Origin of the sequence: Marinobacter caseinilyticus (assembly GCF_011074955.1) — a bacterium.
GTDB lineage: Bacteria > Pseudomonadota > Gammaproteobacteria > Pseudomonadales > Oleiphilaceae > Marinobacter > Marinobacter caseinilyticus.
Genome location: NZ_WUQJ01000005.1, coordinates 57,672 through 142,301 on the forward strand (window position 1 = coordinate 57,672; position 84,630 = coordinate 142,301).

At 57.2% G+C, this 84,630-nt stretch carries 86 protein-coding genes and 2 pseudogenes (1 of these 88 cut by a window edge); 38 read left to right on the forward strand and 50 right to left on the reverse strand.

The window, feature by feature from the left end:
- Nucleotides 1–21 carry the beginning of a tautomerase family protein gene (locus GRX64_RS01950; RefSeq protein WP_166263513.1) on the reverse strand. It extends 195 nt beyond the left edge of the window, so only the first 21 of its 216 coding nucleotides appear in the window; its start codon is at nucleotides 19–21; its stop codon lies beyond the left edge, outside the window.
- Nucleotides 22–192: 171 nt separating this feature from the next.
- Between GRX64_RS01950 and GRX64_RS01955 the strand changes: the two genes are divergently transcribed.
- The gene (locus tag GRX64_RS01955; RefSeq protein WP_166263514.1) at nucleotides 193–876 is read left to right on the forward strand and encodes a winged helix-turn-helix transcriptional regulator; all 684 of its coding nucleotides are present in this window, start codon (nucleotides 193–195) and stop codon (nucleotides 874–876) included.
- 75 nt (nucleotides 877–951) lie between these two features.
- A complete protein-coding gene (locus tag GRX64_RS01960) occupies nucleotides 952–2,304 on the forward strand; it encodes a S41 family peptidase (protein WP_166263515.1) in 1,353 nt (450 codons plus the stop codon).
- 131 nt (nucleotides 2,305–2,435) lie between these two features.
- Here the strand turns inward: GRX64_RS01960 and GRX64_RS01965 are convergent, their stop codons facing one another.
- Entirely contained in the window at nucleotides 2,436–2,759 is a 324-nt protein-coding gene (locus GRX64_RS01965) for a hypothetical protein (protein WP_166263516.1), read from the reverse strand.
- A 260-nt stretch (nucleotides 2,760–3,019) separates the two neighbouring features.
- Here GRX64_RS01965 and GRX64_RS01970 point away from each other — a divergent pair, with 260 nt between their 5' ends.
- On the forward strand, nucleotides 3,020–4,186 hold the full coding sequence (locus GRX64_RS01970; protein ID WP_166263517.1) for a methyl-accepting chemotaxis protein: 1,167 nt from the start codon (nucleotides 3,020–3,022) through the stop codon (nucleotides 4,184–4,186).
- On the forward strand, nucleotides 4,186–5,010 hold the full coding sequence (locus GRX64_RS01975; RefSeq protein ID WP_166263518.1) for a nitrate- and nitrite sensing domain-containing protein: 825 nt from the start codon (nucleotides 4,186–4,188) through the stop codon (nucleotides 5,008–5,010). The genes GRX64_RS01970 and GRX64_RS01975 overlap by 1 nt, the downstream gene beginning before the upstream one ends.
- A gap of 41 nt (nucleotides 5,011–5,051) precedes the next feature.
- Here GRX64_RS01975 and GRX64_RS01980 read toward each other — a convergent pair whose 3' ends face one another.
- A complete protein-coding gene (locus tag GRX64_RS01980; RefSeq protein WP_166263519.1) occupies nucleotides 5,052–5,330 on the reverse strand; it encodes a cupin domain-containing protein in 279 nt (92 codons plus the stop codon).
- Between the two features lie 288 nt (nucleotides 5,331–5,618).
- Here GRX64_RS01980 and GRX64_RS01985 point away from each other — a divergent pair, with 288 nt between their 5' ends.
- A complete protein-coding gene (locus GRX64_RS01985) occupies nucleotides 5,619–6,074 on the forward strand; it encodes a GatB/YqeY domain-containing protein (RefSeq protein WP_166263520.1) in 456 nt (151 codons plus the stop codon).
- A 165-nt stretch (nucleotides 6,075–6,239) separates the two neighbouring features.
- On the opposite strand, the gene GRX64_RS01990 is transcribed toward GRX64_RS01985, so the two are convergent.
- On the reverse strand, nucleotides 6,240–6,992 hold the full coding sequence (locus GRX64_RS01990) for an NAD(P)H-dependent oxidoreductase (protein WP_166263521.1): 753 nt from the start codon (nucleotides 6,990–6,992) through the stop codon (nucleotides 6,240–6,242).
- Between the two features lie 121 nt (nucleotides 6,993–7,113).
- On the opposite strand from GRX64_RS01990, the gene GRX64_RS01995 reads away from it, so the two are divergent.
- Nucleotides 7,114–8,010 (forward strand): LysR family transcriptional regulator, encoded by an 897-nt coding sequence (locus tag GRX64_RS01995; protein ID WP_166263522.1) that lies wholly within the window; start codon nucleotides 7,114–7,116, stop codon nucleotides 8,008–8,010.
- Nucleotides 8,011–8,326: 316 nt separating this feature from the next.
- Here the strand turns inward: GRX64_RS01995 and GRX64_RS02000 are convergent, their stop codons facing one another.
- Nucleotides 8,327–8,527, reverse strand: coding sequence for a DUF3185 family protein (locus tag GRX64_RS02000; protein WP_166263523.1), 201 nt, complete (start codon nucleotides 8,525–8,527; stop codon nucleotides 8,327–8,329).
- A 502-nt stretch (nucleotides 8,528–9,029) separates the two neighbouring features.
- Nucleotides 9,030–9,464, reverse strand: a complete 435-nt coding sequence (locus GRX64_RS02005; RefSeq protein WP_166263524.1) for an SRPBCC family protein — start codon at nucleotides 9,462–9,464, stop codon at nucleotides 9,030–9,032.
- A 184-nt stretch (nucleotides 9,465–9,648) separates the two neighbouring features.
- Between GRX64_RS02005 and GRX64_RS02010 the strand changes: the two genes are divergently transcribed.
- Both GRX64_RS02010 and GRX64_RS02015 read left to right on the forward strand, forming a co-directional pair.
- Nucleotides 9,649–10,203, forward strand: a complete 555-nt coding sequence (locus GRX64_RS02010; protein ID WP_166263525.1) for a nucleoside 2-deoxyribosyltransferase — start codon at nucleotides 9,649–9,651, stop codon at nucleotides 10,201–10,203.
- A gap of 172 nt (nucleotides 10,204–10,375) precedes the next feature.
- Nucleotides 10,376–10,678, forward strand: coding sequence for a 2OG-Fe(II) oxygenase (locus GRX64_RS02015; protein ID WP_166263587.1), 303 nt, complete (start codon nucleotides 10,376–10,378; stop codon nucleotides 10,676–10,678).
- Nucleotides 10,679–10,828: 150 nt separating this feature from the next.
- On the opposite strand, the pseudogene GRX64_RS19770 reads toward GRX64_RS02015, so the two are convergent.
- The 4 genes and pseudogenes from GRX64_RS19770 to GRX64_RS02035 form a co-directional block, all read right to left on the reverse strand.
- Nucleotides 10,829–11,059 (reverse strand): annotated as a pseudogene (locus GRX64_RS19770) (cold-shock protein); the annotation flags it as partial.
- A gap of 81 nt (nucleotides 11,060–11,140) precedes the next feature.
- Entirely contained in the window at nucleotides 11,141–11,572 is a 432-nt protein-coding gene (locus GRX64_RS02025; protein WP_166263526.1) for a DUF3010 family protein, read from the reverse strand.
- Nucleotides 11,573–11,591: 19 nt separating this feature from the next.
- Nucleotides 11,592–11,936 carry a PBPRA1643 family SWIM/SEC-C metal-binding motif protein gene (locus GRX64_RS02030; protein WP_166263527.1) on the reverse strand — a complete coding sequence of 115 codons (345 nt, stop codon included), beginning with the start codon at nucleotides 11,934–11,936 and terminating at the stop codon, nucleotides 11,592–11,594.
- A gap of 369 nt (nucleotides 11,937–12,305) precedes the next feature.
- Nucleotides 12,306–13,394 (reverse strand): NADH:flavin oxidoreductase, encoded by a 1,089-nt coding sequence (locus GRX64_RS02035; RefSeq protein WP_235937481.1) that lies wholly within the window; start codon nucleotides 13,392–13,394, stop codon nucleotides 12,306–12,308.
- 464 nt (nucleotides 13,395–13,858) lie between these two features.
- Between GRX64_RS02035 and dctP the strand changes: the two genes are divergently transcribed.
- Together dctP and GRX64_RS19680 are read left to right on the forward strand one after the other, a co-directional pair.
- The gene (gene dctP / locus GRX64_RS19675; RefSeq protein ID WP_282433919.1) at nucleotides 13,859–14,515 is read left to right on the forward strand and encodes a TRAP transporter substrate-binding protein DctP; all 657 of its coding nucleotides are present in this window, start codon (nucleotides 13,859–13,861) and stop codon (nucleotides 14,513–14,515) included.
- 13 nt (nucleotides 14,516–14,528) lie between these two features.
- Entirely contained in the window at nucleotides 14,529–14,858 is a 330-nt protein-coding gene (locus GRX64_RS19680; protein ID WP_282433920.1) for a type 2 periplasmic-binding domain-containing protein, read from the forward strand.
- A 215-nt stretch (nucleotides 14,859–15,073) separates the two neighbouring features.
- On the opposite strand, the gene GRX64_RS02045 is transcribed toward GRX64_RS19680, so the two are convergent.
- Nucleotides 15,074–15,259 (reverse strand): sodium-dependent bicarbonate transport family permease, encoded by a 186-nt coding sequence (locus tag GRX64_RS02045; protein WP_166263588.1) that lies wholly within the window; start codon nucleotides 15,257–15,259, stop codon nucleotides 15,074–15,076.
- A 77-nt stretch (nucleotides 15,260–15,336) separates the two neighbouring features.
- Entirely contained in the window at nucleotides 15,337–17,337 is a 2,001-nt protein-coding gene (locus GRX64_RS02050) for a methyl-accepting chemotaxis protein (RefSeq protein WP_235937482.1), read from the reverse strand.
- Nucleotides 17,338–17,917: 580 nt separating this feature from the next.
- On the opposite strand from GRX64_RS02050, the gene GRX64_RS02055 reads away from it, so the two are divergent.
- Nucleotides 17,918–18,511, forward strand: a complete 594-nt coding sequence (locus GRX64_RS02055) for an RICIN domain-containing protein (RefSeq protein WP_166263529.1) — start codon at nucleotides 17,918–17,920, stop codon at nucleotides 18,509–18,511.
- Nucleotides 18,512–18,926: 415 nt separating this feature from the next.
- Nucleotides 18,927–20,327 (forward strand): ArnT family glycosyltransferase, encoded by a 1,401-nt coding sequence (locus GRX64_RS02060; protein ID WP_166263530.1) that lies wholly within the window; start codon nucleotides 18,927–18,929, stop codon nucleotides 20,325–20,327.
- 106 nt (nucleotides 20,328–20,433) lie between these two features.
- On the opposite strand, the gene GRX64_RS02065 is transcribed toward GRX64_RS02060, so the two are convergent.
- From GRX64_RS02065 to GRX64_RS02080, 4 genes are all read right to left on the reverse strand, one after another.
- Nucleotides 20,434–21,429 carry an LLM class oxidoreductase gene (locus tag GRX64_RS02065; RefSeq protein ID WP_166263531.1) on the reverse strand — a complete coding sequence of 332 codons (996 nt, stop codon included), beginning with the start codon at nucleotides 21,427–21,429 and terminating at the stop codon, nucleotides 20,434–20,436.
- Nucleotides 21,430–21,564: 135 nt separating this feature from the next.
- The gene (locus GRX64_RS02070) at nucleotides 21,565–22,005 is read right to left on the reverse strand and encodes a universal stress protein (protein WP_166263532.1); all 441 of its coding nucleotides are present in this window, start codon (nucleotides 22,003–22,005) and stop codon (nucleotides 21,565–21,567) included.
- Nucleotides 22,006–22,260: 255 nt separating this feature from the next.
- Nucleotides 22,261–23,475 carry a serine hydrolase domain-containing protein gene (locus GRX64_RS02075; protein WP_166263533.1) on the reverse strand — a complete coding sequence of 405 codons (1,215 nt, stop codon included), beginning with the start codon at nucleotides 23,473–23,475 and terminating at the stop codon, nucleotides 22,261–22,263.
- A 608-nt stretch (nucleotides 23,476–24,083) separates the two neighbouring features.
- A complete protein-coding gene (locus GRX64_RS02080) occupies nucleotides 24,084–24,767 on the reverse strand; it encodes an esterase/lipase family protein (protein WP_166263534.1) in 684 nt (227 codons plus the stop codon).
- 468 nt (nucleotides 24,768–25,235) lie between these two features.
- Between GRX64_RS02080 and GRX64_RS02085 the strand changes: the two genes are divergently transcribed.
- Both GRX64_RS02085 and GRX64_RS02090 read left to right on the forward strand, forming a co-directional pair.
- Complete coding sequence (locus GRX64_RS02085; RefSeq protein WP_166263535.1) at nucleotides 25,236–25,796, forward strand: outer membrane beta-barrel protein; 561 nt, start codon at nucleotides 25,236–25,238, stop codon at nucleotides 25,794–25,796.
- A gap of 455 nt (nucleotides 25,797–26,251) precedes the next feature.
- Nucleotides 26,252–27,409: an iron-containing alcohol dehydrogenase gene (locus GRX64_RS02090; RefSeq protein ID WP_166263536.1), complete on the forward strand. Its 1,158-nt coding sequence runs from the start codon at nucleotides 26,252–26,254 to the stop codon at nucleotides 27,407–27,409.
- A 222-nt stretch (nucleotides 27,410–27,631) separates the two neighbouring features.
- On the opposite strand, the gene GRX64_RS02095 is transcribed toward GRX64_RS02090, so the two are convergent.
- The 4 genes from GRX64_RS02095 to GRX64_RS02110 all read right to left on the reverse strand — a co-directional run bounded on the left by GRX64_RS02095 (nucleotide 27,632) and on the right by GRX64_RS02110 (nucleotide 30,411).
- Nucleotides 27,632–28,078, reverse strand: coding sequence for a YehS family protein (locus GRX64_RS02095; protein WP_427901636.1), 447 nt, complete (start codon nucleotides 28,076–28,078; stop codon nucleotides 27,632–27,634).
- Nucleotides 28,079–28,098: 20 nt separating this feature from the next.
- Nucleotides 28,099–28,401 carry a DUF6172 family protein gene (locus tag GRX64_RS02100; protein ID WP_166263537.1) on the reverse strand — a complete coding sequence of 101 codons (303 nt, stop codon included), beginning with the start codon at nucleotides 28,399–28,401 and terminating at the stop codon, nucleotides 28,099–28,101.
- A gap of 505 nt (nucleotides 28,402–28,906) precedes the next feature.
- Nucleotides 28,907–29,506: a PEP-CTERM sorting domain-containing protein gene (locus GRX64_RS02105; protein ID WP_166263538.1), complete on the reverse strand. Its 600-nt coding sequence runs from the start codon at nucleotides 29,504–29,506 to the stop codon at nucleotides 28,907–28,909.
- A gap of 545 nt (nucleotides 29,507–30,051) precedes the next feature.
- Nucleotides 30,052–30,411 (reverse strand): rhodanese-like domain-containing protein, encoded by a 360-nt coding sequence (locus GRX64_RS02110; protein ID WP_166263539.1) that lies wholly within the window; start codon nucleotides 30,409–30,411, stop codon nucleotides 30,052–30,054.
- A gap of 273 nt (nucleotides 30,412–30,684) precedes the next feature.
- Between GRX64_RS02110 and GRX64_RS02115 the strand changes: the two genes are divergently transcribed.
- The 4 genes from GRX64_RS02115 to GRX64_RS02130 all read left to right on the forward strand — a co-directional run bounded on the left by GRX64_RS02115 (nucleotide 30,685) and on the right by GRX64_RS02130 (nucleotide 35,161).
- Nucleotides 30,685–32,031, forward strand: coding sequence for a DUF4397 domain-containing protein (locus GRX64_RS02115; protein WP_166263540.1), 1,347 nt, complete (start codon nucleotides 30,685–30,687; stop codon nucleotides 32,029–32,031).
- Between the two features lie 401 nt (nucleotides 32,032–32,432).
- Nucleotides 32,433–33,716 (forward strand): sulfite dehydrogenase, encoded by a 1,284-nt coding sequence (gene soxC, locus GRX64_RS02120; protein ID WP_166263541.1) that lies wholly within the window; start codon nucleotides 32,433–32,435, stop codon nucleotides 33,714–33,716.
- The gene (locus tag GRX64_RS02125; RefSeq protein ID WP_166263542.1) at nucleotides 33,703–34,281 is read left to right on the forward strand and encodes a c-type cytochrome; all 579 of its coding nucleotides are present in this window, start codon (nucleotides 33,703–33,705) and stop codon (nucleotides 34,279–34,281) included. Before soxC ends, GRX64_RS02125 begins: the two co-directional genes overlap by 14 nt.
- Before the next feature lie 313 nt (nucleotides 34,282–34,594).
- A complete protein-coding gene (locus GRX64_RS02130) occupies nucleotides 34,595–35,161 on the forward strand; it encodes an outer membrane beta-barrel protein (RefSeq protein WP_166263543.1) in 567 nt (188 codons plus the stop codon).
- Between the two features lie 129 nt (nucleotides 35,162–35,290).
- Here GRX64_RS02130 and nei read toward each other — a convergent pair whose 3' ends face one another.
- On the reverse strand, nucleotides 35,291–36,184 hold the full coding sequence (gene nei / locus GRX64_RS02135; protein WP_235937483.1) for an endonuclease VIII: 894 nt from the start codon (nucleotides 36,182–36,184) through the stop codon (nucleotides 35,291–35,293).
- An 838-nt stretch (nucleotides 36,185–37,022) separates the two neighbouring features.
- On the opposite strand from nei, the gene GRX64_RS02140 reads away from it, so the two are divergent.
- The gene (locus GRX64_RS02140; protein ID WP_235937484.1) at nucleotides 37,023–38,108 is read left to right on the forward strand and encodes an alpha/beta hydrolase; all 1,086 of its coding nucleotides are present in this window, start codon (nucleotides 37,023–37,025) and stop codon (nucleotides 38,106–38,108) included.
- Between the two features lie 5 nt (nucleotides 38,109–38,113).
- Here GRX64_RS02140 and GRX64_RS02145 read toward each other — a convergent pair whose 3' ends face one another.
- The 3 genes from GRX64_RS02145 to GRX64_RS02155 form a co-directional block, all read right to left on the reverse strand.
- Nucleotides 38,114–38,845, reverse strand: a complete 732-nt coding sequence (locus GRX64_RS02145) for a DnaJ domain-containing protein (protein WP_166263545.1) — start codon at nucleotides 38,843–38,845, stop codon at nucleotides 38,114–38,116.
- 57 nt (nucleotides 38,846–38,902) lie between these two features.
- Entirely contained in the window at nucleotides 38,903–39,601 is a 699-nt protein-coding gene (locus GRX64_RS02150; RefSeq protein WP_166263592.1) for a VWA domain-containing protein, read from the reverse strand.
- Between the two features lie 107 nt (nucleotides 39,602–39,708).
- A complete protein-coding gene (locus GRX64_RS02155; RefSeq protein WP_166263546.1) occupies nucleotides 39,709–40,347 on the reverse strand; it encodes an SDR family oxidoreductase in 639 nt (212 codons plus the stop codon).
- A 175-nt stretch (nucleotides 40,348–40,522) separates the two neighbouring features.
- Here GRX64_RS02155 and GRX64_RS02160 point away from each other — a divergent pair, with 175 nt between their 5' ends.
- Nucleotides 40,523–40,822, forward strand: a complete 300-nt coding sequence (locus tag GRX64_RS02160; RefSeq protein ID WP_207308697.1) for a DUF3175 domain-containing protein — start codon at nucleotides 40,523–40,525, stop codon at nucleotides 40,820–40,822.
- Nucleotides 40,823–41,014: 192 nt separating this feature from the next.
- Here the strand turns inward: GRX64_RS02160 and GRX64_RS02165 are convergent, their stop codons facing one another.
- Together GRX64_RS02165 and GRX64_RS02170 are read right to left on the reverse strand one after the other, a co-directional pair.
- The gene (locus GRX64_RS02165) at nucleotides 41,015–42,601 is read right to left on the reverse strand and encodes an arylsulfatase (RefSeq protein WP_207308698.1); all 1,587 of its coding nucleotides are present in this window, start codon (nucleotides 42,599–42,601) and stop codon (nucleotides 41,015–41,017) included.
- A 319-nt stretch (nucleotides 42,602–42,920) separates the two neighbouring features.
- The gene (locus tag GRX64_RS02170; RefSeq protein ID WP_166263548.1) at nucleotides 42,921–45,152 is read right to left on the reverse strand and encodes a tetratricopeptide repeat protein; all 2,232 of its coding nucleotides are present in this window, start codon (nucleotides 45,150–45,152) and stop codon (nucleotides 42,921–42,923) included.
- 151 nt (nucleotides 45,153–45,303) lie between these two features.
- Between GRX64_RS02170 and GRX64_RS02175 the strand changes: the two genes are divergently transcribed.
- From GRX64_RS02175 to GRX64_RS02185, 4 genes are all read left to right on the forward strand, one after another.
- Nucleotides 45,304–45,909 (forward strand): hypothetical protein, encoded by a 606-nt coding sequence (locus tag GRX64_RS02175; protein ID WP_166263549.1) that lies wholly within the window; start codon nucleotides 45,304–45,306, stop codon nucleotides 45,907–45,909.
- A gap of 154 nt (nucleotides 45,910–46,063) precedes the next feature.
- Nucleotides 46,064–46,726 carry an amidohydrolase family protein gene (locus GRX64_RS19685; RefSeq protein ID WP_207308699.1) on the forward strand — a complete coding sequence of 221 codons (663 nt, stop codon included), beginning with the start codon at nucleotides 46,064–46,066 and terminating at the stop codon, nucleotides 46,724–46,726.
- Nucleotides 46,665–47,795, forward strand: coding sequence for an amidohydrolase (locus tag GRX64_RS19690; protein WP_207308700.1), 1,131 nt, complete (start codon nucleotides 46,665–46,667; stop codon nucleotides 47,793–47,795). Before GRX64_RS19685 ends, GRX64_RS19690 begins: the two co-directional genes overlap by 62 nt.
- A gap of 18 nt (nucleotides 47,796–47,813) precedes the next feature.
- Complete coding sequence (locus tag GRX64_RS02185; RefSeq protein WP_235937485.1) at nucleotides 47,814–48,632, forward strand: transporter; 819 nt, start codon at nucleotides 47,814–47,816, stop codon at nucleotides 48,630–48,632.
- A 145-nt stretch (nucleotides 48,633–48,777) separates the two neighbouring features.
- Here GRX64_RS02185 and GRX64_RS02190 read toward each other — a convergent pair whose 3' ends face one another.
- Entirely contained in the window at nucleotides 48,778–49,062 is a 285-nt protein-coding gene (locus GRX64_RS02190; RefSeq protein ID WP_345790062.1) for a DUF4399 domain-containing protein, read from the reverse strand.
- Between the two features lie 146 nt (nucleotides 49,063–49,208).
- Nucleotides 49,209–49,850 (reverse strand): DUF1294 domain-containing protein, encoded by a 642-nt coding sequence (locus tag GRX64_RS02195; RefSeq protein WP_166263551.1) that lies wholly within the window; start codon nucleotides 49,848–49,850, stop codon nucleotides 49,209–49,211.
- Nucleotides 49,851–50,338: 488 nt separating this feature from the next.
- Between GRX64_RS02195 and GRX64_RS02200 the strand changes: the two genes are divergently transcribed.
- The 3 genes and pseudogenes from GRX64_RS02200 to GRX64_RS02210 all read left to right on the forward strand — a co-directional run bounded on the left by GRX64_RS02200 (nucleotide 50,339) and on the right by GRX64_RS02210 (nucleotide 52,343).
- On the forward strand, nucleotides 50,339–50,518 hold the full coding sequence (locus GRX64_RS02200; RefSeq protein WP_166263552.1) for a hypothetical protein: 180 nt from the start codon (nucleotides 50,339–50,341) through the stop codon (nucleotides 50,516–50,518).
- Between the two features lie 524 nt (nucleotides 50,519–51,042).
- A pseudogene (locus tag GRX64_RS02205) lies at nucleotides 51,043–51,906 on the forward strand (patatin-like phospholipase family protein); the annotation flags it as partial.
- A 251-nt stretch (nucleotides 51,907–52,157) separates the two neighbouring features.
- Nucleotides 52,158–52,343: a hypothetical protein gene (locus tag GRX64_RS02210; RefSeq protein ID WP_166263554.1), complete on the forward strand. Its 186-nt coding sequence runs from the start codon at nucleotides 52,158–52,160 to the stop codon at nucleotides 52,341–52,343.
- Nucleotides 52,344–53,384: 1,041 nt separating this feature from the next.
- Here the strand turns inward: GRX64_RS02210 and GRX64_RS02215 are convergent.
- The 3 genes from GRX64_RS02215 to GRX64_RS02225 all read right to left on the reverse strand — a co-directional run bounded on the left by GRX64_RS02215 (nucleotide 53,385) and on the right by GRX64_RS02225 (nucleotide 56,151).
- On the reverse strand, nucleotides 53,385–53,579 hold the full coding sequence (locus GRX64_RS02215) for a hypothetical protein (RefSeq protein WP_166263555.1): 195 nt from the start codon (nucleotides 53,577–53,579) through the stop codon (nucleotides 53,385–53,387).
- A gap of 19 nt (nucleotides 53,580–53,598) precedes the next feature.
- The gene (locus GRX64_RS02220; RefSeq protein ID WP_166263556.1) at nucleotides 53,599–53,901 is read right to left on the reverse strand and encodes a hypothetical protein; all 303 of its coding nucleotides are present in this window, start codon (nucleotides 53,899–53,901) and stop codon (nucleotides 53,599–53,601) included.
- Nucleotides 53,902–54,459: 558 nt separating this feature from the next.
- Nucleotides 54,460–56,151 (reverse strand): methyl-accepting chemotaxis protein, encoded by a 1,692-nt coding sequence (locus tag GRX64_RS02225; protein ID WP_166263557.1) that lies wholly within the window; start codon nucleotides 56,149–56,151, stop codon nucleotides 54,460–54,462.
- A gap of 121 nt (nucleotides 56,152–56,272) precedes the next feature.
- On the opposite strand from GRX64_RS02225, the gene GRX64_RS02230 reads away from it, so the two are divergent.
- The 5 genes from GRX64_RS02230 (at nucleotide 56,273) to GRX64_RS02250 (ending at nucleotide 62,001) form a co-directional block, all read left to right on the forward strand.
- Nucleotides 56,273–56,452, forward strand: coding sequence for a hypothetical protein (locus GRX64_RS02230; RefSeq protein ID WP_166263558.1), 180 nt, complete (start codon nucleotides 56,273–56,275; stop codon nucleotides 56,450–56,452).
- 215 nt (nucleotides 56,453–56,667) lie between these two features.
- A complete protein-coding gene (locus tag GRX64_RS02235) occupies nucleotides 56,668–57,696 on the forward strand; it encodes an MBL fold metallo-hydrolase (RefSeq protein ID WP_166263559.1) in 1,029 nt (342 codons plus the stop codon).
- Nucleotides 57,697–57,754: 58 nt separating this feature from the next.
- A complete protein-coding gene (locus GRX64_RS02240) occupies nucleotides 57,755–59,752 on the forward strand; it encodes a hypothetical protein (protein WP_166263560.1) in 1,998 nt (665 codons plus the stop codon).
- Nucleotides 59,753–60,079: 327 nt separating this feature from the next.
- Entirely contained in the window at nucleotides 60,080–60,634 is a 555-nt protein-coding gene (locus GRX64_RS02245; protein WP_166263561.1) for an isochorismatase family protein, read from the forward strand.
- On the forward strand, nucleotides 60,631–62,001 hold the full coding sequence (locus tag GRX64_RS02250; protein WP_166263562.1) for a nicotinate phosphoribosyltransferase: 1,371 nt from the start codon (nucleotides 60,631–60,633) through the stop codon (nucleotides 61,999–62,001). Before GRX64_RS02245 ends, GRX64_RS02250 begins: the two co-directional genes overlap by 4 nt.
- A 321-nt stretch (nucleotides 62,002–62,322) precedes the next feature.
- On the opposite strand, the gene GRX64_RS02255 is transcribed toward GRX64_RS02250, so the two are convergent.
- Both GRX64_RS02255 and GRX64_RS02260 read right to left on the reverse strand, forming a co-directional pair.
- Entirely contained in the window at nucleotides 62,323–62,937 is a 615-nt protein-coding gene (locus GRX64_RS02255; RefSeq protein ID WP_166263563.1) for a hypothetical protein, read from the reverse strand.
- The gene (locus tag GRX64_RS02260) at nucleotides 62,937–63,347 is read right to left on the reverse strand and encodes a hypothetical protein (RefSeq protein WP_166263564.1); all 411 of its coding nucleotides are present in this window, start codon (nucleotides 63,345–63,347) and stop codon (nucleotides 62,937–62,939) included. The genes GRX64_RS02255 and GRX64_RS02260 overlap by 1 nt, the downstream gene beginning before the upstream one ends.
- An 834-nt stretch (nucleotides 63,348–64,181) precedes the next feature.
- Between GRX64_RS02260 and GRX64_RS02265 the strand changes: the two genes are divergently transcribed.
- Both GRX64_RS02265 and GRX64_RS02270 read left to right on the forward strand, forming a co-directional pair.
- On the forward strand, nucleotides 64,182–65,477 hold the full coding sequence (locus GRX64_RS02265) for a flavin-containing monooxygenase (protein WP_166263565.1): 1,296 nt from the start codon (nucleotides 64,182–64,184) through the stop codon (nucleotides 65,475–65,477).
- Between the two features lie 283 nt (nucleotides 65,478–65,760).
- A complete protein-coding gene (locus GRX64_RS02270; protein WP_235937486.1) occupies nucleotides 65,761–66,255 on the forward strand; it encodes a c-type cytochrome in 495 nt (164 codons plus the stop codon).
- Between the two features lie 100 nt (nucleotides 66,256–66,355).
- On the opposite strand, the gene GRX64_RS02275 is transcribed toward GRX64_RS02270, so the two are convergent.
- From GRX64_RS02275 to radD, 3 genes are all read right to left on the reverse strand, one after another.
- The gene (locus GRX64_RS02275; protein WP_166263566.1) at nucleotides 66,356–66,811 is read right to left on the reverse strand and encodes a metallophosphoesterase family protein; all 456 of its coding nucleotides are present in this window, start codon (nucleotides 66,809–66,811) and stop codon (nucleotides 66,356–66,358) included.
- A 21-nt stretch (nucleotides 66,812–66,832) separates the two neighbouring features.
- A complete protein-coding gene (locus GRX64_RS02280) occupies nucleotides 66,833–67,312 on the reverse strand; it encodes an FKBP-type peptidyl-prolyl cis-trans isomerase (protein ID WP_166263567.1) in 480 nt (159 codons plus the stop codon).
- A gap of 236 nt (nucleotides 67,313–67,548) precedes the next feature.
- On the reverse strand, nucleotides 67,549–69,339 hold the full coding sequence (gene radD, locus GRX64_RS02285) for a DNA repair helicase RadD (protein WP_166263568.1): 1,791 nt from the start codon (nucleotides 69,337–69,339) through the stop codon (nucleotides 67,549–67,551).
- A 260-nt stretch (nucleotides 69,340–69,599) separates the two neighbouring features.
- Between radD and GRX64_RS02290 the strand changes: the two genes are divergently transcribed.
- On the forward strand, nucleotides 69,600–71,225 hold the full coding sequence (locus tag GRX64_RS02290) for a tetratricopeptide repeat protein (RefSeq protein WP_166263569.1): 1,626 nt from the start codon (nucleotides 69,600–69,602) through the stop codon (nucleotides 71,223–71,225).
- Between the two features lie 189 nt (nucleotides 71,226–71,414).
- Here GRX64_RS02290 and GRX64_RS02295 read toward each other — a convergent pair whose 3' ends face one another.
- Nucleotides 71,415–72,164: an ion transporter gene (locus tag GRX64_RS02295; protein ID WP_207308701.1), complete on the reverse strand. Its 750-nt coding sequence runs from the start codon at nucleotides 72,162–72,164 to the stop codon at nucleotides 71,415–71,417.
- Nucleotides 72,165–72,386: 222 nt separating this feature from the next.
- On the opposite strand from GRX64_RS02295, the gene GRX64_RS02300 reads away from it, so the two are divergent.
- The gene (locus tag GRX64_RS02300) at nucleotides 72,387–73,121 is read left to right on the forward strand and encodes an RlmF-related methyltransferase (RefSeq protein WP_235937487.1); all 735 of its coding nucleotides are present in this window, start codon (nucleotides 72,387–72,389) and stop codon (nucleotides 73,119–73,121) included.
- A gap of 47 nt (nucleotides 73,122–73,168) precedes the next feature.
- Here the strand turns inward: GRX64_RS02300 and GRX64_RS02305 are convergent, their stop codons facing one another.
- The 13 genes from GRX64_RS02305 to GRX64_RS02365 form a co-directional block, all read right to left on the reverse strand.
- The gene (locus GRX64_RS02305; RefSeq protein WP_166263570.1) at nucleotides 73,169–74,209 is read right to left on the reverse strand and encodes a sodium:calcium antiporter; all 1,041 of its coding nucleotides are present in this window, start codon (nucleotides 74,207–74,209) and stop codon (nucleotides 73,169–73,171) included.
- 446 nt (nucleotides 74,210–74,655) lie between these two features.
- Nucleotides 74,656–75,324 (reverse strand): DUF799 domain-containing protein, encoded by a 669-nt coding sequence (locus GRX64_RS02310; RefSeq protein WP_166263571.1) that lies wholly within the window; start codon nucleotides 75,322–75,324, stop codon nucleotides 74,656–74,658.
- On the reverse strand, nucleotides 75,321–75,668 hold the full coding sequence (locus GRX64_RS02315; RefSeq protein WP_166263572.1) for a DUF4810 domain-containing protein: 348 nt from the start codon (nucleotides 75,666–75,668) through the stop codon (nucleotides 75,321–75,323). Before GRX64_RS02315 ends, GRX64_RS02310 begins: the two co-directional genes overlap by 4 nt.
- Entirely contained in the window at nucleotides 75,661–75,981 is a 321-nt protein-coding gene (locus GRX64_RS02320) for a hypothetical protein (RefSeq protein WP_166263573.1), read from the reverse strand. The genes GRX64_RS02315 and GRX64_RS02320 overlap by 8 nt, the downstream gene beginning before the upstream one ends.
- Complete coding sequence (locus GRX64_RS02325; RefSeq protein ID WP_166263574.1) at nucleotides 75,978–76,946, reverse strand: CsgG/HfaB family protein; 969 nt, start codon at nucleotides 76,944–76,946, stop codon at nucleotides 75,978–75,980. Before GRX64_RS02325 ends, GRX64_RS02320 begins: the two co-directional genes overlap by 4 nt.
- A 195-nt stretch (nucleotides 76,947–77,141) precedes the next feature.
- On the reverse strand, nucleotides 77,142–77,390 hold the full coding sequence (locus tag GRX64_RS02330) for a cold-shock protein (RefSeq protein ID WP_166263597.1): 249 nt from the start codon (nucleotides 77,388–77,390) through the stop codon (nucleotides 77,142–77,144).
- A gap of 214 nt (nucleotides 77,391–77,604) precedes the next feature.
- Nucleotides 77,605–77,931: a glycine zipper domain-containing protein gene (locus GRX64_RS02335; protein WP_166263575.1), complete on the reverse strand. Its 327-nt coding sequence runs from the start codon at nucleotides 77,929–77,931 to the stop codon at nucleotides 77,605–77,607.
- A 267-nt stretch (nucleotides 77,932–78,198) separates the two neighbouring features.
- On the reverse strand, nucleotides 78,199–79,089 hold the full coding sequence (locus GRX64_RS02340) for an alpha/beta fold hydrolase (RefSeq protein WP_166263576.1): 891 nt from the start codon (nucleotides 79,087–79,089) through the stop codon (nucleotides 78,199–78,201).
- Between the two features lie 14 nt (nucleotides 79,090–79,103).
- A complete protein-coding gene (locus GRX64_RS02345) occupies nucleotides 79,104–79,871 on the reverse strand; it encodes a TIGR01458 family HAD-type hydrolase (RefSeq protein WP_166263577.1) in 768 nt (255 codons plus the stop codon).
- 105 nt (nucleotides 79,872–79,976) lie between these two features.
- On the reverse strand, nucleotides 79,977–80,366 hold the full coding sequence (locus tag GRX64_RS02350; protein WP_166263578.1) for a hypothetical protein: 390 nt from the start codon (nucleotides 80,364–80,366) through the stop codon (nucleotides 79,977–79,979).
- 74 nt (nucleotides 80,367–80,440) lie between these two features.
- Nucleotides 80,441–80,632: a hypothetical protein gene (locus GRX64_RS02355; RefSeq protein WP_235937488.1), complete on the reverse strand. Its 192-nt coding sequence runs from the start codon at nucleotides 80,630–80,632 to the stop codon at nucleotides 80,441–80,443.
- A 118-nt stretch (nucleotides 80,633–80,750) separates the two neighbouring features.
- Nucleotides 80,751–82,508, reverse strand: a complete 1,758-nt coding sequence (locus GRX64_RS02360) for an alkaline phosphatase family protein (RefSeq protein WP_166263579.1) — start codon at nucleotides 82,506–82,508, stop codon at nucleotides 80,751–80,753.
- A gap of 176 nt (nucleotides 82,509–82,684) precedes the next feature.
- On the reverse strand, nucleotides 82,685–83,374 hold the full coding sequence (locus GRX64_RS02365) for a glutathione S-transferase (protein WP_166263580.1): 690 nt from the start codon (nucleotides 83,372–83,374) through the stop codon (nucleotides 82,685–82,687).
- 291 nt (nucleotides 83,375–83,665) lie between these two features.
- Here GRX64_RS02365 and GRX64_RS02370 point away from each other — a divergent pair, with 291 nt between their 5' ends.
- Together GRX64_RS02370 and GRX64_RS02375 are read left to right on the forward strand one after the other, a co-directional pair.
- On the forward strand, nucleotides 83,666–84,346 hold the full coding sequence (locus GRX64_RS02370; RefSeq protein WP_166263581.1) for an arginine N-succinyltransferase: 681 nt from the start codon (nucleotides 83,666–83,668) through the stop codon (nucleotides 84,344–84,346).
- A gap of 3 nt (nucleotides 84,347–84,349) precedes the next feature.
- Nucleotides 84,350–84,499 carry a hypothetical protein gene (locus GRX64_RS02375; protein ID WP_166263582.1) on the forward strand — a complete coding sequence of 50 codons (150 nt, stop codon included), beginning with the start codon at nucleotides 84,350–84,352 and terminating at the stop codon, nucleotides 84,497–84,499.
- The last annotated feature ends 131 nt before the right edge of the window (nucleotides 84,500–84,630 follow it).

Genomic DNA, 84,630 nt, shown 5'->3' on the forward strand with positions numbered 1-84,630 from the left:
GTTTACAGTAATGAGTGGCATGATCTGTCTCTCCTGCACATCGGTGTAATGGATGAATCAGAGATACTGGCTTCTGATCGGTCTATAGTAAGAAAGCGCCTGCGTTCGACCTAGTGCGCAGACTGTAGTGGTGAACTACGTTTTCCGTAGTTCACCACTACAATTAAAGGGGCCTGAACACTGGGGTAAGGTATGGAATACGGTCAATTCTGTCCGGTTGCCAAAGCCATGAGCCTGCTGGGCGAAAAGTGGACCCTGCTGATACTTCGCGAACTGCACATGGGCGCCACCCGCTTCAATGAGCTGCAACGCGGGTTGGCTCTGATTTCACCCACCGTACTGACCAAACGTTTGAACGAACTCGCCGATGCGGAACTTATCCTGCGGAGGAAAATATCGGGCCAGCGGGGCTTCGAGTACTTCCTGACGCAAGCCGGCAAAGAAACGCTGCCGATGCTCAAGACGGTAGGTGAATGGGGTATGCGGTGGGCGCGAGGGGACCTTCGGGAAACCGATCTCGACGTTGAATTGTTGATGCTCTACTTACAGCGCAGTATCAAAACCGAAAACCTGCCCGGCGATGAGGCGGTCATCAAGTTTGAATTCACCGATCTTCAAAAGCTGAATAACTGGTGGCTGCTGGTCAAAGGCTGCAACGTCGACATCTGTCTGGAGAACCCTGGCAAAGATGTCGATGTCTATTTCACCACGGATCTCAGAACCATGGTGGCGTGCTGGATGGGAGACCGGACCTACAGGGCCGCCATTGCTGACAAAAGCCTCAGGTTGATCGGGCCATCGGTGCTCACTCGCAATGTCCAGGACTGGCTATCGGACAGCATATTCGCCGGCATACCGCCGGCTCGGGAGATTTGACCGCCGCAGCAGAGAACACAAGTAACTGACTGACTGCCACCCCAACCGAACACACTGGTGGATCGGGAGTGTTAAATGAAACCTGACAATCGGCACAGCCGCCCATCCTCCGTCACCGAATTCAGACAACTGGAGGGCGTCTGGCGCTCGCAAGGTTATGGCAAAGTACTGCTGATCGGACGAGATGGGTACACCCTCTTTGAAGAAACCACCATCAGTTGTCAAAAACTCTTCGGCGGCACCATCGATGAGCTCGGCCATTATTACGAAGACCCCATCGTGTCCCCTGGCGGGCAGGTGTTCAGTGCCCACCGAGTCACCGGGGTCGCACGGGTCAGCTTCCGGCGCCTCAAGGCCTTGCCGGCCACGGCGGCAGCAACCCTGGCGCACGACCCGATAGACCCTGAATACAACTTCGACATCTTCTGGCGTACGTTCCATGAGCAGTACGCGCTGTTCGAACTGAAAGGCGTGGCCTGGGACCAGTCCTACCATACCTACCGCCCCCGAATAGACGCGAACAGCTCACGGGAAACCCTGTTTGCCACCATGGCGGCGATGCTGCGCCCACTGAAAGACGGCCATATCCGCCTTCACTCACCCTGGGGGCACTTCAATGCCGGCGCCCTGCCCGCGCTATACAAACGCCTGGCACGCGAGTTGGAGGAGGCCAATGATGACCGGGAAATCACCAGTTACCTGGGCGACCTGAAAGAATGGCTCCACGATGTGATTCATGAGGACTATCTCGCCAACACGGTCCGCCACGGCTGCAAACGACTGGTGGAATGGGGGCGCCTGAACACCGCCACCGGCTACCTCAACATCCGGGCCATGGCAGGCCAAAGTGGCAAAACCGGCAACCCCACCGGCGACCTGAGGGCCATCGACGGTGTGATGCAGAATGTACTGGCCGACATAGGCAGCCTGCCAAATCTGGTGGTGGATATTCGTACCAATGGCGGCGGTTACGATGCCATCGCCCTGCGGTTTGCGGCCTATCTGATGGACCGCAAGCGGCTGGCCTTCAATAAGTCCGCCCGTCACGGCAAAGGCTTCACCGGAAAACAGGCTATCCACGTCACCCCCGCCAGCGGCGACACCTACCGCGGCAACCTGTTTGTGCTGACCAGCGAACTCACCGCCAGCGCTGCGGAAATCTTTGTGCTCTCGTTATTACAGCACCCGCGCCTGACCCTCATTGGCGAACCCACTCAGGGCATTCTCTCCGATACTCTGGAGCGCCACTTGCCCAACGGCTGGCATTTGACACTATCCAACGAAATCTACGAGGCCCACGCTGGCCAGCTCTACGAAGACGTCGGCATCCCGCCTCACATCCGTCTGCCCTATCTTGGCCGCAAGGGGCGGGAAGCGGGCACAGATCCGATGTTGGAACGGGTATTGAAGCTGGTGTCTGCGGGATAACACCGAACCCGCTGTTACCGGTCAACCTCGGACAGCCAGCCCACGGCAAGCCGCCCAATGAGTGGTCATTCCGACGCAGTAATAGCGGTCATCAGACGTCAGTCAGGACTTGGCAAAAGCTCAGCCAAAGCCTAGCCAAAGTAATCCTGCATCCAATCAAACAACGTCTCCACCTTCACCTCGGCCAGCGTCACACGCTGAAACTCAGCGCTCGCCTCTTCATCCAGGGTGCCGAACTGGCAAAGCAGGGTACCGGGCTCCTCATCGTGCAGAATCAGCATGATGCGTCGGCGGGTGCGCAGGCAGTCGAGAGTTATGGCGTCCGCAGGAATGCCTACATCGCGCATACCGCGACGCACTCCCACCACCGGGTTGATGTGCTGATGGGCTTCTTGAATGCGCGCGTGCGCCTCGCTGGTCTTATCAGACAGCGCTTTCAGGGGGTCTTCGGCCATTCGGAGCCGCCTTCCTTTATTGCAGTGAATTCTGTGTGCATTACGTCAGTCCAACGACACAATTCTAACGGACGGTGGCGCCAAAGCCGAATCGGCCCACATCCGGTGCGTAACGCTGCGCCGGCATGCGCCATACCAGTGCATGGAAGCGGGCGAACACCGGCCCAAACGGGCCTGTAGCCCGAGTCTTGGGGACCTCTCCCTACGGTATGCATTTTGCAATACGAAGTTTAGCGCGCTACCCACCACAAGGAAGAACAATGAGCCCACTGCTGTATCCTGCCGCCTTACTTGCCCACCCGTTCGGGCCCGGAGTGGTTATTGCTGGCCCTGCCCTGGCACTGATCACCGGAATGGGGCTGGTTATTTCAGGCTTTTCCTTCGCCGGGCTCATTGTGATGGCTGTGGCCGGGTACCTCACGACCGGTTTATTGACCCTGGCCCACAGCGAAGCCGGGACTTTGGTCGAGAGTTGCCAACGTCAGACACACAACATGGATTATCGCCTTCTCGACACACGCCTGAGCTTACTGGGCCCCGTCGCCCAGGCTTTCGCCAACACTTTGCGCGACGCCCAGCGCCGTGAGCAAACCCTGGCCGACCGGCTGGCGGAAATCGCCCACGCCACTGGCGAACTGTCCCAGAGCAGTGAACTCATCGCCCTCAGCGCTGGCGAGCAGCGTCAGGCATCGGCTGCAACCTCCGCGGCCGTTGAGCAGATGAGCCAGAGCGTTGCGGAAGTGGCGCGCAATGCCCAGTTTTCTGAACAGGCCAGCGAGCAGGTCAGTGACCTGGTCAGGGAAGGTGGCAGCCGCCTGGCCACCGCCAGCGACACCATCGGTGCAATGGCCGCCGAAGCGGAACAAACCACCCGGTTGATGACACAGCTGCTTGCCCAATTCCAGACCGTCACCACCATGACGGCCAGTATCAGCCAGATTGCAGACCAGACCAACCTGCTCGCCCTGAATGCAGCAATCGAGGCGGCCCGTGCTGGTGCGGCCGGTGGCGGCTTTGCCGTTGTCGCCAACGAAGTACGCCAACTGGCCAACAACAGCCAGCAGTCGGCCAGAGACATTGGCGCCAATATTGCGAATGTCAGTCAAAAAATCGAAGCCACTCACCGCCAGATGGATCGACTGCTGGGCCAGGTTCAGGACAGCGTATCCCACACCCAGGCGGTGCGGGATTGCCTTGAGCAAATACAAAGCCACTCCGTGCAAATGAATCAACAGGTCGCTTCCGTCGCACAGAACGCCCGGGAACAGGACCTTGCCATAGGCGAGATTGCCAGCCAGATCGATACCATGCACCAACGAATCGACGCCAACGGTCAGGCGACCGAAGAAACCGATCGGATTGTTCAGCATATCCAGGGACTGACCACAGCCCTCTCAGGGGCGGTTATTATGAAAGGAGCTCAGTGATGGAACTGCTCATGGCGGCCGCGTCTGTCCTGACCCTGGTGATTGTCGCCGTGCTGGTGATCCGGAAATCCCGGCGGACCCCGGCTAGACGGGCGGAAGGATTGCGTTTGCTGAAAGGCATGCGACACTTGCTGGAACACCTGCAACAGCACCGGGGCCTGACCACCGGATTCCTGGGCGGCGACCATTCCCTGAAACCAAAAATCGATCAGATCCGGCGGACGATCGCCGGCGATCTTAGCAATCTGGATGCCTCCAGCCTGTCGCACCACGACCGCTGGCAGGCGTTTTCAGACCATTGGTCAAGGCTTGAAGGCGCCAGCCTGTCATTGCCTGTGACGGATAACCTGAAACAGCATAATCAATTACTGGCCAATGTACTGCCACTGATTGAAGACATCGCGGCGCAGCATGCGTTGTTGTTCCTGACACAGCCCGGTGATGGTGTGGCAACGCTCTGGCGCGAATTGCTGTACACCACGGAGTGGCTGGGCCAGGCACGGGCGCTGGGCACTGGTATTGCCGCTGCAGGTCAGAGCACGGGCGTCGAGCGCATCCGACTGGGTTTTCTCTGTGAGCGCATCCGGGCACTGTCCACCACCGCCCACACCGACCTGGCCGGGCACAGCCAGACCGGCTCATTATCCCTGAAAGAAGCCAGCCAGACAGTCGCAACCCTGTTGTCGATTATCGACACCGAATTCCTGTCTGAATCAGCACCGAAGCTGCCCGCCAGCACGTACTTCGACCAGGCCACCAAGGCCATTGGAGCCCAGTTCGCGGTCGTTGATGAAATGCTCCTGGCATTGCAGCACCACGTCTGACCTGCGGCGGGCAAACACACGCCAGGGTGTTGCCTGACCGATCAGGACGCGCAGTGGCGCTTGCCCAAGAGGACACGGGCACCACCGGAACCGGTACGTTCAATGTGGCGCACCCCGGCGTCCAAGGCACACATCTCGCCGGCCTGAAAAGTCGTCACACCCTTCTCTGTGGCCAGCGTGAACGGGCCTTGCTGAACCAGAAGCAACACGTCGAAGGCATGGGTGTGCAAGTCACCATCAGCGTGGGGCTCGTAGTCTTTGACCAACGGCGCCTCGAACCCCTTGTCTCGCAGCAGTTGCCTGAACAGGTTTTCATTCACGTTCCAGTCCCCTTTTCCTCTTGAACAGCATCCACAATCGGATCAGATTGACGTTGATCAACCGGAATTGATCGAACAACAATCGACGAGTCCATTTATTATAAGATATTGAGTCGAAACCACCCCTGGAAGATATTGCCTGGATCCGATCGCGGCCGCTTCCCCTCAAACGGTTTCACACTGGGCGAGCATCAAGAAAACCGCTCCGGATTTTGGACAACAAATCGTCCTCTGCGGGTTTGTTTTACGCTAAGGTAGCCCCTCAACATGTCCCACAGGAGATTAGTCATGACCGCCCCGTCACTCAAGGAAACCCTCAGCAGCGCCGTAAAAGACGCCATGCGCAAGAAGGACAAACTCCGCCTTGTTACCCTGCGCATGGCTCAGGCTGCCATCAAACAGATCGAGATTGATGAACGCCGCGAGCTGGGCGATGAGGAAGTCTTAAAGGTGCTGGACAAGATGCTGAAACAGCGCCGAGACGCGGCCAGTCAATACGATGGTGCCGGTCGCGCAGAACTGGCCGACAAGGAACGGGCAGAAATGGTAATTATCGAAGAGTTCATGCCCGCCGCCCTTACCGAGGACGAACTGGACGGCCTGATCCATCAGGCGATCAGCGCCACCGGCGCGCAGAGCATGCAGGACATGGGCAGTGTGATGAACACCCTGCGGCCCCAGGTGCTTGGTCGCGTCGAAATGGGCCACCTGAGCAAAAAGGTTCGGGCGGCACTGTCAGGTTAACGCCGCTCGTTGCAACCCGCATTTTGCCAGGCCATGGCGGCCACATTCTGGTGACTACCATCGGGTTGCCACAAACGCATTCGCCGCACACTGACCCACGAGGTGTGCGGCGAATCCACAAGGCTCGCAAATCAGGTTACGATTGGCTCGCCACCGGCTGACCGGTCAAGATACCCGCCAGCGCATCGGATGGCTCTGCTTCAGTACGCCCTGATCGTCCCAGTCATCCCAAGCGGTAAATGGAATGCCCTGTTCATCACCGATGGTCATCAGCCGCTTGCCCCAGGCGGCTTTCATGTGCTCCAGCCGGTCCTGAAATGCAGCTTCTTCCTGATAACGGATACCACCGCCCTGGACGCCGTAGCTGACCTGAGGCGCCAATACTTCAAACCCCACGTAATAGAGCGAGGAATGAATGGGCCAGAGCCAATCCACCATATTCCCCGCCCGGCCAAACGGCATAAAGGCCGCCTCCGGCGAGCCAGTGGTGACGGAGAGTATCGCCTTCTTGCCCTGAAAGCAGCCGCGATTGTACCGCATGCTACCGGAGTAGAGCCCCCCATATACCAATACGCGATCAAACCAGCCTTTCAGCACTGCGGGCTGGGCATGCCACCACAGCGGGAACTGAAAGATAACAAGGTGCGCCCAGTCCAGCCGAGCGATTTCCCGCTTCACATCCTGCGACAACGTCCCCTTTTCGAAGTGGGCTCGCTGCTCCGTTAATGGCGCAAAATACTGATGATCTACCCGATCTGTGTAATGTGAAGCCCGCTCTACCGGATCAAACTCTTCACCGTACAGGTCATCCAACTCTACTGCGTGACCCGCACACTGCAGGTGGTGTATCGCAACGTTCACCTGGCCGCCATTAAAAGACGCTCGCTCTGGATGAGCCAGTACGATCAGCACGTTCATAATGCGTTTCTCCTGTTGCAAACGTTTTCTCGCGCATCGAATTGCTATTGCATCGCTTCAGGAACAGCCTATGCTGTTCTTAGGCGCACAGGAATTACCCAATAATGAGAATTGAGTTTGCATGGATGAACATCGTATTCGCTGGGATGATCTTCAGATTGTCCGGGCTATCTCAGAAACCGGTTCCCTGTCCGGTGCGGGCCGAAAGCTGGGCGTCAGCCACGCCACAGTGTTCCGTAGGCTCACCGATATGGAACAGCGTTTGGGCGTTACCCTGTTCGAACGGTCTCGCAGCGGATACACACCGAACCTGGCGGGCGAAGACCTCGCCGCCGTTGCGGCGCGAGTCGAAGCCGACATCGTGGGAGCAGAACGCCGGCTAGCCGGGCAAGACCTCAAACTTTCAGGCACCATTCGAGTGACCACCACGGACACCTTGTTCGCAGGGTTGCTCGCGCCGTTATTCAATGATTTTCGAGGGGATTACCCCGACATCGAGCTGGAAGTGGTGATTTCCAATCAGGTCCAGAGTCTGAGCAAACGAGAAGCAGACATTGCCATCCGTCCTACCCACAGGCCTCCGGAAACCCTGATTGGCCGACAAGTTGGAAACATTGAACAAGCCGTCTACGGCCAACGAGCACACTGGAAAAACACCCGGGTGCCTCTGAACAGACTGTCAGAGCACACCTGGACGGGCCCCGACAAACACATGGGCAACACCGCGCTCGAAGCCTGGATGACCCGGCAGGGACTGGCTGATCGGTGCAACTACCGCGTCGATTCCATGCTTGGCATGCAGACAGCGGTCCGCTGCGGGACCGATCTGGCGGTGTTACCTTGTTATCTGGGGGATCGGGACCCGGAACTCAGGCGGCTGACAACTTCCCTGCCGGAATTGGCCACGCCACTGTGGTTGCTGACCCACCCGGATTTGCGCCGGGTAAGCCGAATTCGCGTGTTACTGGAGGCCATTGGAGACAACACTCGAACCGCATTAGCGCAAGGGCAAACATGAGTCCTGGCAGATTGTGTGGAAACGGGAATCGGGCGACACTCATCCCGACTCGATTTGCTGACAGCAAGAAACATTCGGCACAGGCGTTTTATTTGGTTTGTGCCCACGCTTGGGAGCCGTCGCATACCTCTCAGGCAGCGCACCGTCGTGCACCACCCGCTTTGCCGCCATGATGATGGCCCTGGCCCAACCGCGAGTAAGGGTGAGAAGCATAACGCCAAAGGCATCCGGTTCCTGTTGATGCCGTTCAAGGAACTCGCCGGGAGTCCGGATCAGAAACGGTCCGGGAGGGCTGGTATCCAGAGCCCTTCGCTTACTATTTTTTGAACACGAGAAAGCCACCGGCCACGGCCGCGGCGGCGCCACCGATCAGATACCACATGGTTTCATCGGTGAACCGGCCGGTCAGTGATTCGGTGAGCTGGTTGCCGACAGACTGGCTGGCCTGATAGCCGAAATACAACAAGGCGATACCCACCACCAGCAACACCAATCCCACGAGCTTTGAACTTGCCATCGACATCTCCTTTCATGCGCTTTGCTAAAAATGGAAGCAAGCTTGACACCGGATCGGGTGATCGGCAAGTTCCGAACCTTGGTAGTGCCCGGTAACTGTCTGCAATGGCAACGATGGGAAGGTCGTCTCAGGTGGCGATGAGGCTTTGTGGCATCGAGAGAACCGGTCGGATTGGGCTGCGGCAAAACGTCCCCAACAGACGCAAGTTCCCCGCATGCTGCCATTACGTTGAGGCGGCCGGGTGTCGCGGGAGCCCACCCGGCCTTCCGCCGCGACGGCCTCTTACCCAGCGCCAGCTACCGGGCCATCCTTTGTAGCCGATGCTTCAGCTTCGGAGGGCCTGCCAGGGCCCCCGGGGAACAGCCCGGCAGGCCAGACGCCTGCTCCGAAGCTGAAGCATCGGCTACATTCGCTGACGGCAATGCTTGGCGACCCGTAGCAACGCCTGCGGTTTCATACCAAACCTCCCTGCATCTGACATTCCGGCCAGGCGTGCCGGTTTCTAGAGCCGTTCAATGGCCTTGAGCAGGGATGCAAAGGCCCGGGAGAATTGCTTCTCTGCTAGTTTGTCCAATACCCGCCCAAGAAGCGGAATCGTAATACGGCCCTCGGATATCCAGGTCACATGGGTGCCCTCACCTTCAGGCCGTAAAACAATCTCGCCCCGGGTATGCAACATGGGCAGCGGGCTCGATTTTTCGATGAGGAAATGCATCACAACCGGTCGCTCAAACCGGGTAATCCGTTCAGTCAGTTCGAGCGGACCGACACCGATCACACGCAGCGCGCCTGTACCGTTTCGCTCGGCTTCGCCCGCCTCCACCAGCACGGACGTATCGACACCGGGGAATTGTTGGTAGCTGGCATGGTCGGCGATGGCCTCAAAAACCGCCTCGATGTCTTTAGCGAGTGTGCGCTCAACCTGGATACAAAACATGGAGGCTCCTTAAACGTAAAACGGACGGCGGCACTTATCGTAAACGTCCGTGAGCACAAAACCCAGCCGGCCTGATGTACGGCTGAGGATCTCGTCCGGCGAACCCATACCCGATGCCGCCCTTGCCGGAACCCCGCACCCGCGATATACACTGCACGGAATCACTGTCTGAACAGGAATCGCCGTGAGTATCCCCAACCGCATTTATCTGGCCGGCCCGGAAGTGTTTTTCTCCCACGACGAGCACCGGGCCATTGTCACCGAGAAAAAACGCCTACTTGATGAATTCGGCCTCGTCGGCGTGGACCCGCTGGACACGGCACTGGCGTTCACCGCACAAGATTCAAAACAGGCGCGCGGATTCCGGATTTACCGGGCCAATCGCGAATTGATGGACGGCTGCGACGCCGTCATAGCCAACCTCACACCGTTTCGGGGCATCAGTGCCGATCCCGGCACCGTGTTCGAGGTGGGCTATATGATTGGTCAGGGCAAGCCGGCCATCGGCTTTACCCTGGATGACCGCAATTACCAAGCGCGCGCCGGGGCGACGCCAAACGACGCGCAGGGGTATGCCATTGAAGATTTCGAGCTGAGCGACAACCTGATGATTGAGTGCGGAATCACCGAGTCGGGTGGGCGGGTTTTTACGGCCCAAGGCGGCACAGAACACCGCTATTTTACCAGTGAACTGTTCCAACGCTGCGTTGAAGCTTTGCGGAGTGGATTTACGGATTAGCACGGTGTGATCGCGTCGTTTTTGATAGGCTGGCATTCATCGGGTGGCGTAGCGGCCTCATGGATTGGCAGCGTATTGCACGGAGCACCGCCGAGACACAGACCCACACAAAACGCCCGGATGGTATGAAATCAGACCACCGGTGATAACCAAGGATATGAGCCTGAGTACCATGCCAGCCAATGTAACAACCCGGATACTGCTCCGGTCCAAGCGCCTGAATATCTACCTGGTCCGTTACGCCCAGGGCCACAAGGTAGTGCCCCATGTGGACATGATTGCCCAAGGTCGCCTGTACAAGCTCAATTGTGTGCTGAAAAAGCCCAAGGCGGGCGGTGAGTTCGTGTGTGAGAAGAATGTGTTCAACCTGTTTGGCCGGGTGATTCTGTTCCGACCCGACTTGTATCAGCACCGGGTCTCCAGGATCGAGCGCGGAAACCGGTGGCTGCTGAGCTTTGCCCTGACGGCCCGATAATCCACCTGTGCTGGCGCGCGGCGGGCTACCAGATACCGGGCCTGCCTCACAGCAGTTCAAACACGTGCAGTGTGTTTTCAGCGGCGCCTTGTCTCTCACCCTTCGCCGCCTGTTTGTCCATCCAAGCCATAACGAAAGCCCACCACCCAACTAACGGCAATCCAAATCCCGGGCGCGTTGCCAGCTCGATGGCTTGCCCCCCACATAGCGGAAACGGCGGGCCCTGATCCGGCCCTGCTTATCCCTCGCAAGGCTGAACGACACCTTCCGGTTCGCAACCGGCCGCCCAGAGCCCAGGCAACCCCGAATGTGAGCAAAGACCTTGTCTTCGCCTGCATCCGGCGAGAGAAACCCAAAGCCTTTGGCGTCGTTCCAGGCGGTTAACTGTCCAGTGTTGTTCGACGTGTTCCGCCCGCCAGTGTCTGTTTTACTATGCCACTGTTTTGCTACGCCGCTGTTCCACTATTTCGCTACGTGGCCCACGTAAGCCGCGACAAAGGCGGTTTCCTGGAATACTTTCAGCCCCGTCTGCGCAAAGGCGATTGGCAATGGGTTTGCGGACAGCGTGGCTTTGATCAGCGCCGGCGGGAGCATTGTGACGTCTAAATCCGTATCTGAAATCAACTGAATAGCCGCCTCCAGCTTGAAACTGATGGCACCACCGGCAAACTTACCTTTGGGCATACGCTCTTTTATCGCAACCTTACGAACCTCGTAGTCGACCATCAGTTCCGCAAAAGACGTCTGGAACTCCAACAAATCTGCCCGGGAATGATTCTTCTTCAACGTCAGCTTGCGTACCTTGCATTCCGGTAAACTGAACTGCCCTTGATCCAGATTCAGCAGACAAACAACGGCATCGCTGCCGGTCAGCTCAACACCACATACAATCATGTCTGTTCCTCAAACCGCGTTAACCACAACACTTCTTGAATTTAAGGCCACTGCCGCAACTGCACGGATCGTTGCGCGAAGGCATTTTTTCGTGTTGAACGGTCGCACCCTTGTTTAGTATCGCGGTCAGTTCCGAAACGGATTCTACCGCACCCTCGCGGGTGTCGAGCGTAATATCAGCATGCAATTTGGCCTCCGCCACCAGCGCCTCAACTTCGTGCCGGCGTGCTTCACTGGTGACCACCAGGGTTAATGGATGCTTCTTGCTGCCACTCTTTTTACTGGCGTTGGTCTGAAAGCCACCATAAGACGTGTGGTGCTGACGCGCATCCTGCCGGCCCTTGAAGAAAAATTTATCTGACATACTAAAACCCTGGTGATTGAAAGAGGGAAAGCGAGCGTTCACGGAACGACTGACGACCGTCGACGCGGACTCCTTTTAGCATGCTTATGGGATTGGTTATATAGCGAGGTGGGGAAAAATGAATCGCCAGCCACAATGCTGGCTCAGGCCCGGTCACCGGAACTGGCGCGTGTAGCGTAGTGGTTGTCTGAGAGGCAATGCAGTTCCCTCTTCATCGCTTGAAGTGCCGGGCAACCTGCAACACTGCAGGTCTTGAACAGCCATCCGTTGGGGCTGAATCGTTTTGCACCAGAAACGGACTTACGGACAGATTCGATCACATTACATCAATTCTGTCCGTATGCGCCTCTCGGAATCCGAGCCTAAGTTTCAGGCGGCGTTTTCCTTCCGCCACGCCAGTTCATTGCGGATGGTGGCCTTCGGCTGAAGCATCGCAAAGTGGATGTCGGCGATTTCCTTACCATCCTTTAATCGCTGCACAAAGTCAGGATTGGCCAGCGCCTTTTTGCCCACTGCCAGCAGGGCATCCGGGTAGTCGCCGGCCGCATCGTGGAAGTTGGTCTCATCGATGCCGCCGTTCACGATCAGGTCCAGGCCTTCCACGCCCGCGACCACATCCGCGAGGGCGAGATCCCCGTCAATGAACGGTGTGCGACGAACGTCCCCATCCGTGGTGTGGATGAAATCCACGCCGGCATCACGAACGGATTCAACGATGCGCTGAAACCCGGACTGCCCTTCTGGGAATTGATAATCGGGATCCGTCACGGTCACCTGAGAGAGCCGGATACCGACCGCAAAGTCAGGACCGACGGCCCTACGAACCGCTTTGACGACCTCGACGACCAGGCGCAAACGATTGTCCAGACTGCCCCCGTAATTATCATCTCGCTGGTTGAAATGGGTGCTGAGGAACTGGTGCAGCAGGTAGCCATTGGCGCCGTGTAACTCGATGCCATCAAAACCCGCGGCTTTGGCATTGGCGGCCGACTGCGAAAAGCCGTCAATGGCAACCTGAATGTCCGACGCGGTCATCGCTTCGGGGGTTTGCCATTCTTTCTGGTCACCGTAAAACCCCAGAGGTGCACCTACCGGCACCACCGCGCTCGGAGCCAACGGCTGATCGGTGAAGCGATTGGCCTGGAACTGGGCACCGGCGTGCATCAGTTGTACAAATATTTTGCTGCCTGCTTCGTGCACGCGATTCACGATGGTTTGCCAGCCAGCGACCTGGCTGTCACTGATCATCCCCGGCTGATTGGCATAGCCTTGGCTGGCCTTATCATCGGTGTAGGTACCTTCGGTGATAATCAGGCCGAAGCCACCTTTTGCGTAGGCTTCGTAATGGTCCGCCATCAAATCGTTCGGATCGCCGTTGACCTCCGCACTGATGCGAGTCATCGGCGCCAAGGCAAACCGGTTTGGCAGGGTTTGAGAAGCGAATTTGTTTGCTAGCATCACATTACTCATCGGGAACACCTCATCTCTGACTTGTCTTTATCTTGACCGCATTGTCAGGGTGTGCCGGAGCGCTTGAAAGCGGAGAATATCGAAGAAACCAATCAGAATATTTGAACCATGCCCAAAGCGGGTGCCGGTTCACACGGACATTTCCCGGCCACACCCTCCCCCCGCAGCAGGCAGGCGTTTCGGTGATGGCCCGGCTGGACCACCTGACAGCTACGTCCTGAGCTTCCGTCGCATGCCCCGACGTCCTCGGTGGGGTGGGCGTAGTATTGATGGGACGGTAGTACTCCTAAAGACGGTGTAAGTAGCAGGAGTCCTTGACCATAAAAGCGCTTGAACTGCGAAGGTTCTGTGGGGCACCCAAGAGGAGATTTTCAGGAACCCTCAGCGCCAGGTTTGCTCCAACACCAAGGTGGCCATCGGGCTAACAACAAAGACGTACTCGGAGTACGACCATGGTTCAGCGTGTTGTGAAAGTCCTGGTTTGTACTGGCATTGTTTTCCCCCTTACCCTATGGGCCGCCCCCCAGCCGTTAATCTCTTCCCATGTTGTCCGCGATGACACGGCCAAAGGCAAAATGGCCACCATGTTCAAATCGGTGGTTGAAGAAAAACTGGGCGACAAATACGAAATCATCATTCATTCGAATTCCTCTCTCATGAACGATGAGGAAGTGGTCGACGCCGTCGCCGGGGGAACCATCCCTTTTGCGGCACCGGCGCTCTCGAAATTCGACCGCTACACGCAGCAACTGAAAGTATTCGATCTGCCCTTCCTGTTCCCCGACATCGACGCGGCGAACTGCTTTCAGAAGAGCCCAACCGGGCAAACCCTGCTCACCCGTATGGAATCATCCGGTGTTTTAGGGCTCGGCTATCTGCACAACGGGCTGAAGCAGTTAACTGCGACGCGGCCCTTCAGCAAGCCGAGCGAATTGTCCGGTCTGCGATTTCGGATCATCTATTCCGATGTCCTGAAGAAGCAATTCGAAATTATCGATGTTGAGCCAGTGCCAATGGCCTTCTCGGATGTCTACCAGGCGCTGGCTGACAATCGAATCCAGGGACAGGAAAAACACTTGGTCGAACACCTTTTCCAAAGTTTTTTATGAACACCAGCCCTACATGACGGCATCCAAACACGGTGTTCTGGATTACATGTTCATCACCAACACGACGTTCTGGAACGGTTTGACTCAGGACGAGCAACGGTTGTTCCGCTACGCCATGAATATGGCCTTGCGGTATGGCAACGCCGTGGCCAAGGGCCTTAACGACCAGAGTGAACTGAAACCCATGAAACGTGTCACTGTGCTCGAACCGACACGGCAACAGCTGGCCGTCTGGCAGTCCGCAATGAAGCCGCTGTGGCAGGAATACGAGCCGGTCATTGGCGCCGACATACTGAAGGCAGCACAACAGGCAGAAGAGGTAACGGCAGCAAGCGCGAACTGATCAACCCTGATTGTTGTCAAGACCGCCTGACCGATTGTCAGGGCATTGGAAAGAAGCCAGCAACGGATTGCTGGCTTCTCTGCTTCAGGGCTGAAGGATCTGTCGGTCTGGACCGTTCGGAAACCCCTGTGTCAGTGCACGGGTTCCAACCGTAAACGACCCACAAAACGCGGTGTCAGCCACTGGCAATTAACGGCCTGTCCCGACCTGCCCCGTCACCTCACCCGCACAGCCATGAACTGACGGTAGAGCCCACTCCCGACAAGCACATTGAACGGAAAGGTTACGCCGGAAAATACCAGCCTTGTCAGCCCGATGTCGGCTGCTGGAATCGCGCAACGTATTGCCACCGACGCTGCGGTGCAGGACACGCTGTCAGTGATTACCGCCAGCACAACGATGGTCCCGGCGCACGGTCAGTTCGCTTTGGCCAGGTAAGGCCGCGTAGGTTGATGCAGCGACGGCAACCCATCGCCCCTTACCGGACCTTGAAGCGACGAATCAGGGTATTCAAATCTTCCGCCATGTTGGCCAGAGACTTACTGGACTGGTTAACCTTTCCGATGTCCGCTGCCAGCTTATCGATGGCGCCACTGCTCTCCTCGACGTTCTGGGTCATTTCGGAGGCCGTGGCTCGCTGTTGCTCCGTTGCACTCGCAATTTGCGTCGTCATCTCAACGATTCTATTGACCGCCGACAGTATGTCCGACAGGGCAGAACCGGATTTACTGGCTTCCTCAGAGGCCTCACCCGCCAACTGTTTGGCTTTGCTCATGTCAACCACGGCACCGGCGGCGCCAGTCTGCAGATTTGAAACAATCCGCTCGATGTCGACCGTCGAATCCTGGACCCGTTTGGCCAGACCGCGAACCTCATCGGCAACAACCGCGAAACCGCGCCCGGCTTCGCCGGCACGGGCCGCCTCAATGGCAGCGTTCAGGGCCAGCAGGTTGGTTTGCCCTGCGATGTTCTGAATGACCTCCAGGACGCTGCCGATCTCGCCGGATTCCTTTTCCAGTTGCTGGATACGCTGTGAACCTTCCTCAACCTGTTTGGCCAGATTGGCGACGGCCTTGATCGCAGTGGCAACCGTTTCCTGCCCCAGGTCCGCCAGCGACGCCGCCTGACGCGCCGACTCATCCGTATCGGTGGTATTGGACGCGATTTCCTCTGAGGTGGAGACCATCTCCTGCATCGCAGCCGATACTTGGGTGATCTGGTCTCGCTGGTGCTCGGAGTTGTCGGTGGTTCGCTCGGTGATACCGGACAGGGATTCAGATTCCGTGGTGAGCTGCCGTGACGAGGTGACAATTCGGGTAATGGTGTCTTCCAGGGTTTCCAGGAACGCATTCACAGCGCCAATGAAGTCACCGATCTCGTCCGGGCGGCCACCGGTCAGGCGGGTCGTGACATCGCCGTTATGTTCACTGATCTCCTTGAGGTAATCGAGTATCTCCCCCCTCGCGCGCTTGACACTTGAGCCCATCAACCGACTCATCAAAAGTGCAGCAATGAGGCCAAGCACCACCGAAATAGCAAAAGCGGTCAGGGTGAACTTCAGTGCAAGCGCCGTTTCCATCTCAGCTTCGTCTGCTATGTCCTCAAGTGCTCCGAAAACACTGGTCTCCAGATCGCGGGCCATCTTGGCGATGTCGGGCCCCAGCACATCCAGCTTTTGAGTTTTCACGGTAAGAACCGTGTGCTGATAGGTCAGCAATTCCTTGACCGACAGCCGGTACTTTTCGAGATTTTCCAAAGCAGTACCGAGATAAACCTTAATGAATTGGGGGCCGTTATCCGCATCGATCAGGCCCAGATCATCGGCCAGATCCTCAATGGCATATTCCAGGGTTTTCTTTGACGATTCTTCGCCATCGGCAAAATAACGCTGCGCCGCCAGTCTCATCATCAGGGCATCGTGCAGCAGCTGTTCCAGTACGGTTCTTAGTTCGCTTTCAGGGCTTCGGTTGGCGATGCCATTGAGCGCCATTCTCAGCGCCTCTGAGGCGCTGGGGCCATAGATATCCAATTCATTCCTGATAATCGACAGTACCCGTTTTTTAGCCGGTACGAGTTCGTTTTTGAACGCATCCACATATTGGACAGTCGCTTGTTCGATGTCATCGACAAGGCGGGCACGCTCGGGATTCTGGATATTTTCCTGAGCGTTCTCAATGTTCCTGGAGAACTCCTCTTCCAGTTCCTGAAAGGTGGTCAATAATTCCTCATTGCCGGTGGAGTAATAATCGAAAACCCGCAATCGCATCCGGTAAAGGTTGATAAGCGCATCGGTGGCCACCGCCGTGTCAGGCGCAAGATCCCGTGCGACGGTATTCATGCGTTCATCCAGCAACTGGAATTCCCTGACACTATAGAAAGTGACAAATGCAAAAAGCAGCAGAATAAAGATGGGGGCGGCGAGAAGCTTTCCCGGCACCCCGAATTTACGTTCCACAGTGTCAAACACAGAAGCGGTCACAGGTCTTCCTTTTGTAAAGTGTCTCAGACTTTGATTATCGACCGTTGCGCAAATAACTGGAGCTGAAAAGCAAGAAATGTTCGAGGGTATTGGGCCTTGAGCCTGCCCGGTTCGGATCGATAGCGACTAGGCCAGGTTATTCACCACCTCCGCTCATACCCGGCGATGGTCGCGGACATCCGCACGACGTTCCCCGCCCCTTCGTTGAGCCACTTTCTCCATTTCAGGCGACTACATAGATACTGTCTTGTCTGCCCCTGTTTCCGAATTCGCAGCATCCCCCGCTGCTCACTTCCAAAGTCGAATCGAGGCCGGGCAATGGGGTCTGGCTGACGGGGCACGAGGCACTGAAATTAGCTCTTTTGGCTAATGTACCGATCACACACATTAACCAATACTAAATTCTGTATACCAACCTCGAATGCCTGTGGGCGTTCATTGTGGACACCCCCACAGCCAGGCAGTGAACTTGGCCGCCAGTAGCCCCACCGCCTGTGAGAGCCGGCCAGAATATTGCTACCGGACGGGGCTCCAGCGGTGCTCAAAAAAGTACCGTTACCACACACTATCGGAGAAGGTTATGAGCATCAGAAGCGCGCTGTCGGTTCTCGCCGCCCTTGCAATGACATTACTCGCCGGACAGGCGCTTAGCCAAACCGGCGTCGAGCAGCTTAGTGAAGTGACCAAAAATGAAACCTGTACAACGTGTACAGGCGATGCCAGCGCGCTCTATAACGCCCTGAATCCGGAATCCGAGAGGTTTTATTACTTCTACAACGCGTTTCTGGGAGAAGGCAAAGTGCTCACGCTGGATGGCAACAATCGCCTGATGATGGCGGCCAAGAATTCCAACCACACCAACACGCGCCAGCAGTGGAAAATAGTGATAGCGAACGATGGCTACGTTCATCTCTGGAACAAGGCGCTGGGGGATACCCTCAGAGTCGACAGTGACACGGCCAAACCTCATATGGCCGGCAGTGGGGGCTACAGCGGTCAGTTCTGGTACATGGAGGACGCACACAGCGGCTGGAGCCGAATATCGAATTCGTATCAGGGGCGGAACAAAGTACTCGATACCTACAACGCCGCGGGCAACTATGTCTTCCTGGAAGCCAAAGCCAAAAACACATCCGGGACCTTCTGGAAATTCAGCCTGGTCCCGAGCCAGTAAACTGGCGTCGGGTTCAGCGGAGTTTCACCCCGTAGGCATTATGATTCAATAACAACAGGCAGCGTCGGCTGCCTGTTGTTATTATGAACTCTCCGGAGGGATCCCGCGCGAAGGCCAGATTAAGATCAATCTGACCCCTGCAATTGCCACCCTTTGGTTATGGTTTAACGACTAAACTAATTGACAGGACGTTCCACAAATTCAGCCTCAAGGAGGATGATCCGATGGTTGGAATCTCCAGATCTCATTGGGTCGCAGCCGGACTTCTGGTAACTGCCAGTATTACTAGCCTATGGCTACGCACACCCTTCCCGGACGATGAGACACGCTATCTTTCTTGGCTTGGGAAATGTGGCTGCGGGGTGATTTTATTCTCCCTACCCTCAACGGAGAACCTTACTCTCACAAACCGCCCATGCTTTTCTGGCTCATCCACGCCGGCTGGGCCACGTTCGGTGTCAAGGACTATACGCCCCGCCTGATAGCCCTTGGCAGTGCCCTGTTTTCCCTTCCCCTGATTGCCTACATCGCCCACTGCCTCCGGCCAAACCATCCCCGGGCTAAAGACTTTGCACCGCTGATCCTGGCGAGTTTCCTGTGCTGGCTGGCGTACAGCACGACCGTCATGTTCGACCTCCTGCTGGGGCTCTTTACGCTGGCGGCCATCGCCGCAGGCCTCAGGGCAACCCTTGCGCCCCGTCTCGGCTGGTTTGTGGTGTGTGGTGCGATGCTTGGCGCGGGGATGTTGACCAAGGGTCCGGTTATCCTGCTGAATTTGCTGCCGGTGCTGATCCTCATGCCGTGGTGGCGCTTTTCGGCGCATCGAATCCCGCTGCTTTACTGGTACGGCGGCCTGGCCCTGGCCATCATAATCAGTGCAGCCTTAATGCTGGCCTGGGTCTATCCGGCGGTCGAGCGCGGCGGTCCGGCCATTGAACATGCGTTGATCTGGAAGCAGACCGCCAGTCGCATGGCGCATTCCTTTGCCCACCCCCACCCCTGGTATTGGTATCTGTTGCTACTGCCTGCGTTATTTTTCCCCTGGGGCGTGCTGGCGTGGAAGAAAGTCTGGCGGGGACGCCCGTGGAAAGACCAGGGAGAACGGTTTTGCATGGCCTGGTTTGGTGTTTCCCTGACAGCATTTTCAATGATCAGCGGCAAACAGTTTCACTACCTGATACCGGTAATGCCCGCTGTTGCCCTGTGGCTGGTCAGGCGATACGCAGCGCGACCCATCGGCCGGCGAAGCCTTCTTGTCGTGGGCACTGTTTTGATTCTGTTTGGCCTGATGCTGCTTTTTTCGCCTGAGTGGTGCGAACTCAGCGTGAGTGGCAAAGCGTGCAAAGTAACCCCACGTCTGGGCGCGGCCCTGCCCCTATTGCTGGGATTTTTCCTGTTACGGGCAAGTCAGGCCGGACGGGAGAGGATGGCGTGGCTGGCGGCAGTGCCCACAGCACTTTTGCTGGTCCTACTGACAAATTTCGCGGTCTTCTCCCCGCAACAGAACGTTCAACCCATCGCGAACAGGGTCAAGCAGCTCCAGGACGAGGGGGCCACCGTCGTCAATGTGGCCAAGTACCATGACCAGTATCAGTTTGCCGGGCGGCTGGAAAAACCATTGGTGGTACGTCGACAGCCTGCACTCGCTCGCTGGGTTCCGAAACATCCGGATGCCTATCTGATCTTTTACGTCGACGATGCCCGGAATCCGCTGACCGGCATCGCCGACGCGGTTTATCCCTACCGCAGCAAGTTGGCACTGATTGTGCCCGCAAAAGCCTGGCTGGCGCAAAACCGGCACATAGAACCGGGCTGATGGATAGCCCCCGTAACATGGGTCCCACTCAAGCCTGCTGTTCACTACCGGGCCTGAAATAAAACGGTCCCGGTTTTCCGTCAACAACAGTACCGTCGTACTCCGTTTAACACTTCGGGTGCAAAGAGTGGGCGGGGAACACCGGCACCACCTCCCGGGCCAGCTCATCCACCACCTCGTCTGCCGGTCGCCGGCTGTAGCGCAGGATGAACCCCACGTGGTTAACGCCAATCTCCTGAAGGCCACCGAGCAATTGTATGAGCCAGTTCCGACCCAATCGGTAGCCGAGGTGGATAGGCTTGGGCGACGTGTCCGGATCTTCGGCAAGATCAATGTACAGCGACTGCGCCACGGGTTTTTCCAGGTGTGCGCCGGCTTCATGAACCGACTGGCGCCAGTTGGCCATTACCCGGGCCATCTCCGGCAGGGGTCTTGGATGGGTGAGCCAGAAATCCGCGTGCTCGGCCACCCAGGCGGGGGATTGGCGGGCAGCGCCGGTCACCCCTAATGGGAGGCGGCCGTGCACGGGCTTCGGCACCAGGTCCGCCCCGGACAGCTCACCCAGCGACGTGCGAAGAATCGGGTAGGTCTCTCCCAACAGCGCTTCCAGATAGCGGAACGCCTCCCGGAAATGGTCGCCGCGCTGGTGATGATCGACCCCGAACGCCGGAAATTCGATGGCCCGGTCACCAGAGGCCAGCCCCATCACCAGGCGCCCGCCGGACAGCGCATCCAGCGATGCCGCCGCTTTGGCCAAATGGATCGGGTGCCGCAGTGGCAGAATCAGCGAGCCCGTGGCCAGGGCTGCGTGCTTTACATGAGGCAGCATGTACGTCATCCAGACCCAGGGGTCCATGATCTGACCCACATCCCCAAAGTTCGGATCGCGCAGCGGTACGTCCCGGGTCCAGAGCGCGGCGAATCCCGCCTGATCAGCCCGCGCGGCGAGTGCGGTCTGGTCGTCCAGTACCGGCATGTCACTGGCGTAAGCCGCAATCGGAAAAAACAGGCCGCAGGTCAGCTTTCGGGGTTCAAACATGCGTCGGAACCCGGCATTGGTGGGCGCTGACAACAGCGAGGGGTGGGATTGAGCGTGGTTCATGCGGCGACTCCTGGCACGTTTTACCACCAACGTGTCACAACGCCGGGGCATGCACCAGTCAACCCAAGTAGCAGTTGTACCCGACTTTGTGATGCCCGCCGGTATTCAATCCAGACTCTGGGTGAGCTTTGGCCATTACTCCCCTACGACGGTAACCGGTCCGGCGGCGTGCCTGACGATCTTCTCGCTTACGCTGCCAAGCGTAAGGCTGCGCACCGCTGAATAGCCCCGCCGGCCCAGCACCAGATGGGTCCCTGGATGAGCGTGCGCGTATTCGAGGATTTCATGCGCCGGATCACCGTTCAGGAGGATCTCTTCCGCCGGGGAGACGCGCCCACAGAGGGCGTCCTTTGCAGCATCGAACACTTCGCGACCGTACCTTCGCTTTTCAGCCTCGATCCGACTGGGCTCCACACCGGCAACCATCATGACCGATGACTTCGAATAGGGATAAACAGATAACAGCTTCAGCGGCTTGCCCGTGGCTTCAGCCAAATCGGCCGCCAGGTCTGCCGCGTCAAGTGATTGATCCGAACCATCACAGGCAACCACAATGCTTGGAGATTCCTTGTCCATGAGGACACCTCCTTCCAAAAGCGTGTATTGCCAATCTACCATTTCTTCTGGCGCGGCAGGGTTGACTTGGGTCAACCCTGCCGCGCACGGAGAGAGATCGCGCCACCCTTGCCCACCCCTATACTGGCGTTGTAAACCTACGCTTTCGTGCCGGTTGGCACCGGCACCAGAAGGCGAGGAGGGCCGAATGGATCCCCTTACATCAACCTGACGCATCGCGTGTTCAACGCCTTTGGTTCGTTTTCGCTTGCCGGGTTACACCAGCGCGCCGTTCACGATGGCCCGCAACTCCTGGCGGATCGGGTAAGACGATGAGGGGATCAGTTGCGTCAGGAAGATCACCACCAGTTCCTCCACCGGATCGATAAAAAAGTTGGTGCTCGCCAGGCCACCCCAACCGAACTCGCCGACCGATCCGTTGGTTTGGGATTTGGCAACGTCGGTCTTGACCGAAAAGCCCAGGCCAAAGCCACTACCGGCGTAAGGTGTCTCACTGAACGCACCGACGGACAGGCCTGGCAGATCCTGATTACCGGGCAGGTGGTTGCTTCGCATGAACGCCAGGGTTTTACGTCCAATAATTCGCCGCCCCCGGAACTCCCCGCCCTGACACAGCGCCTGGGCAAAGTGGAAATAATCATCAACGGTGGAGACCAGCCCGCCGCCGCCAGATAAAAACGTGCCCTTGCGCCGGTATGGGGATTTGTCCGGATCGTCCTGCAGCTTGAACCGATCACCGGGCTGGTACTGGTAGCAGGCAGCGAAACGGTCAAGCTGATCATCACTGACCTGGAAACCGGTGTCAGGCATGTCCAGGGGGTCAAAGATGTGCTCACGCAGATACTCATCAAATGGCTGGTCCGCCAGCAACTGCACCAGATACCCCAACACGTCCGTGCTGACGGAATAATTCCAGGCCGTACCTGGCGAGAATTCCAGCGGCAGTTCCGCCAGCTGACTGACCAGTGATTCCAGCGTCAGATTGCGGCTGCCATCAAGCTTTAACTCCCGGTAAGCCGCATCGACGTTCGTGCGGTTCATGAACCCGTAGGTCAGACCCGACATATGGGTGAACAGGTCGCGAATGGTCATGGTGCTCGTCGCAGGCGTGGTCAGGAAATTGGGATAGACACCGCTTTTATACACCCGCAGGTTCTTCCAGGCCGGAATGTACTTGTGGACCGGATCATCCAGCAAAAACCGCCCCTGCTCATAAAGCTGCATCATGGCGATGGAAGTGATGGGCTTGGTCATGGAGTAGATGCGAAAAACAGTATCCCGACGGACCGGCTTGCCACGCTCGACATCCATCAGCCCCTGGGCTTTGACATAGGCGATTTCCCCTCGCCGGGCCACCAGCGTCAACGCGCCCGGCAATTTCCCGGGCTCAATGTAGCGCCGGTTAAGGTGGCCTTCGATGTTGAGCAACTGGTCCGGTGCCAAGCCGGCAAGCTGTTTGAGTTCCGTCATAGAGGGGCGCCCTTGTCGTTTGAAATTCGCATCAATGGGTCGCTATTAGACACTGTTCCTGGAAGTCACCGCCAGCCATCAACGTCAAAAAAATTTAAAGCCGGGCGCGCGAAATGCCAACAAAGCCGGGGCAGTCTCACTTTTTGACGCAGGGGGTCATCTTGGCATGACCCTGTTTGAATTCAGAGCCCCGCGCCCGAGCAGGCCATTGCAGCCATGGGGACACACTTTGCCGCCCTCTGGCGTGTATTGGCTGGCGCTATCTCTTCCGGCCTCCGGCACTGATGCCCGGTTTCTCCAGTTGCGTTTAACCACGAGTCCGCAACTGATGTGACGGCCGACATTCTGAAAAAGTCACGCTAACGATCAGTAAACAAATTTCAAGCGGGTCCCCCTCACCGATTACATCGTTAGCGAATTTTACGATGTAATCGGTGAGCTCATTGTCAACAGGTGGGTCAGGCGGAGAGGACCGATTGACAGATAACGTCGGCTTTAATTTCTCAAGTGCAACTTCACGGACACTTCTGCTGGCTGCAAAGGGGACAGCGGCCAAACGAGGCAGGCCATGCCTTTATCCCCCTGCCAGGTCCGAACCGTCGCGGGTCTCACAGAATCCAGTCCCTCACCTCACGGTATACCCCGCTGTCGTAGAGAAACCAGTTGTGGGAGATGCAGGCGGTACGGTTATTTGATGCGCCTTTCAGGAGAACGCTGTCATCCGGGTTGATGATCTCATCACAGGAGGACCACCAGGTGCCATAACGCGCCTCGCCCGGCGTCTCATTACCTTGATTGAGATTGGCCAGAAAGCCCGAGCCAGGCCGCATTTCGAAACACGATGAAGACAGGCAGCCAAAGGCCCAGTTGGTGCCATGGTTCGGGCCGGCCAGGGACACCCAGGCGTCGACCTGCGCATCGCCCTCAAGAAACTTCAGGTAATAACGCGATGACAACCCGCCCATGGAATGCGTGATGATATCCACCTGATCCGCCCCCGTGAGGGCCAGAAGGTCCTGAACCCTATTACGAATGTCTTCCGCCGTGCTGGCGTTGGACTGGTTGTAGTTATAACTCCAGGACGCGAGGTAATCCGCCGGCCAGCCATCCGCTTCGAAGCGACTCCGCATGCTGTCCCAGACACTTGCGCCCGAAGCGTAGCCATGTACAAACAAAATGGGGTTCAGGGCGCTGGCTGCTTCGCTACCAGGCTTGGCCGCATGCGACGGAGCGGACAAGACCCAGCAACTCACAGCCAGGATCAGGGATGTGACGAACACAGTTCTGAACATAATGATTCGCCTTTTTGTTGTTGGGTTCAGTGACGCGCTGAACAAGTGTTCATAATTTAAACGCATCTGTGAATCGCCCGTTTGGGGGATACGCTCACCGTTCAACAGCATCGCCGAACGACAACGTGTCCGACCGGTAAACGGTCCGGATGAAGTACTGGCTTTATTCGCTCAAGACGCTGGCCGAACAGATAGTGGCCGTCGGCGGGGTGGGTTTGACCGGCAGCAGAACGTGGCGGGGTATCAGGCAATAAGCGCTGGTGGCGATACCGCAGTGCTCCGAATATTTCGCCACCAACCTGTGCACAAGATTCACTTATAAAGATGTCAGGCCGCCAATGAAAACATGAATTACATCTTATTTTTCATGATGTTACGATATTTTTCTTGCCTCATTTAAAACAAAAGGTAGTCTGTCGCGCGCTAGTTATTAGCTCACTTATCAACTCCTCGGATTAGGAACGATCCATGAAAAAACTGATCATCACCTCCCTTGCCACCGCCACACTGCTCGGCGCATCGTCGGTTCAAGCCAAATTCAATGTGGACACAATTTTGACGAACTGGGAAGAGCGGTCCTACGCTCAGGCCAAACCCGGCTTTGCCGATGTTGGCTTGGCAGACAGCGCACTGACGTTGACAGCCACGGCTGGCCTTAAGACACCGAGCATCCATCCAAATCTGGCCTTCGAAGCGGACCTGCTGACGACCATTGTCGATGGCGAGTCCAGCTTCAGTACTCCGGTGGGTAACACAACCGTCAAGGCCAGCGTCTTTGGTTTGGGTGGTTATGCAGTTGGCAATTACTATGACCTGCCGGTCGAAAACCTGGTGCCGTTTGTTCGTGCCGGCTTGGCCTATACCAGCGTCGACATCAGTAGCAGCTATGCGAGTGCGTCGGGCAGCAGCTTCGGTCTCGGTCTGGGTGTCGGTCTTCGTTACAGCGTAGATAACAGACTTAACGCCATCGTTGATTTCACCAGTACCGACGTCGACGTTTTCAGTGCAGGCGTTCAGTACAGCTTCTGATGAGCTGACTCGCGTGTTTCAGTAGCCTCGTCGCCTCCCTTGAGGCTACTGATTGTTTCCCTCGCAATTTTGACACGGGGTTTGATGACCTCACCAAACCCCGTGTCGACCGCCTAAAACCGTCCAGTTCCAACAACCTCAGTGGGCTGGCCAACAGCCAGTGATTCCTTAATACGAACTCGGCCGCAGTTGAACACGTAACGAGTCATGCGAGCGGAGGCTTCGTCAATCCGGACCGACTCTGCATCCTCCGTCGCACCGCCCAAGTCCTTCTGTGCCGGTCAACAGCCTTTTTATTGGCGTTGTCTGGACCGTAATGAATCTGGATTGATCAAATTGAATTCAATTCGCCCACTTAATCGGTACGATGTCATACATGATCAATGTGAAAGTACGGGGCCTGTGCAGCCAAATGGCGCTGCCCCTCCAATAATAAGCAACCAGGTGGAGTGAATATGTCTACTCAAGTGATTCTTCCTCGTATCATGCATATTGGCGAAGGGGCTTATCAACAGCTTCCCAGCGTATTGGCGAGTCTGAACTGCAGTCGCCCATTGATTATCACCGACAAGATGATGGTGGAACTGGGCTACGCGGGCCGCATCCTGGAGTGCCTGTCGAGCCACAGCCTTTCGGCGGACGTGTTCGATGACACGGTACCCGAGCCCACGGTTAGCTCCATACAGGCGGGCGTCGAACAGGTCCGGAACGGGGATTACGACTGCATCATCGCCTTGGGGGGCGGAAGCCCGATCGATAGCGCCAAGGCAATCGGCATCTTGGGTAAATTCGGTGGCACCATGCGGGATTACAAATTCCCCCGGATTGTGGATCAGTCCGGTTTGCCCATCATTGCCGTGCCCACAACGGCCGGTACGGGTTCAGAAGTAACCCGCATGACGATTATTACGGATGAAACCAACGACGAGAAAATGCTCTGCGTCGGCATCGGATTCATGCCGGTTGCGGCCCTGGTTGATTTCGGCCTGACCGTCAGTGTGCCCAAACGAACCACGGCTGACACCGGCATTGACGCACTCACTCACGCCATGGAAGCGTACGTAAGTCGCAAGGCAAGCCCTTACACCGATAGCCAGGCCATTTCAGCTATGCGCTTGATCGGCCCGAATTTGCGCCGCGTATACCATGACGGTTCCGACAGGACCGCACGGGAATCCGTCATGTTAGGCTCGACACTGGCCGGCGTGGCTTTTTCCAATGCCTCCGTCGCGCTCGTGCACGGCATGAGCCGACCTATCGGGGCGGCCTTTCATGTCCCCCACGGCCTGTCCAACGCCATGCTGCTCCCCAGCGTAACCGAGTTTTCAATACCCGCAGCAGCCGTGCGCTACGCCGACTGTGCCCGGGCTATTGGCGTGGCTGATGCACAGGACACGACGGACGTCGCCAACAGTAAATTACTGGACGAGCTCCGAGCACTCAATGATGAACTGGAAGTGCCTACCCCCGAAGCATTTGGTATCGACCGCGATGAATTTTTCAAGTTGATGCCGACCATGGCCGAGCAGGCCCTGCAATCGGGATCACCCGGAAACAACCCGCGTGTGCCAAGTGCGGACGAGATTATCGAAATCTACAAGACGCTATGGTAATCCCGGACAGAACCCAGCCAATTGCATTATCCGGTGGCCTTGGACGAGGTAGGATCCTTTGGTAAGGCCGCCAGACGCTGCTATCTCAACCCGCGGGCTTTATGCGCCTGCGCCAGCTTGAAGACGAAGTGAGTTTGATGCTCGTTAGCCGCGGGCTAACACTAGAACCAGGACAGGTGGGTTTACCGGCATGACGCTTTTGAACGGCCTATATCCCGGATTTTACCTGGCTTTTCGGTAGTGCTTTTCCATGCCATCAAGAACATTACGGAGCAATTGGTCCAGGCATTCGCGATAATTTTTATGGTCGGGGCGTCGAAACAGGGCGCTCAATTCGTGCTTGCTAATCGTGAACTCATTCAGTCCCAGTATCGCAATCAGATCATCTGCGTGCAGGTTTAGTGCGATTTTCAGTTTCCGCAACACCATGTTATTGCTAAGAAATTGTTCCGGCTCAGGGGGTTCGTCGTCTTTGGAGCCTCGATTCCTTATGATCAGCCCGTTCAGAAAGCGAGCAAGCTTTTCATCTTCACACAAAACAAACCCAGGCTCGCCTTCGCGCGCCAGCCAGGTAGCCAGCTCAGGCTTACTGCCCTCATGTCCGCCCAGCTTAAATATGGACACCATCAGCTGATCGCTAAAATCAAAGATATAACGCACCCGGCGCAAGACATCGTTATTGTTGATAACTAGCTCCCCTGCGTCGGTGTTTTATCACTGGCGCCAACGGGCTTCGGTGTGATTTCCACGTAAATAGTCATGATGTTGTTTGCAACCAGGTCGTCAATATTTTCCATCAGCGATGATAGATGCACCTCAACCGCCGTGTCTTCAGACTGGCCAAACTTGCAATCAAATCCCCAATAAACGGCACCAGAGGGAACGGGTTTTTTGCGTTCTTTTTTAAGGAATTTTCTGATGTCGTGCTTCACCGAATCGACGACGCGGGGAACTTTGATTTTTGGGTGCTCTAATTTAAAGGTCTTTTTCATGGGGATCCTACTGGGATGGGCAACCACTGTGCGCTGGAGCCTTAGTCAGGAGACTGAATAATGGCGCGCAGTGTAAATTTTCTCGGAGGAGTCTACCATTTTTCGGCGCCAAGTTCATTGCCAAGCGCTTGGCTTTAGCACCTGCCGCCGCGTTCAGCAGCAACGGCGTGAGGTTATTCGAGCCGGATGGCGCGGGCTTGACGGGGCATTGTCTTCTCCCTGCGCTTGCCCTTGAATGATCGCAGATCCTTTCCGCACTCGTAGACTTACCCCCCAAGAGTCTCTGTTGAAGGCTGAGAGTGATACCTGGACAGTGGCGATACCTGAATCTTTGCCGGCTTTGTGCACACGTTGTGTAAACAATCTCGACAGGCTTGGCGGACTCGACGGGCTCCAGTGCAATACTCTGCACCCATGTACCAGGGAAGCTAAGCGCGTTCCAACAAAGGAAACAAAAAAACCAGCCCGGAGGCTGGTTTCAAATACCCTTCAGAAGCGCGCGGTGTCAGGCAGACTTGCGACGGCGGGCGACGCCAAGACCGACCAGGCCCAGGCCGAGCAGGGCCAGAGTGCCAGGTTCGGGGACGACGGAAACGTTGTCGAGCATGATGCCGATGTTGTCACCGCCATTGTGATTGAAGCTAATGTAGCTGGTGGTTTCAGTCGTGACCGTAAAGCTGCGGACAATGGTTTCCCACGGATCGCCGGCGGACAGCTCAAAGCTTTCGCTCAGGAACCCTCCCAGCATCACCTGCATCGAATCCGAGCCGGTCCGCTGATTGCCGGAAATATCAAAAATCAACGCATAGGTACCCGCTGCCAGCGTAAATTCTTTGCTGGTAAAGGTGCCGGCATTTCTGGTGGAACCATCGAGATCAACACATTTCCCTGCGCCACCGGCGCAGTCGATACTCCATTGATTGGGATCGGCAACAAGATCGACTGAACCATCGGACACCGTCCAGTTAGCAAAGCCGGTGTAGTTCAGTATTGACTCACCAGGCGCTCCTTCGGAATCGAAATCATCCTGGAACATGACATTGGCGTGGGCTCCGACTGTGAACAGCGAGCTGGCGATTAAGGCAACGAATAACTGCACTTTCATGGTCTTGTTCCTTGCAAGATTCGGAGTGACGTTGTTGTGCAGCACGAAACGCGCCAGAACTACATGCCATTGAAACAAATAGATTTTTATTTTCAGGTTTTTTTATGTGTAAAAATAATCGACAGTTATAGACGGATCTTTCGGCTTTGCCTGCAGCTCATCGTTGTTGCTGGAGGGATGGACCGAGGCGATCCGATCGGAATGGCCTGGCGGGCAAAACGCAGGGCCTGACCCCGGCAGCTCTCGAAGCCTGCCCCCTGTTTTCCCTGGCAGGCTAGCCAGGCTTTTCCAGGTACTGGAACACCGCGGCAAAATCGTCGTGTCCGTACCCTGCACTGTTCGCCTGCCCAAAGACGGATTTAGCCAGAGCCGCGAGGAACAGCGGCTGTTGATGCCCGTGGGAGTTCACGTCCCCAGAACCCGTTCACCTTCTCTCACGCCGCCTGTCAAAACCGAGCGCCAGGCCACCCACAGCAGGCCCATCATGAACCGGGTAAAAGTTGCCTCAGGCCTTTGATCCTGCGGGGTATTTTATTGACGAAGCATCACGCCTCACCAAATTGCACAATCAGATCATCGCAGCTGCAGTCGATGATACTGACGTTACGGAATCCCATTTTCTGCAAAGCCACCGCTGCCAAGGCAGCCCGGCCGCCGGTCGCACAGTGCAGGAGAATGGTGCGATCCGGGTCCGTCGTCTGATCGGTAATTTTCATTTCCAGCACACCCCGCGGAATATTGATGGTGCCGGCTGGCCGTTTGTCCGCAACTTCCGCAGGCTCGCGCACGTCAATCACAAGGGCATCGCTGTTGTCGGCAAGCACCTCTTTGGCCACTTGGGGCGTCAGGCAGTGCAGAGATGCCTTCGCTTCCGCGACGATGTCCGGCAGGGTTTTCAGGCTCATAATGATGTGCTCCGTCTTGATGGCTGATGCCCTCAGGGTAACCTAAATCAAAAACGCGGGGGCTCATCAGCTGACGGTTCGAGACCACCCCCTCCAAAATTGGATGGGCCGAGCGCCGACTGCAACCAATGGATTTATTGCGGTTTTTGCCACGCCTTTGAAGCCACTGACGTCCTCCCCAAGCCCGCCATTTAACATTGTTTAACATTTTTAAACCGCCGTTCAAATCGTCCCGTATATCCCTGGGTGTCAACCAACATCAAGGAAGAACCTATGTTTCGTAAACTCGTACTCGTTATTTTGACATCACTGGCACTCGTTCTGGCCGGGTGCTCCGACGACGACTCCGACTCGGTGAATGCGACCAATACATCGCTGACCGTGCTGCACGCGGTGGCCGATGCCCCCAGCGTGAATATCACGGCCGACAGCAAGGCGGTGCTGACCGATGTACCCTTCAAAAGCGGGGCAACCCTGGCACTGGCCGCCGGCACGCTGAGTGTCGGCGTGGACGCACGGCTGCCCGACGACACCGCCACGACGGTAATCGGGCCTCAGTCAGTTGAACTGGCGGAAGGCAAGCGTTACTTCGCGGCGGCAGTCGGCCGTGTGGCTGACAGCTCTCTGGAGCTTCTGTTGCTTGACCAGGACGAGGCCGGTGTGGCGAGCGATGAGGTCAGCGTGCGCATCGCTCATCTGGCGGCCAATGCGCCGTCTGTCGATATCTACGTGACGAATCCAGGCGCAGACATCAGCGCAGTGTCGCCAACCAGTTCCGCGTCGTTCAAGGACGATCTGGGCCCCGTTACGCTGCCCGCAGGGGATTATCAGGTTCGCGTAACACCCCAGGAAAGCAAGACAGTAGTCTACGACAGCGGGACGCTTACCCTGGCGGGCGGCAAACGCATTTTCGTGGGCGCGGTCGACAATACCCATTTTGGCGACGCCCCCATCAGCCTGATTGTTGAGCAGGATGGTGCGGTCATCGACGTAGCAGACGCCGATGCCGGTGCGGGTGTGCGTGTGGTACACAATGCATCCGGCGCGGGCAATGTTGATGTGGCTGTCGATGGCGTAGTCGCGATTACCAACCTGGCGTTCCCGGACGTGGCACCCGGTTCCGGCAATGACGCCGGCGACTACGCTGCGCTGGACGCCGGAATTCCAGCATTAGAGGTCCGGCCGACAGGCACTCTGACCGTGGCGGCGAGCGCGTCTCCGGAACTGGCGAATGCCCGGGCCTATACGGTTTTGGCGGCCAACCCGGGCGCACTGGAAATTCTGCCTTATGAAGACGACAACCGCAGTATTGCGACCGAAGCGCGCTTGCGGATTGTTCACGGTGCTGGCACGGCACCGAACGTAAACGTGTTTCTGGCACCGGAGGGTGCGACTACGCCGGGTAATACAACCGCGGCGCTGACGGACGTCGCCTATAAAACCAGCTCAGGTTATCTGGACGTGCCTGCAGGTCAATACGCCGTCTTTGTAACCACCGCAGACAACTCCGTCGTCATAGGTCCGGTCAACGTCGACCTACAGGCTGGGGGCGTCTACACCGTTGTCGCTCGTGAGAAAACAGGGGGAGGTTTCGACCTGACGACTCTGGACGACTTCTAATCCTGCTCATCCGTTGACACACATCAGGCAGTCAAAAGGCGAGCCATCAGGCTCGCCTTTTTTATTGCACATCCAATACCGATCATCAAACGGACACACCGCCGGAGTCGTTGGTCACACACCCCTCTCGTGGCCGTATTGCAGGCCATAGAAGATCCGATTAACCCCGGCGTAAGAATCAGCCCGAACGGATCCGGGTGATCGCGGAACAACAAAATTTCCCCATTGATCGCCGGGTTTGACAGGTGTCAGGGCCACTACTATCAGATTAGTAATTGATCAAAAAACACTCAATAATATCGATCAGCACCATCGATCAGCACCACCGTGGTAATGGATGACGACGGGCCCGGGCATTGGGGGCGGTCAAAGCCGCGGTAACACAAACGAGGGATCGTACTATGGCTAACCACAACCGCACGGATATCAAGCGGATAGAGCGACGACAATTTCTCAAGCGCACCCTCGGGGTGGTAGGGGTAGCCAGTTTGCCGTTGCCCGTCAGCCAGGTTCTGGCAGCCAGCAACGGCGGCCAAAACCTGGCGCCAAATGTGGCGGAATGGTCCCGGTCCCAGGGGGCGCCTATTCTCTCACCCGCCTACGGCCTGCCTTCGAGATTCGAGGATGGCGTTGTCCGCACACCCACGGACTTAACGCCCACCAAAACCTCGTCCTGGAGCTTTACCCCTTTACAGAATCTGAACGGCACCACTACCCCCAATGGACTGGTCTTTGAACGCCATCACGGCGGGGTTCCCGATATCGATCCTGAACAGCACCAACTGATGCTCCACGGTATGGTTGAGAAGCCGATGATCTTCGACATGGCAGAGATCAAACGCTTCCCCCAGGTCTCAATAAAGCGTTTTCTGGAATGTTCGGGCAACACATTGACCGAATGGAAGCAGCCCACCGGCAAGACCGTTCAGGACACCCACGGTCTGCTCAGTTGCTGTGAATGGACAGGTGTGCGCCTGTCCACGCTCCTGCGGGCCGCGGGCGTCCGGGACAAGGCCAGGTGGATTCTGGCGGAGGGTGCCGATGCCGCCGCGATGACCCGCAGCATTCCCATGGAAAAGGCGATGGACGATGCGCTGGTGGTCTACGCCCAGAATGGGGAGGCCTTGCGGCCCGAGCAGGGATACCCCTTGCGACTGATCCTGCCGGGATTTGAGGGCAACATCCAGATCAAATGGCTACGACGGCTTGAAGTCAGTGACGCGCCTTATATGACCCGGGAAGAAACGTCCAAGTACACCGATCTGATGCGCGATGGGAGCGCCCGTCAGTTCACCTTTGTGATGGAAGCCAAGTCGGTCATCACCTCGCCCTCCGGGGGCCACGTCCTGCCGGAAAAAGGCTTTTACGAGATCCGGGGGCTCGCCTGGTCCGGCCGGGGCAAGATTACCTGGGTGGATGTCTCCACCGACGGGGGCCGCAACTGGGCACAGGCGGAGCTCGAAGGCCCGGCGGAACCCAAGGCCCTGACTGCATTCCGGCTGCCATGGCGATGGGATGGCGGCAGTGCGCTGCTGCAGAGCCGTGCGATCGACGAGACCGGATACGTCCAGCCCACCCGTCAGGCGCTGGCCAAAGCGCGCGGGCTGAAATCCATTTATCACCTGAATGCCATACAGACATGGGAAGTCAGCTCTGACGGAGGGATCAGCAATGTTCACGTATAAAACCATCGCATTGACTGTGCTCGCGTCCCTGGTCGGGACTGGCACGATTATGGCTCAGGATGAAGATTACGGCCTGGGCCGGGAAGCCACCACAACTGAAATCGCGGGCTGGAACATTGATATCCCCCCCAGCGGTGACGGCCTGCCCGATGGCTCCGGTAGCGTGGCTGAGGGCAAAGAGGTGTATCAGGCTCAATGCCAGAGTTGCCACGGTGCCGACGGTAAAAGTGGTCCGATGGACCGGCTGGCAGGCGGCGGCGGAACGCTGGCAAGCGATTCGCCCGTCAAGACCGTGGGAAGCTACTGGCCTTATGCCACCACGCTTTACGATTACATCCACCGGGCCATGCCGTTCAATTCCCCACAAACGCTCTCGCCCGATGACACCTATGCGGTCACCGCCTATGTGCTCTACCTCAACCGCATTGTGGACGAAGACACCACCCTGGACGCCGGCTCACTGCCCGAAATCAGGATGCCCAACCGGGACGGCTTTGTCAGCCCGGACCCACGCCCGGATGTTGTTGCCACGGCCTGTATGAATGACTGCAAGAGTGAGGAGTGAGACGCATGACGAGCAGCAGACTTGATCGCGGGCAGGAGCAACGAATCGTTCGAGCTCAGGCCGTTTGATCCTCGCTCATCTGTCCGGGCCCCCAGGATTGACACCAGGCACGGTGCGAACGGCCCGCAGGCCTCACAGATCGTCGAAGATCTGTGAGGCCTGGAACCCATTGACGTGTAGCGTGACGCTCCACAAAATAACGAAAACTCGCACATTCGAGGAAATTAATGACATTTAGGCTTATTAATTCGACAATTATCAGAAAAACGATTACTTTTTAACCAATGCTATCTTGGCAAAGGAGGCTAAGAACATGAAAACCGTCATTCCCCTGATATTCGCAGTTTCCCTCTTGGCAGTCTCTGGCACCACCCATGCAGGCAGCGACAGCGGCTTTTACCTTGGCGCGTCCATTGGCGATGCCCAACTCGACTTCGACGACGAACTTCCAGACCCCAACGACGTGAACGTCAACATTGACTTCGACGATGAAGATACCGCGTACAAAATATTCGCCGGCTACAACTTCGGCCTGATTCCGCTGCTGGATCTCGCCGTTGAGGGTGCCTACGTTGATTTTGGCAAGTTCAATGGCACCGTCGGCGCCAACAATAACTCAAATTTCGAAGTTGACGGCTGGACCGGCGCCGGACTCGCAGGCGTCAAACTGGGCCCCATCGGCGTGTTCGCCAAGGCCGGGTTTATTCGCTGGGACGGCGATCTTGAAAACTTCGGGGGTGACGATGGTACCGATCCGCTGTACGGCATCGGGGCACGGTTTACGCTGCTCTCCTTCCAGGTTCGGGCCGAATACGAGCGCTACGACCTTGATAACTTCGACATCGACTACTATTCCGTCGGCGCCGCCTTCACCTTCTAGCCTCACCTCACCGGGCAGTGCCACAGGCGCTGGCTGTCCCGGTACTTTACGTTCTGCTCATAGACTTTTTACTCATACACGCCCTCCTATGCGCCCTATTCACACACCTCACGCCGGGTCAGGGTTACCTCAAACAGGCGCGGCTCGCCCTGGTTGGGCAAGCGACTGGCAGGAGGGACAGTAGTAGAGTCGACGGCTCGCGATGGCCGTCTTCACGATCAGGCTGTCGCAAACATGGCACACTCGGGAATCACGGTTAAACACCATGTGGCGGCGCTGGCCAAAGTTCCACCCCTGACGCTTGAGTTGCTTGGCCTTTTTGGGGTCATTGGTGACGCCCTTGAGGGTGTAGGCGCGCTGGATAAGCGTGAGGATGGCCTCGGCCAGTCGCCGGCGCGCGCCGTCGTCCAGATCCCGGAGCCGCAGTGCCGGTGCCAGTCGAGCCTCAAACAGGATCTCGGAGCGCAGATAATTACCAATGCCCGCGACAAAACCCTGGTCCAGCAACAAGCCGCCCAGACTCCGACCGCGAAATCGCCGGTCGTCGAAGATCGCCAGCAAATCCTCCACTGTCACAGCCTGATTCAGCGGGTCAGGCCCCAGGCGCGCCAGATAAGCAATCTCGTCCAGTTCGGTCGGCCGTACCAGCCGGATCTCGGACGCACTGTACAACCGGGCCGCTTTTTTGGCGCCAATCACCGCGAACCGCAGTTGCCGGTTGGTTTTTGGCGGCCGGCCGGGTTGTCCAATTCGCCACTTTCCGTACAACTGGTTGTGGCTGTACACACACCACGGGCCGTCCTCGTCCGTTGCCGACAAAAACACCAGCACCGCCTTGCCCCGGGCCTCCACCGTGGTTACCTGACGCCCCGCCAGCAACGGTTCAAAAATTTTGAGCCGGTCAAATGCAAACATCACTTTTTCGGCGGTCTGGCCGGCAACAGCGCGGCTGATATCATCGACCATACGGCGAATTTCCGGGCCTTCGGGCATAACGTCCTGACTCTCTGACAAGATGGTCAAAATGATTACGTCATCCTGCCGGTGACAGACCAGCCTGCGCATGTCACGAGCGCTACCGTCTCACGCGAGACACGATCTTGAACATCGACGTAAGCCAGGCTTAATCCAGTTGCCGTATTCCGTTAAGTTGCGCTGCTAAATTGCCCGGTTAAATTGGCTCTTTTAATTGGCACTCTTCATTATCGCTTTTCAATGGCGCATTTCGATCAGCACTCGGCAAGCGCTGGGAGTCGCGACACGCCCCATACACCCTTAGCCGCCAGACTTGGCTTTCTGTACCCAGGCCATGCCTGGCAGCACTGTTAAAACTACCGCAAGGATGGCACGCCGTTTACCCTCGAAAGGAAGGTCTCCCCCGTGATGGCTGGTGACCGCGCCACCCATTATGTGGCGGTACAGAAAGCGCTTGATTAAGGCGGTGATGTGCGTCTGAGCAGGGATGCTCTGGCAGTTCACCGGCATCTACGGCGACGCAATCCAGCTTAAGATTGATTGCCGGGAGACAGCACTGAATCAGAGCGATTGATCAGCCGATCAGACCAAGATCGATGAGCCGCCCGAAGCCGCGATAATGTCCAAGGGCCGGGGCAATATCAGTGGTTGCCGAATTCTGCGCTGATGAAAAACTGAGCACCCGACATACTGTGATAATGTAGCCCCTTCAGGGCGACGCCCCTGGCAACAAGACACACGGTTATCACGAGCCACTCGCCCCACAGGGCAAGTCGCCTGGCTGCTGCGGATCGTCATCGTAAATTCAAGTGACCATCTGCGAGCCGGACTCAGGGTGGCAGAAGACACCCATGACACCCCATAAAGGCTGTATATGATATTCGGAATGGCCTGGTTCGCAATGATAGGGTCTGGACTGATCCTCCTCGCGGTGGTTGCGGCCGTGGTGTTTATCCTGCGCCGGCGTCGCGATGCCGGGGATGACACCGACACGCCCACTGGCCAGCCACCGACGGCCCGCCAGCAAAATGATGAGGCTCGCCAACACGTGCTTGAAATGGTCAAGGGTATGCATGCCGCCGCTGAAGGCCTCCATGGCCGCGCCCGGGTAAAGGCGTTGCGCCACTACATGGACGGCATGAGCGATGGTCTGGAGCTGGCCTCGGAAATTCGTGCCCCGGCCAGTGGCGCGCCTAAAGGGGAATGGGTCATTGCGCCTGGGGCAAAACCCGAGCGTCGCATCCTCTACATTCATGGTGGCGCCTGGGTCGCCGGCAGCCCCAAAAGCCATCGCACCATAACGGACCGGTTGTCGAGGCTGTCCCACGCCTGCGTATTCGCAATCGATTACCGGCTGATGCCGGAAGGCCGCTTCCTCGACGGCATTATCGACTGTCAGCGGGCTTATCGCTGGCTGCTGGACAACGGCCCGGAGGGAAAGGCGCCGGCCGATTTTGTGGTGGTGGCGGGAGACTCCGCGGGCGGCAGCCATGCCCTGGGACTCACCGCCTGGATACGGGATCAGGGCCTGCGACCTCCGAACGCCGTGATTGCACTGTCTCCCTCCACCGAACTGATGCTGACTGCGCTGGGCCGCCGCGCCAACCTGAAAACCGATGCCATGCTGGGCCCCACCGTTAAAAAAATGTCCCGGATACCGCCGCCGTTGCTGTGGTGGGGAACCGTGCTGGGCATGCGGGTATTGCCCACCAGCCCGATGGCATCGCCCCTGCGCGGCAAGTTACAAGGCCTTCCGCCCACCCTGATTCACGTCAGCGAATCGGAACTGTTGCTGGAAAACGCCCAGCGGTACGCAGAGAAAGCGCGGGCCGCCGGCTCGCCAGTGGAATTGAAAACCTGGCCGGACATGGTTCATGTGTGGCATTTGTTTACGCCGCTGTTACCGGAGGCGGAGGAGGCGTTCGAGCATATCGGGGCGTTTCTGTCGCGGGTAGAGGCGGGGTCCGCGTAAAGCCATCAGCCCAGCAGGCGCTCTTTGGCCTCATTGATGCGCGCGGCCAGATAGTTACTCCCGCCACGGTCCGGGTGCACTTTCTGCATCATCCGCCGGTGCGCCTGGATGATTTCTTCCCGGCTGGCACCGGGTTCCACTCCGAGGATGTCCCGGGCTTCGCTGTCGGTCAGGGCGCCGCCAGCACGACCTGTGTCGCCACCATCGCCGGATTCCCGGCCGTCAGCGCCCGCCAGGTCGTCCGCATGCCAGGAGTCTCCGAACCGGCGGTCAAGGTAGGTTTCCAGCAACCGGGCGGAATCTTCATCCTGCTCCCGGCAATATCGCAACAGCTCGATAAATTCGCTTTCGCCCAGGTCCGCCAGCAACCGGCCAGCCATGGGGCCTTTCAGGATCTCGCCGCTCATGGCGCCGGTGTCATGGTCCAGAGTCATATCGAGGATATCGCTGGACACATGGGACTGGTTGCCCGGTTTGGCCTTGGCATCTCCCCTGCCCGCCCCCGCCATGCGCCCCGTCAACAACGAGGGCAGCACCCGGCGCAGCAGCGGTAAAAGAAAGGCCAACAGCACAACCACGTAGTACAACCGCCCGGTCGCGGCCAACACCACCAACGTCACGACACTGGCAATCAGCACCAGCTTGATAATGGCCGGCTTGCGCTGGCTGGACGGCTGGTTGCGAAACCAGACCCAGGTGACAACCGACATGACGACAACCAGTAGCGTTAGTGACACTCAGGTACCCCGGGCGCATCGGCCCATCAATGGCTTGAAGATGAATGGAAACGAGCGCTATCGGATTTGCTTTGTCAGGCGCTTGACTTCCGGGGAGCTGCGGCTGGAAAAGTCCTGCAAGGCCCGGGCACCCCCAGACGCATAGACCGCCACCGCCGCCATAAGATCCTTGAGCACCTGCGGGCTGTTGCGGTCAAAGGGGGCGTAGGCACCTCCGGACAGTTTGCTCACCTGCTGAAACACCGCCCTGGCATGGGCATCGGCGCCCTCGTGGAACATGAACACCGGGGTGCGCAGCATGCCCAGTTCGCCGGCGGTGTGACAGAGCTTGTCCACCGGCTCCTCACAACAATCCCCGATAAACACGACGGCCTTGACGGCCTTTGCACGGGTTTCTTTCAAGGCGTGCGCCAACACCCGGCTGATCTGGGTGTGACCACCCAGGCAGGAAACGCCGTTCATCAGGTTCAACAGCTGACCGGTCTCGGTGACAAACCCCGTGGCCTTGAATTCACCGAAGCCACGGTAGTAACACAGCTGAATGGCCAGGCCGCCCAGATCCCTGGTCGCCAGGAACAGTTCACTCTGCAAGTGACACGCCTGGTCCCAGGTTGCCTCCCGGCTCGCGGTTGCATCCAGCGCGAAAATCAGCCGGCCCTGCTCACCATCGCCCTGCCTGGGCAGTTTGCGGACCTGCTGGATAAACTGGTCGATCGACTGTTTATCGGATTTGGTGCGTAGCTCTTTGTCGGACATAAGCTTCTGAAAACCGCCTGGGCTGCTCAAACTCTTTCTACAATCCTAGGGTAAAGGCAAAGCAATTCACAGGTCCGCCGCGCCGATACCTTGGAGTCTGGCGGACGTTACAGTTTTGCCAGTGCCTCAGCCACCGGCGTGTCGCCGGATACCACGTCGAAGACGCGGTTTGTGACATTATCCGAGTCCAGCACCGCCAGCAGAACGCGGGCAACATCCTGTCGTGGGATCTTGCCGAAATCCGCCAGCCTCGCACTGACTGACACCTTGCCCGTCCCTTCCTCATTGGTCAGTTGGCCCGGTCGAACAATGGTGTAATTCAGACCGCTGTTCTTCAGATGCTCATCGGCGTTGTGTTTGGCCCGAAGGTAATGGCGGAGTTTTTCCGGCCCCTTATCCGGCTCCTCAGCCCGCATGCTGCTCACCATGATAAAACGCTTTATACCCATCGCCTTGGCGGTATCCATCAGCCGGATAGCAGCGTCCTGATCCACCGCGATGGTTTTCTCCGGCCCCGTATGAGGGCCTGAACCAGCGGTAAAAATGACCGCATCGCAGCCTTTCATAGCCTCGCGACAGTCTTGCTCGAGATCGCCCAGTACGGTTTCCGTGGCGCCCAATTGCTGCAATTCCGGACCCTGATCCAGGTGCCGGACCAAAGCCCGCGCGCCGTGATCGCTGTCTGCTATTTCCCGCAGCAGGTGTTGCCCAATTTGCCCGTTGGCTCCTGCAATGAACACGTGCATGGCGGATCTCCTGATTTGCTGGCTGGTTTGACTATCTTTTGTAGCTGAGTGCTCGGCACACATAATTCAAGGCACCGGCTACGCTTTAACCTGTCACATAACCGGGCCATCCGCAAAACAGACCGGTCCCGTTTTGCAGTCTGTTTTGGTTCCGTCACACGACAGGAGACAAACCTTGGATAAACCCGGGCACTGGTCACAGAAGGTCACCGAATCCAGCCATGCCCTGGACCTTGAGCCTGGCGTGTTTACCCTTGACGACCCCCGGGACATCGCCTGCTCCCTGAAGAAGTCTGCCGAAGCGAGCACTCAACGCAAATCGGACCCTTACCGGTCGGCTATGTCGATGCTGACGTTTTACATCAACCGGGCGGGCGAACAACTCAACCCGGCACAAAGAGACCGTCTGGAGGCCGCGAAAGATGAGTTGCGCGTGCTCTTCGGCCGGCCTCGCCGAATCCGTAACGACGGATGAGGCCCTCAGCCATTGGCCCCGGTTTTCCCTCGCCGACCAATCACCCGATGTGTGAATCCCGGTGCGGCAAGTTGCGTCTCAAGACTGCCAGCGGCGTCCTGTCAGGGGCGCCGCCGGGGCAGATAAGGCTGTCATTCAGGACTGTCGTTAGGACAGTCTGTATCGTTCGCGCCCTTAGAGTGCATTCAGGCCCTATTGCTTACCTGACAACAGCTGATCCATCAGCGAGCTGAAGTCGAAGGTGGCCGCCCTTTGCACCGGTGGGTATTCAGAAAGCGACGCTATGTGCTCTGCGAGCAAGTGCTGCACCGGCTCATTGAGCCACTGTTTTGCCTGAACGATGTCAGAGCGGTCGGTCGTGCTATCAAAGCTCTCGAAAGGGTCCATTCTGATATTGTAGAAAATCGGGAACTTCTGCTTCTCGTAAGGCGCGTAATAATTTTCGCTGGTTTCGAAATGCAGCTTCCACTGTTGATACCGAATCGCCTTGATGCCCGACTCGTAATAATAGAAAAAGTGGTCCCGGGCACTCTCATCGGACTTGCCCAGCCAGTAGTCGAGATTGTTCACGCCATCAATCGGTTGCTGATGGTCTTCAAGCACTTTATCTGCGATGTCTGGTTCGCCTGCGGCCGCTGCCAGCGTGGTGTAGATGTCCATGTGAGTCTGAATGCCACTCAGCACCGTGTTGCCGGGAATTTTGCCCGGCCAGCGCACCATCATCGGAACCCGAACACCCCCCTCATAGGTGGTCATCTTTTCGCCTCGGAACGGTGTGGTACCGCCATGAAGACGGGCACTGTGTTCCGGTCCATTGTCGGTTGAATAGATAATGATGGTGTTATCCAGCACCCCCATTTTCTCCAGCGCATCGAGCATGGCTCCGATCTGCCGATCATGCTCGATCAGACCGCTGCCATAGAAATCATGCTCGGTGGTGTGCTCGGCAGCCAGGTAACGGCTCTCGTCACTCAGGCGCGTGTACATGTGCATCCGGCTGGGGTTGAACCAGACAAAGAATGGCTGGCCGTCGTCCTTCGCGCGCCGGATGAATTCCAGACTCGCGTCCATGAACTCCTGATCCATCGTTTTCATCCGCTCCCGGGAAAGCTGGCCGGTATCCTCAATCTTTTGTTTGCCGACCTTGCCAAACCGGGGGTCGACGGTCTCATCAACTACGTCGGTCGCGTAGGTGTGGAGGACGCCACGGGTACCAAACTTCCTGAAAAATTCCGGGTCTTTCGGATAGTCGACCTGTTCAAACTCTTCCTGGGTGTTCAGGTGATAGAGGTTGCCGAAGAACTCATCGAAACCGTGAACCGTGGGGAGATGTTCATTGCGATCGCCCAAATGGTTCTTGCCAAACTGACCCGTGGCATATCCGAGGTTTTTCAGAACCTCCGCCAACGTATGGGACTCGGGCCTGAGGCCGAGTTCGGCACCGGGACGCCCGACCGTGGTCATGCCGCTACGTATGGGGTACTGCCCCGTGATCAGAGCCGCGCGGCCGGCAGTGCAGGAGGGCTGCGCATAGTGATCGGTGAACATGACCCCTTCCCGGGCGATCCGGTCAATGTTGGGCGTGCGGTATCCCATGGTGCCAAGCCCATAGGCGCTGACGTTTTGCCAACCAACGTCATCGGGGAAAAGGATCAGGATGTTCGGTTTTTCCTGAGCGAACGCGACGGCGCTCATCAGCCCTAAAAGACTCAGTAATACCGTAGTGGCGAGCCTCGATAGGGAACGGCGGGAAAGGGGTCTCGGTTGAGAGGTTTTCATAAGAAATCTCCATTTTCTGTCTTTCCATCAAGCGAAAGCCGGCAAAACCGGCGGTTCCTGAATCAACAGAGGAGATTGCACTGCACTACCAGCTCAGAGCACTGTTTAGGGCACTATCTAGGGCCCTATCCAGGGCGCTATTCAGAGCACTACCTAGGGCACTACCCGGAGCACTACCCAATTCGCTACGAAATTCGCCTATTCCCGCAATTCCCTCTGCATGAACAGCCTTGTAAGCTTGACCAAGCCTGTTGGCTTTGGTCTTTCGTTAACCGTATAGAGTCAATTACGGTGGCTTGACGTCATTGGCTCACCTGTTTTATTGCAGTCGCTGCTCATAATCCCGGGCCTCATCGTTCTCCCCCAGAGCCCGATGAAAACTCACCAGCGCCGACAACATGTCACGGTTGTCAGGAAATCTTTCAATCGCCCGCTCCAGCACTGCGACGGCCTCACGGGTCTGTCCGCTGGATTCCAGGGCAACCGCATAGACGTAGATGTAGCGATCGGTCGCGCTGCTGCTCTCGGCCGCGCGCTTAAGATAGGTCAGCGCTTCGGTGAGCTTGCCCTCGCGCACCAGCAGCAGTCCCAGAGAGTGCTCAATCGGCGCCGGATCGCGAACGGCAGACAGGCCATTTTTCAGGACCTGCTTGCCCTCACCATCTCTGCCCTCGGCCCGGAGAAATTCCGCCAGATTGACGTAGACCGGCGTGTAATAGGACGCCCGTTCCATGGCTTTTCGGTAATAACTCTCAGCCTTATCGACCTCGCCCCTTTGCCACAGGTATTCACCCAGATTCAGCAGCGACTCAGGCCGGTCTGAGTTATTCAGCTGTGACCGGACATAATCCGACAGAGCGCGCCGGTAGCGTTCCCGGACCTCCGCCGGACGCTCCGGCAGGGCCGGTTCCGAGAGCTGACTGGCGGTCAGACTGCGGATGACCCGATGTTGGTCATACAAACCGGGCACACCAAATAGGGGTCGGTACTGTTCCGGTAACAAGCCGAGCGCCCGCGCAGCGCCCAGAGCCAGCAGTGGATCATCGGACCGACTGGCCTGCTGCAACACGCCCGCCGACTCCTGGGACAGGACCTCCGGCAGCAGCGTCACGGCCGTTGCCCGTGCTATGGCAGGCTGCGTGGTATCCAGGATCAGTTGCGCCAGCAAAGCCTCAGCCTGGGGACTGCCGTAACGCCCTGCCTGCAGTGCCAAGGCAAAGTGATCCTCATCCGGCGCGCCATGGCGCGCCTCTAAGACATTTGCGGCCCATTCCGCTGTTTTATCCGTGTGGCATTGATTACAGGCATTGGGCACTCCCAGCTGCAGGGACAGATCGGGCCGGGGCACCCGGAAACTGTGATCCCTGCGGGCATCCACCCCCATATACACTTTGTCTGGCATGTGGCAGTTGACACATTGCGCGCCGGCACTGCCTTCGGGATGACCGTGGTGTTTTTCGACAGAAAATCTTGTCGGCAGATGACACTGTCCACACAGGGCATTACCCGGCGCTTTCAACGACAAACTGTGTGGATTGTGGCAATCGGAACAGGTCACGCCTGCGTGGTACATGGCGCTCTGAACAAAGGAGCCGAATACGAAGACCTCATCGTCAATCTGGCCGTCTGCGTGATACAGGCCTTCGTCCAGAAGGGCCGGCATGAAATGCTGGAAAAGGCCATCTTCCGGCTGCGCGCCATGAAACTGGGTCGCCCGACGTGAGTGGCACTGGGCGCAGGTTTCGAGTTCTGGCTGGGATACGCCACCGGAAGGTCCGGGTGTGGGGCTTCCGGTCTGAGGATCAGGGAACCAGTCCTTGGTTTTGGTCCGGGAAAGCGCCAGCTCAAATCCCGAAAACGGCAGCCCCATGTCGCCATCATCCATGGCCGATACGTGCACCCGGCCGGGCCCATGACAGGCCTCACAGGCGACGTTCATTTCACTCCAGGTGGTGTTGTAGCGGTCGAGCTTCAGATCGTAATTTTTTTGCAGATGCGTGGAGTGGCAATCCGCACACATAAAATTCCAGTTCTGATTACGTCCCGTCCAGTGAAGTTCATCGCCCGCGCGGACGGGTTCATCCGGGTACAGGTGATACCAACGCTGGCCACCCATCGCCAGGGACCGGCTATCCCAGACGATGCTCAAGGCCTGCAAACGGCCGCCGGGCATCTCAATCAGATACTGCTGCAATGGATAAACGCCGAAAGTATAGGCGATGGGATAGTTCGTCAGCTCGCCATCAGGTCCGTCGGTCCTGACCATAAACCGATCGCCCTGACGAAAGAACCTGGACTCCACCCCGAAATACTCAAACGAGTCATCATCAAACCGACCGAGGACCGTCTCGGGGTCTGCTGGCTGCATCGCTTTATCATGGTGGGAGTCTTGCCAGAGCGCATGCTCAGACCGATGGCAACCGGCGCAGACGGTTGCGCCTACGTAGCCTTTGCCGTCGCCATAGCCTTCACCCGCATCGGCGGCGTTTGGGGTGCTTTGTGCCGGACAACCGGCCACCAGCAGTAGCAGCAACAGAATGTGTCTGATCATAAGTCTTCCCTGACGTACGATCTCAATGATGGCAGATAAAATAAAAAATGCGACCTGATCTCAGGCTCGACAGATCCGCCATCAGGGACGATGATTAACCTAGCGGCACCGTGGGAACACCCACAAGGAGCGCATAGCGCAAGGAGCGACCATGAAACCCTGCCGGCCCCAATTACTATCCAAGACGATCTCCCAGATTCTCTCTCAGTCATTCTCCCGGTTAATCTGCGGAATCCTGACCCTCAGCCTGACCGCCTGCGCCACCGATTCCAACCTGACCGCGGGCGTGTCGGACACCTGCGGCAGCCTCCAGTCCATCATCCGCGACTATGACACGGAATTCATAACCCTTCGAGGCCCGGGGACCCACTACCGGCTGATGACGCTGTACCGGGCCGAAACCGAGCTGATTCGCGGCCATTGTGAAGTGTGGTCGTGGGCTGGGGGCGACCGCGCCTACGTCTGCTCTGCCAATGCGCCTAACGAGGACATTGCCCAGATTCGGTACCAGAAAAGTCTGAATTTCGTTCAACAATGCCTGAAAGAGGGCTGGGAAAGCGACACCCTGGAGCAAACACGTGACGGTGAGTACATCGGTATTGCCACCCGGTTCACCTCGAAAGCTCACCCGGGCATGGTGGTGTCGGTACAAAACATCGTCTCACCCACTGCGTACCGTCAGCTTCACAGCAATTACCTGTTTATTGGCAGCACCAGGAGAAGCCCCACTCACCAACAACAAGCTCCACAACAATAAGACACTGACCAGTTCAGCGGGGGAGACAGTTGCGGACGCGCCCAAACTGCTATAGATTTTGAGTCATTCACCCGCCCCATTGCCGCTGGAGTATAGGTTGTTCGTCACGAGGGCCACAGGACACTGATCCGCCCCTGGAAACATGGAGGTTTCCGTGATTGTTCAACCCCGGTTAGCACTGACTCTTTTGCTGTCTCTGAGCCTGGCCAGCCACTCTCAGACTACAACCGATGGGCTCGCTGAGCCTGACGTCAGCGCCGATACGATTTATCTGGGCGGTCCCATCATCACCATTAACGACGCGCAGCCCAGCGTCGAGGCGGTCGCTGTCAAAGACGGCATTATCATTGTCGCTGGCCCTCAAGCTGTGATTCAGCGCCTGCAGGGAACCGAAACGAGGATTCATGACCTCCAGGGAAACACCCTGCTCCCCGGGTTTGTGGATTCCCACGGCCACGCCTACATTCAGGGCGTTCAGGCGACCACCGCCAACCTGCTGCCACCGCCGGACGGGGATGGCAAAGACATCCCCGCCCTGCTCAGCCTGCTGACCGACTGGGCGGAAAACAATCAGGAAGCCATCGGGAAGGTCGGCTGGATTGTGGGCTTCGGCTACGACGACTCCCAACTGGCAGAACAGAGGCACCCCAACCGCGACGACCTGGACAAGGTGTCCACCGAACTGCCGGTATTGATTATTCACCAGTCCGGCCATCTGGGCGCGGTCAACAGCAAGGCGCTGGAACTGGCGGGGGGTGACCGCCGACACCGAGGATCCCGCCGGCGGTGTCTTCCGGCGCCGGGAGGGCTCTCGTGAACCGAACGGCGTCGGCGAGGAATACGCGTTTTTCTATCTACTCAGCAAACTGGCCGAACGCTTCACCGACGACATCAACGATGCGCTGGTGGAAGCGGGCACCAGGCAGCTGGCCGCCTTTGGCTACACCACCGGCCAGGAGGGCAGAGCGACCGAGGCGGGGCTGGCCGCCATGACCCGGGTGGCGAGCCGGGGCGACCTGCCGATCGATCTGGTCGCCTACCCGGATATCCTCGAGGTGGACGTCATTCAGCCAGCCCTGAACTATCACGGCAGGTTCCGCACCGGGGGTGCAAAACTGACCATCGACGGCTCGCCCCAAGGCAAAACCGCCTGGTTATCCCAGCCCTACCACGTGCCCCCGGACGGCCGGGAGGAAGGCTATCGCGGCTACCCTGCGGTCGATCAGGCAACGGTGGATCAGGCGGTGGACAAAGCCTTTGCCAACCGCTGGCAGATCCTCACCCACGCCAATGGGGATGCCGCCGCCGACAGTCTGATCAGCGCCATCCGCAAAGCCAGGGCCAAATACCCCGCGGTGAAAAACCGCCCGGTGTTGATTCACGGGCAGGTACTTCGAAGAAACCAGGTCGAAGAACTGAAGGCGCTCTCGGTCTTTCCTTCCCTGTTCCCCATGCACACCTTCTACTGGGGCGACTGGCACCGTGAATCCGTGCTCGGTCCCGAGCGTGCCGAACACATCTCGCCCACGGGCTGGGTGCTGGCAGAAGGCATGATGTTCGGGACCCATCACGACGCCCCGGTGGCACTGCCCGACTCGATGCGCGTGCTGTCCGCCACCGTCACCCGCATCACCCGCAGTGGGCGCGTGCTGGGGCCGGAGCACAGAGTGTCCGTGCTGACCGCCCTCAAGGCCATGACCCTGTGGCCGGCCTGGCAGCATTTTGAGGAGCAGCACAAGGGCAGCATTGAGGTCGGCAAGGTGGCTGACTTCGTGGTGTTGTCGGAGAACCCTTTGCAGACGCCCGAGCAGAACCTCGCCGACATCAAGGTCTTGAAAACCATCAAGGATGACGAACTGGTGTACGAAAGGCCCACCGATGACTAAGGAAAGGGAAGGAAGAGAATGAACATGCCAAATGGCCGTTTAAGGATCATCAAGCGCCTGTCACTGCTGTGCCTCAGTGCCTCTGCCGGCCACGGGATGGCTCAGGAAAGCAGCGCGGACCTTGCCAAACAGCTGGCCAACCCGATAGCCGCGCTGGTCAGCGTGCCCCTGCAGCTGAATTACGACGAGCATATCGGGTTAAACGATGACGGGGAACGCTGGACCCTGAATGTGCAACCGGTGATCCCGATTGACCTGAACCCGGAGTGGAACCTCATCTCCAGGACGATTGTGCCGCTGATTGCGCAGGACGATATTGTCCCGGGGGACAGTCAGTCAGGCCTGGGTGACGTGGTTCAGAGCGTCTTTTTTTCGCCAAAGGCGCCAACGTCATCAGGGTGGATCTGGGGCGTGGGGCCGGTTGCGTTGTTGCCAACGGGCACCGACGATGCCCTGACGGCCGATAAATGGGGCGCGGGGCCGACGGCCGTGGCATTGAAACAGGATGGTGGCTGGACCTACGGCGGTCTGGTTAACCATATTTCGTCCTTCGCCGGTGATGACGACAGGGCCGATATCAGTGCCAGCTTCCTCCAGCCCTTCGTGTCCTTCACCACCCCCGAAGCCGTCACCTATTCCCTCAACACGGAAAGCACCTACGACTGGAAAGGCAGCCAGTGGAGCGTCCCAGTGAATGCGACCCTGTCGAAAGTCACCAAGGTCGGAACGCAGCTGATAAGCGTCGGTGGAGGTGTTCGATATTGGGCCAAATCCGCTGACGGATCGCCTGACGACTGGGGGCTGAGAGCGTTCATCACGCTGCTGTACCCCAAGTAAAATCGCCCTGCAACCTCATGAAATGTAAAGATAACCTGCAGTATATTTCCGTTTTATCAACTCGACAAACCGGCGACAATTGGTTGCTTTTTTAGGCGATGATCTCTTGGCAAAGGAGGCTAGATCATGAAAGCAGGGATTTTCCTCATAGGTGCAATTCCCTTCCTGGCGGTATCCGCCAGCACTCTCGCAGGAAGTCCGGCGGCCGCGTGATCTCGGTTTCGGTTTGTCCACCGCCAAAATGCCAGACCCGCTCCATGGCGGCAAGCAAGGTGATCAAATCGGCGGGTATCTCGGTATCGCTCAACAGGCGGTGATGCCCGGTGCCGTCTTCCACCGCCACCGGTGCGACGTCCATATTGCACACACCCAAAACGACCCTGAAGGTGCTCTCAACTGGGGCACCGTCTCTGGGCTGAATAAAATACACCTCGGCATCCGCCGGGGAAGCGGTTCTTATGGTCTCGGCGAGGATCTGAGGGGCTTGATCACCAGAGCTGACACCAGAGTCATTGCGATCCTTTTTATTTCACTTCCTTCCTGTTTCCTGTCCCTTATTGGCTATCCAGTGTCAGTCTAGTGGGTGAAAAAACTTCGGATACCCGGCCCGTCTAAACCCAGCTGCTGCCGCCAGTTCATGGCCTCCGGCGCAAACAGCAGCCAGCCCAGGGCGCCCAGATTGGCCAGAACCGCCAGCCAGAAGACGAACTGATAGCTGCCCTTGCGGGTTTTATGCCGAAAGACCTGCTGGGCGAGCAGCGCGCCTGGCCAGCCACAGCAGACTTCAAAGAGATGCAGGGTATTTTCAGCGGTGCGCTGAGTACCCCGTATCGCCGCCCGCTTGTCGAGCCCGTACACCAAAAACAGCACCAGGCTGACCCCACCATAGGCTGCCAGAATGGACACCGGCAGATAACCGCGGTCGGACAAATTCGTCAGAAGGGCGAAAAACGCCAACACCAGGGCACCGGCGAACCAGAACCCGGGCACCATGAAGACGCTGAGCCAGGCGGTTCTCGCGTACTTGAAACTCCCGGCCCTGGGCCGTCCCTGAGGATCCTCGGCCACCGTGTAAACGACCTTGCGACCAGAGACTGGCCGGTCCCGGCCCGCGTAACTGCTGACATGCGCAAACACCCGCTCTCCGCCAGCCGCCGGAGTAATGAAACCAAACCCCCTGTCGTCACTCCATGCGGTGAGTATTCCTTTCCGGTTCAATGAACGTCTCCTCTCAACACCTTATCCCAACAGCACCCAAGCACCGGCAGGCCCGATGCGCTCCACGTGACGAAGCCCCGTTGATGCTAAAGAGGCAGCGACACGTCGTCAGTCATACACCCGCCAGCAGGTCACAAACCCTGTGGGCGTCCGCCAGGCTAGGATAAAGGTTTCACCAGTTGTCTGGCCAGAGGCCCCTAATCCATGGAAACCGCGGAGCTGCTCCAGGCGCGGAATTTCGGCTGCAGCAGACTGCGCCTCAAGACGGCTTTCGAACCCGGCAACCCGTTACGCCAGGGCCGTGCCAGTGCAGTGGGTCAGGCCCCGTACTTTTAGAATTTTTCTGAATAATTTGAAAACAGTTATGAGAACTACGTCTGTAACCTTCCCCGGCAGAGTGTGTCTCTATGTATGAGGACCAACACAGCGCGGTCCTTATCATGTGGTATCGGATCAAGATGGTTAACCACACACAGGAGCAAACAATCATGAAACACTTATCATTAATAGCCGTCTTGGCACTCATGTTCACCGGAACAGCCGTCGCCGAGGGCGTTGGTATAGAGGATATCAAGTGCAAGGGGGTTCCCACCTGCGACAAAGCAATCGACTCGCCGACCCTCCCGGATACTCTCGCCGCTGAGCATTTTCATCAGAATGCCCAGTAAAACCAGAGCAAAGCCAAGGTAAAGCCAGTTGATAAAAATTAAACATGCTTGGGGCACCCTGTATTCATCTGTCGGGGTGCCTTTTTCGTCACTGCGTTTAATCACTGTTTTTATCACTGTTTTTATCACTGTTTTTATCACTACGCGGAGTGGCGTGAACGCCCAGACGCTGCAAGCGGTCACCGACACCTGCCGCAGGCTTACGTAGCCGACGCTTCAGCTTCGGAGCAAACCCCCTGCCCCCAGATCCATCAACCACAATTTCCTCCATTACTCGCTCTATACCTTTCCCCGATTCAGGAGGCTCCGCCGTGAACGGGCATCGTCTGTTGCCCTGAATCGGGCACTTCCCGGATACCCGACGACACTCGGAAAAGCCGGGGTCAGGCCGCGACAGATTTGTTACCCTACACAGTCCAGGCAGCAAATGGATCTGCCCCGGTTTTCCTGGCTGACAACTCAATCTCTTCTGAAACCCCAACAGGCCCTCGTCTATGAAGCTCAATCCCTTTAACACCCACATCGGTCTGGCTCTGGGGGGGGGTGCTGCCAAGGGCATTGCTCACATCGGTGTGCTAAAGGCCTTTGAGGAAGAAGGCATCCGGATTCATTGCATTTCCGGCACCAGCGTCGGGGCACTGGTGGCCAGTTACCATGCCTTCGGCCGGCCGGTCGAGTCCATACTGTCTATTGGTTCAGCACTGAACCTGTCGAAGATTCTTAACTTCACCCTGGAACGCGGCGGCCTGTTCAGCACGGACAATATCCGGGATATGATCCATCGGGATCTGGGGAATGTCCGGATCGAAGACGCCGACATTCCCCTGGCCATTTGCGCCACGGACATCGAAACCGGCGAGCAGTTGGTCTTCCAGAAAGGCAATCTGGCAGAGGTCGTCTGCGCGTCCATGGCGGTGCCCGGTCTGTTTGTGCCGGTGGAGGTGGATGGCCGGATTCTGGTCGACGGCGGGCTGGTTGAAAATGTACCGATTTCGCCGCTCGCCGCAATGGGCGCAGGCATTACCGTTGCGGTTGATCTGAGCCACGTTAGCCGGTACACGAAACCCGAAGATACGCTGGATGTGATCAGCAATGCCATCAACATTGTGATCGATTCCAATACCCGCAAACAGCTGAAAAAGGCCGACATCGCGGTACCGCTGGATTTAAGCCGCTACAGCCTCACCAACAACGCCGACTGCCTGGACGAGCTTTACATGGAAGGCTACCGCCCGATGAAGAACAAGATTCGCCGGGTGTTCTGGTACAAACGGATGAACGTCGTGATTTACCTGCTCAAGGCGACCTGGAAATTGTTGCCCCTCAAGGTGCCTGAGATCGTTCAGGATCTGAAACGCCACGCCGCTGCTCTCCGCAATCGAAGCTGACCGGACACTATCAGACGGTCATTGGCGAGGGGCCCCGGGCAAGTCCCCAGACAGTCACCCGTGCATTGACGATGCCTTTTCTGATTCAGGGTTCCAATCTTGATGCATCGGCCCCCGGAATGACCGAAAATCAGGAGACCCCTGAATAAGTCGATTGGCGATTCTGCAAACTTTGAGGGGCTGTCTCTGAAGCCAGAATTGCCAATCGACTTACTCAGAAGTTCCAATACCACTGTGCGGAGGAAACGGGCATGAAGTGGATCATACTGATTGTCATCGTCGCGGTTGTGGCCTTCTGGCTTTATCGGGGCCGTCGCAAGAACAACATTGGCGATCCTGAAATGAAAACGTTCGAGGAAAAGGATTACTACCTGACGCCGGATGACAACAAATCCGACGACGAGTCCTCCTCTGGAGACGGTAACCCGCGTCACTGAGTTATTTTTTGAGCTGTCGGGGCTGCCAGAGCGCGAGCCATATCGGGGTCAGATCCCGCCTTGCCTTCGTCTAGCAGGTCAGACGTACGACCTGACCCCGGCCTTCAGCATTCCAAAAACCAGGCAGATTACTCTAGCCCTTTCAATTGTGATCGTCCTTTTAAAGCGAACGTTAAGGCAAAAACCCCAAAGTTGACGAGAAAGACGATTAGAAGCTCGTACCATTGCAGCGGCGCGAAAGCATAGCCAGGAATGGACGGACCCGCGATCTGCAAGAGAAACAAAAAGGTAATTGCGGAAACACCCGAAAACATCGAAAAAACTGCGATAGTGGCCCTAGCCGGGATTTGACTTTTCCAACGATACCGATACCGATACCGATACCGATACCGATACCGATACCGATACCGATACCGATACCGATACCGATACCGATACAGAAACAGAGCGGTAAAAATGGTGGCAAGCACATTAACGGACAAGCCATGAATGGTTCCGGTTATTAGATTGACAGCCAACATGCTGGTCGAAAGAACTATGAAGACCAGTAGATAAAATACTGCATCAAGGAAGAGCGAGTACTTGGTCATATTTACAACACCTTTGAGCCTGGGAAGAACACTTCTTTCCGGGCAGCTATTAGGTCAGTTCACAGGAGATGCGGGGTTGATGGGCATTCTTTTAACTCGGCTCTCAAGCTCAGAATTTGCACTCTCACCTGCTCTGTAAGATGCCTCCCCTATGCCAACGAGAATTACCGATGCAGTAAACCCAACAACATTACTTTTTGTTGCACCAACATTTATTATTTGCCAAACACTTGCACCAACGCCATATGCGCCAGGATTCACCCCCGCAATAGTGCTGATCCGGCCAAAGTGCTGATCCGGCCAAAATTTTCGTGAAACTCAACTATGTTTTGCAGTTCCTGGTTTGTCAGCGACCATTGTTCCCACCTCGGCTGGGCAATAATCAATGCAATTTTACCTTGTAGTTGGCCGTAGAAGGGTCGTTGGGATATTTTAAACTTTTGAATTGTACTCATAATTTCACGGCGCTGATGGTTCTCAACGTGCCGGTAAAGAATAACCCCGCCATTGCAGCAACCACTTGGTTGTAATCTGCATCGCGAGGCACTGTTGCTTCTGGAATACCCATTATCTCGGCGAGCTTTGCCGCAGCTGCTTTTTTACCGGTTGGTGTCTCATAGGGCATGAGGTCTACTAAGTCAGGCATGTCCATATTTCCTTTCGTTTTACTGTTTAAAAATGCAGCGTTTCTGCATTTCTCTGAGCTCCCTTTTTCCATCCTCAAGGTCTATCCGGCCTCGCTCCGAGGATGGAAGCGTTGGTAAAAACTGAATGCTGTTCAACCAACCTTGGGATTCTTCAACCCAATAGCCGTGGTGCTGGATCTGCTGATTGAAACGCACCTCAAGAAATCCTGCCTTTTCAGCCCCCACGTTAGCGCTAAAGCGTTCCCGGATCTCGTACGGCAACTCGCTGTAAAAATATGGAATATAGGTTTCAAGAGTGATTGGAAAGCCCTCTTCATCCATAGGGCTCTTGTCTAATCGCCCATCCTTTTGAGCGCAATTGTCCATATCAGATATTGATGACCACCATCAAAGCCAAAAGTCAGAGAATCTGAAACGTTGGGATCATGGGCATCACTGATAAAAAAACCGTCGGCATCTGTAAAACTTCGGAGGTCGCATGTAAATCGCAGTGAAGCACCGGTATAGGCGCCAGCATCAAGCGAGCCTTCCAGAGTCAAGGTATTCGAAAATACGGTGGGAGCAATAAACGTCGTCGAAAAAAAAAAGACGGTAAGAGCAGTGGCAAGCTACGCCAGAACTGTGCAGTCATCCGTTGCACTGTTTGATTCTTCCCTGTTTGGTTTCGTGAACGGTAATAGATTTCTGCCAGTTCTTCAAGAACATGAAAATATTACATAAACGCGAAAAGTATACCGCTAAAAGAAATCCGGCGATGGCACTTCGGGTTCAGATCCCGCCTTGCCGTCAAGACCCAGCAGACCAAACGTACGACTGACCCAGGCCTTGTTTTAGTGAGCCGTTGAAAGCCGCCAGCAGATGACGGCTTCACGGCGGGCGTCAGTCTCGGCCGTTACCCGCCAGCAACAGGTCCGGATTGAAACCCATGACCACCGCACCCCAGTGTTTGCCGTTCACGTGCACGGGGATCGAGAGGTCATTCAGAATTTCCCCGGTATCCCGGATATAGGTTTGCAGAAGGAACCGGTCGGTGTGGCTGGCCCGGCGTTTTTCAGTCTCGTTGCTGTTGTAGAGCCGCTGGTCACGGCTGTAGAGCAGGTCTTTGTCATGGTCACCGGTGATCGGCTGTGACGTGGCTCGATGATGAACAGCAATGTAGCCATTCACGTCCACCAACAGGCTGTAGACCGTGCCATCAAAACGCTCCTTACTGCGGTCGGTCAGGTCCTGGAACGCTTTCTTGAAGCGATCGACGAACCGGGTCCGGTACTTTTGCGGCCAGGTGTTCAAAACCGGTTCGTAGTGGCGATCAAAGATGTCCACGCCCTGCTGGGCCAGTTCGGTGAGCCTGTCCTCGAATTCGGCGGCCAACGTCTGGCGCTCTTCCAGAATCTCCTCGAAAGCCCCCCGCCCGATGCGGTAGCGTGCCAGCAGCGCCATAGAAGCCTCGGTGGCTTTGCGCAATTGCTCGGAGTAGGCGTCCGATTCGGCAATCTCCCCCGCCAGTTCACGGCCAAGCTGATGGATCTCGTTGCCGTGCTCGTGCACCTGGCGGTTGGTGATACTGACCTCCTCCACGGAAGAGGTGATGGACAGAAGCTCATCGTGCGCCTGCTCGATGTACTGGAGCATGTCGTCGAACTGGGCTGCGGTCGAGGTCACCTCCTCACGGGCCTGAACGGTTTGCTCAAGCAACTGCTCCGTATCTTTTTCGGTGCGCCCGACCCGGGAATCCATATCGCTGATGATCTGATTCACGTCGCCGGTCGCCGACGCAATCTTCTGGGCCAACTGGCGCACCTCGTCCGCCACCACCGCGAAACCGCGACCGGCCTCGCCCGCCCGAGCCGCCTCGATGGCGGCATTCAGCGCCAGCAGATTGGTCTGGTCCGAGAACCCCTGCACCAGCTCCAGAATCTTGCCGATTTTGCCCGCGCTGTCGCTTAGCCCGGCTACGGTCTCGCGAAAGCTCAGCAACTGGTTGTTGACCTGGCCGATACGCTCGGCCACGTGGGACAGCGCCTGATTGGACTCCCGCACCCCGTCGAGATTGCGGGAATTGAGCTCCGAGACCGAGCCGGTGCGCTGGGTAATGTCCTCCAGTGCTGTGGCACCCTCGCCACTGGACTGGGCAATCAGTTCGGAGACTTCTTCCTGTTTGCGGGCGCTCTGTTGCGCCTCGCCAGTCAGCTTGCGCAGTCGCGCGGACTGCACCGCCACCTGCACCGCATGGTGGCGCAGGTCCGACAGGGCGCCGCGCATGCTGGCCAGCAGCTCATTATGTTCCCGGGCTATCCGCCCTGCCTGACCGGAGCCGACCGGTTGGTCGCGTGATATATCCAGCACCCCCGGACCCTGGCCCGCATCGGGTGCGGCCGGCGTTTCGGCGCTGGCCACCCGATCACGGCCCAGCCACCAGGCCAGCACGGTAATCAGGGCCGCCAGCCCAAGCCCGGCCTGGGCGAAGTCCGGCACCATCACGGCCAGGGCGAATAAGGCCAGAACCAACACGTTGCTGACACGGCTTAACCAAGACGGACCTTGACGACTTTCCAAAGCGACTGCATTCATTGTTATTAGTGTCCTCTCCGGGGAACAGTATGGTTGGTTAACGGCCGGGCTCACCGGAACTTCAACGTCTTGCGGTTCCGCGGCCAAATACAATGCCCCAAGTGTAGCTAAGGAAACCCGCATGAAAACCGGAACCGGTCTATTTTACGGCAACATCTGCACCTGCCCTGTCAGCCCGCACAGTCTTCCATCAAAGCCGTCCATCACAACCGCACAAAATAATTCGGCCCCGGTTTTATTGGTTTCTATCGGCAACGGGGCAACGGGCGGGCCGATTCCGAACAGGACGGTTATCGGTTGATCGGCAGTGGCCGCATACCTCACAATTCAAAGAGTGTATCGCCTGCCCGCAACACCCCGGCGCGAAAGGACGCGGCTCCCTTCCTTGGTGCCGCCCCGGTGCGTCCATTCGGAATCGTCACCGCGTTGGAGGTCGCGTCTTGTCGATGAATGGCTGGCATTTTGGAGCGCACGTGTCACAAGTAGTTCTCACAAACCGGACAGTGAGCCCGACTCATGACCATCGACCGTGAACGCCTGGCGGCCCTTGCCGCCGCACCCCATTTTCACCGGGGCCGATATCACAATCTGGAGCGCGTACCCCACCACGGTCTGGGAGATTTCCTGCGCTGGCAACTGGCCCCCGGCCGGCGTTTCCCGCCGGGTAAGCGCTACAAGCTGCTACGGCCAGATGCCCACCTGCTGACGAACCCGCCAGAGGCGCCACAGCTCACCTGGCTGGGTCATGCGTCGTTTTTGTTCCAGTATCAGGGCCTGAACGTGCTCACCGACCCGGTGTTGTCGGACCGCGCCAGTCCCTTCCAGTTGGTCGGACCCAAGCGGTGCACGCCCCCTGCCCTGACGGTGGCAGAAATGCCGCCCATCCACCGGGTACTGATTTCCCATAACCACTACGACCATCTCGACGAAGTCACGGTGCGCCAGCTGCACCGTCGTTTTGGGGCCAGCCTGTGCTTCTGTATTCCCATGGGGCTGCGCCACTGGTTCGAGAAGCGCGGCATCCACAATCTGGTGGAACTGAACTGGTGGCAATCGACGACACTGGCCGCCGGACACGAAGTGTTCTGCCTGCCGGCCCAGCACTTCAGCGGACGAACCGCCACCGACCGCAACGCCTCGCTCTGGTGTGGCTGGCTCCTGGAAATGGACGGCTTTAGGTTCTATTTCGGCGGCGATACCGGTTATGGCGAGGTGTTTCGCGACATTGGCGAGCTGTTTGCCCCCATTGACCTGGCGCTGCTCCCCATCGGCGCCTACGACCCACGCTGGTTCATGGCCCCGGTGCACGTGGCGCCGGAAGAGGCGGTCAGGATTCACCAGGATATTGGCGCCCGCCAGTCGGTCGCCATGCACTGGGGCACCTTTGTGCTCACCGATGAACCCATGGACGAGCCACCCCGGCGACTGCGCCACGCGCTGGAAGATCAGGGCGTGAGCGAGTCGGCCTTCCGGGTCATGCAGCACGGGGAAGTGTGGTCGCCGCCGAGATGGGGCGGCTGTCATCAAAAACAGGATCAAACATAAATCGGCGCCGGCTTTCCGGTCAGGTTGACATAGCCGGAGCTTAGCTGAAGGATGGAGTATGTCTAAGGCTAATCACGAACCCGAAAATCAGAATCACGACGTGTCAGCAGAGCTCCTGCAGCCACTGGACTCGGCCATTCACCGCCTTGCTGAGCGCAATGCCATTGAGGGCGTGTCGCCGGTATTCGAAGTGATCGATGCCGTCAGGCCCCTGATGTTCAGCCCCGAAGGCCTGGAAGCGCTGTACCAGCGCGTGCCCGCCATTGAGTCGGCCGGGTTCTTTGGTGGCAGCGATTGGGACACGCCCCAGACCCTGGTGCCCTCCCTGTCCGCCCGCACGGTTCGCCACGGTGAACCGGTCGCCACCCTGGTTGAAAGCCTGAGCCAGATCCGCCTGCTGGCGGTGGCCAAAGGCGACTACACCCACGCGTCTATCTCGGCAGAACACGCCCATCACCTGCTCGCCCAGGTACTGGCTATGAACCTCGACCTGGTGGTCGGTGATTTGCAGGAGGGCGATCGGTTGCGGCCGGACAGACTCGGCTACGCGGTGCAGTGCCTGTACCACTACCTGCTCCGGCATCTGGGCTACGAGAACCTGCTGGAACACTTGGTGGCCGAAGTCTGGCGGATTCTGGCGCAGCGCCCGGTCCAGGTCGAGGGTGTCAAACAGATGGTGACCCAGATCGCGGTCTGCCTGGAAAAACCGGACGCTTTTAGCGGCAAGAGCGGCGAGGTTAACGACGACGCGCTGCAACTGATCAACGCCGTGTTCAGCCCCACCGAGGGTTGCCGTGAAGATCCCGGCTTCGAGGTCTATTCCGAGCGCCTGGCGGAGATGGACGACGCCACCTTGCTGCGCGAAGCCATCGCCTATGCCCAGGCCATGCACCGTACCGGCCTGGTCTCGGCCTACATGCCGGTGTTCATACGCTACCTGCGTGGCCGCTGGAACGCCCTGATTCCCACGGCGTTGGGGCTCAGTCAAACCGGCGCCGACGCGTTTCACTGCTACCCCGCGCTGATTCACACCCTGATTGACGAGGCGCTGTTTCCAGAGACCAGCCAGTGTGCCTATGGTCTGGCCATGATGCTCGAACGCGGCATTCTCTATGCACCGCCGGTGGCGCCTTCCCTGTGGCGCCAGATACGCCTGTCGCTGTGCGATGCGGCGGCCGATAAAATTGTGGCCGTCTTTGGCAACCGCCGCTCCCCCGAAGTCTTCCTCCTTGCCGACGTGCTCAATGTTCTCGGGCGCCCGCTGGGCGTCGGACAGGGCAACTACCCCACCTGTCAGTCCACCCGTGCCCTGTCCATGTGGGCTTACAACATGCCGGCCGAACTGCTTCGGATCCTGGCCTGGGCGGCTCGGGACGATGAAATCGTGATGCGCTTCGAGGGCAACAGTATTTCCTCCCGGGAGCTCGGCACCGGGCTGGCCTCCGAGCCGCCGGTGGATGTGGATGCGGTCTCACTGCTGACCGTGCCGCATCTGGATCGCATCTATTTTGAAATGGGTCGGCGCAGTGTCGGGCGCGGAGAAGATCCCCACAAATGGGTCAACGCCGAATTTCACGGCGACCATGTCGGCCACGGCTTTCGCATTGCCGTCGATGTGTTCACCGGGGACCTGAAGGACTTCGAAGGCTTTATCCGGGATTTTTATGCGGCCTATCATCCCTTCTACAATGGCAACATCCCGGTCATCAACCCACAACCGGCCGGCATTGCGGTGACCGACAGCGCCACGCGCTTTCTTGGCTGGCACGCCATCACCATCCAGCGGCTGGCGCTGGATCCGGACGAGATCATGCGCGTCTACTTTTTTAACCCCAACAACGACAGCGGGCAAAACTGGGGCCAAGGCATTGTCACCTCCACCCACGGCCATGGCGAGCTCTTTGGTGAAGCCTCCTTACCGGTGGCCGAGTTCGCCTCCCGGCTGTACGTGTTTCACTATGACCCGCTCGAAAAGGGTGAGGCGGGCGACGCCCCCACCGATGAAGTCAACCGGGCTATGCAACTGGCCCAGAGCAGCTGGGCCTCGGGGCGCTAGTAAGCGCCAACCTGCCCAGTTGCCCATCGCCGACGATGGCGGCCACAATGTTAGCCGCGCCTGGTCAGGTACCGGAGTCTCTTTGCCTGAGGAACGCCGAAGCCTTTCTGAGTTTCGGTGTTTGGGAGCGCTCGACGACCTTCAAAAAAATAATTCTGTCCCGGTTCTCCCGCAAGTTGCTTACCTCGCCCGCCCTTGTCAGACTGTGATTAAGGTTGTACGTAACGATTCACGTTGCTCGCAACATGGCGCTTTCTGAACCCGGTTCTGAGCGGCCACTCTTGAGCGCTTCCTCTCAGCGACCGGTTAAGTGCGAAGGAGGATGCAATGCCTGAGAAAACATCCGACGCCCTCATCCTGGTGGATATCCAGAACGATTTCTGCAAAGGCGGAGCCCTTGAGGTTCCGGACAGCCAGGCAATATTCCCGGCGGTGAACCGCTACATTGACGACGCCCGGAAGAAACACTGGCTGCTCATTGCCTCCCGGGACTGGCATCCCGTTGACCACTGCAGCTTTGAGCACCGTGGCGGCCCCTGGCCGGTGCACTGCGTGCAAGACACCCATGGCGCAGAATTCCACAAAGACATGCACCTGCCTGAGGATGCCATCCGGGTCAGCAAGGGCGTGGCCTTTGACCGGGACCAGTACTCGGCTTTTGACGGCACAGGCCTTGCCGGGTATCTGGAAGACCGGGGTGTATCGACGGTGCACGTGGTGGGTCTTGCCCTTGATGTGTGCGTTGAAGCCACCGTCAATGACGCGCTGGCAATTGGTTTCAGCGTTGAGCTGATGGCAGACGGCACCCGTGCCGTCGACAAGGCCAAGGCATCAGACGTCCTGAACAGGCTGTCAGCCAAGGGGGCGGATGTCGCCTCATGAGCACACTCAACGACAAGCGAACACTGCTACCCCCGCAGGAACCGGCCCTGATGGTCGACCTGTATGAACTGGCCATGGCACAGGCCTACTGGAAAACAGACATGAACGAACAGGCCACTTTCAGCCTGTTCTTCAGGAACCTGCCAGACCACCGCAACATCATACTGGCTTGTGGCCAGCAGACCCTCTGTCAGTTGATCACCGAGCTGCGCTTCACCCGCGAGCAGATCCGAACGCTCGAACGCCTGGGCATGTTCGAGCAGAAGTTCCTGGACTGGCTGGCCAATTTCCGTTTCTCCGGCGATATCTGGACCCTGCCGGAAGGCACCCCGGTTTTTCCCCAGGAGCCTCTGCTTGAGATGCAGGCGCCGGTGGCCGAAGCGCAGATTCTGGAAAGCCTTGCCATGAACTACGTGCACCTGGAAACAGTGATCGCCTCCAAGGCGCTGCGCCTGGTGCTGGTTGCCGATGGCAAACCGATCGTGGATTTCGGCATGCGCCGCATGCACGGGCTGGATGCAGCCTACCGCGGAACCCGCGCCTACCGCATCGCAGGAATCGCTGGCACCAGCAACGTGCAGGCAGGGGTGGATTTCGAAATGCCCGTGCGGGGCACCATGGCCCACAGTTTTATCCAGGCCCATGACAACGAAATGGACGCCTTCAAGGCCTACGCCAGCCTTTACCCGGAGACCGTCCTGCTGGTGGACACCTACGACACGATCGCTGCGGTGAAAAAAATCATCGCATGGCTCAAGGCCAGTCCTAATATCAGCATCGGCGCCATCCGTCTCGATTCCGGCGACATGGCCGAGCTAGCCAGAGCATGCCGGAAGCTGTTCGACGCCGCCGGCTACACAAAGATCAGGATACTGGCCAGCAGCGGCCTGGACGAATACAGCATACAAAAACTGGTCCGGGACAACGTGCCCATCGATGGCTTTGGGGTGGGCACCGCCATCGGGTCAGCCAAGGACTCGCCGAGTCTCGAGCTGGCCTACAAACTGACCGAATACGCTGGCAAACCCCGCATGAAAAATTCGCCGGGCAAACAGTCCTGGCCCGCCCCCAAACAGGTGTTCCGCCAGAGCGGCAGTGACGGCCGCTACACCGGGGACATGCTGGCCGGGCGCAATGAACGCCAGGAAGGGGAACCCCTGTTGATTCCGACCCTGCGCAATGGCGAACTGGTGGACAGTGCCATCCGGCCCCTTGCCGATATTTGTGCATACAGCCGGGATGCCGTGGCCAGAATGCCCCATGAGCTTCGCGCCATCGACAGCGATGTCGAGTACCCGGTGACCATCAGCGACGAACTGAAAACCATCCAGAAGCAGACCCTGGAAGCCATCGTGGCGGCTGAGTGATCGTCGCCAAATAAGGCCGGGGGCAACTCTGTCCTGAAATAATCGACGTGTGGAGGAGCTTCATACCGAGCCAACCACACGCCAGCAAACCTTCGCCGGATAGCCAACCCGACAATAAATCGGTCCCATTTTTCTCCTTACGAAACAACGCTCTCAGAGCAAAATGACGAGGCGGAGCAAAACGCAAGACTGACCCAGACCTTTCTCTCAAGACCTGGAGCCTGCCACTTTTAATGACTGGCAGTCATAATGCTTGGCGGGTTAAATCCGGGGCAGTCAACATGATATCGAGCTGGTCCGATTGATTGCCTCCACCGGAAACTATTTATAAAGGTGCGGGTACTTGGCCCGATCCTCCATATCCCAGCTATAGAGAAGTTCGTTTGCCTGTTTCCGTACAGCCTCCGCTGATACACCTGCGCCTGCATCGGGCAACTCATCCATCCATATCAATATTTCTTTTCTAACTTTCCCTGCATTTTCAATACAATAAGCCTCACTTCGAACCCAAACAGTGGGACTCATAAGTGAGGGTGACGAGTAAGACCAGCAAGGCGAATAACCCGACTGTTCCATTTTCGTCGAGATCACGTATCCATAAATCGGGCGACTAATGATTGTAAGCAGTGAAAAAAACAAACCCACTTTAAGGCAAACATTGAGCCGTTTTTCAGTAGTCCGATTAAGCAGGCGAAGCACTAAAGCAGCTGCCAGGGCCAGAAAGCAAGGTAGGCTGATAAGCGCGGGAATATCCCAGCCAGATACCGATATATAGATATTGCCTGTTTGCAGACGTTCAAAGTGTTCAAGTAGAGCACTTCCCATAAGTGCGACAATAATATAATTGACGGATAACAGTGCACTTATATAAAAGACTGTCTTAAGCTTGAAAAAATTGCCAGAATCGGTTTCCACTTGATCGTCCAATGCGTGCATTATCGGTAGCCCCTAAAATAAGGACCTCCAAACAGACTATGCATAAAGCCAACGGGATCCTCATCCGCGTAATTCAGGCCTCGCCTCACCTCTCTTCTTGTTTCCGCAATGGACTCAAGCATTCGCTTTTCTGCATCCTTTAATAAAGATGCCAGCTTGTCCGTTAATTCATAGTGATCACTAACCGCGTTCAGAGCTGCCGTGATTCCGGCACCCACTACGACGACCAGCGCAATGGGTCCAATAGCTGCCATTGCAGTAGCCCCTACGACTGTTGAAACCACTCCCCACGCTATAGCCGCTCCAGCTGTTGCTGTTGCGACATCCAAAGAAACACCTGAGACGAAGTTATGCCACGTGGCTCTCTCATTCATTAGCTGATCGAGACCATGAAAACCAATAGAGAACATAACGGAGACAATAACGCCACCCTTATAGCGCGGCCCGCTCCTAGTTTTCCAATAGCCATGCTCAGCACTTTCGGATTACTCGCTAGATAGCGTGTTCCGATGAGTCGATTCCTTAAACCCGGATAGCCTTTTATTATTATGTAACTACGACCGTTATAGGATTTAATGCGGTACTTTGACAGTGCGCTGCCACCTCTGTTCAGATCGAACGCGAGAACTGCCAAAACTCTAGAGTCAGATACATCCGTGTCTTCCTGGCCTATTCCAAATGCATTTGGTTTTATCGCAGACCTATTCACTCATTCCAACCGGAACTCTAATTGAACACCACTCCAAGGCCGGGCCGATCGATTTAAATCGTTCTGACCCCTCTCGTTTACTGACCCCTCTCGTTTTAAGGGGAAAACTCGACGCAATAATGGTGGCCTGGAAGGTAACAAACGCGTCCTTGCGCTAACCGACGTTGGGGTATTTCTAACCCGGCCAACCAGACAATAAACCGGTCCCGATTTTCCTCCTTACGAAACAGCGCCGTCTAATCAAAATGGCAAGCCGGAGCCAAAGCGCAAGCCTGCCCCTGGCCTCTGCTTCGCAGATTATTGGCGCTGGGCGTCAGGACGGTGTAGCTTATTAATTGAACACAATGCGTCGGTCAGCCCCGACTACCTTCGGGACGCTACCGCATTGGCAGGAGGCCCCAATGATTCGACGCATCAGACAAAGCAGCCCTGACAGCGGATTCTTTTGGTTTGCCCCCGGGGTTGGTTGCCGGACAACCCCCGGCTGGGAGGACGTGATAGCCACCAGGGCGCAGACTTCTATCGGTTCATGCTCATGAGCACGAACACGGGCCTCGACCTGGTTATCGTGGGCGGGGGCATTGGCGGCGTCATCTGTCTGAAGTATGCCAAAGACGCCGGGCTGAATGCGGTGCTACTGGAGCGCTGTGAGCGCATCGGGGGCCTGTGGCGCGATCTTCCTTCCTGGCAGGACATCCAGTTCCGCAGGGAGGATTGGACGCTCGGCAATCTGCCGCTCTCCGGGGAGGACCAGCCCAACATCCTGGGCAACATCGACGCCTGGGTCGAGCGCTTTGAACTCTCCCCCTATATCCGCCTTAACGCGCCAGTGACACGTGCGCGACCGTGCGAAAACGGCTGGCGCCTGACCACAGAGACCGCCACGTATGAAGCCAAGTGGCTCATCGCCGCCACCGGTGGGCACAACCGCCCTATCGTTCCGCAGGTCGATCGGGACGATTCCTCGATCACTGAATATCATTCCTCCGCCTTGCGCGATCCCGAGGACTTGCGAGACAAGCGCGTCACCGTAGTGGGGGGCGGTGCTTCCGCATACGACCTGCTGGACCTCTGTTTCGCCCACGGCGCGCGCAGTGTCACGTGGGTCTATCGTTCCACCAAGTGGATGCGGCCGACACGCCGAACCAAACACCTGGGAATCGACATGCGGATCCTGGCAAAGTATCAAATGCTCTGCCTGCCGGCCGGCATGGTCCACCGACTGGCCAACAAAGACCTGCGGGCGAGGTACACGAAAGCGGGGATCGAGGAGATCATGCCGAAAGGCGATTTCGACATCCGTCGCGACCAGCTCATCCCGGGCCGACCGGGTATGATCTCAAACTTTGCCCACATCGAGCGCCATTGTGGCGAAGTGCGCTCACTCCGCGACAAGACCATCGAACTCTCAACCGGCGAGGAGGTGGAAACCGATCTGCTGCTCTGGGGCACCGGCTATGGTGTTGACTTCGGTTTCCTTGGCCTCGATGCACTTATTAAGGCCAGAAACCTCAACGACATCAGCAGTCGCTGCTACTCGCGCTTCCTCTCCGCCGACGCGCCCAACCTCTTCCTGCTGGCACCCGGCGTGCTCGACACCAATACCTCCACGCCATGGGCCTATGCTCATGTGGCCAAGTCCATCATGTCTCATATCGGGGGCAAGCCGGTTTTTGTGAAGCCGCCGTGTGAGGTATTCACGAATCATTTTGATCTCGTCAAGATGCTGGCGCCGCGGGACCGTGGGAACTACCCCTTTGGCATTTGGTACCTGAGGTACCTCTGGCTCGCACTGTGCCATCCCTGGAAACGACCACTGCCTATTCCGTGACAGGCAGTGCTTGTTTGGGGTGATGCTCCGTTACAAACTGCAAACCGGGACAGATTTATTTTCCAGGCGGAAAATCACCCCATGCCGGCCAACAACCGGCTACTCGTGTTTCAACGAATGCGGTGGGATTGCAGCCATTGGCTGATCTTCAGGTTCCCCTTGTTGTCGCACCACAGACCTGTCCCGATTTAGGACTTCTGCTCGCTATCACGCCCAAGCCCGAGATACGATACAAAAAATTTGGGCATCGAGCATTTCCTTAGGCAAAAGGGTAACTGAAACAGTGAAATACCATGGGATCGGGAGTTTTGTGGGGCTTGCCCTGGTCGCGGTGGCAGTTTCCGGATGCATGGAGACCAACCGCGGTTGGGACGGCGCCGAGAACGCTCCCAGGAGTTTCACGAGTGAAGGGGAACGCCTCTATTTTACCGGCGTTTCAAACTCCGGTGAGCAGATCCGTCCAGTGGGTGGGCACAGTCATATGCAGATGCATGGTGGCAGCTGTGCCACATGCCACAGTGCGGACAAGCAAGGCGGCGCAATCATGTGGCCTCGATTCTGGGTGGTGGCTCCGGCTTTAACGGAAGGGGCACTGGAGAAAGAGCATAACGACGGCCACGACCATGCAACCTACAACGAATCATCGCTTAAAAACGCCATCGTGAACGGCATCGGTCCCGACGGGGAACCATTACACGATACGATGCCACGGTGGCGAATGTCCGAAGAAAGCCTGAATGCGCTGGTTCACTATTTGCTCGGTGAACATTCACATTGAGCCGCTGGTTGGCTGGTTGCTTGGCTGGTTGGCTGGTTGGCTGGTTGAGAGTGCAGACAAACCTGGATCGAAACTGAACTGACGCTGCGGGCCGAATGGATCAAACCGGCAGTTCGATGATTTCGCCCGCCACACCCTCTTCGCTCACTTCCAGCCGCCCTACCGTGATCGGCAGGGTAAAGCGCCGGGGCCCCGCGCCACCGGGATTGAAATAAAGCACGTCGCCGATCCACTCGTTACGGGGTTTGTGGGAATGGCCGGCGATCACCACGCGGTAACCGCCTTGCGGATCGATGTCGAGGGTTTTGACGTCGTGGAGCATGTAGAAAGCGTGGCCAAGGAATTCCAGATCCTGAACATCGGGAAGCTTCGCGGCACGGCCTGTTTTGTCGATATTGCCGCGAATCGCAACCACGGGCGCGATTGCCTCCAGCGCTTCCAGAACCTCGTCGCGCCCGACGTCACCGGCGTGAAGAATCACGTCCGAGCCCTTCAATACCTCCAGGGCTTCGGGGCGGATCTTGCTGTGGGTGTCTGCGATGACGCCGATTTGCACGCTTACGCCCCTTCTAATCCGTCAGTGATGACCACCCGGCCCATGCGCGTGGCCGTGTGCTATCTCTTCCGGATTGGCGGCGCGGACTTCGACGATGTCGATATCGAAGGTCAGGGTTTTACCGGCCATTGGATGGTTGGTGTCGACATCGACAAACTTATGGCCGACCTTGGCGACGACCACATGGCGTGCGCCCTGCTCGGTTTGCACCTGGGCGACCATGCCCGGCTTCCAGCGTTTGGCACCGCGCAGATGTTTGATCGGCACGCGCTGCATGGCATCGGCCTTGCGTGGGCCGTAGGCTTTTTCCGGGGCGATGGTGACGCTGAAGCTTTCACCGGCGTCGCGACCTTCCAGGGCTTCTTCCAGGCCTTGAACGATACCGCCGTGGCCATGCAGATAGGCGTTCGGTTCGCCGCCACGGGAGCTTTCAATGGCGTTGCCCTGGTCATCACTGACACTGTAGTGAAACAAGACCACCTGATTCTTTTCGATTGGCATAAACGTTCTCCACGCCGGTTTGGGGTACGCCATTATAGCCAGCCGCAGCGCTGACTCCAGCGCCGATTTGTTCTGCGGGCGTTCTTGACCGCCGGGAAAGGTCATGCCTTCGTTCGGAAGACGTTCGTAGTGGGAGTTTGCCAGTCCGTTGGCTCTGTAGCTGACAACTGGGACAGATTTAATGTCCGCAAAAAATAAATCGGTCCCGGTTTTTTACGTGCCTCAATTTAAAGGCCTTACACTTCATTCGCCTTACGATAATTACCCTGATAATCAAAGATCCGCTCCTGCACCTGCCAATAGTGCTTTTGCTTGCGGGCAATCACAAAATCCGGTGCCGGCAACAAGGTTTGTAGCTCAAGCACCTCATCAATCCTGCTGAACGCTTTCGGGGCCTGGCTGTTCTCGAAGCGACGGCCGAACAGTTTGTTAAAGACGGTGCGCTGTGCCGGTTTGTTGAAATCAAACGACTCGCTGAGTTCCTCCCCATCCTCACCGTGATAGGTGATCCTCAGTTTGCTGCCGGTTTTGCCGGTAGGGGCACTTAATGTGATGCCGGCGCAACGGATCACCATGGCATCCTTGAGTTTCAGGGCGTCTCTGAGCTGATCATCCGGGTCGATGATGGCTTTCTGACACTGCTGACAGTTGCGGGCCGCGATATCGTTCTCGCCACCGCAGTGTGGGCACGCCTTGAACCGAAAACGGTAATCGCACTGTTCAGGGCGCCAGTGCTGCCCGGCAGACCCATCCTCGTCCGCAGGCTCCAGCAGCCCCTGACAACGGCGCCCGTAGTGTTCAATCACGCGGCCGTCACTGTCTGTTTTGCCCCAGTAGATATTGGCAAAACCACAGCCCGGGCAGAACACCTGCACCGGCTCGCTGTCGGGTTTCGGTTTCGCCTCCCCCACCTCCGGGTGATGCAGATTGACGCTGTTGCCCGCGTAATCAATCACCAGGCAATCCTGTTTGCCTTCATCCAGACGAAGCCCGCGGCCCACGATCTGCTGATACAGGCTGACCGACTGGGTGGGGCGAAGAATAGCGATGAAGTCCACATGGGGCGCATCAAAGCCCGTGGTGAGCACGGACACGTTCACCAGGTACTTCAACTGCCGCTGCTTGAAGCGCTGAATCCGCGACGCCCGTTCGTTCAGATCGGTCGCGCCGGTCACCAGGGCGGTCTGGTGTTCCGGCAGATAGCCGGTGATCTCCCGCGCATGATCCACCGTCGCCGCAAAGATCATCACCCCCTGGCGCTCAACGGCCAGTTCCATCACCTGCTCGATGATCGCCCGGGTCACCCGCTGATGTTTGCTCAGCAGCTGGTTAACGTCTCTCTCGGCGTATTCGCCAAAGCGGTCCTGAGCCAGCGCGGAGAAATCGTATTGCGCCACCGCCGCATTCACCAACTCAGGCCTGGTGAGATACCCCCGGCTGATCATATAGCTCAACGGCAGTTCGTAAATGCAGTGCTGAAAGGGCTTGTCCTGCTCTTCGTCAGAACCGCGAACAAAGCCCCGGTAGTGATAGCGATAGATCCAGCCCATGGCCAAGCGATAGGGGGTGGCGGTGAGTCCGAGCACTTTGAGGGAATCGTTCTGTTGCCGAAGCAGCTCAATGATCCGTTGGTACTGACTGGTTTCCTCACCACTGACCCGATGGCACTCATCGATGATGACCAATGAGTATTCATCCCGGAACTGATCCAGATTCGCGGATACGGACTGCACGCTGGCAAAGGTTACCTGATGTTGGTTTTCCTTAAGTTTCAGCCCGGCGGAGAAGACGCCACCGCTTAACCCATAGCTCTGGTATTTGGCGTGATTCTGCTCCACCAGCTCTTTTACGTGGGTCAGTACCAGAATCTTGCGCCAGGCAAGACGGGCCAACTCGGCAATGACCAGGCTCTTGCCCGCGCCGGTCGGCAGCACAATAACGGCGGATTCATCAGATTTGCGAAAGTGCCGCAACGTGGCATCGACCGCTTCCTGCTGGTAAGGCCGGAGTTTGAAAGACGCATTCATTCGTAGTGCTTAATCGCTATCAGGAGGAGAAGGCGGTCATACTAGCAAATGCCGCTACCGTTGCCTGTGAGGCATCCATAAATCTGTCCCGGTTTTCTCATCACCCGTAGTAGGACTGTAGCTGTTAATGCAGCCACGACAGGAGTAAATTCAAAGCTATAGCTGCGCATGCAGAGCCAGTCACTGGCAGTGCGTATTCAGACTCTGACCGGAGTAGACATGCCGGCTCCACCCGCCATATGGTCCACTGGAGTCATGTCATGAACACAATCTCTCGCTTAATACTTGCGGTTACTATCTGCTTTATTCCTCCCGCTTTCGCGCATCAGGACACCATGAATGATGGCCATACCCATAGCACCGGGGATGACATCGGCACCGTCAATTTTCAGGCCGACTGTGATGACGGGGTGCGCGCTGACGTCGATCATGCCCTGGGCATGATGCATCACATGATGTACACCCAGGCCCGCGCCGAGTTCAGTGCCATTACCCAGGCCGATCCCGACTGTGCCATGGCCCATTGGGGTGTCGCCACGTCGCTGTTCCAGCCATTATGGGGCACCACACCGAGCACTGAGGATATCACCCAAGGTCGCCAGGCCATCCAGCAAGCCCGTAACGCGGCCGAAGAAGAGCGTGAACGGCTGCTGATAGACGCGACCGCTGCGTTCTTCGAGCCGGAGACCGACCAGGTCCGGGAGCGGCTGGCCGGCTGGATTGAGGGGATGGATCAGGCCTATCAAGCCTTCCCGGACGACGCTAACGTCGCTACCCTGTATGCCTTGTCTCGCTTGACGCTGGCGCTGTCCGCCGAAGACCGCAAGGCACTGCACAACGAAGCCGAACAGGTACTGCGTGCGGTTTGGGAGACCGAACCCACCCATCCCGGGGCAGTGCATTACTCCATACACGCCACGGATGCCGATGGCCGCGCTGGCAACGCCACGGAAATCGTGGACTCCTACACCGGAATAGCCCCCAGCGTTCCCCATGCCTTGCACATGCCGTCTCACATTTATGTGCGGCTCGGTGACTGGCCCCGGATGATTGAATGGAATCAGCAGTCCGCAGACGTGGCGGTCGATCACAAGGTCGAGGGCGCCACGTCGTTCCACTACATTCATGCCCTTGATTATCTGGTCTATGGCCACCTCCAGCGGGGTGAAGACAACGCGGCTCGCAGCGTCTGGGAGTCCGCCCAAGCCAACGGACCGCATCAGGCCAATTTCCCCGGCGCCTTCCACCTGGCATCCATCCCCGCCAGGTTGGCCGTTGAAGAACGGGATTGGGAGGCGGCCGCCGCCATTAACCCCCGTGCCGTCGACTACATTAGCTGGGACAAGTTCCCCTGGCCCGAGGCTCTGAGTTGGTTCGCACGCGGGCTTGGGGCCGTCCACACCGGTGATCTGGACGCCGCCCGCACGGCTGAACAGCGCCTGGAGACTCTGGTGGAAACCGCCCGGTCCGCGGCCGATCCGCGTTTCTCGACCTACATTGAGGTGGATCGGAGGATCCTTGCCGGGTGGATTGCGCAAGCCCAGGGTGAACCAGACCGTGCCATCGAACTGATGCGTTCCGCCGGGCAGTTGGAAGCCAGCGTCGAGAAGCATCCAGTCAGCCCCGGAGCCCTGCTCCCGCCCTACGAAGCGCTTGGCGATCTGCTAGTCGCCCTGAATCGCCCGGCCGAGGCCCTCGCCGCCTATCAGCAGTCCGATCACACCTGGCCGAATCGGTATAACACCCTGGAAGGCGCGGCCCGCGCAGCCGATCTGGCTGGCGATACCGGATCCGCCGGGCAGTGGGCCCGTCGACTGCTGGAGATAGCCCCGGAAGCAGAGCGCGGGTCGATCGAACGGATACAGACGTTGGCGGGGAGAAGCTAGGTCCCTCGGGTCGGGACCCTTCAGGTTCCCGACCCGATGCCGGTTATCCTGTGAGCCCGATAAATCTGGCTCGAACGACATCATCCGGAGCTGCGCGGGTCGGGCGTCTCTTCGTCAAGCCAGGTGCCGCAGTGTTTACAATACCTGGCGTCGACTTCATGGCGATGTTTACCGCATCCCGGGCAGGCTTCATCGGAGTAACGTTCCGCTCGCAGGGTGCGAATCACTTCCGCGGAAAAAACCCCAACGGGAAGCGCAATGATCGAGTAGCCCGTCAACATGATCATCATGGAAATGAACTGCCCCCAAGGCAGTCACCGGCGTTATATCGCCATAGCCCACGGTTGTCAGTGTCACGATTCCCCAGTAGATCGATGTGGGAATACTGGTGAAGCCGGCCTCAGCCGGCTCTATCAGATAGAGCAAAGAAGAGAAGATGGTCACGACCATCAGCACGGCAAACAGAAAAAGCAGGATCTGGTGCCGGCTGCGAATCAAGGCGTCCATCAACAGGCGGCCCTCGCCCACTACCGTCATCATTTCCAGTACCCGAAACAGCCGCAGGGTCCGCAGCAGACGCACGACTACGAGAGTCTGCGCACCCGGGATCAATAACGCCAGCCAAGTGGGCAGGACAGCCAGAACGTCGATAATCCCGTAAAAGCTTTTCAGGTAAAGCTTCGGTTTCTCCAGGCAATAGATGCGCAGGGCCAGTTCAATGGTGAACAGCAGCGTTATGCCCCACTCCACACCAAAAAAAAGCTCACCGTAGCGGGCATGATATTCCGGCACACTGTCCAGGAGAATAATCCCCACGCTGAGGAATATCAGCAACGCCAAAAAAACATCAAAGCCCTTCGCCAGGAGGGTATCAGTCTCGAAAATGATCTGAAAAAGGCGTGTTTTAATCCCCAGGCCACCGGGTTTTATAGTCGCCATCCAAGCTGCCTCTCTACCCGTCACTGAAAGTCGAAAATCCGGTGAATAGGTGCAACCCAGGACTACTAATCCTGCAAACCGCCGTATTGCCCCTGATCATTGACTGTAGACGCTAACCGTTTTAGTCGCCGCAGCGATCAAACCTTCAGTTCGATGATTTCACCCGCCACACCCTCGGCGCTCACCACGCGGTAACTGCCTTACGGATCGGCGGCGTGGGCCTTGCTCGGTTTGCACCCGAGAAATCTACACAACCAAGGCTATGACTTCCCAGCTCTCGTAAAGGGCCACCCAGTACTAGCCCCCTATGTAAAACCGAACGCTCACGGCGACCTTTCCATCGATTTCGCAGACCCATTGGCAGTAAAAACGCTCAATGCCGCGTTATTAAACCGATACTACTACATTGTCGACTGGGATATACCCGAGGGCGCGCTTTGCCCTCCAATCCCAGGCAGAGCCGGCTATATCCATTGCATGGCTGACGTGCCTGGGCTTGAACAGCCCAGCATCAAGTTGCTCGATATAGGGACTGAAGCCAATGGAATCTACCCGCCACTGGCCAGCCAAATGTGCGGCTGGCAGTGCGTCGGTAGTGACATCAACATTCAGTCGCTTGCGAACGTCGCCAGGATTGTCGCCAACAACCCCACACTAAAAGATCGCTTCACGCTGCGCACGCAACACGATAGAAACCACATTTTTGAACGGATCATTCAAGCCGGTGAGTTCTTTGATGTCAGCGTCTGCGACCCACCCTTCCAAGCCTCACTCGATGAAGCACTTAAAGGTAGCCAGCTTAAACTCAATAACCTTGCTCGTAGTCGCGGTGAGCAAAAAGCAAAAACCAAATCCCCCACCCGGAATTTTGGCGGGCTGGGAGCCGTCGATAGACGGGAAATAGAGATGAAGCAGGGCAATAAGACTACGAGGGTATTGGCCTGGACATTCATCTGAGCAAAGGGGCGGTTGAACGTCGTACGCGACTTGTTTGAACGCCCAATTCAGCCAATGAACATCAACACCACACCAAGCCCGTAGAGCACCATGATTGCCAGACTCTCTGCACCGATTCGTCCGACGCCATAGCGTTCCCGACGTATCAGCCCCATGATCAGGATGGCCGCCATCAACAGGGTCAGTGCGACCCAACGTTCCGAGTCGACGGTCATCGTGTGGTAGAGCGAGCCGTCCCGGTAGGCGATATCCGAGGCGGCCATGAAAAGCGTATCGAAGGCATTCCCGCCGATGATGCCAGCCACCGCGAGTGTGAGCGCACCCCGCCTTACCGCGGCAACTGACGTAACCAGCTCCGGAATGGACGTACTGACCGCTGTCAGAAGAACACCGACGATTGTCTGGCTCAACCCGGCTTCCGAGCTGATTGTCGTGGCGGCGGGTTCCAGCACCAGGCCAGCCACTCCAAGCGTTGCCATGAGCATTGCGAATTCTGTCCAGAGACGGCTCATTGATGGCAACTGGCTCATGCTCTCCGGCTCGTCCTGCCGGGTCTCACCGGTAATGGAGGGGTGCCACATGGGTTTCGCGCCGGCACTCTGGATGAGCCGGGTGCCGTAGAAATAAAAGCCAAGCAGTATCGGGGTAACGGGGTGGATGTTCCAGACGGTCACATCCGGCAAGCTCGGTGCCAAAAGGATCAATGCCAGGAGCGCAATAAGCAGTCCGTTCTGCATCATGTTCGGGGCTGAGGCAGCCGCGTGTTCCAGGTTCGCACGACGGTAGACAATGTCGGCAATGGCCAGGAAAAAGGTCTGTACCGCGATGCCCCCAAGGGCATTACTGACAGCCAGCTCCGGGTGCCCCCGGTAGGCTGCTGTTACCGAGAGCACTGCACCACTCAGAGATGTCGCAGCCCCCAGAAGCACGGCTCCAGCTGTCGCCTCACCCAGCCCGGTCCGGTCGGCTAGCTGGTCGACCACGCGTGTGATGCGTGTCCCCGCGATAGCAATCACCAAGGCACAGATACTGAAAACCACGATGCTCTGTAACAGCGTCCAGCTGTCCGGATCCACGATCGGCACCATCGCCCTCCCTTATAAAACCGGGCACAATCACCCTGGACTGTCTTGGCCTCAGCTTCTCCTTGCTGCTGACGCACAGAATCCGTTCTGTGCGCTGGCAGCCGATGTTAACCGAAGTACCCGCGGTGTTGATAGTGACTCAAGTTGGCGTTGCCCTATCCGAAAATCCGTAAAAATAAATCCGTCCTGGTTTTCCGAATCAATTCATCTGACGGAGAACCATTCCCCTTCTCAAAAAACTGCAGATCGGCCTCTACAAATAAAACTGTCCCGGTTTTCCGGCTTTTGCGTTATTTGTTTGCGTGGGGCCGCCTACGACATGGCCTCCGAATTCAAAATGGCAGCGCAAGGCATGTCATGTTTACTCTGCCCCATTTTGCATCGTTCATACGAAAAACAGCCCCGTGTGGGGCTGTTTTTCGAACTATCCAGCTAGCCTGGATGCACTACTACTGCTTGGCGTTCAACCCTTTATAGTATTGGTCATACGTCGCGTTATAAGGCCCGGGCGGCAGACCGTTTGCGCCGTAAAATACAGCCGCATTCGCCTGCCGCGTTAATGGAAGATAATTCGGTGCCGCCCTCTCAACCGCCGCCGTGACAGCCATGACGATAAGATCAGCCAATGGGTTACCCGTGCTGTTGTTATCAGGGGTGTACGTCATCCTCTGCCGGGCGGTCCAGAGCTCAGCTCCATCTGCATTGACAATCCGATATTCGAAGTCCACCTCCGTTGTTGTCGTCAGCAACATATACTTGGACGTCCACTCGTGAATGGTCACATACAGTATCGAATCTGCCTTAAAAAGATTGGCCAGCTGTTCGGGCGGGACGGCATGGGTTTCGGCCGGCTCGTAATAACCCTCGTACTCCAGCAAAGTTTTTACTGTGTTTACCGGGAAAACGTAATAGCCCTTCTCCGCAAGATAGAAAGGTAGCGTTGCCAACAGCGAGGTTGTGCCCTGCACATCGGTCGACATATTGACGGGGGGCACCACCAGAATCGACTTGGGCGCAGCATCGTGGAATGCATCGAGACGGTTTTCATTGCCTGTCGTGGCGCAGCCAGTGGCTAACGCAACCATGAAAAACACGAGGCACAGCTTCAACGTTTTCATTGCCGGTCCTCCAGGTTTTTGATGAGCATGCTGAGCATCGGCCGGCTCTCGGGCCACGCTTCGTATTCCAGTTTGTAGAACTTGAGTGCGGAATCCACGTCACCCTGCTCCAGCATAAAGGTGCCTGCCTCCGCAAAAAGGCCCGGCGCAATGGGATGCTGAGGCGTACCCCCGGTTTCGACAAACTCCACGTAATTCTTCAGGGCTTCCTCTTTCAGCGCGGGTTCCTGATAAACGACGAACAGCGTTTCCTGGTACTGCCCCCATTCGTACAGCCCCTGATTACTGACGCATCCCGTCAGTAAAACAAACATCGACAATGTGAGAAAAAAACGTTTACTCATGCGGTCCTACCTTAAAAATCCTGTTAACCCCGGCACCGAGATACACTTCCTTGCGATAAACCACTTCATCGTCTGAAAGAAGTTCAACTTGATGAGTGCCATCAACCATTTTCAGCAGGTTTTCACCTGCCTGATATTCGCCAACATAGCCATAGGAAACCCCGTCAACCCGGAGCTCATAGTATTCCGATGCCACCGATGGCAACTCGAATGCAATACCCGGACGATCATCGACAACCTGGGTATTGCGGGTGGGCGTCTGGCTACAAGCCGTCAGGGTGATACAGATGATTAACGCGAGCAGAATCTTCATTGCGTCTTCTCCTTGGCGCGCAGTTCGCTCAGATCATGACCTTTTAAAGAGCCCTGAGAGATTTCGCCGATGGCCCCCTGGTCCAGAGCATCATCGCCAAACAGCCCGACAACGGTCAGTTCGGCAACGTCCTTACCTGGCAGCGAAATCACCGTACCGGTCGTTTGAGACTTCACTTTCTTGCCCCGTGTCTCGACGGCAAAAACCATCCCTTCGCGGACACCCTGGCTCTCGCCGCCGCTGATATAAACGAGACCGTCCTCTTGGGCCAGAACGTCGGCCGTCCATGGTTTTTCAAGGAATAACCCCGTCATTTTGTCCACAGCCGCTGTAACAGCCGCGCCAATAGCCTGATCATTCAAACTACCGTCGTATCCTGCCGCAGAGCCAAACCCCATGGTGCGAGCCTGTTCAGTCGATGAAGAACCGGACCCTGTGACGGATGCGAATACCCGACCGGTCGTTACGTCCACCAACCGAAGATCGACCGTCGCTGTGGCTTCTTGCTTTTTAGATGAGGACAAAAAACCGCGCTCTCCTGTCGTGGCACGACCAAACTGAGTTAGCGAACCAATAACGAGGGTGTCGACACCCGTGATCGAAATTTCCTGACCAGATAATTCCGCCTCCTTGCTCAACAGCTCAATATCCGGTCGTTCAAAAACCAGATAACTTTGGCTGTTCGCCAAAGCCTGCAAGAACATGTCCGTTACCTTTGAACCCAACTGATCTTTCGCACTGGACCTAAGCAGACTACGGCCATAATTTGTTTCATTGGAAATTCGGCCAACTGCGATTTTTCTCTTGAGACTCAGCCGGTTGGGCTTCGATTCTTCCAAAGAGGCTTGCTGCGCAGCTCGCTGCTGCTCAGCAGAGACGGCCGGTTCGACCTCCTTCATTTGAGGCGTTTGTGTTGCGCAGCCTGAAAGGACCCCCAACATCAACCAGGGGAGAATTTTCTTCATCAATTGGACTCCTTTACCCGCCAGGAACAAGGGTTTAACGAACAACGGATTACAGTTAAGAGACAGCCGGAAGGGGGGGGGCGCACCAAGACGCGGAGAGGTTCCTTTCTGAACCTGATGTCATCCCTAACATGTTGTCATGAACCAATACTCTACAGCATGAATTAATCGAATAAATGCACACGTATCAAAAAGCTATATATCTTTACAATATTTTCCATTCTGGCCGCCTACTAAGCCCGCCCCACACTTCTGGGCCTGACATGTAATCAAGACAGGTGGTAGAAATTGCGTCCCGCTGAACGTCACCTTGTTATTAGAAACCGGTCGACCCCGGCCTGCATAACCACTTATATGAGCAAAGACCCGCTCACCACCGCTCTCAGGAGTAATGAAACCAAACCCCTTGGCGTTGTTCCATGCAGTGAGTAACCCTTTTCTGATTCAATGCACTTCCCCTTCAGAGCCTTATACCGGTCACACGCCTTGTCCCTGTCTCTCAAAAGGCGTGGATCCTGAATGCCAATCGCGGCAGCGATCAAAAACCGGGACAGATTTATTTTCCGGTTTTCTCGGTTTTCGGATCGAAAAAAAAAAGCCTTCCCGTTGGAGAAAGGCTTTTTGGAGCGTACAGATCAAATTGCAGGCTTGTCGCGTCTCAGCAGTTGCCCTTTTTCGCCTGGCCCGGTGGGCAGAAATGGCCACCGGACTTACGGTAAGACCGGCGATCGTCGTAGTCATGACGACGGCGATCATGGTCTCGATAGTATTCTCTATGATCTTTGGTGGTAATGGCTGTTCCGGTTGCCGCACCGACGGCACCGCCGAGAATAGCACCATCTCTGCCACCTACCTCGTTGCCGATGGCAGCCCCAATGGCTCCGCCAATACCGCCACCCAGCGCGGCGTCGGCTGTGTCATCCGCAACGGCAACCAGTGAGGTAGCACTCAGAGATAAAAAAACGAGCAGTGATTTCATTTTCATTGACGTAAATCCCATTGTTCAGGTGGTCTGAACTGCCCAGTATGACGGGAAGGAAACCATTGTCTCCATCGTCCCATCAGGCACTAGTCAGTTTTGTGAACCCTTCGAGAATATCAGAAATACACGCGATACCACCCTTACCTTTTATTTATATTTCAATATGTTACAAAGTGTAAAGGATGCGCATTCCTCATGAATCGGACCTGAACAAAACGCTCGCACTCTACCTCCGACTCAGCCGTTAATAGATCTGTCCCAGTTTTGCTTTCACCGGAAAAATCGGGCCAGGAAATCAAGCTGATCATCGATTGACTGAACCAGAGCTTCGCCCCGATATACATCAAAATGACCGACCGGATAGTGCTTCACTTCCGCGTTCGGCATTCTCTCGGCCGCTTTGGCCGCAACACTCGCCGGGGCGACCGTATCGTGGTCGCAAATCAACACCAGCGCCGGGCAGGCGACTTTGCTGGCCAACCGGATGGGCCGGAAAAAGGGAATCGCAAAACTCACGCCCGCTGCAACGTAATTCGACGCATTATCGGCCAGCAAGGGAACATACCCCTCCTGGCAGTCCTCAGCCGTCATCATGCCCAACTCGCCGGGGCGGCCTGCCGACGCAATATACCGAGGAGACATCCCCAGCCCACGACGAAGCCAGTCGACCGTTCCGTGCCAGGTCAGGCGCATCGCCTGCATGGGGCCGGCATAACCGACAACACCCAGCAAAGACGCCAAACCATCCATCATCGGGCATTGGGAGATGGCGCATTGCACGCTTCCATCCTTTGCCGCGGCCGCAATCACAAGCCCGCCAGAAAACGACGTCCCCCACAGGCAAATGCGACTCCCATCGATACGATCCAGCTGCCGCGCAAAATTCAGTGCCGCCAGCCAATCTGCCACTTCCTTCCGAGGGCTCAGCGTCTGTCGTGGCTGACCATCACTTTCACCGAAATGGCGGTAGTCAAAGGCAAAGACCGCATAACCCGCATTGCAGAAAGCTTCTTTAAACGGTGCCAGGCCACTGGCATGAGTCAGCCCAAAACCATGCGCCATCACCACACACGGCAAACTTCCACGGTCGGCATTCTGCGTGTAAAGAACACCGCGACAGGTTGTACCGTGACTCGGAAATTCCAGTGGGGTTTCGATCATGTTAATCCCTCGGTTCATTGAACTTTGAGCCAGTGTGATGCCACGGCGGCGATATCGTCGAAAACACCGGCGCCGAGTTCCGCGGCCCGGGCCCCATCCGATTCCTGATACTTGCCCGTTTTCACCAGCGCCGCCTGGAGCCCCGCCTTCCGGGCGCCGCCAATATCCGCTTCCACATCGTCGCCGATCATCAGGCAGTCGCCCGGCGCCAGCCCCATGCTGTCACAGGCCTCTTGGAACATGGCCTCGCCGGGCTTGCCTATGATGGTGGCCTCCACCCCGGCCGCATACTCCAGGGCGCGAATGAAGGGGCCGGCATCCAGGTGCAGACCGTCGGATGCCTTGAAGTAACGGTTCATGCCCACCGCCAGCAGGGGCGCGCCCTCCATCAGCAGAGCGAAGGCCTGATCCAGCCGACGGTAATCGAAGCGTTCACCGGCATCACAGACCACGACGGTATTTGCATCGGAGCATGAAGCCGGTTCGAACTCCTCCTCAATGTCAGGGTGCACCAGCAGCCAGGCTTTCAGCTTCCGGGCCTTCATGTAACGCGCGACAGCGGCCGGTGCCGTCAGTACTTCTTTCTCATTGACCTCAAAACCCAGTTCGCGGAGTTCGTCCAGCACGGCCCGGGAGGGCTTGCGGGACGTGTTGGTGAGAAAGCGGCAGGGCACTCCCGCCTCGCGGACCCTGGCAATGGCCGCCCGGGCGCCGGTGACGACCTCGCCCCCTTCGTGGAGCACACCGGAAATGTCGATACAGAGTCCCTGGGGTTTTGGCATGGCGTTGGGCCTCAACCTGATTTCGGAGTCGCGATGCGAGGCAGGCGCCTCGCTGACAATAATGGCTGGCGCTCACTTAAGTTTAGAAGACGCAACGCTTGTTCGTCAGTTGCGTTCCTTCAAGACCGAGTAGATGCTGCGAACGGCGGCGACGTCTGACGCGTCAGATTCGATCAGGTCTTCCAGCAATTCCAGAACCCGTTTCTCATCGTTACTTCGAAAATTCGGCCAGAACACATAGGGAATGACATCCGGATTCCGGATATAGAAAAGCGCGGCTTCCTCCGGTTTCGCGGCATCGCCCCTAAGACCGACGGTAAATCGCTGCGCTTCGCTGTCCACCAGGGTAACCACGAGGGATTTTTCAGACTTCACTGCTCGGACGTCAACAACGGTGATGGGAGCCTCAAGAGCAGGGACGGAAGTAATGTAATACTGAACACCGAGAAACCCCAGAAGGACGACCAACAGTGACACCAGGGCAATTGATTTCATTGTGAATACAGCCTGAATAGATGCATGGGACCTCTATCTTTCTCCCGGTTTCTGGAAGCGGCGGACCAAATGGATCAAACCGGCAGTTCAATAATTTCACCCGCGACACGGTCTTCGGTCACCTCCAGCCGCCCTACCGTGATTGGAAGAGTATAGCGCCGGGGCCCGGCGCCACCCGCATTGAAGTAAAGCACGTCGTCGATCCACTCGTTACGGAGTTTGCGAGAAAATAAATCGGTCCCGGTTTTCCTTTGGAAAGGGCGCATGGGCCACGATCAATAACTGTTTCCTGTTCGCCACAGGCGCTCCCGGACCGGTTCACCGCCTTGAGGCCCTGCCATTACTGAATGCGTCGCAGAGCAGCCCAGGGTCAGTGTAACAAAGTCAGTGCCCCAGAACTTCTGGTAACGGCTCACCCACGGCCCCGGAGGGCGCTTTTGCGCCGATCAGGGATGACAGGGTCGGGGCAATGTCGTACGGCGCTATTGGTCGACTGACGGTTTGGGCCTTCAGGCCGTATCCGGAAAAAATCACCGGCACATGGGTATCATAACGCCACGGGGAACCGTGAACCGACGCCACCTCCAGACCGTCAAAATCGTTGATAAAAACATTGGGTTTGAAGACCACGTAGATGTCGCCCGACCGTTTCGGATGGAAGTTATTCAAGACGGCATCAATGACTGGCACTGTCGGGAACGCGCCCGACCGCAGGGCCGAGCTGGGTATCGCCACGGCGACACCCTCAAACTGCATCAGCGTCTCTGCAAGAGTCTGTTCGATCGCCGCTTTATTCAGACCTTTTTCGTCGATGATCTCATCGTTGAGATACAAGTAGGGTTGGAAGAACGCCTCTATGAGCTCCTCACCAATGCCAAACTCCTTCTTCAGGGCTTCAATGGCCGGCGTCTTGTCGAGCGCCTCGACATCGAAATAGCGGGCAGTGGACACGCCAAGCTGATTGAGATGGCCAGGAACTTCGGGCTGTCCGTGGTCGGCCGAAAGCACCACCAAAGTGTTCTCAAGGCCCACGTGCTCATCAACGACGTTGAGCAGGTCAGCCAGGGTACGATCCAGGCGAGCCATATTGTCCTCGGTTTCCAGGCTGGATGCGCCGAAAACGTGACCGACATAGTCGGTTGAGGAAAAGCTGACCGCCAGGAAATCCGGAATCTCGTCCTGCCCCATCACCTCTTCTTTAAGCAACGTGATTGCAAAATCCAGAGTCAATTCGTCACCGGCCGGACTGAGCGTCAGGCGGGTTGTCATGTACTTGTCGTCGGCCGCCCCCCAGGCGTGGGGGAAGATACGCCCGAAACCCGGAAAATCGGTTTCGAAAACCTGATCATCAGACCCACCAAACTGGTAAGCATCCGGCTTCAGGAGCAGCTCCCAGGCCTGGCCAGCGTATTTGCCAACGGGCTTGCCCGCGTTCCAGTCCGTCACCCACTGCGGGTACTCGTCATAGTAATAGGTGCTGGTAACAAACTCCCCGGTGGCCTTGGAAAACCAGAAGGCTTTCCCGGTCTGCCCAGCCAGGGTCACTGCGCCCCGATCTTTCACCGAGACGCCGAAGATCTTCGACCGCCCATTAAAGTGAATCGCCAATTCATCACTGAACGTCGACGTCAGTATGGCGGTTGGTGATCGGCCATCCACCTTGGCTGCCTTCTGGGTCGGATCGATTTCAGTCTGTTTATCCACATCAGCACCAACGGTCAGCAACCGATAGCGTGCATCTTCGATGTTATAGATCAGACGCCCCAACTCACGGTCAAACCAGACGTTTCCGATCATCCCGTGGCGTGCCGGTACGGTGCCAGTGGCCAGGGATGTGTGGCCAACGACGGTCTCTGTGTTGGCGTGTCGATAGTTGGCGTTGGAATAGGTGATTCCGTTGTTCCAGAGGCGCTTGAAGCCATCGTCTCCCAGGACTGACGCGTAACGCTTGGGCAGATCGGCGCGCAGTGCATCCACCGTGATTTGCAGAATCAGCTTTGGGTGGCCGCCACTTTCAGTTTCCGCAGCGCCTGCTGCGCCGGGGGCCAGACCGACCATCAGGACGGAAAACGCAGACGTGAGCGAGAGGCACGCCCAGCTGTTCAGAAAATGCTTCAGGAAAGAGAAATAAAGCCTAATCATGGGAGCGCCCTTATTTGGTTGAATGTCCTTATTAACCAAACAATCACCACCACGGCTCCGCGTTGCTGCAGGGTCACTGCCCAGATTGTGTCATTTCGGTATAACACAGCCCCGGCTTTATTCAAGCTGACAGGGAACATAAATCTGTCCCGGTTTTCCGCAACAGTATTTCGGCGCTACCGTATGACGTCCCGCAGGGACCGCTCAATCTGACCACCACAGTAGGCCTTACCCAACGCCTTTCGCTGATCCTCAAGAAAAGCCCTGATCGACGGACGGTCTTCCACTCGTTGGCAGAGACCCGCCACCCGGGGGGCGTTGTGTTCCAGATCTGCGGCGAGTTCCGGAAAGCTGTGGACGAGGGTGCCAAACAATGCAGCCGTTGCGATATCGGCCACCGTGAGCCTGGGGCCCAGCAGATAGCCCGCGTCCGGTTTGAGGAGGTGCGCCTGGCCGGTCTTTTCGAAAATGGCCATCCAGTCGGCCAGGCGATGGGTCCGGAATTCGGCCCATGAATCCTGATCCCACATCACTGTGCCATGGTAGTTGGTGATTTCCATGAGAATATCATTGCAGTCCAGAATCACCTTCAGAGTGAGGGTGTGTTGCTCAGGCTCGTCGGGAAGAAAATGGTAGGCCTTCGCCAGATGCATGAGAATCGCCGGCATCTGGGCGAACCAGACCTGGGCCCTGCAGTCGTAAAGATAGGGTGGTGCCATCCCGGGGTACTGGATGTTCAGGTTTTTATCAGGGTAGACCTCGCTGGCATCCAACTTGCGGTAATCCGCCCGAACCTCCTCCAGAAAAAGTTGAATAAAATTACCGCGAAAGGGCAGGCCCCAGTAATAGAGTTCGTAGTCCTGCATTGCGACTCTCCCACACTGACAGTTGAGAAGATAACCGCTGTCTGGAAGTGTAGCGCACAGAAAAAGACCTGATCCGAAAGCCAGGTCTATTCAACTCAATGCCGCTGGTTTAACAACCTGGCTTCAAAAGCTGACAATGTTAGGGAAAACCGGGGCTGAAAATAGATCTGTCCCGGTTTTCGAACGAAAGTATGCAATTATAATCAGCGGAGATGCTGGCTACAGAAATGGAAAACCGACTGCTCCACGGACCCAACGGAGGGAATTCAAACTGCACAGGTGACATTGGCAATGAGTGAGACAACCGAGAATAAAACAGCATCAGCGCCGCCACCCGAAAAGAAAGGCTTCAGTGGCTTGCATGTCTTTGGCATTGTCCTGCTCACCATCGTTGCCACCGTCGGCGTCGGTTACTGGTGGATAAGCCACTATGTATTTCCTGAAAACTTCGACCCCGTAACCCTGAATGCCAGTGAACAGGCTTCCCTCAACAACAAACTGAATACTCTGGGCATTGATACCCAAGGCGGCGAATCCGGCCGCCCATTGCAGCCGGTACCCTACAGTGAGGAAGGCGCCAGCCGGGAAGTACGCTTTAGTGAGCGGGAACTCAACGGTATGCTGGCCAAGAACACTGATCTGGCTCAGAGGCTCGCAGTCGACCTTTCGGACGACCTGCTGAGCGCCCTCCTTCTGGTGCCTCTTGACGAGGACTTCCCTGTACTCGGCGGCAGAACCCTACGAGTCAATGCCGGTGTAGAACTCTCCTTTGCCAACGGTCGCCCCCTGGTTAAGTTAAGGGGCGTCAGCCTCATGGGCGTACCCATTCCGAATGCCTGGCTGGGCAACCTCAAGAATGTGGACCTGGTTAACGAGTTCGGCGCCAACGCGGGATTCTGGCAATCCTTTGCAGCGGGTGTGGATTATATCCAGGTTGAGGATGGCCGGTTGCTCGTCCGGCTTAAGGAATAGCGCTTGGCAGACGCGAACTGGCCGAAAGTCTTTGAGATTCGTCAGGTAGTACTCAAAATCACGACGTTCGACAAACACCGGTTGGCGGTTATGACCGCGCTGGACGCCGATATTAACCGAAGCACGGTGAAGGTTGGTAGTGACTTACTTTAGCGCTGGGCCATCAGAGAAGCCGAGAAAATAGATCTGTCCCGGTTTTCCTTCTTTTCAACCAGAATCGCTTTATAGCGCCCCTGAAAGACATGCCCCACCCTCCGGTGGCGCTGATTAAATTTCTGGGTATA

What these genes read in the sequence shown, in the direction of transcription:
- GRX64_RS02255 (WP_166263563.1), bottom strand. Translation starts at nt 62,937, where the DNA reads ATGCACGCATTGGACGATCAAGTGGAAACCGATTCTGGCAATTTTTTC.
- GRX64_RS02000 (WP_166263523.1), bottom strand. Translation starts at nt 8,527, where the DNA reads ATGGCAAGTTCAAAGCTCGTGGGATTGGTGTTGCTGGTGGTGGGTATC.
- GRX64_RS02080 (WP_166263534.1), bottom strand. Translation starts at nt 24,767, where the DNA reads ATGTTCAGAACTGTGTTCGTCACATCCCTGATCCTGGCTGTGAGTTGC.
- GRX64_RS19680 (WP_282433920.1), top strand. Translation starts at nt 14,529, where the DNA reads ATGACGGCATCCAAACACGGTGTTCTGGATTACATGTTCATCACCAAC.
- GRX64_RS02030 (WP_166263527.1), bottom strand. Translation starts at nt 11,936, where the DNA reads ATGTCAGATAAATTTTTCTTCAAGGGCCGGCAGGATGCGCGTCAGCAC.
- GRX64_RS02320 (WP_166263573.1), bottom strand. Translation starts at nt 75,981, where the DNA reads ATGAAGATTCTGCTCGCGTTAATCATCTGTATCACCCTGACGGCTTGT.
- GRX64_RS02235 (WP_166263559.1), top strand. Translation starts at nt 56,668, where the DNA reads ATGACCATCGACCGTGAACGCCTGGCGGCCCTTGCCGCCGCACCCCAT.
- GRX64_RS02085 (WP_166263535.1), top strand. Translation starts at nt 25,236, where the DNA reads ATGAAAAAACTGATCATCACCTCCCTTGCCACCGCCACACTGCTCGGC.
- GRX64_RS02065 (WP_166263531.1), bottom strand. Translation starts at nt 21,429, where the DNA reads ATGAACCACGCTCAATCCCACCCCTCGCTGTTGTCAGCGCCCACCAAT.
- GRX64_RS01985 (WP_166263520.1), top strand. Translation starts at nt 5,619, where the DNA reads ATGACCGCCCCGTCACTCAAGGAAACCCTCAGCAGCGCCGTAAAAGAC.
- GRX64_RS02140 (WP_235937484.1), top strand. Translation starts at nt 37,023, where the DNA reads ATGGCCTGGTTCGCAATGATAGGGTCTGGACTGATCCTCCTCGCGGTG.
- GRX64_RS02265 (WP_166263565.1), top strand. Translation starts at nt 64,182, where the DNA reads ATGAGCACGAACACGGGCCTCGACCTGGTTATCGTGGGCGGGGGCATT.
- GRX64_RS02215 (WP_166263555.1), bottom strand. Translation starts at nt 53,579, where the DNA reads ATGCCTGACTTAGTAGACCTCATGCCCTATGAGACACCAACCGGTAAA.
- GRX64_RS02365 (WP_166263580.1), bottom strand. Translation starts at nt 83,374, where the DNA reads ATGCAGGACTACGAACTCTATTACTGGGGCCTGCCCTTTCGCGGTAAT.
- GRX64_RS01960 (WP_166263515.1), top strand. Translation starts at nt 952, where the DNA reads ATGAAACCTGACAATCGGCACAGCCGCCCATCCTCCGTCACCGAATTC.
- GRX64_RS02250 (WP_166263562.1), top strand. Translation starts at nt 60,631, where the DNA reads ATGAGCACACTCAACGACAAGCGAACACTGCTACCCCCGCAGGAACCG.
- GRX64_RS02230 (WP_166263558.1), top strand. Translation starts at nt 56,273, where the DNA reads ATGAAAACCGGAACCGGTCTATTTTACGGCAACATCTGCACCTGCCCT.
- radD (WP_166263568.1), bottom strand. Translation starts at nt 69,339, where the DNA reads ATGAATGCGTCTTTCAAACTCCGGCCTTACCAGCAGGAAGCGGTCGAT.
- GRX64_RS02360 (WP_166263579.1), bottom strand. Translation starts at nt 82,508, where the DNA reads ATGATTAGGCTTTATTTCTCTTTCCTGAAGCATTTTCTGAACAGCTGG.
- GRX64_RS02130 (WP_166263543.1), top strand. Translation starts at nt 34,595, where the DNA reads ATGAAAACCGTCATTCCCCTGATATTCGCAGTTTCCCTCTTGGCAGTC.
- GRX64_RS02325 (WP_166263574.1), bottom strand. Translation starts at nt 76,946, where the DNA reads ATGAAGAAAATTCTCCCCTGGTTGATGTTGGGGGTCCTTTCAGGCTGC.
- GRX64_RS02310 (WP_166263571.1), bottom strand. Translation starts at nt 75,324, where the DNA reads ATGAAAACGTTGAAGCTGTGCCTCGTGTTTTTCATGGTTGCGTTAGCC.
- GRX64_RS02315 (WP_166263572.1), bottom strand. Translation starts at nt 75,668, where the DNA reads ATGAGTAAACGTTTTTTTCTCACATTGTCGATGTTTGTTTTACTGACG.
- GRX64_RS02340 (WP_166263576.1), bottom strand. Translation starts at nt 79,089, where the DNA reads ATGATCGAAACCCCACTGGAATTTCCGAGTCACGGTACAACCTGTCGC.
- GRX64_RS02025 (WP_166263526.1), bottom strand. Translation starts at nt 11,572, where the DNA reads ATGATTGTATGTGGTGTTGAGCTGACCGGCAGCGATGCCGTTGTTTGT.
- GRX64_RS02100 (WP_166263537.1), bottom strand. Translation starts at nt 28,401, where the DNA reads ATGAAAAAGACCTTTAAATTAGAGCACCCAAAAATCAAAGTTCCCCGC.
- GRX64_RS02245 (WP_166263561.1), top strand. Translation starts at nt 60,080, where the DNA reads ATGCCTGAGAAAACATCCGACGCCCTCATCCTGGTGGATATCCAGAAC.
- GRX64_RS02175 (WP_166263549.1), top strand. Translation starts at nt 45,304, where the DNA reads ATGAAACCCTGCCGGCCCCAATTACTATCCAAGACGATCTCCCAGATT.
- GRX64_RS02370 (WP_166263581.1), top strand. Translation starts at nt 83,666, where the DNA reads ATGAGTGAGACAACCGAGAATAAAACAGCATCAGCGCCGCCACCCGAA.
- GRX64_RS02105 (WP_166263538.1), bottom strand. Translation starts at nt 29,506, where the DNA reads ATGAAAGTGCAGTTATTCGTTGCCTTAATCGCCAGCTCGCTGTTCACA.
- GRX64_RS02090 (WP_166263536.1), top strand. Translation starts at nt 26,252, where the DNA reads ATGTCTACTCAAGTGATTCTTCCTCGTATCATGCATATTGGCGAAGGG.
- GRX64_RS02350 (WP_166263578.1), bottom strand. Translation starts at nt 80,366, where the DNA reads ATGAAATCAATTGCCCTGGTGTCACTGTTGGTCGTCCTTCTGGGGTTT.
- GRX64_RS02155 (WP_166263546.1), bottom strand. Translation starts at nt 40,347, where the DNA reads ATGCACGTGTTCATTGCAGGAGCCAACGGGCAAATTGGGCAACACCTG.
- GRX64_RS02005 (WP_166263524.1), bottom strand. Translation starts at nt 9,464, where the DNA reads ATGTTTTGTATCCAGGTTGAGCGCACACTCGCTAAAGACATCGAGGCG.
- GRX64_RS02210 (WP_166263554.1), top strand. Translation starts at nt 52,158, where the DNA reads ATGAAGTGGATCATACTGATTGTCATCGTCGCGGTTGTGGCCTTCTGG.
- GRX64_RS02055 (WP_166263529.1), top strand. Translation starts at nt 17,918, where the DNA reads ATGAGCATCAGAAGCGCGCTGTCGGTTCTCGCCGCCCTTGCAATGACA.
- GRX64_RS02305 (WP_166263570.1), bottom strand. Translation starts at nt 74,209, where the DNA reads ATGGTGCCGATCGTGGATCCGGACAGCTGGACGCTGTTACAGAGCATC.
- GRX64_RS02150 (WP_166263592.1), bottom strand. Translation starts at nt 39,601, where the DNA reads ATGTCCGACAAAGAGCTACGCACCAAATCCGATAAACAGTCGATCGAC.
- GRX64_RS02110 (WP_166263539.1), bottom strand. Translation starts at nt 30,411, where the DNA reads ATGAGCCTGAAAACCCTGCCGGACATCGTCGCGGAAGCGAAGGCATCT.
- GRX64_RS02060 (WP_166263530.1), top strand. Translation starts at nt 18,927, where the DNA reads ATGCTTTTCTGGCTCATCCACGCCGGCTGGGCCACGTTCGGTGTCAAG.
- GRX64_RS02280 (WP_166263567.1), bottom strand. Translation starts at nt 67,312, where the DNA reads ATGCCAATCGAAAAGAATCAGGTGGTCTTGTTTCACTACAGTGTCAGT.
- GRX64_RS02070 (WP_166263532.1), bottom strand. Translation starts at nt 22,005, where the DNA reads ATGGACAAGGAATCTCCAAGCATTGTGGTTGCCTGTGATGGTTCGGAT.
- GRX64_RS02240 (WP_166263560.1), top strand. Translation starts at nt 57,755, where the DNA reads ATGTCTAAGGCTAATCACGAACCCGAAAATCAGAATCACGACGTGTCA.
- GRX64_RS02125 (WP_166263542.1), top strand. Translation starts at nt 33,703, where the DNA reads ATGTTCACGTATAAAACCATCGCATTGACTGTGCTCGCGTCCCTGGTC.
- GRX64_RS02170 (WP_166263548.1), bottom strand. Translation starts at nt 45,152, where the DNA reads ATGATCAGACACATTCTGTTGCTGCTACTGCTGGTGGCCGGTTGTCCG.
- GRX64_RS01955 (WP_166263514.1), top strand. Translation starts at nt 193, where the DNA reads ATGGAATACGGTCAATTCTGTCCGGTTGCCAAAGCCATGAGCCTGCTG.
- GRX64_RS02220 (WP_166263556.1), bottom strand. Translation starts at nt 53,901, where the DNA reads ATGGATGAAGAGGGCTTTCCAATCACTCTTGAAACCTATATTCCATAT.
- GRX64_RS01975 (WP_166263518.1), top strand. Translation starts at nt 4,186, where the DNA reads ATGGAACTGCTCATGGCGGCCGCGTCTGTCCTGACCCTGGTGATTGTC.
- GRX64_RS02345 (WP_166263577.1), bottom strand. Translation starts at nt 79,871, where the DNA reads ATGCCAAAACCCCAGGGACTCTGTATCGACATTTCCGGTGTGCTCCAC.
- GRX64_RS01970 (WP_166263517.1), top strand. Translation starts at nt 3,020, where the DNA reads ATGAGCCCACTGCTGTATCCTGCCGCCTTACTTGCCCACCCGTTCGGG.
- GRX64_RS02185 (WP_235937485.1), top strand. Translation starts at nt 47,814, where the DNA reads ATGAACATGCCAAATGGCCGTTTAAGGATCATCAAGCGCCTGTCACTG.
- GRX64_RS01995 (WP_166263522.1), top strand. Translation starts at nt 7,114, where the DNA reads ATGGATGAACATCGTATTCGCTGGGATGATCTTCAGATTGTCCGGGCT.
- GRX64_RS02075 (WP_166263533.1), bottom strand. Translation starts at nt 23,475, where the DNA reads ATGACGGAACTCAAACAGCTTGCCGGCTTGGCACCGGACCAGTTGCTC.
- GRX64_RS02335 (WP_166263575.1), bottom strand. Translation starts at nt 77,931, where the DNA reads ATGAAAATGAAATCACTGCTCGTTTTTTTATCTCTGAGTGCTACCTCA.
- GRX64_RS02355 (WP_235937488.1), bottom strand. Translation starts at nt 80,632, where the DNA reads ATGCGCCCTTTCCAAAGGAAAACCGGGACCGATTTATTTTCTCGCAAA.
- GRX64_RS02295 (WP_207308701.1), bottom strand. Translation starts at nt 72,164, where the DNA reads ATGGCGACTATAAAACCCGGTGGCCTGGGGATTAAAACACGCCTTTTT.
- soxC (WP_166263541.1), top strand. Translation starts at nt 32,433, where the DNA reads ATGGCTAACCACAACCGCACGGATATCAAGCGGATAGAGCGACGACAA.
- GRX64_RS01965 (WP_166263516.1), bottom strand. Translation starts at nt 2,759, where the DNA reads ATGGCCGAAGACCCCCTGAAAGCGCTGTCTGATAAGACCAGCGAGGCG.
- GRX64_RS02015 (WP_166263587.1), top strand. Translation starts at nt 10,376, where the DNA reads ATGCCAGCCAATGTAACAACCCGGATACTGCTCCGGTCCAAGCGCCTG.
- GRX64_RS02035 (WP_235937481.1), bottom strand. Translation starts at nt 13,394, where the DNA reads ATGCTAGCAAACAAATTCGCTTCTCAAACCCTGCCAAACCGGTTTGCC.
- dctP (WP_282433919.1), top strand. Translation starts at nt 13,859, where the DNA reads ATGGTTCAGCGTGTTGTGAAAGTCCTGGTTTGTACTGGCATTGTTTTC.
- GRX64_RS02225 (WP_166263557.1), bottom strand. Translation starts at nt 56,151, where the DNA reads ATGAATGCAGTCGCTTTGGAAAGTCGTCAAGGTCCGTCTTGGTTAAGC.
- GRX64_RS02260 (WP_166263564.1), bottom strand. Translation starts at nt 63,347, where the DNA reads ATGTTCTCTATTGGTTTTCATGGTCTCGATCAGCTAATGAATGAGAGA.
- GRX64_RS01990 (WP_166263521.1), bottom strand. Translation starts at nt 6,992, where the DNA reads ATGAACGTGCTGATCGTACTGGCTCATCCAGAGCGAGCGTCTTTTAAT.
- GRX64_RS02200 (WP_166263552.1), top strand. Translation starts at nt 50,339, where the DNA reads ATGAAACACTTATCATTAATAGCCGTCTTGGCACTCATGTTCACCGGA.
- GRX64_RS02290 (WP_166263569.1), top strand. Translation starts at nt 69,600, where the DNA reads ATGAACACAATCTCTCGCTTAATACTTGCGGTTACTATCTGCTTTATT.
- GRX64_RS02165 (WP_207308698.1), bottom strand. Translation starts at nt 42,601, where the DNA reads ATGAAAACCTCTCAACCGAGACCCCTTTCCCGCCGTTCCCTATCGAGG.
- GRX64_RS02115 (WP_166263540.1), top strand. Translation starts at nt 30,685, where the DNA reads ATGTTTCGTAAACTCGTACTCGTTATTTTGACATCACTGGCACTCGTT.